This window comes from Actinobacillus lignieresii, from assembly GCF_900444945.1.
GTDB classification, from domain to species: Bacteria; Pseudomonadota; Gammaproteobacteria; order Enterobacterales; family Pasteurellaceae; genus Actinobacillus; species Actinobacillus lignieresii.
Genome location: NZ_UFRM01000001.1, coordinates 2135343 through 2227799 on the forward strand (window position 1 = coordinate 2135343; position 92457 = coordinate 2227799).

Below are 92457 nucleotides of genomic sequence, written 5' to 3' on the forward strand. Positions count from 1 at the left end.
CTTGGTGGTCACCCTGTTCTACGCCAAGTAATACCAATAAGCCATGTGAAATTTCACCGACCGTTTGGTTATCAACTTCTACTTTTGCCCATTTTACACGTTGGATTAAGCCGATCATAAATTGAGTTTTCCTTTTTTCATTTCATTATATACATTTAGGGTAGAGGTAATTAGTCCTCCGAACAGTACTACTTGCCAGCTCAAATGAATCCATAACAGCATAATCGGTAATACTGCTAATGCGCCGTAAATCGCTTGATAAGACGGAAAGGTGCTAATGTACCAAACGAAGGCTTGTTTACCTAAGGTAAAAAAGATTGCGGCAACAATCGCACCGAGCATAGCATGTAGAATATTCACTTTAGTATTCGGCACCAGCCAATAAACGGTGGTGAATAATAACCAAATTAACAAAAACGGTGTGTATTGTAATAGCTGCTGGCTAAAGGACAGTAAACCGTTTTCATTAAAAATCGCCATTGAAAAGATATACGAGCTAATCGCAATACTACCACCTGCCAATAAAGGCGCGATAAATAAAATCACGGCATATAACAAAAAAGAGATAAAAATAGACCGCTTACGGTGGTTACGCCACATTTTATTAAGCGTTTCATCAATGCTTTGAATCAGCATTAGAGCGACCACGACCAAACCGATAGTACTGACAATCCCCATTTTTTTTGAGTTTGCTACAAACAGATCAATATATTCTTCCACCATATCGCCGGCATTTGGGGCAAAGTTATCGTAAATCAGCATTTTCAGTTGCTCGGTCGCTTCCTGAAAGATAGGAAAAGCGGTAAAAATAGAAAATACCACCATAACCAACGGTACAATCGCTAATGTTGTGCTGTAAGTTAAATAACCTGCAGAAACCGGAATATTGTGAATTTTCCAGCGTTTGAGTAATAACTTTAGAAAAAGTGGTAGCGTAAAAGACGTCATTTCCTGCATTTTTTACCTATTGTTATATCAGTATAAAACAATTGTTAATCGTATTGTATACATAAGTTATTGTCATAAGTTGTATTTCTTTTATTGACAATATATTTAATTTTACTTAAATTTACATTTAGTTGTGGTGTTTTATTATAATTATAGGAGAATATTTTATGTCATCAACTTCATTAGATACTGTAGAAGTCACTGGATCCTCAGAAAGAGATCACAGAGCCGAATCAGATGATAAAAATAACTATGATAAGTATATAACAAGAAGAGGTTCTAAAAAGAGAAAATATAAGCCTGTATCAAAGGAAAGAATGATATGGCGGAAAAATTTGCAAAATATTGGCTTACTAAATCTGATTCCAAAGCAAAAATTATTAGCTGTATTGCTGGTAGTATAACTGTTACTGTAAAGAAGCTACCTTTAAAAAATACATCGTTAGGACTAATGATACATTATTGGTGTGGAAGAGGTGAACCAATGACATTATCAGAAATCGGAGTAAAGGAGCGAGTTATATCTCTAGTACAAGAACCAAACCAATTAGGTAAAAAAGGTGGTCATAGTGTTTATAAAGATTTCATTACACAGATTCTTAAACAGAATGTAACAAGTTTTAAAAATTCATATACATTTAGATCTGTATGGGATGGAGTTGTTGATATAGAAGTTATCAATGATCCTCTTTGGGCAATAGGAAGTGCAACGTTATCTGGTAAATTTTTTGGTAGAACTATTAATGAAAATGGAAAGTATTATTTAAAAGGAAGGATCGATTATGAGTTTTATGATGAATTTTCAGATCCATACGATATATTAAATTTTACTCAAGAAAAATGGGATCCTAATGGTAATCCTTTTGATATTATTGATAAATGGTCAATAGAAATTAAAGAATCAATTACAAAGGAAGAGGCATTTCTCTATAGAGCACTTGTAAGACGTAGTAAGCCTAAGCCAACTAAAAGCTCGAACAACCATGAATGATTACTATATTGGGAAAGATATAATATGCCATCTGCCATTGTTGAAATCCTAAAAGAAATAAGTTGGTTTATTTCACATTCTTTTTTAAGTCAAAATCCGATTATTTTTATTCTTTCTTGGGGAATGTCTAGTTATGCAATGAGTTATTGTGCAGATAAGTATTATCACTTATGGTCGGTAAAAATAGTACTAGGTATTTTTATCAGTTTTATCTTGTTTCTGACTTGCTATGTAATGTTTTTTACCATTGGTATTTCTATAACGGATAGATTCAGAATTAGTTTGTTATTCCCCCTCTTTAAGATATTTGGGGGAACTATGATCGGTGGCTTAAGCTATTTCTATTTCAATAGAAAGGTAAATCGATGATTAAAAGTAAGGGCATTGAAATGATTTCAATGCCCTTTTTATATTTATTTTCTGGCCAAATAATCTCCTTCGCAGACCCATTTGTAAGTAGTAAGGGCCTCTAAGCCCATTGGACCGCGTGCGTGCAGTTTTTGGGTACTGACCGCCACTTCCGCTCCTAAACCGAATTCACCGCCGTCAGTAAAACGAGTGCTAGCGTTGATATAGACTGCCGCCGCATCGACTTGTGCGACAAATTGGCGTGCCAGTTGATAATCGGAAGTCAGAATTGCTTCCGAATGTTGCGAGCCGTATTCACGAATATGTGCCACTGCTTGAGCTAAGTTATCAACCACCACCACATTTAAATCTAATGAAAGCCATTCTTGACGCATTCTCGCTTCATCAAGCGGTTCGATTCCCTCGGTTTTTTGCAAATCATCGGTATGCAATGTGACGCCTAATGCTTTCATACGATTTGCAAGTTTCGGTAAAAATTCGACCGCTATGGCTTGCTCAACTAATAAGGTTTCAAGCGTGTTACAAGTACTTGGGCGTTGCGTTTTGGCATTCGCAATCAGCTCTAACGCTTTTTGTTGGTCGGCACTTTTTTCGACAAACATATGGCAAACACCGATACCGCCGACAATTACCGGAATGGTCGAGTTCTCTTTGCAGAATTGATGCAAACCGGCACCGCCACGAGGGATCACCATATCAATGTAACGATCGAGTTTTAATAATTCGAGTAATAAAGCACGATCCGGATCGGTGACCGCCTGAACCGCCAGTTTCGGTAAACCGGCGGTTTCTAATGCCTGTTGTACGACTTCCACTAACACCGCATTGGTAAATTTAGTTTCTTTGCCACCACGCAAAATCACTGCATTGCCGGTTTTCAAGCATAGCGAAGCAACATCAATCGTTACATTCGGACGTGCTTCATAAATAGTGAGAATTACACCGAGCGGCACACGCTGACGTTCAATTTTCAGCCCTGAATTTAATACGCCGCCGTCAATCACCTGCCCGACCGGATCTGCAAGCTTCGCCACGTTACGCACATCATTAGCAATGCCTTGCAAACGGCTTTCGTTTAATAACAAACGGTCGATGATAGCGGTCGAAATTCCCTGATTTTTTGCAAATTCAATATCTTTGGCATTAGCGGCAAGGATTTCAGCCGAGCGTTGTTCCAATTGTTCGGCAATGGTAAGAAGTGCGTGATTTTTTTGAACGTTTCCGAATTGAGCCAGTTCGATGCTGGCGATTTTAGCTTGTTGAGCGAGGGTAAGCATTTGCATAGCGATATATCTCTTAATTATTAAATTAAGCACAGTCTATCATAGCTGTTTATATGGGTTAAAGCGGAAATTTTTTACAAATAAAAAAGAAAATAATTCTCATTTATATAGAATAATAAATCGATTTATGTTTATAATTGTAATGAATGACTAATAATGAAAATAAAAGTCAGCTTATTAAATGATAAACGTTTAAAGGAATCCGATGAAACACTATCAAAGAATCTCAATGACGGCATTGTTTGCGGTATTTGGTGTCGTTATACAAGCGAATGCGGAAGATATAACAACCGAGTTAGGAGAAGTTACGGTTACCGCTGAACAGGAACAATCGAAAAAAATCGGTGAAATTAAGAAAAATCGCCGAGCTATTCAAGAAGAACTAATCGCCGATACCAAAGATTTAGTGCGCTATACCACTGACGTAGGGATTGCCGATAGCGGTCGCCATTTGAAAGGTTTTGCGATGCGCGGGGTGGAGGGTAATCGCGTAGGAATCAGTATTGACGGGGTAAACTTGCCGGATTCGGAAGAAAATTCGCTTTACGCACGTTACGGTAACTTTAATACCTCACGTTTGACCATTGATCCTGAATTAGTGACAGGGATTGATATTGTGCGCGGCTCGGATTCATTTACCACCGGTAGCGGCTCGCTTGGCGGCGGAGTGAATTATCGTACTTTAGATGCTGCAGATATTGTGTTGCCCGGCAACAAAATCGGTGTGTTATTAAAAAATAGCTATGCTAGCAAAAATAGTGAATGGGTACACACTGCCGGCGCTGCCTATAAAGATGAGAAGTTGGATGCGGTCTATTTATATTCCACCCGTTACGGTCATGAACAAAAAAGTCTGGGTAACGGCAGAGTGGCTTGGAACAATACCAGTGGCGCACCGGATCCGTCATTTCATCGTAATCACAGTAACTTGGTGAAATTAGGTTACTTATTTAACGAAAAACATCGGATAAGTGCCTCTTATAGCAATCAACTTACAAAAGCATTTACCGATGAACGTTCTTATAACTTTTACGATTCCTCTTGGCGTGATACCGATGATGAAGGTGAACGTCATAATGTAAATGTTGCTTATGAGTATTTTCCGACCAGCGGTTATCTGTCTTATTTAAAAACCGAATATGATTATCAAAAAACCGATGTGCGTGCGATTAACTATAAAGGGAGTAGCGATTTCGAAAAATTGCATATTAAGCAGTTGTTAGATGAAATTTACGACCGTAATATGAATAATGAATTTCATCGTATCGGTTTACGTTTAGATTCTATTCCGTTTGAATCGGAGTACGGTACGCATCAAGTGACTTTACGTACTGCGATATCGCAACGTGATTTTAAAAATGAAAACACGGATACTTATTTATTTTCGACTTCAACGGCAAGCTCTACATATGCGATTCAACACCCGATTCGCACTCGTGCATTTTATATTGCCGCACAAGATCAAATTCAGTGGAACGAAATGTTCTCCGGTACGGCAGGACTTCGTTATGACCAAGAACAACTTGCCCCGCAAGAGTTGAATGCAAAATGTTATAACTGCGATACCCGTGGTAAAGCAACGACATTTAAAAATTTAACCGGCTCGTTGGGCTTGAATGCGCAAGTGACACCGGTATGGAATCTAGGTTATTACGTTTCGACCGGCTATCGCGTACCGTCCGCTTCGGAGATGTTCTTCTCGTATAAACACCCTTCGGGTAACTGGTTGGCAAACCCGTATTTAAAAGCGGAACGCAGTGTAAATAACTCGATCAGCATTCGAGGCGAAAACCGACTCGGGCGTTTAAATTTAAGTCTATACCATATTCGCTATAAGGATTTCTTGTTTGAACAAGAAACTAACGGTTTAACTCAAATGGAATGTGATGCGCATTGCCAATATTATGGGTATAACTCAATTAATCCGACTATTTTCAACCAAGCGATTAATGTGGATAAAGCACGAATTTCCGGCTTGGAAGTGACGAGCAAGGTAAATTTAGACCAAGTTACCGCATATATTCCGAACGGTTTTAAATTCTTAGGCAGCGTGGGTTATTCGAAAAGTAAATTATACGGCACGGAAGCAAGCTTACTGTCGGTACAGCCGGTAAAAGTGATTTTAGGCTTAAGTTATGAAGATCCGAATGATATTTGGGGTATCCATTCTCGCTGGACTTATTTAGGCGCAAAACACGCTAAAGATGCAACGATTGTGACTTATGACGATTCTCGTACCAAACGAATAACCAAACCTTTCCCGTATTTAAACGGTTCGGCAACCTTATTTGATGTGTACGGTTTCTGGAAAGTGCATAAAAACGTAACTTTACGTGCAGGCTTATACAATATTTTCAATCGTAAATATCATACATGGGACGCATTACGTGGCATCAACCGCTTAGGCACAACTAATACAGTTGATAAAGAATTACGCGGGTTAGAACGCTTTGTTGCTCCGGGACGTAACTATTCGGCTTCGGTAGAAATTCGTTTCTAAGTTGATATAAACGTTTTAATAAACCACAGAAAACACGGATTACACAGGCTTGCTGTAATCCGTGTTTTTTATGGGCAAAGGAAATGGTGTAAGAAGAGATGTTATTGATCCCTAGGCAATTAAATGAACCTTAGAACATATAAAGCTTTTCAGTGTGTTCTGTGTCTTCTGCTATTATAAAGATTAAAAAAAGCGGTTAAATTTACAAAAACTTTTGCAAACCTAACCGCTTTGAGAGGACAAACCTAATTAAAACTCGATTACCTTAGTACCGTCAGGTAATTTATTTGAAGCCCCGAAAGCTCCGTTTTTCCCTTCTTTCGTATGATTAAATACGCCGCCTACATCACGAGCAAGCGAGCCGTAGAACGCACCTTTGGTTTCTATACCGTCTTTACTTATACCGCTAAAGGTATTGCCGTGAATATTTCCGCCAAAACTTAATTGAGTTGAATCACCCGTTAAATTCACTTTAACTTTTTTATTAGTAAAGTCGGCAATCACTTCGGAGTTCAACTGCTTATAATCGCTACCGCTACCATAAACGGCAAAACCGGTATATTTGAAACTACCTTGATGTGGAATAGGGAAATATTGTTCTCCCTGTACTGTCACATTACCCGTTTCCGGCGTTAAGAATCCTTGCACAAAAGGATGGCTTACTCCGTCAATAATGGCAACGCCGTAGCGTATTGCACTAAAGTCGGTTTTTGCCTGCGGTTTACCTTTTTCACCATAAACATCCGGCATACTGCCTACAAATCCGGTTAATTTTTTAGCCTGTCCATCACGGATATCCGCCGAAGTTAATACTTTTAATTTTCCTACGGCAGCGTTACTCAAAGTATCTTTAAGACTGAATAATGCAATTTTTACACCATCAATTTCTAAGCCTTCCAAATCATCATTTTTCTGAGGATTAGCCGCTTTAAATGCTCCGTCTTGATTTGCCGTTAAAATAACACCGGATAAAGAAGTACTGTCTTTATTACTGAATGCCGAATTTACCGCAGTGAAGAATTTACTTGATGTCGTACCATTATTATTTTTACCTTGCGGAGAACCGTTATTTTGTTTTTGAGTATTAGGCGAACCTTGATCTACTTTAGGTATAACAACGGATCCGCCTCCACCGCCGCTTGAATAGCAGGCGGTTAATGCGAATGAGCTTATTATGGCTAATGTGGTTAGGGAGAGTTTTTTCATAAATGAATTCCTATATTTTATTTTATTTCAGTAATAGGAGCTGCATTTGTGCAAGCGCCACTATACCCACATTGTTTAGCTGAACCGCCAAAAACGCCATCATTTCCGTTGTTGGTATTATAGAATATTCCACCTATATCATTAGCTCTTGAACCATAGAATCCACCTTTTGTGACAATTCCGTTGTGAGAGCCAGAGAATGTATTTCCTTTAATATCTCCGCCAAAAGTGAGTGTTTGCATAGAATCTTTTGATAATTCAACTTTCACTTTACGATTGGAAAAATCAGCGTAGGCTTTTGTTGTTAGCTCATCATAAGCTCCCCCTTTACCATAAAAGGCTTTACCATTATATTCATAGACTCCCGATACTGGCATTTCTCGTAAGGCTTGACGCTCATTACTGTTACTATTACGACTCAACCAATAATAATTGAATGGTGAATTTACTTTCTCAGATTCTTTTAATGTAATTGGGGTTAGATATCCTTGTACAAATAAACGGGTAACTCCATTCTTATCTGTATAATATCCATAACGCATTTGTTCAAAATCACTTTTCGAACCGGCTTTAGGTAAACTTCCAACTTTTCCATGTCCGTTTTCTGTATTGATTTCAAAAATTTTATTAAATACTTTTTTATCATCATCTAGAATATCATCTGATTCCGAACGATGTTTTTTCATATCATCAATACTAATAAGAGTAATTTCTTTCCCGTCAATTATTAATGTATTTATTCCTTTAGGATGATTCTCAATATTATGTCCTGAAAAACTATTTTTGGCACTTGTCGAGAATCCTCCACTTAATAAAGCAGTGTCATCTGCTATACCATTATCCTTAAATGTTTTTCCAAGTTCTTCTTTAGCTTCTGTAATTGTTAAATTTTTAGTTCCTTCATTTTTAGATTCAGGCTTGGAAGGGTTTTCCTGTTTATGATCCATTTTAGGCGTTTTCTCTTCCTTAGGATCTACCTTAGGCATATCTTCTTTCTTAGGCTCTGTTTTAGGCGCTTCTTGGTTTTTCTCTTTTAATTGTTGTTCCAGCTCTTTTTGTTTTTTCTCTAAATCAGCAAGTTTTTTAGCCGTTTCCGATTCTTTATCTTTTTTCGCTTTTTCTTCCGCCTTTTTATTGGCTTCATCGACCTTATTTTTTACCAAATCTTCATAACGGGTGGCGCCTTTATTGTCCGACGAGCAAGCGGTAATTGCTAATGAGCAAGCGATAGCAATAAAACTTAAACGTAAATGTTTATTCATAGTGTATATCCTTTTAGTAATGTAATTGAGCGACTGTAGCGTTTTCCTTATCGACTATGTCTAATCGTCTTGCCGAAATAGTAGTGAACGGAAATAAGCCTAAAATAACAAAGTATTTGTGAATTTACATAAAAATGAGAGTGATTTATATTTGTAATTCTATCAGTGCTAAAATAAGATTTCAATACAAATAAAAATGATTCTTAAAAAGATTTATTTACGTATTAAGCGACGTGAAAACGCCTTTTTCTATAAAAACGCGGATATTTTCGCTAGAATGGGTGTTATATTTTTATTGTTATTCGAGAAATAGTATGAATAAGCCGTTAATCCATATTCTCCCGTCGCAACTTGCCAACCAAATCGCCGCAGGCGAGGTGGTGGAACGCCCCGCATCCGTTGTGAAGGAGTTGGTTGAAAACAGTTTGGATGCCAGTGCAAATCAGATTCAAATTGATATTGAGAAAGGCGGTGCGCAGCTTATTCGTATCCGAGATAACGGTTGTGGTATCGGTAAGCAGGATTTAGCGTTGGCGTTAGCTCGTCACGCGACTAGCAAAATTTCCAGCCTCGAAGATTTGGAGATGATTTTAAGTTTGGGCTTTCGTGGCGAAGCATTGGCAAGTATCAGCTCGGTTTCTCGCTTAACGCTGACTTCTCGACCGGAAGGACAGGCTGAAGCGTGGCAAGCCTATGCGCAAGGGCGTGAAATGGAGGTTGAAATTCAACCGGCTTCACATCCGGTCGGTACGACAATTGAAGTGGCGAATCTATTTTTTAATACACCGGCACGCCGTAAGTTTTTGCGTACCGATAAAACCGAATTTACGCATATTGATGAAGTCGTGCGCCGTATTGCATTGGCGAAACCGAATATCGGTTTTACTCTGACCCATAACGGCAAAACGGTACGTCAATATCGTAAAGTGCAAGATAATTCGGTCGAGCAACAGCAACGCCGAGTAGCGGTAATTTGCGGTGATGATTTTATTCAAAATGCAATTCATATCGACTGGCAGCACGGCGATTTACACCTGCACGGTTGGATTGGCCTACCGAATATTTCCAGACCGCAAAATGATTTATGTTACAGCTACGTAAACGGGCGAATGATGCGAGATAAAACGATTAATCACGCCATTCGTCAAGCTTATGAAGCCACTGATATGCCAGAGGGTAATTATCCGGCGTTTGTGGTTTTTCTCGATATCGACCCGAGTCAAGTGGATGTCAATGTACATCCGGCAAAACACGAAGTGCGTTTTCATCAAGGGCGATTAGTGCATGATTTTATTTTGCAGGGCGTGCAAACCGCATTACAAGGACAAGCGGAAATTGATTTAACCCATCAAGTGAATGAACCGCTGCCGAGTTATCAACGAGATACCAACCGTATGGCGGCAGGCGGTAATAGCTTTTTAGCATCGCAACAAGCGGTTGAATTTACAGAAAATTTTGCAAAACCGACCGCTTCGCATATGCCGAGTTATTCGCCTCGTACAAGCGGTGTCTCGAAATCGGCACAAAAATGGTATGGCGAATTAGTCAGCCAGCCGCAAAATCAATCGGATAACATACAAGATTTAATTGAACCGAAAGCTAATTTCGCACCGGTGATTTTTGCTCAAGAGATAGATGAGGCGGAACCTAAACCGACCCAAGTAGTGTCGGCGGCAATAGGGCATTGGCAATCGTTAGCTATCGTGCAAAATCAGGCGTTATTATTAAAAGCGGAACAACAATTTTACTTGCTTTCATTAGAAAAATTAGCACGTTTGCGTTTTATAGCACAACTAGAAAAAGGCGAAAGCCAAGCGTTATTGATTCCGCTGAATTTAAGTTTAGACGAGCAACAAACGCAACGCTGGCAAACGTTAAAAACGCCATTAGCGGAACTAGGCTTTGCAATCAGTGAGAAGACATGGCAAGGGCAAATTCGGCTTTCGGTTACCCAAGTGCCGAGATTGTTAAGAGAGCAAAATTTACAACAAATCTTGTTAAGTTTATTCGCTTCGCAAGCGGTCGATTTAACCGAATTTTTTGCAAAATTTGCGCCGATTCCGACCGCTTACAGTTTAGCGGAAGCGGTAAATTGGTTGGCGGAAACGGAACAAACGGCTAAATCGGAGCTGGAAAAGTTAAAAGTAGCGGTCGATTTTTCCGCATTTTTAGCGAGATGTTAAAGTGTTTTTATGTAATAAAACCATAATTTAATTATGGTTAAGTAATTGATTTTGTTAAATTTTTGTGAACTATGTCATAAAATTGATAAATTGTTGTTGCACAAAAAAAGTACGTGGGCATACTAAAGGCAGTTCTAATGTTTAAATTTTAAACATTGTCCAAAAGCGTTTACCGTTGTTTTACTTCATAGGAGAAATCATGATGAAAATGCGTGCTGCTGTGGTTGCCCCACAATGTGATGGAACAGTTGAAATTGTTGAACGTGACATTCCGGAAATCAAAAATGGCGAAGCCCTTGTTGAAGTTGAATATTGCGGCGTATGTCATACCGATTTACACGTCGCTGCCGGCGATTACGGTAAAAAACCGGGTCGTATCTTAGGCCACGAAGGGATCGGTATAGTTAAATCGATCGCACCGGATGTGACTAATTTAAAAGTCGGTGATCGTGTCAGTATTGCATGGATGTTCGAGAGCTGCGGCTCGTGCGAATATTGCACTACCGGACGCGAAACGCTTTGCCGTAGCGTGAAAAATGCCGGCTATACGGTGGACGGCGGTATGGCGACGCACTGTGTCGTAACGGCAGATTATGCGGTAAAAGTACCGGAAGGCTTAGATCCGGCACAAGCAAGTAGTATCACTTGCGCCGGCGTAACCACTTATAAAGGGATTAAAGTCTCGGGCGTACGTGCTGGACAATGGATTGCGATTTACGGTGCCGGCGGTTTAGGTAACTTGGCGGTGCAATATGCGAAGAAAGTATTCGGCGCACGTGTGATTGCGATCGATATTAATGACGATAAACTGGCGTTTGCCAAAGAAGTCGGTGCGGATTTAACCATTAATCCGTTAAAAGAAGACAGCGTACAAGTGATTCAAGAAAAAGTAGGCGGTGCGCATGCGGCGGTTGTGACGGCGGTATCCAAAGTGGCGTTTAACGCTGCGGTGAACTGCGTTCGAGCAGGCGGTCGCGTGGTGGCTATCGGTCTGCCGCCGGAAACCATGGATCTTTCTATCCCTCGTATCGTATTGGACGGTATTGAAATTGTAGGCTCGTTGGTCGGTACTCGTCAAGATCTTGCCGAGGCGTTCCAATTCGGTGCGGAAGGTTTAGTGGTACCGTTAGTGCAATTACGTCGCTTGGACGAAGCGAATGACATTTTCCAAGAAATGCGTGACGGTAAAATTCAAGGTCGAATGGTTATCGATATGAAAAAAGGCTGCGGTTGCGGCTGTAGCCACTAAGCCTTAATCGGCAAGCGGTCGTAAGTCGGAAGATTTACGACCGTTTTTGTTTTTATGTTTAATTATACCGATTTGGGCTTTTGGCAAATTTCCGTTAAAATTCGACCGCTTATAACTCAACAGAAAATAAAATGAATAAAAAACCTTTAGCGATTTTTTTAATGGGCCCAACGGCTTCGGGTAAAACCGATTTGGCGATTGCTTTGCGCCAAACGCTTCCGGTGGAAGTAATTAGCGTGGATTCCGCACTGATTTATAAAGGGATGGATATCGGTACGGCAAAACCGAGTAAAGCGGAATTGGAGCTTGCCCCTCACCGTTTGATTGATATTTTGGATCCGAGCGAAAGTTATTCGGCGATGAATTTCCGAGAAGACGCTTTGCGTGAAATGGCGGAAATTACGGCAAGCGGACGAATCCCGTTATTGGTCGGCGGGACAATGCTTTATTATAAAGCTTTACTGGAAGGGCTTTCTCCTTTACCTTCGGCGGATCCGGCGATTCGTGCCGAAATAGAAGCGAAAGCCGAGCAAATCGGTTGGAGCGGTTTGCATCGCGAATTATTGGCGATTGACCCTATTGCCGGAAATCGCATTAATCCGAATGACAGCCAACGAATTAATCGTGCTTTGGAAGTGTTCTATATTACCGGTAAAACAATGACGGAGCTGACCGCTCAACAGGGCGATAGCTTGCCTTATAACGTCCTTCAATTTGCGATTGCGCCGCAAGACAGAGCGGTATTACATCAACGTATCGAACAACGTTTTTATAAAATGATGGAACTCGGCTTTCAACAAGAAGTCGAAAAATTACGTGCCAGAGGCGATTTACACAAAGATCTTCCGTCGATTCGTTGCGTCGGTTATCGTCAAATGTGGGAATATCTTGACGGTGATGTTTCACTGGATGAAGCGATTTACAAAGGAATCTGTGCGACTCGCCAGCTTGCCAAGCGTCAAATTACTTGGCTGCGAGGTTGGAACGGTGAAATAACGTGGCTGGACAGCTTAGATCCGACCAGTTCTAAGCTAAAAATGATCGAAAAGATCGCACAAAATTCAATTAAATTATGATAATATCATCTTTGCCTTTGGCACTAAGACGATATTTACCACAACAATAAAAAAGGAAAAGAAAATGGCAAAAGGTCAATCTTTACAAGATCCATATTTGAATGCACTTCGTCGTGAGCGTATTCCTGTTTCAATTTATTTAGTTAACGGCATTAAATTACAAGGTCAAATCGAGTCTTTCGACCAATTCGTAATTTTATTAAAAAATACGGTAAGCCAAATGGTTTACAAGCACGCTATTTCAACCGTAGTTCCGGCACGTTCCGTATCTCATAACAACGGCGGTGCGGCACATACGCAACAATCTCCTGCGGTTGAAGCGGTTGCAGATAAAGCGGAATAATTAAGCTATTACTACACAAGCTTTTTTAACTGATCAGATACCAAATACAGATGAAAACGCTGTATTTGGTTTTGCTTTATCTGAGAAACAGACAAAAGACTTTTCTCATACGCAAGATAAAGCAGTCTTAGTCCATCTCTTTCTTTCTCAAACTAAAGATATTGAGAATCTTATGGAATTTCAAACGCTTGCTGAATCAGCAGGTGTTGAAATTCTTGCCACACTCACCACCTCTCGCTCCGCACCGCATATCAAATATTTTGTCGGACAAGGCAAAGCCGATGAAATTGCTCAAGTCGTGAAAGATTTAGGTGCAACGGTAGTGTTGGTTAATCATGAATTAAGCCCTTCTCAAACTCGTAATCTGCAAGCATTATGCGAATGTCGGGTGGTGGACAGAACCGGTCTGATTTTAGATATTTTTGCCCAACGTGCCAGATCGCACGAAGGGAAATTACAGGTCGAGTTAGCTCAGCTTAAACATTTGGCAACACGTTTGGTACGCCGTTTGGGCAATCAGGATCAGCAAAAGGGTGGCGCAGTCGGTTTACGCGGGCCGGGTGAAACTCAGCTGGAAACCGACCGCCGTTTGATTAAAGTACGAATTCAACAACTGCAAAATCGCTTGGAGAAAGTGAATAAGCAGCGCAGTCAAAATCGGAAAACTCGCCAAAAAGCGGATATTCCGACCGTGTCGTTGGTGGGTTATACCAATGCGGGCAAATCGACTTTATTCAATGCGATTACTAATGCCGGTGTTTATGCGGCGGATCAGTTATTCGCAACGCTTGATCCGACTTTACGCCGAATGCAGATTCAAGATGTTGGCACGACGATTTTGGCGGATACGGTCGGTTTTATTCGTTTCTTACCGCATGATTTGGTTTCCGCCTTTAAATCGACTTTACAGGAAACCACCGAAGCGAGTTTACTGTTACACGTGATTGATGCGGCGGATGATCGTAAAAATGAAAATATTGACGCGGTCAATCAAGTCTTAGATGAAATCGGTGCGTTAGACATTCCAACGTTATTGGTCTATAACAAAGTTGATAAACTCGAAGGTGTGATGCCGCATATCGAGCGTAATGACAACGGTAAACCGGTAGCGGTTTATCTCTCCGCACAAGCTAATCAAGGTATTGATTTGCTATATGAGGCGATTAGAGAATGTTTACGCAACGAGTTGGTGTGTGAGAAAGTATTATTACCGGCAACCGCGGGGCAAATTTATACGCAATTTCACCTACAACGTTGTATTAAAAATGAAAGCTTTAATCAGTTTGGTGATCGATTGGTTGAAGTGGAAGTCGATTTAGTACAATGGAATAAATGGTTAAAACAATTTCCCGAATTAACCGAATATGTTGAATTTGCAATTTGGGAAGAGGACTAGAATACAAGCGGTAGCATTGCTACCGCTTTTTGTATTTAGTAACGACGAATTTCTGGTGGTCTATAATTTTGAATAAATTGATCGATTTCAGCAAGCTCATCGGAGAATAACACACAATCCAAATCGGTTTGAGTCAGAAAACCGTTATCGACCATTTGTTGATAAAAGGCTTTAAGCGGTTGATAGTAACCTTCGATATCAAAGAAAATACAAGGATTGTTATTTTGTCCGATTCTCGCCCACGATACCACTTCGCTAATTTCTTCCAACGTCCCGGGACCTCCAGGCAGAGCTATATAAGCATCGCCCAATTCAATCATTTTTAATTTTCGTTCCGGCATATTTTTAACGACAATCAGCTCGGTAAGCGAAGGATGAGCTAATTCCCTTTCTTGCAAAAAGGTCGGGATCACGCCGGTTACTTTGCCGTGCCTCGCTAATACGCTGTCGGCAACAATTCCCATCAAACCTGCTCTTCCGCCGCCGTAAATCAATTGATATTGATGTTTGACAATCCATTCGCCGAGTGCTTGTGCGGCTTGTTGATATTGCGGTTTGTTTCCTACGCTTGCGCCGCAATAAACGGTAATATTCATTGGCTTTCCTATTTTTTCCGATTAAACTGAAATTATTATGACAAGCCGAACAAGGAAATACAATGCAGATTCAAGATTATCAAAACTGGGTTAGAACGTTTTATCAGATGCAGGGTTGGTATTGCTATAACCCGTTTATTCGAGTGAACTTTTTAAGCGAAGAAGTCGGGGAAGTGGCGCGGGCAGTGCGAGCGATTGAAATCGGTCGAGATCGTCCGGATGAAACCGAAGCCTCTTACCAAGAAAAAAGAGCGTGTTTGATCGAAGAACTGGGCGATGTGCTGGATAATTTGTTTATTTTGGCGGATAAATACGATATCTCGATTGAAGAAGTGATTGAGAAGCATCAAGCGAAATTTATCAAACGTTATGTAAAAGACGAATAAAAAAAGACCGCTTGTTATCATTAACAAGCGGTCTTTTTTTATGAAAATTTAGCGAGTGCCATAAACGACAATGGTTTTACCGTGTGCTGAAATTAAGCCTTCATCTTCTAGCATTTTTAAGATTCTACCGACCGTTTCTCGAGAACAACCGACCATTTGACCGATTTCTTGGCGGGTAATCTTAATTTGCATTCCTTCAGGGTGGGTCATTGCATCCGGCATTTTCGCCAAATTCATTAAGGTTTGTGCGATACGACCGGTTACGTCTAAGAAAGCGAGGTTACTTACTTGGCGTGAGGTTTGGCGTAGGCGGCGAGCCATTTGCGCGGAAAGATACATAAGAATATCCGGATTTAAATGCACAAGCTGTTTGAATTTTTTATACGAGATTTCCGCAATTTCGCAAGCGCCTTTGGTTTTGACCCAAGCGGTACGCGGCTGAATAGTGTCTTCAAATAAACTGATTTCACCGACAAATTCACCTTGACCGAGGTGAGAAAGGATCATTTCTTTCCCTTCTTCATCTTTAATAAACACTGCAACGGAGCCGCTGACGATATAGAATAATGATTCGGCATCCTCACCCGCATGAATAAGCGTATATTTTGACGGATAACGATGAATATGACAGTGAGTCAGAAACCATTCCACCGCCGGATCATGAATAGACGGGGCGGACAGCTCACTGTCTAGCTGAGGTGTTGAAATTGAAATATCTTGCATCTGCATAAAAAACCTCTATAAATCATTTATAGCTTTTAAGTGGTTAAAACGTAAGAATTATATCATGCTCGACATGATTAACCTAAGAAAGATTTTTTGTCTTTAATATCTAAACTTTGGTGTAGTTCCGACCAAACGATCACGACTTTATCCGCTTTTAATTGTGCGAGCAAACGTTCGCGTTTTTCCTCTAAAGAAAGTTCTCTTTCGCCGTAATCGGTGCTTTCTCGTAAAATAAATGAATCCAATACATTATTTAATGTTGCAGGTTCAAGTTCTTGCCACGGAATAATCATAAAACTTACTCAAATAACGGCTTAATTAATGCCCATTGTTTTTCAAAATGTTGATGTTGGTTGTAACTGAAGTTGGAACGTACTAAACGTAAAAATTGACCTTCGCAAAAATTCACTAAATAGCCTGCCAATGCACGTTCGTCCTCGAACGTTTTACCTTCACGCAATTTACTCATCTGTAAAATATTGGCGAACTGAAATTCTAAGCCGTCAAAAAATTTGGCGACTCGTGCTTTTAATTGATCGTCTTCAAACATCAGCGCATGACCGGTTAGAATGCGAGTTACTCCCGGATTTTTGCGGGCGAATTCGATCACGGTGTAGAGAATCGCTTTAACGGTGGATGCCGTGGTATTTTCTTTGCGTTTACTGGCGTTAATATAACCGGTTAAGGTCTGTTCGATACGCTCAATTAATGCCTCAAACATCTTCGTTTTGCTTGGAAAATAACGGTAAAGCGCACCTTCCGAAACGCCGACCGCTTTGGCTAAACGCTCGGTGGTTACACGTTGCATACCGTCTTCGGAATTTAATAAGCCAATCAGCACTTCAAGGACTTGCTGTTGGCGTTCTTTTACCGATTTTTTAGGCATCTTAACTGTGGGTTGTATCATAAATTTCTCTTTGTTTTGCCAATCTGCTTATTATCAAAAGAAGTCGCAAGCGGTCATTTTTACAAAATTTTTTACAAATTCGACCGCTTGCTTGAGTAGCGAATATTACTGTTTACCCGAATGACCGAAACCGCCTTCGCCACGTTCGGTTTGTGCAAAATCGTTTACGATATTGAAGCTGGCTTGCACTACCGGCACGAAAACTAACTGTGCAATGCGGTCGCCGACTTCCACTGTGAAAGGTTTATCGCTACGGTTCCACAATGAAACCATCAACGGGCCTTGATAATCGCTATCGATTAAACCGACTAAATTGCCTAACACGATACCGTTTTTATGCCCTAAACCTGAACGAGGTAAAATCACTGCGGCTAAATTCGGATCGGCGATATAAATGGAAATACCGGTTGGGATCAGGATGGTTTGACCCGGTTCTACGGTTAAAGCGCTTTCAGTTAAGGCACGTAAATCCAAGCCTGCCGAACCTTCGGTTGCATAAGCCGGTAAGGGAAATTCGTTGCCGATACGGCGGTCTAAAATTTTTAAGTCGATTTGTTTCATTTATGTTCCTATTTGTCGTGTTTAAATTGCTCAATAATCTCGTGAACTAAGGCTTCCGCCAGTTTTCTTTTATCGGCAAGCGGTAGCATTTTCTCACCGTCTTGCCAAAAGAGTTGCAGAGCATTTTGATCTTGCCCGAATACCTGTCCGCCGGACACATCATTAGCACAGATTAAATCTAAGTTTTTGCGTTTAAGTTTATCTTTGGCATAGCTTGCGACATCTTGCGTCTCTGCCGCAAAGCCGACGGTAAACGGGCGATTTTCGGTTAAATTTGCTACATTGGCGATAATGTCCGGATTTTTAACCAATTTAAGCATCAGCTCGTCAGTATCAGCGGTTTTCTTGATTTTTTGCGGAGCGATTTCCGCCATACGATAGTCGGCAACTGCAGCACAACCGATAAAAATTGCAGACTTTTGCGCAAATTTGACCGCTTGCTGCTCCATTTCTACCGCAGATTCTACATCGATTCGAGTGACATTTGCCGGTGTGGCAAGATTGACCGGACCGGCAATCAGATTTACAGTTGCGCCACGTTTGGCGAAGGCTTCGGCAATTGCAAAGCCCATTTTGCCGGAACTGTGATTGCTGATATAACGTACCGGATCGATCGCTTCACGGGTCGGACCGGCGGTAATTGTCACACTAATATCTTTCAGATCTTGTATATGGTTAAAGTGATCACATACCGTTTGGAAGATCTCGCTTGGCTCGGACATTCTGCCGGCACCGACATCACCGCAGGCTTGGAAACCGCTATTCGGACCGATCATTTGCACGCCGCGATTTGCCAACACCGCTAAATTTTCTTGCGTGATTGCTTGTTTGAACATTTGTTGGTTCATTGCCGGTGCGAGTAAAATCGGGCTGGCGGTTGCCAAGCAGAGGGTAGAGAGCAAATCATTTGCCATACCGGCACGTAAACGCGCGATAAAATCGGCGGATGCCGGCGCAATAACGACTAAATCCGCCCATTTTGCCAGTTCGATATGACTCATTGCTAATTCCGCTTGCGGATCTAACAGAGAAGTTGATACCGCATTCGCCGAAATCGCTTGCAGGGTAAGCGGAGTAACGAAGGCTTCTGCTGCAGGCGTTAAAACCACCCGCACATCGGCATTAGCTTTTTTTAAATGACGAATTAATTCAATCGTTTTATAAGCGGCGATTCCACCGGTAATTCCCACTAAAATGCGCTTGTTATCGAGCATAGTAATTCCTATTTTGAAATGTATTTGATCGCTAACATCTTTGTTCGAGCAAAGTCATTAACAATAATGTAATTCTACCTTAATAAGCACTCACTCACAATCAATCCGTTTTTGCGATCCGTATCGAAAAAATCAAATTTTCCTTTTGTGTCAATTAATTAGCTTCTTTATGCTGTTTTCTTATTCGGTTTAATTGAGCAAAAAATAATGGATAACGTTGTATTAATGCCAAGAGAAAAATTATTGGCTTCCGGAGCGGAATCACTCACCGATCAAGAATTGTTGGCGATTTTTTTACGTACGGGTATTAAAGGCATGCCGGTAATGCAATTATCACAAGAAGTATTGAACTGTTTCGGTTCGTTACGAGAATTGTTAAGTGCGGATTTAGCTACTTTCTGCCGTATGAAAGGCTTAGGAAAAACACAATTTATCCAGTTGCAAGCATCAAAAGAGATGATAAAACGTTATTTAGCGCAACAAATGCGGGTACGGGAAAATATTAACGAGCCTTATTTAGCCGTGATGTGTTTTCAGGCGGAACTGGAATCGGAAGAGCGAGAAGTATTTATGGTGATGTTTCTTGATAATCAGAATCGGTTGATTAAAAAAGAAAAAATGTTTTACGGCACCATTAATCAAGCAACGGTTTACCCTAGAGAAATCATTAAAGAAGCATTAAAATGTAATGCGGCGGCAATTATTGTTGCACACAATCATCCGTCGGGAAATTGTACTCCTTCCGAATCGGATAGAGCATTGACGAAAAAACTGGAAATGGCGTGCGATTTGGTCGGTATTCGCTTTGTCGATCATATCGTTGTCGGCAAAGGCGATTATTTTTCCTTCGAAGAAGAGAAGTTTCGCCGAAATAATTGATAAATTGAGGCTTGAATAACGCTATTAAAGCGAGTATAATCCGTGGTCTTTAAATATGACTTTGGTCGGGCTGAGCCTGACGAGGCAATTAGCCGAACTGATTATAAGTGCTAATCGCCCGAACCATTTAAACATTACTTAAGTAATTGGAGAATTAAAATGTCAAGAGTTTGCCAAGTAACCGGCAAGCGTCCAGCAGTTGGTAACAACCGCTCACACGCATTAAACGCGACTCGTCGTCGTTTTTTACCTAACTTACATACTCACCGTTTCTGGGTTGAGAGTGAAAACCGTTTCGTAACTTTACGCTTAACAGCGAAAGGTATGCGTATTATCGATAAAAAAGGCATCGATGCAGTATTAGCTGAAATCCGTGCTCGTGGCGAAAAAATCTAAGGAGCTAACCAATGGCAGCTAAAGGTAATCGTGAGAAAATCCGTTTAGTTTCTTCAGCAGAAACCGGTCACTTCTACACTACAACTAAAAATAAACGTAATATGCCAGAAAAAATGGAAATCAAAAAATTTGATCCGGTTGTGCGTAAACACGTTATTTATAAAGAAGCGAAAATCAAATAATTTGTTTCAATCTTCTTTTAAAAACCCGACTTTTCAGTCGGGTTTTTTTATGGCTAAATGTAAAAAAATCGTTCCGATTTTGAACCGTTGTACTCGAATATTGTCGCAAGCGGTAAAAATCGCTTCCCTTTTTGTAAAAAAAATGTACTATTAGCCGTCTTTAAATGTAACCCTACATTTAAGCTTGTTTCCAACCTATCCCATCTTCTTTTGGGACATATAGGGTAAAAACAAAAAAGCTGAAACGCTTTTTTTAATAAGTAGCGAGTCAAATGCCCCATGGCATCTGTTTTTTAGAAACAGAAAGCTTAGGCTTCCCGCAAGGCACCCGACTTATTTTTTTCACCTCTTTTTAGAAGGTTTTATTTCAAATGACAATTACCACTCCTGTAAAAGCAGTTCTCGCATCAAACAAACATTTCTTAGATCGCCAAGATCAAATGGAATCGAATGTTCGTAGTTATCCTCGTAAATTACCTTTTGCGTATGCAAAAGCACAAGGTTGTTGGGTAACGGACGTTGAGGGTAACGAATACCTTGACTTCTTAGCGGGCGCAGGAACACTTGCACTAGGTCATAATCACCCGGTATTAATGCAATCAATCAAAGACGTATTGGACAGCGGTTTACCATTACATACGCTCGACTTAACCACTCCGTTAAAAGACGCATTCACGGAAGAATTGCTTTCATTCTTCCCGAAAGATCAATATATCCTTCAATTTACCGGCCCATCAGGTGCGGATGCTAACGAAGCGGCAATCAAATTGGCAAAAACTTATACCGGTCGCAGTAATGTGATCGCATTCTCCGGCGGCTTCCACGGTATGACGCACGGTGCGTTATCATTAACCGGTAACCTAAGCGCGAAAAATGCGGTACAAAACTTAATGGCAGGCGTGCAATTTATGCCGTATCCGCACGAATATCGTTGCCCGTTCGGTATCGGCGGCGAAGCGGGTGCAAAAGCGGTTGAACGCTATTTCGAAAACTTTATCGAAGATGTGGAAAGCGGTGTGGTAAAACCGGCAGCGGTTATTTTAGAAGCGATTCAAGGCGAAGGTGGTGTTGTACCTGCACCAATCAGCTTCTTACAAAAAGTACGTGAAGTGACTAAAAAACACGGTATCTTAATGATCGTGGATGAAGTTCAAGCAGGTTTCTGTCGCAGTGGTAAAATGTTTGCATTCGAACACGCAGGCATTGAACCTGATGTTGTGGTAATGTCAAAAGCGGTTGGTGGTTCGTTACCGTTAGCAGTATTGGCGATTCGTAAAGAATTCGACGCATGGCAACCGGCGGGTCACACCGGTACTTTCCGTGGTAACCAATTAGCAATGGCGACCGGTTATGCTTCATTAAAAATTATGCGTGAAGAAAATTTAGCGCAAAATGCACAAGAACGTGGCGAATACTTAACTAACGCATTACGTGAATTAAGTAAAGAATTCCCATGTATCGGTAATGTACGTGGTCGCGGCTTAATGATGGGTATCGATATCGTTGATGAGCGTAAACCGCAAGATGCAACCGGTGCTTATCCACAAGACGGCGAATTAGCGGTCGCAATTCAAAAAGCGTGTTTCAACAATAAATTATTGTTAGAACGTGGCGGCCGTGGTGGTAACGTGGTGCGTGTACTTTGTGCGGTAAACATCAACCAAGCGGAATGTGAAGAGTTTATCAAACGCTTCAAACAATCTGTAGCGGATACAATCAAAGCAGTACGTGGTTAATTCTAACCCTACACGAGCCGTGTAGGGTTGCTTTATCTGAGCCACTTTGTGGCTCTTTTTATATGATAGCTCTAACGGGGCAGGATTTAATTAACTTAGCACGGCTTGTGCTAGGTGCGAGAGAAAAAATGGCAAATATTTCAAAACACAGACAATCGCTTTTCTGTAATGATCCGCAATCTATCGCTGATTACGAAAATGCGATGAATAATGCGGTGCAAGCGGTCAGTAATTGGCTAAAAAATGACAAAATGTACACCGGCGGTTCAATCAAGCAGATGCGTGCTTTGATTGACGGCTTTAATCCGTCAAAAGAAGGCGTAGGCGTACAAAAATCACTTGATCACTTAGTGGAAATTTTCTTAAAACCAAGTCTTAAAGTACATCACCCACATTCGCTTGCGCATTTACATTGCCCGACCATGGTAACCAGCCAAATTGCGGAAGTGTTAATTAATGCGACCAACCAATCAATGGACTCATGGGATCAAAGCCCTGCGGGTTCGATTATGGAAGAACATTTAATTGATTGGTTACGTCAAAAAGTCGGCTACGGTGCCGGTACTTCAGGCGTGTTTACTTCAGGCGGTACGCAATCAAATCTCATGGGCGTATTGCTTGCTCGTGACTGGGCGATTGCAAAAAACTGGAAAAACGAAGACGGTTCGGAATGGTCGGTACAACGTGACGGTATTCCGGCAGACGCAATGAAAAATGTGAAAGTGGTTTGTTCGGAAAATGCTCACTTCTCAGTGCAAAAAAATATGGCAATGATGGGTATGGGCTTCCAATCCGTGGTAACAGTGCCTTGCAACGAAAACGCTCAAATGGACGTTGTGGCATTAGAGAAAACATTGGAGGATTTAACCGCACAGGGCAAAATAGTTGCTTGTGTGGTGGCAACTGCTGGTACGACTGACGCTGGAGCAATCGATCCGTTAAAAGAAATCCGTGCAATCACCAATAAATTTGGTGCATGGTTACACGTAGATGCGGCTTGGGGCGGTGCGTTATTACTTTCTAAAGATTTCCGTCATTTCTTAGACGGCATTGAAGAAACCGACTCAATCACGTTAGATTTCCACAAACACTTCTTCCAAAGTATTTCGTGTGGTGCGTTCTTATTAAAAGATCAAGCGAACTATCGTTTTATCGATTATAAAGCGGATTACCTCAATTCAGAATATGACGAAGCACACGGTGTACCGAACTTAGTAGCGAAATCATTACAAACCACTCGTCGTTTTGACGCATTAAAATTATGGTTCACGGTAGAAGCGTTAGGCGAAGATTTATATGCTTCAATGATTGACCACGGTGTGAAATTAACCAAAGAAGTGGAAGGCTATATTAACGCGACTGACGGCTTAGAAATGTTAGTGCCAAGCCAATTCGCTTCGGTGTTATTCCGTGTGGTACCGCAAGGCTATCCGGTAGAATTTATCGATACCTTGAACCAAAACGTAGCGGACGAGCTTTTCGCACGTGGCGAAGCGAATATCGGTGTAACCAAAGTGGGCGACAAACAATCTCTTAAGATGACTACGTTAAGCCCGATCGCAACCTTGGAAAACGTGAAAGCGTTATTAGCACAAGTATTAGCGGAAGCGGATCGCATTAAAGATTCGATTGTAAGCGGTACCTACGTGCCGCCGATTGATTAATCAGTAAAACTTTAGCTAAAAAAGACCGCTTGTAAGCGGTCTTTTTTGTGCGTTATAGCTATTTTTTAATCAAATAGCGTAAAGTTGCACCGTCTTGTTCTACGCTTAATAATGTATAACCGTGGTTTTTAACATCAACCGGAATATTATTGATAGATTGCGCACAATCGCTTAGTACTTCTAAGATCTCACCTTCTTGTAAAGTCGGTAACGTTTCTAAAGTGGCGATAGCCGGATACGGGCAAGGTTCTCCGAGCATATCTAAAGTGTAGTCAGGTGTGATTTCACTGGGATGTTTGTCTTTTCTGGTTAGTTAATGGTATAAGTATTGGTCGCCGCCACTCTTGCTTTCGCTTTGCGAATAAAGCGTTTTTCCCACCATACGATAAAGATAAGGCAGGCAATCATTAAGGCATAGTTAATCAATAAGCCACTAACCGGACCGAATGATTTTAATAGATTAATTTTTTCATAATCTAAAGCAAGTACCGGAGCGAGATCATCCCAAAGGTAAGCAAGTAAGGTAGAACCGATAACATTACCGACGCCCACCCACATAAAATGTACTTGTCCTTCCATTGCACGGTACATCCACCCGGTTTCACAACCGCCGGCTAATACGATACCGAAGCCGAATAATAAACCGCCGATAATCGCATTCGGCCCCGCCCACATAATTTTAGGTTCCATGCCTAATTGAATGTAACTGAATACGCAAATAGTACCGATCAACATCCCGTAAATAATCGCTTTGCCCATATGCGAACGACCTGAAACCCAGAGATCACGGAAGGCGGAAGTAAAGCAAATTTGCGCTCGTTCGATCAATAAACCGAAGCCGAGTCCGAATAACATCGCAAAACCCAATTTAATCGAATATTGCAAGACATAGATTGAGGCGATTGTCCAAGCAGTAAAGACGGCAACACCAATCCAAAAGCGAAATTGTGCCTGCTTCGGATTACTTGCTTCCACTTTTCCCGCACCTTTTTTCAATTTAAGCGGCGGGCGGAACATCGGGAGCAGAGTAAATTTTACCCCCGCGTAAGTCCCGATTGCGGTAGCAACCGTGAAATACCAAGCATGCATGGAGAATTGCGGAATACCGGTAAACAGAGAGGCGAGGTTACAGCCCATTGCCAAACGTGCGCCGAAACCGGCTAACGCCCCGCCGATTACCGCTTGAAGAATACGGATTTTATTTTGCGGCATCCGAATTTTCATATTATTTGCCCAAAGTGCGGCGGCGATACAGCCGGCGAACATACCGAGAATCATTAAACCGTCGATACGGGTTAAAATCGTTCCGTCTAAGCTGATGAAATTGAAATATCCCCAACCGGAAACATCAACGCCTAATAATTGTAAAATTTCGCCGCCCCAACGGGTAAATTCACCGGTTACCGCCCAATAAGTACCGGTTAGGCCGAAATAATAAGCGGAAAGAATACCGGCTGCGATAACGGCAGGAACGGGATTCCAAAATTTAATAAGATAGGTCTGTTTGAATTGTTGCCAAATTTCTAACATAAGTCCTTAAATCCTTAAGAGAAGTTAAAAATGACAAGCAAAGGTATAATGATGAAGAAATAGAATTGAAAACAATTAGATTCGTTCATTTCCTATACACAAAACTTGCGATATATAAAATGAATCTTTAGAAGATTTAACTAAATTTTAACAATTAAAATAGTTTCGTCAATAGTTTGAAATAACAAACCGAAAATACTTATTTTTTCTTGACTTATTTTGAATAATTGCTTTAATGGTAGGTCGATTTTTTCTTTCTAAATTCAGCAATAAATAATTAATAAGAGGCATATTATGGCAGAGAGTTTTAGCGTTACGCGTCGTTTTTTTGATGATAAAAATTATCCGCGCGGTTTTGCACGCCACGGCGATTACACTATTCGTGAAGCACAAACTTTAGAGCAATTCGGTCAGGCGTGTTTAGCGTTAGAATCAGGTGAGCGTAGCCCGGTAACGGCTGAAGAACAACGTTTCGTTGCTGTAATGAAAGGTGATGAAATTGCTGAAAGCATTATTGAAAAATCATGGTTAAAATACCGTTCATTAACCAGCAAAACCAAACGTATTTATACGCTTTCGGGTAATGCGGGTAACGATGCCGGTGATGATTTCAGCGCGGCTGAATAATCGGTATTTCTGAGCATTTGCAGTTTTAATGATGCCACGAAATACGCTGAAGACACATAAGTGTCGGTAGGGGTATTTTGTGGTTTCTTTTTTTCTACTATTTTTCTACTATTTTAAATTTGCCGTCTTTTAGTCGGCAGGCAAAATGAACCCTGATAAATTATGAATCTTCCTATTGAGCAATATGCCGATCTTCTTGCAGAAAAAGCGAAAAATTTAACCGCTTTACTTGCGCCTTTTAATCCGCCTGAGCTTGAAGTATTTGAGTCTGAAACCAGCCATTTCCGTATGCGTGCCGAATTCCGAGTATGGCATGATACTAACGAAGTCGGAGAAAACGAGCTGTATCACATTATGTTCGATCAGGAAACCAAGCAACGTTATCGTGTTGATCAATTCCCGATTGCCAATCATTTAATTAATAAAATGATGAGCAGCTTATTAGCTGAAATTAAGGGTAATGAATTACTCACTCGTAAATTATTCCAAGTGGATTACCTCAGCACGTTAAGCGGTGAAATTGCGGTTTCAATGCTTTATCACAAAAAGCTAAACGAAGAATGGCAAACGGAAGCTGCAGCATTAAAAGTGCGTTTGGAACATCAAGGGTTTAAGGTACAACTTATCGGACGTGCGACTAAGCAGAAAATTGCGTTAGATCGTGATTATGTGGAAGAAGTATTGCCGGTGGACGGGCGTAATTTAATTTATCGCCAAGTGGAAAACAGCTTTACCCAGCCGAATGCGAAAATGAATATCAAGATGTTGGAATGGGCGAGAAGCTGTACTCGACACAGTAGCGGCGATTTATTAGAACTTTACTGCGGTAACGGGAATTTTTCGATTGCATTAGCGGAGAATTTCCGCCAAGTGTTAGCCACAGAGATTTCAAAATCTTCGGTACAATCGGCACAATATAATATTGAGCAAAACGGGATCGATAACTTGCAAATTATTCGAATGTCGGCGGAAGAATTTACTCAAGCGATGAACGGTGTGCGTGAGTTTAATCGTTTGAAAGGGATTGATTTAAAAGCCTATGATTGCAATACGATTTTTGTGGATCCGCCGCGTGCGGGGTTAGACCAAGATACCTTAAATATGGTACAGGCTTACGAACGAATTTTATATATTTCGTGTAATCCGCATACGTTGGCGGAAAATTTGGCGCAATTAACCCGAACACACCGTATTGAGCGTGCGGCGCTGTTTGATCAGTTCCCTTATACTCATCATGTGGAAAACGGTGTATGGCTGATTAGGAAATAAGCATAAATAGTCGGTTATGCTGAAAAATAAATCATTTAGCGATTTTTGTAGATTTTTCGCTTGACCGATTTAGCTAAAACTTATATTATTCCGCTCGTTTTCAACGGAGGAATGGTCGAGTGGTTGAAGGCACCGGTCTTGAAAACCGGCGAGGGTTTACGCCCTCCGTGAGTTCGAATCTCACTTCCTCCGCCATAAAATTTACAACTTGTTGATTTAATAAATCAGCAAGTTTTTTTCTCTCAACGAGAATACAATTTAGAATATGTTTTCAATCCGGAGGAATGGTCGAGTGGTTGAAGGCACCGGTCTTGAAAACCGGCGAGGGTTTACGCCCTCCGTGAGTTCGAATCTCACTTCCTCCGCCATCTATTTAGGGCCGCTTGTAATGCAAATTACAAGCGGTTTTTTCTTGGCAAAATTTTCAAATTTTCTGATAAATTTGGCCGCTTACAGCTAATAAAAAAGCACAGAACTTATATTCTGTGCTTTTGGCTTTTTATAACCAGCCTTTGCGTTTAAAGTAGATATACGGGGTGGCGGCGGCGCAAATCATTAAGCCGATTGCCATCGGGTAGCCGTATTTAAAATGCAATTCCGGCATAAATTCAAAGTTCATCCCGTAAGTGGAGGCAACGAGCGTTGCCGGGAGGAACATTACCGATACGACCGAGAAGAATTTCATAATTTTATTCTGCTCGATATTGATATAACCCATTGCCGCTTGCATCAAGAAGTTCACTTTTTGGAACAGCGATTCGTTATGCGGCTGGAGCGATTCGATATCTCGCATAATATCACGCGCTTGTTCAAGCTGATTATTCGGCAAACGGGTTTTACGCAATAAGAAACTTAACGCACGTTGCGTATCCATCAGACATAAACGCACTTTTGAGCTGGCATCTTCCAATTCGGTTAAATCGGAAAGCGCATCGTCAAAGTTATCGCTTTCTTGCTTACCGTTTAAGATCACACGGCTTAAGGTTTCTAAATCCGCATAAATCGTTTCGATCACGTCCGCAAGCTGCTCGATTTTGGTTTCGAATAAGTCAAGCAACAATTCGTACGCATTACTATCAATTAATTTTTCACGGCGAGAACGCATTCGATATAAACGGAACGCCGGTAAATCGCGTTCGCGCAGAGTAAATAAACGCCCGTCACGAATGGTAAATGCCACAGTGGCGATATCAGCGTAATCGTCATCATCTAAGCAATAGAAAAAAGAGTGAAGGTGTAAGCCGTCTTCGTCTTCGAAAAAGCGAGCGGAAGCCTCTAAGTCTTCCAATTCGTGTTCTTCGGCAAGCGTTTGGTCTAAACCGCGTTGTAATACGCTACGTTCGTCATCGCTCGGATCGATTAGATCAATCCAAATCGCATCGTTTAACTGATCGGTTGCGGTTTCATCAACACTGATAAGACGTGCGTTATCTAAAGCAAATGCACGGATCATTTTATTCTCCAATGGTTAGGAGGTAATGAACAAAAAGGAACAAAAAAGATACTAGGCGAGAGTTACCGACTTGCCGGCAACCTGAGGGTTTGGACAAGCGGGTTAGAAATCCGATAAGTATCGACTGTGACTGTCCAAAATTGTAATCCTCAAATAAAAATAGTGTGCGAATGGTACAGATTAACCGCTTTCTAGTCAAGCAAGCGGTCATTTACTTGCTTGATTTTGCAAAATTTTAAGGAAAAATGACCGCTTTTTTGCTATCGTTAGCATTCCGAAATAATCAATGAGAATTTGACAATGACTGATTTACAACACACGACAGAAACAACTGAACACGAAACAACGCATTTTGGTTTTAAAACTGTTGCTAAAGAAGAAAAACAGCAACTGGTTGCTAATGTATTCCACAGCGTTGCCGGCAAATACGACTTAATGAATGATTTGCTTTCGTTTGGTATCCATCGTGTTTGGAAGCGTTTTACCATTGACTGCAGCGGCGTGCGTAAAGGGCAAAAAGTGTTGGATCTTGCCGGCGGAACCGGCGATTTTACCGCAAAATTTTCGCGCATTGTCGGCGAAAACGGCGAAGTGGTATTAGCCGATATTAATAGCTCGATGTTGGAAGTCGGTCGTGAGAAGCTGCGCAATTTGGGCGTAGTGGGAAATGTGAATTATGTGCAAGCGAATGCGGAATGCCTGCCGTTTGCGGATAATACCTTCGATTGCGTGGTGATCAGTTTCGGTTTGCGTAATGTGACGGACAAAGGCAAAGCGTTACGTTCGATGTTTCGTGTGTTGAAGCCGGGCGGTCGTTTATTGGTATTAGAATTTTCCAAACCGATTATTGACCCGATTAGTCAGCTATATAATTTCTACTCTTTTAATATTTTGCCGAAAGTCGGCGAAGTGGTAGTCAACGATGCGGAGAGCTATCGTTATCTTGCCGAATCGATTCGTATGCACCCGAAACAAGACGAATTAAAAGCGATGATGGAAAATGCCGGCTTTGAAAGCGTAAATTATTATAACTTAAGTGCCGGTATTGTAGCGTTACATCGAGGATATAAGTTTTAATTTATTGTCATCCGAGGAATACGCGATGTTATCTCAACTTAAACAGCAGCTTATGTTGCCGCAATTTGCTTTCGGTACGATAGAAACCGCTTTTAATGCATTGCTTCAACGTTCGCCGCACGTATTGCCGGCATTACGTAAGTTGGCGGGCAAATGCTTACATATTGAATTAACCTCACCGGCGGTCAATTTCTACCTGATTTTTAGCGAAACTCGCGCGGAATGGTTGTCGGTTTACGAAGGCGAAGCGGATTGCCATGTACAACTTTCGTTTGAAACCTTACCGAAACTTGCCGATAAAGCGAAATTAACCGAGCTGATTAATAACAAATCATTGGTACTGAACGGCGATATTCAGGTGCTACAACATTTCACCGCATTGTTAGATGAATTGGAAAAAGATCCTGCCGAACTGTTGTCGCCTTTTGTCGGAGATGTGATTGCTCAGACTTCAACCGATTTTGCCAAAAAATTATTTAATAAGTTAAAAGGGCAGATTGAACAGAATCATCAACATCTTGCAGAGAATTTGATGAATGAGCGTCCGGTATTGGTACATCGCTTACAAGCGGTTAATTTTTACGATCAAGTTGCAGAGCTTGAACAGCAAGCGGTCGAATTTGAACGAAAATTTGCAAAATTTGAGAAGAAATCATGACTTGTAAAAATACCCGTCGCCTTTATCAAATTATCACTACGTTTCTGCGTTACGGCATTGATGAAATCATTCCCGATATTCCGCTCACTCGCCATGCTCGTTTAGGGCGTAAGGCTCTGTTTTGGGTGCGAAATCAGCACAAAGATCAGCCGTTCGGCGTGCGTTTACGTTTAGCTTTGCAAGAGCTAGGGCCGGTGTGGATTAAACTCGGGCAAATGCTTTCTACTCGCCGTGATTTATTTGAGCCGGAATTAGCGGATCAGCTTGCTTTATTACAGGACTCGGTTGAACCTTTTGACGGTAAATCAGCCCGTCAAATTATTGAACAGTCTTTAGGCGGAAGCCTTGAGACTTGGTTTGACGAATTCGATGAACAAGCGCTTGCCTCCGCTTCGATTGCACAGGTTCACACGGCAAAATTTAATCAAAATCAACCGCTTGTCGGCAAAGATGTGGTGATTAAAGTGATTCGTCCGGATATTGAACCGATTATCAAGGCGGATATTGCGCTGATGTATCGCTTGGCAAGTTGGATTCCTCGTCTGTCGAATGATGCGAGGCGTTTGCGTGCGACCGAAGTGGTGCGTGAATACGAAAAAACGCTACTCGATGAGCTGGATTTGACCCGAGAAATGGCAAATGCGATTCGCTTGCGCAATAACTTTGAAAACAGCGAAATGTTGTATGTGCCGGAAATGTATCCGGATTTTTGTCATAAAAACGTGATTGTGATGGAGCGTATTTACGGTATTCCGGTGTCGGATGTCGAAACGCTTAAAGCAAACGGCACGGATATGAAATTATTGGCGGAACGCGGCGTACAAGTTTTTTTCACCCAAGTATTTCGGGACAGTTTTTTCCACGCCGATATGCACGCCGGTAATATTTTCGTGAATCCGAATCATCCGGAAAATCCGCAATATATCGGGATTGACTGCGGTATTGTCGGCACGTTGAACCAAAATGATAAACGTTATTTGGCGGAAAGTTTTGTCGCCTTTTTTAATCGGGATTACCGCCGTGTGGCGTTAATGCACGTGGAATCGGGCTGGACGCCGTCGGATACCGATATTGATGCGTTTGAACAGGCGTTCCGTGAAGTATGCGAGCCGATTTTCGCTAAACCGTTATCGGAAATTTCTTTTGGTCACGTGTTGCTCAATCTGTTTAACGTGGCTCGTGAATTTAATATGGAAGTACAGCCTCAATTGGTGTTACTGCAAAAAACCTTACTCTATATTGAAGGTTTAGGCAGACAAGTTTATCCGCAGCTGGATTTATGGCAAACCGCAAAACCGTTTTTACAAAATTGGCTGAACGAACAAGTGGGGGTGAAGGCGATCTTACGTGATTTAAAACAACGTGCGCCGCAATTTAGAGAACATTTTGCCGAGTTTCCGGAAGCGGTATTTAATGCCTTACAGCAACAGAAGCAGATTAATTTCCGCTTAGACGAACTGAATAAAATCTTGCAAGCGCAAGGGCGGCAAAAATCCCATAATGTACGGAGTATCGTGAGCGGAGTAATTATTCTCGGTGTGTTATGGCGATTTGACGATTTACCGTTATGGCTGAGTTGCGGTACGTTGGTTACGGCGTTGTTAGTGTTATTGCTACAAAGAAAGTCGTAATAAATGACGTGTTTATATTGGTCATATTATTAAAATAGCATATAATGCGAAAAATCATTTTTAAACTTAAAAACAAAAAAGAGGAGTCTGTATGGGTGGCATTAGCATTTGGCAATTACTGATTATCGTCGCAATTATCGTATTATTATTCGGTACGAAAAAATTACGTACGTTAGGTACGGATTTAGGTGAATCCGTAAAAGGCTTTAAAAAAGCGATGGCGGATGACAAATCGCAACCTCAAGACGCGAGTTTTGAAAAAGTAGAAGCGAAAGAAGCGGCTTCTACCGAACAAAAAGCGAAAGAAAAAGAGCAGGCGTAATCCGTGTTTGATATCGGTTTTTCTGAATTAGTACTTATTTTTATTGTGGGATTGGTCGTACTGGGGCCGCAACGTTTGCCTATTGCAATCAAAACGGTGATGGGATGGATTCGTACGATTCGAGGATTAGCTGCAAACGTACAAAACGAACTTGCTCAAGAGCTGAAATTACAAGAGCTTCAAGAAAGCATTAAGAAAGCGGAAAAATTGAATTTAACTACGCTTTCGCCGGAATTAAGTAAAACCGTTGAAGAATTGAAACAGTCGGCTCAAAAAATGCAAAGCGATTTGGATGCCGCAAAGGGCGAGATTACCAAATTAACGGACGAGCAAGTGGCGAATATTCAGAATAATATTGCGCAAGAAGAACAACATCTGGCGACAGTACAGCCGGAAACGTTGCAAAAATCTGAAGAAAATCAACCGCTTGTCGATACTGCTAATGCTGAGGAGAATCCGTCGCTTTCGCCTGCGGAAATTGCCGAGCAAGCCGAATTGGACGAATCTCAATTTGCAGCGTATTACCCGCCTGACGATGGTTTAGCTTCTCCAACCTCTTCACAACAACAGGATAAACAGAATGTCAGTTGAAGCGTCTCAACCTCTGATTAGCCATTTAGTTGAATTAAGAAACCGCTTGCTACGTAGTTTTATTTGTGTGCTGGTGGTTTTTTGTGCTTTGGTCTATTGGGCAAATGATATTTATACTTTGCTCGCCACGCCGCTAACAGAGAATTTGCCCGCAGGGGCGACGATGATTGCAACCAATGTTGCGACACCTTTTTTTACACCGATCAAATTAACCGGTGTTGTAGCGGTATTTTTATCCGTTCCTTTTATTTTGTATCAAATTTGGGCGTTTGTCGCACCGGCATTATATAAGCATGAAAAACGTTTGATTTATCCTTTATTGGTATCAAGTACGTTGCTGTTTTACGCGGGGGTAGCCTTCGCTTACTATATCGTATTTCCGCTTGTCTTCGGTTTCTTAACCAGTACGGCGCCGGAAGGCGTACAAATGGCGACCGATATCAGTAGTTATTTAGATTTTATCTTAACGATTTTCTTAGCGTTCGGTATTTGTTTTGAAGTACCTGTTGCGATTATTTTATTATGTTGGTCGGGCGTTACTTCGGCGGAAGATTTACGTGCGAAACGACCTTATATTATTGTCGCGGCGTTTGTTATCGGTATGTTATTAACGCCGCCGGACATATTCTCGCAAACGCTTTTAGCAATCCCGATGTGTTTGTTGTTTGAAGTCGGATTATTCTTCTCGAAGTTCTATAAACCGAGAGACGAGCAACCGGAAACGATCGCCAATTAATCCAACCCGCTTGCAAGCGGGTTATTTTTTATGAAAATTTACCAAATTAGGAAGCAATTATGACTCAATATCTTAACACTTCATTTCCCACTCGCCGTATGCGTCGTTTACGTAAACATGATTTCAGCCGTCGTTTAGTGGCGGAAAGTCAATTGACTGCCGGCGATTTAATTTATCCGGTATTTGTGATTGAAGGCGAAAATCAGCGAGTAAAAGTACCGTCTATGCCGGGTGTAGAACGTTTAACTATCGATCAATTATTAATTGAAGCCGGCGAATTGGTCAAATACGGTGTACCGGCAATTGCACTTTTCCCGGTTGTCGGCGATGAGAAGAAATCGTTAATGGCGGAAGAAGCCTATAACCCGGAAGGTTTGGCACAACGTGCGGTGCGTGCATTAAAAGCAGCTTATCCCGAATTAGGCGTGATGACCGATGTGGCGTTAGATCCGTTTACCACACACGGTCAGGACGGCATTATTGATGAGGAAGGTTATGTGTTAAACGACATTACCACCGAAGTATTGGTGAAACAAGCGGTTTCACATGCGGAGGCGGGAGCGGATATCGTTGCGCCAAGCGATATGATGGACGGCCGTATCGGTAAAATTCGTGAAGCGCTTGAAGCGAAAGGCTTAATTAATACGCAAATTATGGCGTATTCGGCGAAATATGCGTCAAATTATTACGGACCATTCCGTGATGCGGTCGGTTCTGCAGGTAACTTAAAAGGCGGTAATAAATTTACTTATCAAGTTGATCCGGCGAATGCGAACGAAGGTTTACACGAAGTGGCGATGGATATTCAAGAAGGGGCGGATATGGTGATGGTAAAACCGGGTATGCCTTATTTGGATATGGTATGGCGTGTAAAAGAAACCTTCGGCGTACCGACTTTTGCTTACCAAGTATCGGGTGAATACGCAATGCATATGGCGGCGATTCAAAACGGTTGGTTAAAAGAACGTGAGTGCGTGATGGAAGGTTTACTCTGTTTTAAACGTGCGGGTGCAGACGGTATTTTAACCTATTTCGCTAAAACGGTAGCGAAATGGCTGTACGAAGATAATCGTAAATAACGATAAGAGTTAAATGTAAGCGGTTAGATTGAATGAATTTTTTGTAAAACATTCGGTCTAACCGTTACTTTTTTAGGAGGTATAAAATGAACGGCTCTTTTTCTCTTCAACCGTCCGACGAATCGCAACGTAAGATAATGTATATCACTTACGGCTTATTCGGCTTAGGTATTATTTTCGGCGGCTTACCGGCGATTGCCGGTGTCATTCTGGCCTATATCAAACGTGAAGATATGCAAGGAACGGCATATTATGATCATATGTGTTTTTTGATTCGTACGTTTTGGGGAACGTTAGCCGGTTTCGTTTTAGGCTTTGTGCTTTCGATTATCGGTATCGGTTTCGTCGTTATTTGGGCGATAAGCATTTGGTATGTGTTTCGAGTGATTTACGGCGCAGTGAAATTATTCGATAACAAATTGGTGACCCCGACCAGTTGGTTTATGTAGTAAGTTGTTGCAAAAAAGCGGTCAAATTTGACCGCTTTTTTACGTTTAGGCTATCTAGGTAGCATTTGGCAATGCGGACAGAAATAGCTGTTACGTTGCCCGATAACTTTCGCTTCAATGATGGTGCCGCAATCATTACAGGCTTCGCCTTTACGTCCGTAAACTTGTAATACTTGGGCGAAATAGCCCGGTTTACCGTCCGGTTGAATAAAATCTTTCAGTGTTGTACCGCCTTGAATAATCGCTTTAGCCAGCACTTCTTTAATCACTTTCACTAAGCGTTCGCACTGTTTCTCGGTTAGATTCTGTGCGGCAAGTTCCGGATGGATCCCCGCCATAAACAGCGATTCGCAAGCATAGATATTCCCTACGCCCACTACAATATCGTTATTCATAATAAAGTTCTTTACCGCTACGGTTTTGTTACGGCTTCGTGCAAATAAATACGCAGCGGTAAAAGATTCGGATAACGGTTCCGGCCCTAAACGGGTAATTAATTCGTGTTGTTCGGCATTTTTCGTCCATAGCCAACAACCGAATTTACGCGGATCGTTATAACGTAAAACCGTACCGTCTTGCGTAATGAGATCAACGTGGTCGTGTTTACCCGCAGGCTGTTGGTTTTCCTGTAAAATCCCTAACGAGCCGGACATACCCAAGTGAATCAAAATATCGCCTTGAGTGGTATGCAATATCAAATATTTGGCTCGGCGGGATAATGCAACGATTTTCGACCCTTGCATATGTTGCAATTCGTCCGAAATCGCCCAACGCAGTTTTTGGGTACGTACGACAATTTGTTTAATAATTTTGCCGTGCAGATAAGGTTCTACACCTCGTAAGCTGGTTTCAACTTCCGGTAATTCGGGCATGTATATTCTCCAAAGAATTTAGATAAACAAAGGGCAAGGATAACCTTGCCCGATTGATTTTATTATTGCGCTCTGACTAAACGGCTGAAGACGACGCCAATCAGTAATCCGCCTACGGCAAACGGTAGCCATTCCATAGAGTAGGCTTTAAGCGGTAAGTTTTCGGTAATACTTACGCCGGCTACGGAAAGAATGGATACGATTGTTACTAAAATCAGTGAAATGCGTAATGCGAATAACGGGATTTTTACAAACAGATTCAATAACAATAAGAAAATTATCGACATTGCAATCGGATAAAGTACCAGTAATACCGGAATAGATTTACTGATTACCGCACTTAACCCTTGGTTTGCCAAGCCGAAACCGATTAAAGTACAAACGATTGCATAGGTTCTATAAGAAATTTTCGGGAAAATTTCGTGGAAATATTCGCTTACCGATACGACAAGACCGATAGCGGTAGTTAAACAAGCAAGCGATACGATAACGCCTAATAGCGTTCTACCTAATTCGCCGAAGGCTTGCGTTGCGGCAACGTTAAGAATATAAGTCCCTAAATCTTGTTTTTTAGCGGTTAAGTCCGCCAATACTTCCGCAGAAATCGGTAATTTGTTACCGATCCAACCGATAGAGAGATAAATTAACGCTAATAAAATTGCAGCGATTACCCCCGCCATTGCGGTTTGTTTACTTAATGCTTTGGTTTCGGATAAGCCTTTGCTTTTAATCGCATTGATTACGATAACCGAAAAGGCAACGGAAGCTAAAGCGTCCATCGTATTGTAACCGGCAAGGATGCCGTTCACCATCGGCGCTTCCATCACATTGCTGCTTGACGGATTATCGGAGAATAATGCGATACCGCTAATGACAAGTGCAAGAATGGCGATGAGTAATGCCGGTGTCAGGATAGAACCGATTCGCTCCACCATTTTGGACGGATTTAAACTTAGCCAAATGGTTAAAGCAAAATATACTGCGGTAAAAATCAGTAACGATACGGTGGTTTGCTCGCCTAAAAACGGTAATACCGCCATTTCATAAGCGGTTGCCGCCGTACGCGGAATGGCAAAGAAAGGTCCGATAGTTAAATAAATCGCAACTAAAAATAGTACGGAGAACCACGGATGAATACGATGTAACGCCTCTTTATAGCCGCCTTTATAAGAGGCGCTGACGATAATACCGAGTAACGGTAAGCCTACTCCGGTAATAATAAAACCGATGGTTGCGGTCCAAAAATCCGCACCGCTTTCAAAACCTAATTTCGGCGGAAAAATTAAGTTACCCGCCCCAAAGAAGATGGCAAACAGCATAAAGCCGACCACAAATGTATTTTTAGTCATATACATACCACACTTTTAATTTGCTTCTCAGCAAATAACAAATATAAAAAGAAAAAGGAGACCCGAAAAAATAGTAAAACCGAACTTTACCGAAAAGTAAAGCTCGGTTAAAAACAGACCGCTTGTGGCGGTTAGTTCATATATAAACCACCGTTTACGTGGATAGTTTCGCCGGTGATGTATTTTGCATCATCACTGGCTAAGAATGCGACCGCTTTCGCAATATCTTGTGCAGAACCTAACCGACCGGCCGGAATTTGGCTTAAGATCGCTTGTTTTTGATCTTCGTTTAATTCGTCCGTCATATCGGTTGCGATAAAGCCCGGAGCAACCACGTTTACCGTAATGCCGCGAGAGGCGACTTCTTTGGCTAATGATTTGGAAAAACCGACTAAACCGGCTTTTGCCGCACAGTAGTTGGTTTGACCCGGATTACCCATTGAGCCGACAACCGAACCGATCGTAACGATTCGGCCGCCTTTTTTCATCATCGGGCGCAATACCGCTTTAGATAAACGATATACGGAAGTTAAGTTAGTTTGAATGATATCGAACCAATCGTCTTCTTTCATACGCATCAATAAACCGTCACGGGTGATACCCGCATTGTTTACTAAAATATCAACATCACCGAAATCCGCTTTGATTTGTGCCAATACAGTTTCAATAGAGTCTGCATCCGTTACGTTTAACACTAAACCTTTGCCGTGTTCGCCTAAGTATGCAGAAATACTTTCCGCACCTTTTTCCGATGTTGCAGTACCAATCACGGTTGCACCTTTTGCCGCTAATTCTTCTGCGATAGCTTTACCAATACCACGAGTTGCCCCCGTTACTAATGCGATTTTACCTTGCATTTTTTTCTCCTATAAAAAGTTCCCCTCTTTAGTAAAGAGGGGGAGGGGAGATTTGTGTGATGTTGAAGATCCTAAAAATCTCCCCCAGTCCCTCTTTTCAAAGAGGAGAGTTAATCATTATGCTGAAACAGCCTCTAATGAAACCAGGTCATTTACCGCTTGTGCTTTGAGTTCTTTCACAATGCGAGAAGTTAAGCCTGTAAGCACTTTACCCGGACCGATTTCATAAAGCGTTGTAACACCTTCATTTGCCATTTTTTCTACCGTTTCAGTCCAACGAACTGGGCTATAAAGTTGGTGAACTAATGCGTTACGAATTGCTTCAGCATCGGTCTCTACACTAACATCAACATTGTTAATAACTGGTACAACCGGTACGTTTAACGTGATATTTTGTAATGCTTCGGCTAATTTATCCGCAGCCGGTTTCATTAATGCACAGTGAGACGGTACGCTTACCGCAAGTGGTAACGCACGTTTTGCGCCTGCCGCTTTACATAATTCACCCGCTTTTTCCGCAGCCGCTTTTGTACCGGCAATCACGACTTGCCCTGGGCTATTGAAGTTTACTGCTGAAACGATTTCACCGACTTCCGCTTGAGCTTGTTCACAAGCGTTAATAATCGCTTCGTTATCTAAGCCGATAATTGCATACATTGCACCTGTACCCGCCGGTACTGCTTGTTGCATTGCATTACCACGTAATTCCACTAGTTTGATCGCATCTTGGAAATCTAATACGCCAGCACAAACTAATGCCGAGTATTCGCCTAAGCTATGACCTGCCATGACAGACGGTTTTAATTCGGGGTATTTTTGTTGCCACACACGATAAATCGCAACCGATGAAGCTAAAAGCGCCGGTTGGGTACGTTGTGTTTGACCTAAATCTTCCGCCGAACCGTTTTGTACGAGATCCCAAAGATCGTAACCTAAAACATCAGATGCTTGTTTGAAGGTTTCTTCAACAATTGGGTATGCAGTTGCAAGATCCGCTAACATTCCGACCGCTTGTGAGCCCTGTCCCGGGAACACCATTGCAAAATTTGACATATTTTTTCCTCTTATTTGTAAATTTGGTGCTGAGGACGCACTGAGTGCGTCCGTTATGAATAATGCTTAATCCGGTGAATAATAAAGTTTACCGATTTCAATACGCTGACGACCGGTTTCTAAACGCCATTTATTTGAATCACGTAAAGAATAGACGCAACCGCAATATTCTTGCTGATAGAAACGTTCACGTTTACTGATTTCGATCATACGTTGCGAACCGCCGCCTTTACGCCAGTTGTAGTCCCAATAAACCACATCATCAAATTTAGCGGCGGCACGGTGTCCGCAGTCGTTGATTTGGTTCATATCTTTCCAACGCGAAATACCTAAGCAGCTGGTATAAACCGGAAAGCCGTTGTTATGCGCATATTCCGCCGCTTTCTCAAAACGCATATCAAAGCACATCGTACAGCGGATACCACGCTCCGGCTCCCATTCCATACCTTCCGCTTTTTTGAACCACTCACGACGGTCATTTTCGTAATCATCATCGAAATCAATAAACGGAATACCCCATTTCTCGGCAAAGCGAATATTTTCTTCTTTACGAATTAGGTACTCTTTCATCGGGTGAATGTTCGGATTGTAGAAATAGATGGTAAATTCGATACCTGACGCGTGGATCGCTTCCATTACTTCACCGGAACAAGGCGCGCAGCAAGAGTGTAACAATAATTTGTTATGTCCGCCCGGAAGTGTTAATTTTTCACGCACAAAAGGTGCGCTCGGATCTTTGCCTTTACGCGTTAACTTTTTCTTTTGTTGCAACGCTTGTTTATGCTCTAAAGGTTGTTGGTTTTGTTCTGTCATAAAAGTTGTAAAAAAGACTAAAAATTTGACCGCTTATTAATACGAACGATCGACCGATAAATAAGCAAGAGAAATCAACGCTTGTTTGTATTCGCTTTCCGGTAATACGGCAAGGGCATCAACCGCTTTCTGTGCTTCTTGTTTAGCGCGTGTCATTGCATATTCAAGTGATTGGTGTTCCGCCATAATTTCTAATACGGCTGGAATTTGTTCACGTTTCCCGCCATTTTCAATTGCTGAACGAATCATATCCACTTGAGCTTGATTACCTTTCTCTTGTGCAGTGTGCATAGCGTGCAGCAACGGTAAAGTCGGTTTGCCTTCAACGAAATCATCACCGACATTTTTACCGAAGCTTTCCGCTTTTGCCGAATAGTCTAAAATATCATCAATTAATTGGAAGGCAGTACCGAGGTAGCACCCGTAATCTTTCAACGCCGTTTCAACCGATTTTTCCACACCAGCTACAATCGCTACGCATTGTGTCGCCGCTTCAAATAAACGCGCGGTTTTATTGTAGATAACACGCATATAATTCGCTTCGGTAGTATTCGGATCATTCACATTCATCAGTTGCTGAACTTCACCTTCGGCAAGCGCATTGGTAGCGGCAGACATCACTTTTAACACTTCAAGCGAATCGACATCGGTCATCATTTGGAATGAGCGCGTATAAATGAAATCGCCGACCAATACGCTGGCGGCATTACCGAAAGTGGCGTTAGCCGTCGCTCTACCTCGACGCATATCCGATTCGTCCACCACATCATCGTGTAATAAAGTGGCGGTATGCACAAATTCGATAAAAGCGGCGCAAGTAACATGTTTATTACCACGATAACCTAATGCGTTAGCGGCAAGCACCGCAATTAACGGGCGAATACGTTTGCCGCCGCCGGCAATAATATAATTGCCTAGTTGGTTGATTAAAACGACTTCGGAGTTAAGCTGAGCGAGAATCTCAGCATCTACCGCTTGCATATCTTGTTTGGCAAGCGTTTGAATTTGCTCGAGTGTTAATAGCGTTGTCATTGCGTTCTCATATTAAATGTGAAAATTTGGCGATAATTCTACCTCAAATATTGCGAGCTTCAAAAAATTATCGTGATAAGTAACCAATTATATGTAATTTTTGTAAAAAAATAGCAAAATTTAACCGCTTGTCGCTTGAATTCGGTATCAAAATTAACAGGTATGAGCAGTAGCGACTTTGCATAAGATCATTATTCTCTCTTACAAACCTAGTGATATGATAAAAATAATGGCATTTAATCGAGCGGAAGAGAAATGAAAATAGGATTGGTTTTAGAAGGCGGTGCGATGCGCGGTATGTTTACCGCCGGCGTCTTGGACGTATTTTTAGACGAGAACGTTCATATTGACGGAGCGGTTACCGTCTCGGCGGGGGCGTTATTCGGCATTAATTATCCCGCTAAACAAAGAGGACGGGTATTACGTTACAACCTTAAGTATCTCAATGATAAACGTTATATGGGATTACACAGTTTATTAACGACCGGTAATATCGTGAATCGTGATTTTGCCTTTTATGAATTACCGTTTACGCTTGATCCGTTTGATCAAGAAACTTTTGCACAGTCGCAATTTGATTTTTGGGTAACGCTAACTAATGTTGAAAGCGGAGAAGCGGAATATGTAAAAATTACTGATGCTTTCGTTCAAATGGAAGAGTTGCGAGCGACATCGGCAATGCCGATGGTGTCAAAAATGGTGGAAATCGACGGCAAAAAATATCTTGATGGCGGAATAGCGGACAGTATCCCGTTACAAAAATGTATCGAATTAGGTTATGACAAAATTATTGTGATCTTGACTCGCCCGTTAGATTATCGCAAAAAGCCGAGTTCAACCGCTTTATTTAAATGGTTTTATCGTAAATATCCGAAACTCACCGAACGCTGGCAAAATCGTTATGCCGAATACAATCAGGCGGTTGAGCAGGTAATTAAATTGCAAGAACAGCAACAAATTTTTGTTATTCGTCCGTCACAAACTTTAGCGATTAGTCGTTTGGAAAAAGATCCGAATAAAATTAAAGCAATGTATGAATTAGGCGTACATGATGCAAAACAATTAATATCAGCGTTAAAAGATTTTTTATCCGAGAAATAATCACGTTATTCTGAATTACACAATTGTTAATTTTGATTTTATTAATAATTAACGCTGGTAATTTTTTTATAATTTTATTTATTTTGATTAATAACATAAGGAAAGCAAAAATGACCTTTCAAGTAAAAAGTTTTGCGGCATTAGACCCGAAAACACCTTTAGTAAAACACATTATTGAGCGTCGTGATATTCGCCAAGACGATGTAGAAATTGATATTCTATATTGCGGGGTTTGTCATTCCGATTTACATATGGCGAAAAATGACTGGGGATTCTCGACTTATCCGATTGTTCCGGGACATGAAATTGTCGGTCGAGTGAGTAAAGTCGGCAAAGACGTAACCAAGTTTAAAGTCGGAGATTTGGTCGGTGTCGGCTGTATGGTGGACTCTTGCCAACATTGCGAACCTTGTCGTCACGGTTTAGAACAATATTGTGAAAACGGTCGTATTGACACTTATGGCGCAGTTGATCCGAAAGACGGAATGACTACGTTCGGCGGTTATAGCGAGAAAATCGTGGTTACCGAGAAATTCGTATTAAGCGTACCGGAAACATTGGATACTAAAGCGGTTGCACCGTTACTGTGTGCGGGTATCACAACCTGGTCACCATTACGTCATTGGAATGTGGGTAAAGGAACTAAAGTTGCCGTTGTCGGTTTAGGCGGTTTAGGTCATATGGCATTGAAATTAGCTAATGCGTTAGGGGCGGATGTGACTTTATTCAGTCGTAGTGCCGGTAAAGAAGCGGATGCGTTTCGTCTAGGTGCGCATAAAGTGGTTATCTCTACCGATGAAGCGCAAATGGCTCAGGTTGCCAATACTTTTGATGTGATTATCGACACAGTTCCTTATCAACACGATTTAAAACCGTATATTAATACGCTGACATTAAACGGTACTATCGTACTTGTCGGTTTAGTCGGTGATTTAGAGCCTAGCATTAGTACCGTTCCGCTGATTATGGGACGTCGTTCCGTTGCGGGTTCGTTAATCGGCGGTATTAAAGAAACACAAGAAATGTTAGATTTCTGTGGCGAACACGGCATTACTTCCGATGTGGAAATGATTGATATTCAAAATATTAATCAGGCTTATGAGCGTATGTTGAAATCGGATGTGAAGTATCGCTTTGTGATTGATATGCAATCACTAAAACAAGGTTAATATTGAAATTAATCATATAATTATTTCTTAAAAGTAAACAGTTAATTTATTATTTACTGTCTAGTCATTGGAATGAATAAGAGTAGAATAACCTTCGAAACTTTTATTCATTCTTTTTTATATGTAAGGATATGACTTCTATGACAAAACAAATTGCAGTATTAGTGGGCAGTGGTAGCAAAACATCAATCAGCCAATTAGTCGCTAATCATTTAAAAAATATCGCACCGGCAAGTATTCAGTTAAATTTCGTTAATATTGCCGATCTTCCGTTATATGATCGTGATTTGGATGAAAATAGCCCGGCGGAATATACTCGTTTCCGAGCAGAGATTGCACAAGCGGACGGCTTTTTATTTGTTACGCCGGAACACAACGGTGGAATGTCGGCTATGATGAAAAATGCGATTGATGTCGGTTCACGTCCAATGGGACAAAGTTTATGGCTTGGTAAACCGGCAGGTATCGTATCGGTCGCGGCGGGTATGTCCGGCGGTGTACGTGCGGCGGATCAATTACGAGTAGTCGCTTCCGGCGGTTTTATTAATATGCCGGTTGCACCGTTTGCAGCAAACGTAGGCGGAGTGTTTAACGGCGTATTAAACGAACAAGGCGAAATCGTTTCCGAGTCCGTAGTAGGTATGTTACAAGGCTTTATTAACAGTTACGCTGATTTTATCGCTAAATTCTAAGCGATATTAGCTTATTCAATAATAAGCGGTTGTTTTTGTAAGATTTTTTGCAAAAACAACCGCTTTTTTATCGAGTAAAATTTATTATTTACTTTTATGAAATAGTTTATTTATAAATGAGTTATTTATTTCCAAAAATCATTTTTATAGAATGAACTCCTCAAAACATTGATTAACTCAAACTTTATTAAGGAAAGCAAAATGAACGCAAATTTAGCAAAATTCACTCCATACGCATTAGCATTGTTACGTATCGTAGCGGCTTATATGTTCTTATTACACGGTACGGCAAAATTCTTTGAATTTCCGGTATCGATGACGGGCGGTAACGGTTCGGTACCGTTAATGTCAATGTACGGTATCGGCGGTATCTTAGAAATCGGCGGCGGTATTTTACTCTTGTTAGGCTTATTTACCCGTCCGGTCGCTTTCTTACTGTCAGGTATGATGGCTTACGCTTATTTCTTTATGCACGCAACGGCGGAAAACATCGCCCTTCCGTTGGTAAACCAAGGTGAATTGGCAATGCTGTACTCAGTGGTATTCTTCTTATTAGTTTTTGTCGGCGCAGGTGCTTTCGCCCTAGATAATAAACGTGAAAATGCCAACAAATAAGGCTTTCAGCCGATAAAAACGCTAAGCGGTCATTTTTTGCAAAAATTTTGCAAAATTCGACCGCTTTTTTGTTATAATGAACGCATCTAAAAAATCGAGAGGGTGGCGGCTCGTTAAAACGCAAAACGTCTCTAAATGATTGTCGATTTTCATGGCAAATTGAAATAGATTTCTATTTATTTTGTACTTTTATCCCGGAAATCGAATGAAAGAGAAAAGAACATAGAAAATTTTAAATTTTTCTGAAAAACGTTCTTGCTCTTTGTATTGTTTTTGCGTAGAATTGACCACCTATTTTATATGAATTTAAGAGTGCCTAAGCAGAAGCGATTGGCACAAATTAGCGGAGTAAATATGTACGCAGTTTTCCAAAGTGGCGGCAAACAACACCGAGTGAGCGAAGGTCAAGTAGTTCGTTTAGAGAAACTTGAAATCGCAACTGGTGAGAAAGTTGAATTTGACTCAGTGTTAATGGTCGTTAACGGTGAAGATGTTAAAATTGGTGCACCAGTAGTTGCTGGCGCAAAAGTAGTGGCTGAAGTTGTAGCGCAAGGTCGTGGCGATAAAGTTAAAATCGTTAAGTTCCGTCGTCGTAAACACAGCCGTAAACAACAAGGTCATCGTCAGTGGTTCACAGAAGTGAAAATCACTGGGATTCAAGCATAATTTCAGAGGAGATCAAGTAGATGGCAACTAAAAAAGCTGGTGGTTCAACTCGTAACGGTCGTGATTCTGAAGCTAAACGCCTTGGTGTTAAACGTTTCGGTGGCGAATCTGTATTAGCAGGTAGCATCATCGTTCGTCAGCGCGGTACTAAATTCCACGCTGGTAACAACGTTGGTATGGGTAAAGACCACACTTTATTCGCAACTGCTGACGGTAAAGTTAAATTTGAAGTGAAAGGCGAGAAAAATCGCAAATACGTAAGCATCGTTGCTGAGTAATTCATTTCGATAGATTTGAAATAAAACCCCACAAATGTGGGGTTTTTTCTTACCTTTTTTCCAACCTTATCAAAAATCCATGAAACAACAACCCTTACTCGGCTTCTTATTTTCTTTGATAGCCATTTTTATGTGGGGAATGCTACCGCTTGCGATTAAACAAGTACTAAAATCACTCGATTCTCAAACAATTGTCTGGTTCAGATTCTTAGTCGCAACGCTCGGCGTTTTCGCCATACTAGCTTTTGCAAAAAAATTACCTAATTTAACCGCTTTCTTCCGACAATATCACAGACTATGGTTAATCGGAGTTATTGGATTGTCTTGTAACTTCTTTTTATTTAATCTTGCTTTAAATTATATTCCGGCGGCAACCAGCCAAATTCTTAGCCCGCTTTCTTCGTTCGTGATGATCATACTCGGTGTCGTCTTGTTTAAAGAAACAATTGGTATTCATCAAAAAATCGGCTTTGTACTCGTCATAGTCGGGTTAGTTATGTTCTTTAATAACCGCTTTGCCGACTTAATCGCAATGAACAGCTATGCATTCGGCGTATTACTCGGTATTTCTGCAAGTCTGATTTGGATCGGTTATAGTTTGTCGCAAAAAATAATGTTGGCACATTTTAGCTCACAACAAATTCTGTTACTGATTTATTTCGGTTGTACCTTAGTTTTTACGCCTTTTGCACATATGGGGGAACTCGCTAAATTGAATCTCACGACTTGGGGCTGGCTAGGTTTTTGTGGCATTAACACGGTAATTGCTTACGGTTGTTATGCCGAAGCATTAAACCGCTGGGAGGTTTCTAAGGTAAGTTTAATGATGACGCAAATTCCGATTCTTACTATTATGCTTACCGCATTAAGCCATACGATTGCACCGGATTTGTTTGAAGCCCCCGATCTTAACGGATTAAGCTATATCGGAGCGATTACGGTGGTTTCTGGTGCAATGCTTTCCGCAGTCGGACATAAATTATTCTATCGTAATCAGTTAAGAAAGAAATTAGATAAAAAGTGATAGGAATAATTATACAACAAAGACTTTTACTAGGATTTTCTTGTGTATTATTTGTATTAGGCATAACTTTTTCACTCAACATAATTGGGAATCCTAGTATGAATTTGATCAGTTATATCGGTGCGATGTTAGCTGCGGTCGGAGATAAATTATTGGTAAAAAAGTAGAAAAATAAACCGCTTGCATCCCCTACAAGCGGTCTGTTTTTAAGCGAAATTTGCAATAAGGTTAGAAGCGTTTGCTAAATTCAATAAAGACTCGGTGTTTATCGTAGCTGTAAAAGACGTGGCTACTTTTTACTTTATTGAAGCTATAAGTTAAGCGGGGCGTGATTCCCCAATAGTGAACGGCTCTATGCCAAATACTGGTGTTGATGCCGTATTCTTTGTTGCGTTGTGTCACGCCGAAAATAGGGATTGGGGCTTTATAGTTCTTTTGCGCATAACTAAGCGATATGCGGGTTGAAAGTCCTAAGCCCCATTCTTGTCCCCAACCTAAGCTAATGCCTCGACGTACATAGCTATCGTCTTTATCTCGTGTCGCGGTACGATTGTAATTTAGATTACCGAACCAATACTGTTTGGCATTGGCAAGATAAGTTAAGCCGCTTGAAACGAAATGATAATTACCGTTCAGATGTTTACGATCCATATAGCGGACTTCGGCATACTCGTAGTTGGTATTCCATTGCCATTGAGGAGAAAGCCAATAGCTGGTTTCAAGCCTTGCGCCGCTTGCTTTAGAAAAACGTTTAACCGATTCGTTATTTTTAGAACCGCCTGCATATAAGGTTTGTTCCATAAACGGTAGAAGAGTAACGTCATAGCGAGCGTTTTGATAGCCTAATCCTAAACTGCCTCTTCCGCTTACTTCGTTATATTTTTTATTATTCCAATAATATTTACCGCTCGTATCCAAGCGCAATTCATTATAAAAACCGTTACCCCAAGACCATTTTTTACCGATATTAAAATTAAAACCGATTCCTTGTGCCGATTCCGATTTCGGCGCAATCCAGTTACCGTAGGTGGTTCCTGCTTTCGGCGCATTATTGATATTCGGATCATTGAGATAAGTCATGCCGCCGGAAAACGTCCATCTATCTCTCTGTGCGATAGCGGCGATATATTTATCGACAAGCGCCTTAATTTCATCGGGAACGTTATCGGAGCGGACTTTTTCAAATTGATCTTCCGCCGCTTCCAATTCGTTATTTTCAAAAAGCGAAACGGCGAGCTGTAAACGAGCGGCGGTCGCTTCCGAATACATCGCAAGGATTTCGCGGTAATGACGAATGGCTTCGCTATAATTACCGTGATGGCGAGCAATAACCGCTTTAGACCATTTTATAAAACCGGGGTCTTGGTATTGTATCGGAATTTGTCGGTAAAGCGGGAATAGGAAAGCGACGGTTTCGGCATTGCCCTGTAAGAGGGCAAGATTAAGTGCGTTGGACAGTAAATCCGGTCGTTGAATCAATTCCTCTTTCGTCATTGATATTTGTTTAGAGGCTTTAGTTGGTTGTGAAACGTGAGCATGACGAATCGGATTCTCAATATTACGCGGTCTAGTGACTTCCGTCTGCACGCGTTGATCATCCAAGCGATCGGAAATTTTTTGTGGAAGATCTTCCGCAATGACGGGTAATGCAGCTAAGCCGGCGAACGTAGTGATAAATAATTTAAATCTCATTTTCATTTTTGTAGTTTAATAGTAAATTATGTAAATAAAAATGAGTGCATTATATATGAGAATGATTCTTATAAAAACAAAAATATGATAAAAAGGCTATCTTTTAGATAGCCTAATAAAATTAAATGATTTCAAGTTGTTCGAGGGCGTAGAGAATACCGTCTTGTTCGATATTTTGGGTCACATAATTCGCTCGCGTTTTTAACGCTTGTTCCGCATTGCCCATTGCTACGCTGAACCCGACGGTATCAAACATCTCCAAATCGTTAAAACCGTCGCCGAACGCCATGGTATTTTCAATACTCAAGCCGAAATATTTAATCGCATCTTCTATACCGCGTGCTTTTGAATTTTCTTTTCTGAGAATATCAACACCCGTCGGATGCCAGCGACAAACTTTTAATTCGTCCGTAAAAATACCGCTTGCAGTCACTTCTTGATCTCGCGATTCGGGATAGAAAGCTAACAATTGCACGGCGGTATGCGTTAAATAATAGTCGGGATCAACAATATAATCCGCTTTAATCGGACTAAGCGCCTCATGTACGATTGTATTATCTTCGGATACGGCGATTTCATCTTGGCTGACAAAAGCATAAACAATACCGAGAGCGGTCAATTTTTCAATACATCTTTCAACTTGCGAAGCGGTTAAAGCATATTGACTGATTAGCTGATCTTTATAGAAATTATATTGCCCGTTGATCGTAACGAATAATTCGAAATAACGTTCGTCAATTAAAGGTTTTAATGCTTTTGGCAAACTGCCGAAATTCCGTCCGGTGGCGATTGCGGTAATAACGCCTTTTTGTTTTAAACGGGGTAATACTTCCTTTGTAATCGATTCGGGAATATGCGCTTTAGATTTGATATAAAGGGTTTCGTCGATATCGAAAAATACAATCTTGATGGGCTGTTTAGGTTTATTCATAGTTTATTTCCTTATATTTAATCGGAATTGTACTTTTTTCCGATCCGTATCGCAAAAATTCTTCGATTTTTCTTTATTAAATTTGATAAAACATAAAGCGTTTTATCAAGGAGAAGAAGATGAATAAATGGGATTTTCGTTGTATCGAATGTCATAAAAGATTACAGATTGCGGAACACGGTATTTGTAGTCGTTGTTTAAAAAAATTAGATATAACGCCTTATTGCGGTTGCTGCGGTTCGTTGTTAGTCGATAATCATCGTTATTGCGGAGAATGTTTGAGGAACGAGCCTAAATGGCATCGTATGGTACGGGTTTGTCGTTATAGCGCACTGATGACGGATTGGATCCATCGGTTTAAATTTCAAGGACAATATTGGTTGGATCGCACACTTGCCCGTTTACTTTTATTAGCCATTAAAAATGCGCAACGCGAACACGGTTTGATTTTACCGGAAGTGATTTTTCCCGTTCCGCTTTATTGGTTGAGATATTGGAAACGGGGTTTTAACCAAGCGGAATTGTTAGCAATTTATTTAGCGAAATGGTTAAATATTCCCATAGATACTCAAAGTTTAAAGCGGATACATAATACCAAGTCGCAACGAGAATTAACCGCCGTACAACGCCGTTATAATTTAAAAGGTGCTTTTTATTATCAACCTATATTTCCTTATCGGCGAGTTGCAATTATTGATGACGTAGTCACGACGGGTTCGACATTAAATGCAATTTGCAGCGAACTATTAAAACAGGGAGTAACGGAAATTCAAGTTTGGACATTAGCAAGGGCTTAAGTTTTAACTACAATATAATAAGGAGTATTTCTTCAAATATATTGTAATATATTGAGTGAATCTTTACGCTATAATCGATATTATTACTTTTCTATCTTGTCTAACCAGTGTTGCAAAGATAATTTAAATTATTATAATGTTTTTGAATTCTTTACTTTTTGCTTCTTGTAATATTAACGTTATCTATAAATTATTGATATGCAACCGTCAGTTTTTTGAGAAATGTTATTATTATATTTTAAGTAAGCGTAGAATTCCCTCCCGTATATATTAAGCGATTGTTATCCGGTCGTTTAATATTAATATGGAGATAAGCGTAATGAATTAGCCGCACTTAGACGGTTTTTAATGATTGAAACGTTAGAAACAGGAGTGTCAGGTTGTTTTAAAAGACGGTTGAAAAGGAGCTTCTGACCGTCTTTTTGTAAGAGAGGTTATGCTTTTGCCGAATACACTTTAAATTTGTTCGATTTGGCGATAACCTGATGCGAGCCGAAAGCTTTGTCCAATAAATCCGGATAAGGTAAGAAAACGTTCGCCACAATACGCAATTCTCCACCACGATTTAAACGCTGTTTCGCTTGCGCAATTAAATTTTCCACCGCGCGATAAGCGGTATCAATGCCATCATGGAAAGGCGGATTAGATACAATCAAATCAAAACGTTCTTCAATATGTGAAAAGACATCGCTTGCTATAACTGTTCCTTCCAAGGTATTTTCCGCAAGCGTACGGCGAGAGGATGCTAATGCCATTGCGTGAATATCGGACATAGTTAATTTAATTTTTTCAAATTGTTGTTTAAGGCTCGCCCCAATCACACCGGCTCCGCAGCCGAGATCCAATACTTTGCCTTTTAAACGATCCGCTTTATTAAATGTGGAAAGTAATAATTGTGTGCCGCCGTCTAACTCCGCCGAGCTGAATACCGCCGGTAAAGCGAAGATATTGAGATCTTGCAAGCGGTAAGATTTCCAGAATTTTTTGCAATCAAAGTCCGGTACGCTTTGCAACTCAAAATGATATAAACCGCAGCGACGAGCGGAATCAATTTTGGCGATATTGCCGTAAGGCTCAAGTAATTTTTCTACCGAACGCACACCGGCACGGTTTTCACCGATAATCAACATTTCTTGCCCGACATCGGCTTGTGAGAGCCATTGCAGTAATTGATGTTGGCATTCCTGTTTGTTTTTAGTCCAGTAAAAAACCGCTAATTCGGCTTTAATTTCGCAATCTAAGCCAAAGCTCACATCGGCAAATTGGCGTGCATAATCGAAATAACTGCTAAAAACGGCAACGCTTTTCGCATTCGCTTTTATTTGATCGGCAAAGCGATCTCGAACATCACCAAAAAGTAAAATGGATTTATTGGCAAATAACGGTAAATGACGAGTTAATACTTCACTTTCAAGAGAGAGCATAAATATCCTTTTATTTTTGAATATTACGGAGCGTAATCATAAAACATTTCCGCATTTTACCGACTTTTGGTACTATTCCCTACTTGTTTTTGCGAGGTATGAGATGAATCGGCGAGATTTGCTATTAAATGAGATGAATATTCCTCAATGGGTGCTGACAAAACCGCAAGTATTAAAGGGCGATGCGCAAATTCGCTTGGATAACGCGGTGAAACTGGTTGTGGTATGTGAAGAGAATCATCAAGCTAGCGGTCTGTTTTTGGATATTTTACGCACCTTGCAGTTACAGCCGAACCAATATCAATGGTTGGATGCGGAACAAGCCCAGCGTTTAGCTTTTGAACATCATCCTATTTTTTGGCTAATCCAATCAGAATTACAAGCGGTTGAAATTGCAAAAAAATTTGCAAATCAGACCGCTTGGCAGCATAGCTCGTGGCAAGATTTAACTAATGTCACAACTAAACGCCAACTTTGGCGACAAATGGAGGCGTTTTGTCAGCATTTTGAGGGTAATCATGATTGAAGTAGTGAATGAATCGGATTTTGACCGCTTGTTTGAAATTGAACAAGCCGCTCATCTTGTACCTTGGAGCAAAGGCACGTTACTCAACAATCAAGGCGACAAATATTTAAATCTTAAGCTGACCGAACAAAATCAAATTGTGGCTTTTGCTATTTGCCAAACCGTATTGGATGAAGCGACCTTATTTAACATTGCGGTTGATCCGAGTTTCCAAGCAAAAGGTTACGGCAAACGCTTATTATCCGCCTTAATTGAAAGACTGCGTGAACAGGGTATTTTAACGCTTTGGCTGGAAGTGCGAGAATCCAATCTCGCCGCACAAAAATTATATGACGCACTCGGTTTTAATGAAGTCACTATTCGTAAAAATTATTATCCGACACCGAGCGGCGAAAGAGAAAATGCCATTGTTATGGCACTGTATTTATAAATAATTAGGAACATTAAATATAATGACCACTGAAACCCCATTAATGACCTTTGAGGAATTGGATTTAGCCCCTCAACTGTTAAAAGCACTAAATAAAAAAGGCTACAAACGCCCGACCGCCGTACAAGCGGAAACCATTCCGCACGCGCTTGACGGTCGTGATTTACTTGGCTCGGCACCGACCGGTACTGGCAAAACCGCCGCATTTTTATTGCCTGCGATTCAACATTTACTGGATTACCCACGCCGTAAACCGGGCGCACCTCGTATTTTAATTTTAACGCCGACTCGTGAACTTGCGATGCAAGTGGCGGAAGAAGCTCAGGCTTTTGCCGAATTTACCAAACTTAGTATTGCGACGATTACCGGCGGTGTGGCGTATCAAAACCACGGCGAAGTGTTTAACAGCAACCAAGATATCGTGGTTGCGACACCGGGACGTTTAATGCAATACATCAAAGAAGAAAACTTTGACTGCCGTGCGGTAGAGATTTTGATCTTTGATGAAGCGGATCGTATGTTACAAATGGGGTTTGGGCAAGATGCGGAAAAAATTGCGGCGGAAACCCGTTGGCGTAAACATACGTGGTTATTCTCGGCAACGCTGGAAGGCGAGTTATTGGTGGATTTTACCGACCGTATTTTGGATAACCCGTTAAAAATTGATGCGGAACCAAGCCGCCGTGAGCGTAAAAAAATCCAACAATGGTATTACCATGCGGATAACTTAGAACACAAAACCAAATTGCTTGCTCGTTTAATTTCTACGATGGAAATGGAAAAAGCGATTGTATTCGTTCGCCGTCGTGAAGATGTGCGTGAGTTAAGCGATACGTTACGTAAACGTGGCTTACGTTCGACTTATTTAGAAGGCGATATGGCACAAACTCAGCGTAACCAAGCGATCACTCGTTTAAAAGAGGGCGTAGTGAATGTATTGGTAGCGACGGATGTTGCCGCTCGTGGTATTGATATTGATGATGTCGATTATGTGATTAACTTCGACTTGCCGTACAGTGCGGATACTTATTTGCACCGTATCGGTCGTACTGCACGCGCTGGTAAAAAAGGCTCGGCAATCTCATTGGTGGAAGCACACGATTACAAGCTGTTAGGTAAAATCAAACGTTATACCGAAGAGTTGTTAAAACCGAGAGTGATTGAAGGTTTGGAACCTCGTACCAAAGCGCCGAAAGACGGCGAGTTGAACACTACGACCAAAAAAGAAAAAGCACGGATTAAAAAACGCAAAGAAGCGAAAAAAGAAGCGGCAAAAGCTAAAGTAAAAGTGCGTCATAAAGACACTAAGAATATTGGTAAACGTCGTAAACCGGCTTCGGAAGCGGCAAAATCTGCGTAATACAAGCGGTTGAATTTTTGCAAAATTTTGCGGAAATTCGACCGCTTTTGTTTTCCAGTTTGTAGAGGAAAAGAAATGGATCTACACAATATCCGAGAAGATTATAGTAAACAAGAACTGTCCCAAGCCCATTGTCATGCAGATCCGATTCAGCAATTCGAACAATGGTTGCAAGAGGCTATTTTTACTCAAGTTAATGAACCGACCGCAATGAATGTGGCGACCGTTCTTGACGGCAAACCGACCAGCCGCATTGTGTTATTAAAAGAGGTGAATCCAAACGGCTTTGTGTTTTTTACCAATTATCAAAGCCGTAAAGGGCAAGCGATTGAGCAAAATCCTTATGCGGCATTAACCTTTTTCTGGGCGGAATTGGAACGATCGGTACGCATTGAAGGACGGATTGAAAAAATTTCCGCTGAGGAATCGGATCGCTATTTTGCCAGCCGTCCCTACGCCAGCCGAATCGGTGCTTGGGCGAGTGAGCAGAGTCAAGTGTTATCCGGTAAAAGCGAATTGGTGGCAAAGGCGGCATTGATTGCGGCCAAACACCCGTTACACGTGCCTCGCCCGCCGCATTGGGGCGGTTATATCGTATTACCGGAACGTATTGAATTTTGGCAAGGCAGACCAAGTCGTTTGCACGATCGTATTTGTTATCGCCTTGTGGAAGGTGTGTGGCATAAAGAAAGGTTGTCACCGTAAGACGGCAGAGATAAAAAATGGTGGGATTTCCCACCATTTTTGTTGATTTGACAGAATTAGACTAAAGACTTTTAGTCGGCTAATTTTGTACCGTACAGATAAGTGTAACCGAACGGACTTTGTTTGTAGTCTTGTACACGTTTGCTGGTCGGTGCAAAGTTAATGGAGTGTGCAACGTTAATCCACGGTGCCTGTTCTCTTAACAATACTTGTGCCTGTTCGTAGAGTTTAGTACGTTCCGCTTTATCCGATAAACCGAGCGCTTTGTCTAATAACGCATCTAACTCAGGGCTGTTAAAACGAGCATAGTTACTGTTGCCAACATTTGCCGAACCGAATAACGGTGATAAGAAGTTATCCGGATCACCGTTATCGCCCGACCAACCGTAAGTACCGGCAGTGAATTCGCCCGCTTTTGAGCGTTTAATATAATCGCCCCATTCATAGGTCACTAATTTCGCTTTTACACCGATTTTTGCCCAGTCCGCCTGAATAATTTCAGACATACGGCGCGGATTCGGATTTGAAGCACGCACCACCGGCTGTACCCAAAGTTCGGTTTCAAAGCCGTTCGGATAGCCTGCTTCTGCGAGTAATTGTTTCGCTTTTTCGATATTGAATTCCGATTCAGGTAAGCTATCGTTGTAGCCCCAAATGGTTGGCGGTAACGGATTTTTCGCCGCAATACCGGCACCTTGATAAACCACATCAATAATTGCTTTTTTATCGACCGCAAGATTTAACGCTTGGCGTACTTTGACATTATCAAACGGTGCTTTTTCAGTGTTAAATGCTACATAAGCGATATTTAAACCCGGTTGTGAAAGCAATTGCACTTTCGGATCGGTTTTCATTTTTTCAATATCGGTCGCATTCGGGAAGTCGATTAAATCACATTGACCTGCTTGTAATTTTGCATAACGAGCGGTTGCATCCGGTACGATTTCAAAAATTAAGCGGTCGAAATCGGCTTTACCTTTCCAATAATCTTTATGCGCCACATAACGGCTTGCCTGATCTAATACGTAACCGGTAAAGGCGAACGGACCGGTACCAATCGGTGTAGTGTCGATGGTTTCCGGTTTACCCGCTTTTAACATCGCATCCGCATATTCCGCAGAATAGATTGAAGTGAAATCCATCCCTAAACTTGAAACGAAGGTCGCATCACGTTTGGTTAAGGTAAATTTCACCGTATGATCATCCACTTTCTCTACCGATTTTAATAAAGTCGGGAATTTCATCGCTTTAAAGTACGGATAAGTCGCTTTTGATACCGTATGATAAGGATGATTCGGATCTAACTGACGGTTAAATGAAAAGACTACGTCATCGGCATTAAAATCACGGCTTGGGGTAAATTCTTTGTTTGAGTGGAATTTTACCCCTTTGCGTAAGTGGAAAGTGTAAGTTAAGCCGTCTTCGGAAATATCCCACGATTCGGCTAACGCCGGCTCAATTTCGGTCGAACCGCGTTTAAATTCGACTAAACGGTTATAAACTTGTTGGGAACTTGCATTGTACGAAATACCGTCCATTGCTAATGCAGGGCTTAAATGTTGCGGTGAACGGCTAACACAGTTCACGAAAGTTTTTTCGGCAGCCGGTTTCGCTGTAGTTTTACCGCCCGCATTTTTATCATCGCAAGCGGCTAAAGCCAGTACCGCTAATACGGCTGCGCTTACTTTAGTTAAATTGGCTAATTTCATAGGTTTCTCCAAGTAGGATTAGAATTATAAAAAGCATAATTTACCAAAGATTACCTTGTCTGATGGTGAGAGTAAAGAACAAAAGGCGTTTCGTTATAAGAAAACGATATAAAAAGCGGTCTAATTTCCGCTAAATTTTGCAAAAAAGTAGGAAAATTAGACCGCTGGCTCAAGGAGATTGAGTTAAAAATTAGTACATACCTTCACGTTCTTCACGAATACTGATGTAGATATTTTTCACTTGGGTGTAAGCATCCAACATCATTTGGTGGGTTTCACGTCCGATACCGGAAGATTTATAACCGCCGAACGGTGCGCCCGCCGGTAAAATATTATAGCAGTTTACCCAAACACGACCGGTTTCGATTGCTTGTGAAACACGTAACGCGCGGTTGATGTCTTTGGTCCAAACACCGCCGCCTAAGCCGTATTCCGAATCGTTTGCCATACGGATAACGTCTTCTTCGGTTTTGAATTTAATCACGGTTGCCACCGGTCCGAAGATTTCTTCTTGAGCGATACGGCTGTTATTATCTTTCGATTCGATTAAGGTCGGCTCGACGAATTCGCCGCAAGCAAGGTTGTCGGATAACACTTTTCTACCGCCGGTAATAATACGACAGCCTTCTTCTTCACCGATTTTCACATATTTTAAAATGGTGTTGAGCTGCCCCGCATTGACCTGCGCACCCATTTGCGTATCGTCTTCCCACGGTAAACCGACTTTGACTTTCTTAAATTCTTCGGCTAGTGCCGCCACAAATTTGTCGTAAATCCCTTCTTGTACGAAGATACGAGAACCGGCGCAACATACTTGCCCTTGGTTGAATAGAATACCTTTTTGCGCACCTTCCAACGCTTTGTCGAACGGCATATCGTCAAAGAAAATATTGGCCGATTTACCGCCTAATTCTAAGGTTGCCGGAATGAGTAATTCCGCGGCGGAAATCGCAATATGACGACCGATTTCAGTTGAACCGGTGAAGGCTAATTTATTGAAGCCTTTGTGATGTAACATATATTCGCCGGATTTAGAACCTTTACCGGTAATCACATTTAATACGCCTTTCGGGAGTAAATGGTTAATTTTTTGCGCAAAAGATAACAGACTTAACGAAGTGGTGCTGGAAGGGTGGATGACCACGGTACAACCTGCCGCCAATGCCGGTGCGATTTTCCACGCCGCCATTAAGAACGGGAAGTTCCACGGAATAATTTGTCCGACTACACCGATCGGCTCACGTAATACGAGCGAGAGTTCTTCTTGATTGATTTGATTTAAGCTGCCTTCGCCGGCACGAATCGCACTGGCGAAATAACGGAAGTGATCGGAAGCCAACGGAATATCCGCCGCTCTGGTTTCACGAATCGGTTTACCGTTGTCCAAGGTTTCCTGCAATGCAAATAATTCACTGTTTTCATCAATCACGTCGGCGATTTTATTTAAAATCGCCGCACGTTCCGCTACTGTCGTTTTACGCCAAGATTTAAATGCTTCTTGTGCCGCTTTCACCGCCGCATCCACATCCGCATCGGTCGCATCGACAAAATGCGCTAACACTTCACCGTTCGCCGGATTGTAAGAAGGAAGTAAATCGTTACCGCTGCCTTGAGTCCATTCGCCATTGATTAATAATCCGTAATTTTTATCGAAAACGTTAAGATCTTTCATTGCATAGCTCCTTATTGATTGTAGGACATAAACTCGTCTATATATTCGATAATATGCCTAACTTCTGAATTTGCAACGTTTTTTATACAAAAATGTTAATAAATTGTGAAAAGTGTGAGCTGGATCTCAAAACAAGCGGTTTGATTTTCGAGAAAATCGGCAAAAAATAAGGACGCCGTAGCGTCCTTATCGAGATAGACTATTTTATTGTTTCGGCGCACCGATTGGTAATACCGTACGGCCGAAGCTCTCATTAATGATTTCCGCCGCCGCTAAGTAGAACGCTAATAATGCGGTTAATAAACCGAAGTTACCGCCGATATGCGTGATTGAGTGATCGCCGGTGAAATCGCCCGCCGCTAATAAGTAGAAAGTGACGGTCAAGCTCAAGAAGATTGCCTGTAATGCGCGTGCTTTGGCTAAGGTGCCGATAAACATCATTAACGTGAACGTGCCCCAAGCCACTAAGTACCAACCGATAAACGGTGCGGTTACGCCTTCAGCGAAGAAGACTTTGAATAAGGCGAATGACCACCAGAAAGCACCGTAACTGGTGAATGCAGTGAAACCGAAAGTGTTACCTTTTGAAAATTCAAACATACCAGCAATCATTTGTGCCGTACCGCCGAAAGCAAAGCCCATCGCAAGCACTAAGCCAACGTTTTCGCCACCGAATGTACCGTTGTTGATTAAGCTAAGTAACCAAGTGGTTAATGCAAAGCCGCATAAACCTAGCGGGCCCGGATTAGCGGTTAAAGCGTTATGATTTGACATTGAAAACCTCGAGTCGTGATTAAAGAAAAATGTGTATATTACAAAAGCGCAGGATTATATAGATAACTTAAATGAGTTGCTATAACTTGATGTTAAAATTGTAAAATTTTTTATAAATTTGCCCGCTTGTGAGCTGAAAATGGCGAGATCTTGAAAAAAGTCAAAAAGAACCGGAGAAACTTATTTAAATGCTAATAATTTTTAATTAGAATAGCTTCCTTTTATTTATTCGGAGCTATTGTGTTTTTAATTGAAAATGCGACTTTTGCTATTCCTAGCCGTACTTTACTCCATTCAATTTCTTTGCAATTCGAACAAGGTAAAGTGTACGGGTTAATCGGACACAATGGCTCGGGTAAATCTACATTCATTAAATTATTGGCAAAACAAGAACAAGTATCAGCAGGTAAAATTCTATTTAATCAGAAAGAACTTAACCAATGGTCATCACGAGAATTTGCCAAACAAGTCGCTTATCTTCCGCAACATCTTCCGCAAGCTACCAATCTGACCGCCAGAGAGCTTATCGCCATGGGGCGTTATGCGTGGAACGGTTTATTCGGTTCCAATAAACAAAAAGATCATGAAGCTATCGAACGAGCTTTAGCCTTAACCCATACCGAGCAGTTTGCCGAGCAGTTGGTGGATACGCTTTCCGGCGGTGAGCGTTCTCGCATTTGGCTGGCGATGTTATTGGCGCAACAAAGCAAATTTTTGCTGTTGGATGAGCCGCTTGCCGCCTTAGACATCGCTCATCAAGTAGAAGTGATGGAATTAGTCAAAAAATTAGCGCGCGAGCTGAATTTAGGTGTGATTATTGTGATTCACGATATTAATTTGGCAGCACGTTATTGTGATCAGCTTGTGGCGTTGCATAGCGGCAAATTATTAGCACAGGGTGATGCGTTTGAGATTGTAAACAGCCCGAAATTAAAACAAATTTACGGCATTGATTTAAATGTGATCGAACACCCGGAAACCAAACGACCGGTGAGTTTTTATTGATGAAACGACTTATTTTTTTACCACGGAACACACAGAAAAACACAGAAAATATTTATCGTATTTTCCGTGGGGTTTCGTGTTTCTCCGTGGTTAAAACATTAGCGGTCATTTTTGGGCTTTTTTTTGCAATGTCTTGCGGGGTAAAAGCAAAATCTTTTGCAACTTTGGATTGGACGGTTGCGGAAACATTAATTGCTTTAGGCGAGAAACCGGTAGCGGTCGGTGATGTAAAAAGTTATCAGCAGTGGGTCAGTGAACCGGCGTTACCAAATGACACTTTAGATCTCGGCGTGCGAATGCAGCCGAACCCGGAGCAGATTCTTGCCTTAAAACAGGGCGATCACGATTTGCATTTTATTAATAGCAGTTTTTATGCTCAAGCCACCGCAACGCTCGAGCCGTTTTCCACGGTGACGTTGATAGATTTTTATAAGGAAGGTGATGCTTGGCAAAATATTGTGAATGCCAGCCGTAAAGTAGCGTTTATTGCAGATAAACAAGCGGCGTTTGAAGCGTTAATGACAAGCTATTTGCAAAAAATTAGTGAAATTCGACCGCTTGTTCAGCCTTATTTGGAACGCCCAATAGCCTTAGTGCAGTTTATTGATACACGCCATTTACGCATTTATGCCGTAAACAGCCCGTTTGGTGCGGTGTTATCACAACTCGGCTTTCGCAATGCGTGGAACGGTTCACAAAATGTGTGGGGCTTTGAAACGATTGATGTCACTCAATTAGCTAAACTGGCAGAAAATAGCCGTTTAGTGGTAGTAAAACCGTATCCGGCGAATATCGGTTCCGCCTTGCGTTACAACACCTTGTGGCAACATTTAGCCATGGCGAAAGATCCGTTAATTTTACCGGCGGTGTGGACATTCGGCGGTATTCCTTCCGCCCAACGCTTTGCCGAAATGTTTGCTAACGGATTATTGCACGGGAGCGAACAATGGTAAAAGCGAGCAAATTATTGTTCAGCGGATTAGCCGTGCTATTTGTCGGGCTACTGCTAACAACATTAACGTTACAACTACCAAACGGAAGTGGGTTAGCTTCGCTATTTTTGCCAAGTGAAAATCTGGAACTACTGCTGATTCAAAGTTATAGCTTACCGCGTGTTGTGATGGCATTACTTTCCGGCGGTTTGCTAGGTTTAGCGAGCTTATTATTACAGCAAGTGATGGCGAATCCGTTGGCATCGGATAATACGCTTGGCATTAGTAGCGGTGCGCAATTCGCCTTATTTTTAACGGCGATTTTTTTACCGGATTGGCTGGAATACGGCTCAAGTGCGGTCGCATTAATCGGTGCGGCATTCAGCCTGATTTTAGTGTTGAGTTTGGCGATGCGAAAAACAATGTCGCCCTTATTGTTGATCCTTGCCGGCTTAGTGGTAAATCTCTATTTCGGTTCGTTTTCCGCATTAATGATGCTGTTTTATCCGGAAGAATCTCGAGGTTTGGCACAATGGGGTGCCGGTTCTTTAGTGCAAGAAAGTTGGCGGGATTCCTTATTATTGATTGCTCAAACCATACCGGCTTTGTTACTTATCGGTTTATTTATTCGTCCGCTCACTATTTTGGCGTTAAATGATGCGAATGCACAGAGTTTAGGCGTACCGGTCGCAAAATTGCGGGTCATTGGCGTATTGATTGCGGCATTTTTAATTGCGGTCGTGGTGGCGAAAGTCGGTATGTTGGGTTTTATCGGCTTGGCTTCAGCAACTATCGTTCGCCAACTGCATATTCGCCGTTTTAGTCATCAACTATGTACTGCTTTTGTGCTGGGGGCGTTATTGTTGGCGAATACGGATTTGCTGTTACAGTTATTTGCCTTTTTTAGCGGGATTCATTTACCGACCGGTGCGGTGGTCGCATTATTAGGTACGCCGTTGTTGCTTTGGCTGATGTTTAGTGCATTGCCGCATACCGGACGTTTACAGCAAACGGATTCGCAAAAAATTCGTCAATTTCGACCGCTTGTTCTTATTTTGATACTCGGCGGTTTAGCCTTGACAATTTGCTTAGCGTTATTTGTCGGCAAAGGCATCAACGGCTGGCAATGGACGCAACAAAGCGAGTTAATTGCATTGCGCTTGCCTCGCTTAATGGTAGCGATAGCGGTCGGGATTTTACTGTCGGTCGCCGGTGTGATTTTACAGCGTTTGACTTTAAACCCGATGGCAAGCCCCGAATTATTGGGAGTGTCTTCCGGCACTTCGATGGGCGTTTTAGCTGCGTTATTCTTATTTGGTGTACAACAAACCGAATGGTTTTGGTTGGCAGGAATTCTCGGTGCTTGTGTCGCATTATTGGTATTAACTGTAATTAATCAGCGTAGCGGTATGTTGCCGGAAAAAGTGTTGCTGACCGGTATCAGCTTATCGGCATTATTTGATACTCTGCAACGTTTAGCGATTGCCAGTGGAGACCCTCGAGCCAATCAGCTGATTGCCTGGACATCGGGTTCGACCCAAAATGTAAGTCATGAAATGGCTATCGGTTTGCTAGCGGTCAGTTTTACGTTGCTTTTTGCAAGTTTGATTTTCAGTCGTTGGCTTGCTTTACTGGCGTTACAAGCGTCGATGGCACAATCGCTCGGCTTAAATCTCAAACAAGCTCGCTGGTGTTTAATTTTATTTAGTGCGTTATTAACTGCACTAGCGACCTTAGTTATCGGTCCGTTAAGTTTTATCGGTTTACTTGTACCGCAAATGGTACGTTTTTTAGGGGTAAAAAAAGTCCCACAACAGATTTTGATCTCGGCTTGTTTGGGCGGATTGATTATGTCGCTTGCCGATTGGCTCGGCAGACAGCTATTGTTTCCGTATGAAATTCCAGCAGGCTTAGTCGCCACATTAGTCGGCGGCACTTATTTCTTATTAATGCTAAGAAGAGTTTAAAAGATTATTAACAACATTTTAGGATGAATAAAATGAAAAAAACGTTTTTCTATTCGACAGTCGCTTCGGCAGTTGCCTTAGCCATCTCACCGGCAATCGCACAAGAAACCGCAGTATTGGATGAGGTGTCGGTGGTCGGCTCTGTTTCTAAAGCAGGTAAGGTGGAATATATGACACCTAAATCGGTATCTGTATTAACAGAAGAACAGATCAAAGAGAAAGGTTATAGACAAGCTGATGAAATTGGTCGTTATGAAGCAGGTATCTTAAGTCAGCCGTATGGAGGAGATATTGATACCCATGATTGGATTCGTATTCGTGGTTTTAGTCCAACTCTTCGTATTGACGGTACGGCAATGTATAGCTTTGGTTTTTATCATTGGCAACCGAATATGTATGGCTTAGAAAGTATTGAGGTTGTGAAAGGCGCAGATTCTCTTACTTATGGTTCAGCTCAAAGTGGCGGATTAATTAATTTAGTTAGCAAGCGTCCGACAAAAGAGCCGAAAGGTGAGTTGAAGTTTACGTTGGGAAATAGAAACGAGAGAGGTTTTTCAGCGGATTATAGTAATGTTATTAGTGAAAATGTTCGTTTCCGTCTAGTTGGTGATTACAACCGAAGAGACGGTGAGCCGAAAGGCAGTTATATGGATGCTTATTACTTTGCTCCAAGTCTTTCGTGGGATATTAGTAAAAATACCAGTTTGACTTTATTAGCAAGTGTTCAGCATGATAATGGTCGTCCAAGTTCAGGTTTTTTCCCTGCCGGTTATGAAAGATTATCTTCTTTAGGATTATCTAATCGTACTAATTTTGCAGAAAATGTACCGGAATATTTACGCCGTAATCAATATTCTGTCGGTTATGAATTTACTCATAAATTTAGTGATGATTTAGTTTATCAGTCAAATTATCGCTATGCTTATAGCAATAAAGACCAATTTAGTGCTTCTATCGGTTGGGATGGTTCATCTTTAAGTACAATGACGGCAAGAGGAAAAACCTTTACGCACTCATTAGATAATCGTTTAAGCAAAACATGGGCAATAGATCGCATTGAAAATATCTTAACGGTTGGTTTTGATTATACGACGGGTAAAAACTATGCAGCAAACGGTTATGGCAGTGAAATATTGAGTAACCTATACGGTAATTATCCAACAGCAGCACAACCGTTTGGTGCGGTATCTCCTTATGTAAATAAAGAAAGACAATTAGGCGTATATTTGCAAAATCAATTCCGTTTTGATAATAGATTGCTAGTAAATTTAGGCGCTCGCCGTGATTTTGCAAAGGGTGACTACTATAGTGCATACGGTGATGAGGGATATGATATTAATCATAATAGCTACTCAGCCGGTGTAATGTATATTACGGATTCGGGCTTATCTCCGTTTTATAACTATTCTGAATCTTTCCGCCCAATTTCAGGTTCTAATGTTAATGGGCACATAGTACGCTATAAGCCTTATGAAGGTTCGCAACATGAAGTAGGTTTTAAATATTTACCGAGTTTTGTTGATGGAACACTCTCTATTGCTTATTTTGATTTAAAAGAGAAAAATGGTTTGGTTCAGGGACAAGTGAACGGACAAGTTATTCAATTGCAAACAGAGAAAGCCAAAAGTAAAGGTGTTGAATTACAAACAGATATGAAGCTGAATGATAATATTTCGGCATTATTAGCTTATACTTATATTGATGCTAAAGTAAATAATATACGTAAGGCGATTATTCCTCGTCATACATATTCCGCTTTCATGAATTACGCATTCACAAATAATACATTAGCTGGTCTTAAAGTAGGAGCGGGAGTTCGATACGTAGGTACAAGTACTAATGGTGTAATAGAAGAAAAAGTTCCGGCTTATACATTAGTGGACTTAATGGCTAAATATGATTTCAACAAGCATTGGGTTGCACAAGTTAATGTTTCGAATTTGAGTAACAAAAAATACATAAGTGCATGTGATACCTATTGGTGTTATATGGGAGAAGGACGTAAAGTTACAGCGAACTTAACCTACAAATTCTAATTTGCAAAACCTATTAAAAGAGCTGATAATTTCAGCTCTTTTTTATCATAATCATAAGGAAACAATATGCAATTTAAAGACTATTTAGCCACCTTTTCAGCGGTTGATCATCTTGCCGGTTTAAATGTGCGTAACGCACAAGGGGAAGTGATTCATCATATTCCGGCTGTGGAAGGTAAATTGGGTTCACTTAAACTGTATAATGCATTAGCGGAAAAATTTGACGGGAAATTAACCGCTTCAGCGGCACAACAAGGTATTGAATGGTTTGCCGAGCACGCGGAAGACGCAAAACAAAATGCCGGTAAACACCCGAATATCGACTTACTGTTTAAAGTTATCAATCAAGATTTAGCATTAACGCTCGAGCCTGTCGCTAAGTAATTATCGTGAAGTAACTCGCAAACAACAAGCGGTCGGAATTTGCAAAAAATTTGCAGAATCCGACCGCTTGCTTTTAGGGAAAACTGAGAATTATTTGGTTAATAAATCTAACGCTTCTTGATATTTCGCCACGGTTTTTTCAATTACGTCCGCCGGTACTTTCGGTGCCGGAGCCTGTTTATTCCAACCGCTGTTTTCCAACCAGTCACGCACAAATTGCTTGTCGAATGACGGCGGGTTTGTGCCTTCTTGGTAAGTATCTACCGACCAGAAACGGCTTGAGTCAGGGGTTAGCACTTCATCCATTAAAGTTAGCGTACCGTTCTCATCCAAACCGAATTCAAATTTGGTGTCGCAAATAATAATGCCTTTTGTGAGCGCATATTCCGCCGCTTCGGTATAAAGTGCAATCGCCGCATCACGAACTTTCGCGGCTAATTCCGCGCCGATTTGGCGTTCGCATTCTTCGTATGAAATATTGATATCGTGATCGCCCACTTCCGCTTTGCTTGACGGGGTGAAAATCGGTTGTGGCAATTTGCTTGCTTCTACTAAACCTTCCGGTAATTTTAAGCCGCAAATCGTACCGGTTTGCTTGTAATCTTTTAAGCCCGAACCGGTTAAATAGCCGCGCACGATAGATTCGATTTTTACCGGTGTTAAGCGTTTACAAACGACAGCACGGTGCTGAATCGCTTCCGCTTCTTCTTTCGGTAATACATCAAAAACGGAATCGCCGGTAAAATGATTCGGCATAATGTGGGCTAATTTTTGGAACCAGAAATTAGAAATTTGGGTAAGGATTTCGCCTTTACGAGGAATCGGATCATCTAAGATCACATCAAATGCGGATAAACGGTCGGTGGCGACCATCAACATACGTTTATCATCAATTTCATAAAGATCACGTACTTTTCCCGAATAGATTTTTTTTAAGCTAATTTGCATGGTTAAAAATTCCTTTAGAATAAAAAATTAAACGAATTATACTCTTTTACGCAAACGATTGCGAATTTATTCTAACGAGTAAAAATTTTTTTAAAAAACAGCTTGCAATCTATAAATTTTAGGCGTATGTTAAAAAGCAATTCAACAAATTTATATTGAGAAAGCTATTATGAACTTTACCCGTACTCATCATCACCATCATTCAACCTGATATCTTTCGGGCATTTGAGTGTGGTCGGAAGGTAGAAAATCTTCCGAGTACATATAAAGCAAAATCGCATATCGCAGCAAAATACAAAACCTCTCGGAAGGCAACTTTCGAGAGGTTTTTTATATCCGAAATTTAAACACAACATGGGAAAGACAAAATGACAACCACAAACCGTTTACGTATCGCTCTGCAGAAAAAAGGGCGTTTAAGCAAAGATTGCAACGAATTACTCAAGCAATGTGGGGTGAAAATCAACTGGAACGAACAACGTTTAATCGCTTATTCGGAAAATATGCCGATTGAAATTTTACGGGTGCGTGATGACGATATTCCAGGCTTGGTTTTTGAAGGCGTGGTGGATCTCGGCGTGATTGGAGAAAATGTACTGGAAGAAGAGGAACTTGGTCGCCTTGCTCGAGGTGAACAAGTTGAATATAAAAAATTACGCACCTTGGATTTTGGCGGCTGCCGTTTGTCGTTAGCGATTGATCGTGACCGCAGTTATAACGGTGTGCAAGACTTCGTTAATTCACGTATTGCCACCAGCTATCCGAACTTACTCAAACGCTATATGAACGAAAAGGGCGTAGCATTTAAAAGCACCTTACTTAACGGCTCTGTCGAAGTCGCCCCTTCCGCCGGTTTAGCCGATGCGATTTGCGATTTGGTTTCATCCGGCGCAACCTTGGAAGCGAACGGCTTAAAAGAAGTGGAAGTGATTTATCAATCCAAAGCCTGCCTGATTCAACGTGCCGAACCGCTTTCAGCCGAAAAACAAGCGTTAGTCGATCGGCTACTTACCCGTATTCAAGGCGTACAACAAGCGGCGGAAAGTAAATACATTATGCTGCACGCTCCAAAAGATAAACTCAAAGAAATCACCGCACTTTTACCGGGTGTGGAAAACCCAACCATTCTCCCGCTCGCTAATGATTCCGCCCGTGTTGCGATGCACGTAGTTAGCCAAGAAAACTTGTTCTGGGAAACCATGGAACAACTGAAAGAAATGGGCGCAAGTTCAGTGCTTGTGCTACCGATTGAGAAGATGTTGGCTTAGAAATCTCCCCCTAGCCCCCTCTTTATCAAAGAGGGGGAATAAACGGAGAAAGAAAAGCCCCCCTCTTTTGTAAAGAGGGGCTGGGGGAGATTTAAAAACGAAAATGGAGAACAATATGCAAACCCTAATTTGGAAAAACTTAACCGAACAACAACGCAAAGAATCACTTACTCGCCCTGCGATTAGCTCTGCGTTCAATATTCAACAAGCGGTCGATTCTATTCGTGAAAACGTATTGGCAAATGGCGATAAGGCATTATTCGAGCTATGCGAAAAATTCGACAAAGTGAAATTAGATAATCTTGTTGTTTCAAAAGCGCAGATTCAAGCGGCAAGCGATCGTTTATCAGATGAACTAAAACAAGCGATCCAAAATGCCAAAGCGAATATTGAAAAATTTCACACCGCACAAATTCCGCAGCCGGTGGACATCGAAACTCAAGCAGGCGTGCGTTGCCAAGTGGTTACACGCCCGATTAATCGTGTCGGTTTGTATATTCCGGGCGGTTCTGCACCGCTATTTTCCACCGTGCTAATGCTCGCCATTCCCGCCAAAATCGCAGGCTGTAAAAAAATCGTGCTTTGCTCGCCACCACCGATTGCGGACGCTATTCTTTACGCTGCCGATCTTTGTGGCGTGGAAACCATTTACCCTGTGGGCGGTGCGCAAGCGATTGTCGCAATGGCTTACGGTACGGAAACTGTAGCGAAAGTGGATAAAATTTTCGGGCCGGGCAATAGTTTCGTCACCGAAGCCAAACGCCAAGTGTCACAAAGCGTAAACGGTGCTGCGATTGATATGCAGGCAGGGCCTTCAGAAGTATTAGTGCTGGCGGACGAAAATGCCGACCCTGATTTTGTGGCAAGCGACCTACTTTCCCAAGCGGAACACGGTGCAGACAGCCAAGTGATTTTAGTCACGCCAAGCGAAACCTTGGCAAAACAGACCGCACTTGCCATTAACCGCCAACTTGCAGAATTACCGAGAAAAGAGACCGCTTGCAAAGCTCTAGAACATAGCAGAATTTTCATTGCCGAAAGTCTCGAACAAGCGGTCGAAATCAGCAACGAATATGCCCCTGAACACTTGGTGGTGCAAGTGGAAAACGCCCGCTCATTGCTCGACCAACTCGACAACGCAGGCTCGATTTTCCTAGGGGCATATTCCCCAGAAAGTATGGGCGACTACGCCAGTGGCACCAACCACGTTCTGCCGACCTACGGTTACACCCGCACCACATCAAGCCTAGGCTTGGCGGATTTCAGCAAACGAATGACCGTGCAAGAACTCACGCCACAAGGTTTCAAAGATTTAGCCAAAACAGTGGAAGTGATGGCAAGTGCGGAACAGCTAGAAGCCCACAAACAGGCGGTGTCGATTCGATTGGCGAAGATTGCCTAGGACGAGCCGTCCTAGAATCGATAATCCCAGCCCCGCTGGGGTTGAAAATTAGAAAGACAAAGAGCCACAGGGTGGCTCGGATTAAGTAACCCCATACGGCTCGTATGGGGGTGGAAGGAACAAAATATGCAAATCTCTCAACTCTCTCGAAAAAATGTTCAAGCCTTAACCCCTTACCAATCGGCTCGCCGCTTGGGGGGCAATGGCGATGTGTGGCTGAATGCGAACGAATACCCGACTTCGCCAAACTTTGATTTAATCAACCGCACTTTTAACCGCTATCCGGAAGCCCAACCTGCTGATGTGGTAAATGGTTATGCCAAATATGCAGGCGTAAAACCTGAAAATGTGATCGTTACCCGTGGCGGCGATGAAAGCATTGAGCTGATTATCCGTGCCTTTTGCGAGCCTGCCGACAGCGTGCTTTACTGCCCACCGACTTACGGAATGTATAGCGTGTCGGCAGAAACCTGTGGCGTGGGGCTGAAAACCGTGCCTTTAACCACAGATTTTCAACTTAATTTGCCTGAAATCGAACGCAACCTTGACGGAGTGAAAGTGGTGTTCGTCTGTAGCCCAAACAACCCGACTGGCACGCTCGTCAAGCGGGCGGATTTGCTCAAACTTTTGCAAATCACCGCAGGACGAGCGATTGTGGTGGCGGACGAAGCCTATATTGAATTTTGCCCCGAAGCGACAATGGCGAGCGAGCTTGCTAACTTCCCACATTTGGCGATTATCCGCACGCTTTCCAAAGCCTTTGCTCTAGCAGGGCTACGTTGCGGTTTTACCCTTGCTAATGAAGAATTAATCGGCGTTCTGCAAAAAGTGATTGCACCTTATCCGTTGCCTGTACCTGTTTCTGATATTGCTGCTCAAGCCTTAACTGAACAAGGACTAAATGAGATGAAACAACGTGTGGCAAATGTGCTAGAAAACCGAGCATGGTTAATCGGACAGCTTAAAACCATTCCAAGCGTGATGGAAATTTTTGACACCGAAGCTAACTATGTTCTCGTCAAATTCCAAGACGGACAAAAAGTGTTTAAAGCATTGTGGGAAAAAGGCATTATTTTGCGAGACCAACACAAAGCCTTGGGATTGCAGAATTGTATTCGTATCTCGATTGGGACGAGGGAGGAGTTGGAGAGAGTAATCGATGAAATCCGAGTAGCCTGATGCGGAGCATCAGTACTATGCGTAACCTAGTACGTAGTGCTAGGATATGAGCAAAAACCACGCACTAACGTACGTGGTTATGCATAGTGATGTCGCTCTGCGACATTGTCAAAAGGAGAAAATATGAGCTACACCAGAAATCTATATCACATCATTTTTCGTACAAAATATGGTGTGCCGAGTATCGTAGAAGAAAATGAAGAATATCTTTATCGCTACATTTGGGGCTTTGTACGAGAACATCATTCGGTGCTTTATAGAGTGAATGGTATGCCAGATCATATTCATCTTTTGGTGGAACTGCACCCAATGCTTTCCGTAGCGGAATTTGTGCAGAAATTGAAAACCACAACCCATAAATGGATTGATGAAAATAAACACTTATTTCCTGAATTTTATGCGTGGTCGAGAGGATATTGTTCTTTGACCTATTGCGAACGAGATAAAGAAAAAATCATCAATTACATTAAAAATCAGAAAGAACACCATAAAACGCAAAATTTTGTTGATGAGACCAAATTCTTACTGACTGAAGCAGGCATTGAAATCAACGAAAAATTTTTTGAAAAAGATCTATAGCGATACAGAGTATCGCTACTATGCTTAGCCTAGCACGAGAGTGCTAGGAAACAGGAGAACCAATATGCAACCGACCCTATTCATCGACCGTGACGGCACTCTAATTGACGAGCCGAAAACGGATTTTCAAATTGATAGTTTGGAAAAACTGAAACTGGAACGTAATGTGATTCCTGCGTTACTGAAATTGAAAGATCACTACCGTTTTGTGATGGTCAGCAATCAAGACGGTTTAGGCACAGAGTCGTTTCCGCAGGAGAATTTCGACAAACCGCACAATGCGATGTTGGAGATTTTTCGTTCGCAAGGCATTGAATTTGATGCGATTTTGATTTGTCCACACAAGCCAGAAGACAATTGCGATTGTCGTAAACCGAAGATCAAATTGCTGAAAAAATATATCGACAAAAAATTGTTCGATCCCGACCGCAGTTTTGTGATTGGCGACCGTGCCACAGATGTTGAACTGGCGGAAAATCTCGGCATTCAGGCGTTGCAATATCACCCGGAAAAATTGGATTGGGATCTGATTGTGGAAAAATTATTGCCAAAAACGACCGCTTGTGAACGCCCACCACGCTATGCGGAAGTGGTTCGCACCACCAAAGAAACCGATATCAAAGTGCAGGTGTGGCTAGACGAAACGGGCGTGAACCAAATTAGCACAGGCGTGGGCTTTTTCGACCATATGCTCGATCAAATCGCCACGCACGGCGGTTTCCGAATGAACGTGCAATGTAAAGGCGACTTATGGATTGATGAACACCACACTGTTGAAGACACCGCTCTTGCTCTCGGCACGGCATTAAAACAAGCATTAGGCGACAAACGTGGTATTCAACGTTTCGGCTTTGTGCTACCAATGGACGAATGTAAAGCGGAATGCACCATGGACTTGTCGGGTCGCCCATACTTCAAATTTAAGGCAAAATTCAAGCGTGAAAAAGTCGGCGATTTTAGCACTGAAATGACCGAGCATTTCTTCCAATCGATCGCCTACACCCTAATGGCAACGCTCCACCTGAAAACCAAAGGCGACAACGACCACCACAAAATCGAAAGCCTATTCAAAGTATTCGGCAGAACCCTAAGACAGTGCATCAAAGTGGAAGGGAATGAATTGCCGAGTTCGAAGGGTGTGTTGTGATTTTCAGCAAAATGTAAATAATGTGAACAGTAGGGACACACTGCGTGTGTCCGTCGTGAAAACGGAGCGTGATTTAAAATGGACGCACGCAGTGCGTCCCTACAATCACGTTGGAAAAGTGCGGTTGGATTTTGCAAAGTTTTTGGGGATTTGACTGTTTATCATTAAGGAAGCCAATATGACAAATCAATTATCAATAGTAGAAAATAGCTTAACATTAGAAGTTACATCATTAATACAAAAATCAGTTCTAAGTGTTAGAGAAGATATGCAAGACAATCCTTATATTTTAGAAGCTATCAGGGTTTTATCTGTTCAAGGATATCGAAGTGCAATAGGATGTTTTTGGAATGCAGTTGTTGATGATTTGAGAAATAAAATTTTATATAGAAGTATCGATTTATTTAATAAGGAAATAAAACCAAACAAAGAGATAAAAAATTATGAAGATTTTCAAAATTATATAAATGATGATCAATTAATTGATGGAGCATATAAAATTGGAGTGATAGGTTGGGAAGCACAAAAAATTCTCAAACATGCCAAGGAAACTAGACATATTTTTGATGGGCATCCTAAAAGTAGTGACCCCAGTATTATTAAAGTATTAGATATGTTTAATGATTGTATTAAATATGTGCTAAATCAAGAGTATCCAAGTAAAATAATTGACATAAATGAATATATAAAGGTTCTTGAAGTTAATACATTTGATAGAAATGTTATTGCAGTTTCTAACGCTTTTGGGGATTTGCCAGAAATATATAAACAAGAGTTAATAAATCGGTTTTTTAATATATATATTCACCCGCAAACAACTAGTATATTAAGTTCTAATATTGAATTTGTATCTCCTATTTTATGGGGGTTATTAACAAAAGATATAAAGTTACAAATAGTAAGAAGAATTGACCAATTAATAATTCAGGGTAATTCTGATGTTACAAATAAAGGATTTTCTTTTGTTAGATTAGTTAATGCAAATGGATATTTATCGCAATCCTCTAGAGAATATAAATTACAACCGCTTATTAATAATTTAAAACAAAATACGCATAATTGGAGTGTTGAAAACCAATGTGTTAGAGAATTATATAATTATGCAGATATTGTACCTAATAAGTATATTAGAGATTATGTTTGGGCTTTGACTCATACATATATAGGTAATGTTGGGTATAGCTATAATTATAGCAGAACTGATTTTTATGCTAATGAAGCATCTGTATATATACCGCAGATGTTTGAAAAATTTAATAATGAAATGATAGAAGCTTTTATTGAAACGATAAAAACAAGTGATTCTCTGAAGAGAATTATAGAAACTCCATCAAAATTACGAAGATTAAGAAATCTAGCAGTAAAGGTTGAGGATAAACTAACTACTAATAATCAATCAAAAGATTTTTTACGCATATTGCTTGATGAAACTAAAGAAAAAGAATTTTTTGATGAGTTAAGATAAATAATGAGTAATAAATGACTAACCTAATAATCATCAACACAGGCTGTGCAAACCTGTCATCTGTAAAATTTGCATTCGATCGCTTGGGGATTCAGGCGGAGATTAGTTGTGATTTAGACAAAATTAAATCGGCAGACAAGCTCTTGCTCCCTGGTGTGGGGACGGCTATGGCTGCGATGAAGATTTTGCAAGATCGTGATTTGATTGACACCATTCGCAACGCCACTCAGCCAGTGCTTGGTATTTGTTTGGGTATGCAGTTAATGACAGAATTTTCTGCCGAAGGTGAGGTGGACACGCTCAAGCTAATGAGCGGCAAAACCGAGCTAATCCCAAATACGGGCTTGCCATTGCCACATATGGGCTGGAACAAGATTCAATATCAAGCCGACCACCCGTTATTTCACGGCATTGAGCAAAACAGCCATTTCTATTTTGTGCATAGCTATGCGGTGTTGCCGAATGAAAACACCATTGCTACCGCTGACTACGGCGTGCCTTTCTCGGCAGCGATTGCGAGCAAAAACTTCTACGGTGTGCAGTTCCACCCCGAGCGTTCAGGCAAAAATGGCGCAATGTTGTTGAAGAATTTTGTGGAGCTTATTTAGTGCCTCATACTGCCGTATGAGGTTACGCATAGTGCGGTTGCTCCGCAACCAATTTTGTTTGTCGCAGAGCGACAATACAATTATTAACCTAGCACGGTTAGTGCTAGGCATACAGGAAACAAACACAATGAAAAAATCAATAATTATCCCCGCCCTTGACCTGATTGACGGCAATGTAGTGCGGTTACATCAGGGCGATTATGCTAAGCAAACCACCTATTCCGACAATCCGATTGAGCAGTTCGCTAGCTACCTTGCACAAGGGGCGGAGCAGTTGCATTTGGTCGATTTGACTGGGGCGAAAGATCCGATGAAAAGACAGACCGCACTTATCGGCAAGATTATTGCGGAAACAAATTGCCAAATCCAAGTGGGCGGTGGTATTCGCACCGAGCAGGACGTGGCGGATTTATTGGCAGTGGGGGCAAATCGTGTAGTAATTGGCTCAACGGCGGTGAAAGATCGAGCTATGGTCAAAGGCTGGTTTGAAAAATACGGTGCGGAAAAATTCGTACTGGCGTTGGACATAAACATTAACGCAAGCGGTCAAAAAATTATTGCGATTAGCGGTTGGCAAGAGGCGAGCGGCGTGTCGCTCGAAGAGCTGATCGAAGATTATCAAGCGGTCGGATTGCAGCACGTTTTGTGTACCGATATTTCCCGAGACGGCACGTTGGCTGGCTCGAACGTGGATCTTTACCGTGAAATCAGTGCCAAATACCCTGAGATCCAATTCCAATCATCAGGCGGAATCGGTTCGCTTGACGACATCAAGGCGTTAAAAAGCACAGGCGTAGCGGGCGTAATCGTTGGGCGTGCGTTGTTAGAAGGTAAGTTTAATGTAGCGGAGGCAATCGAATGTTGGCAAAACGGATAATCCCTTGTTTGGACGTGCGTAACGGTCAGGTAGTGAAAGGCGTGCAGTTTCGCAACCACGAAATTATTGGCGATATCGTACCGCTTGCGAAACGCTATGCACAAGAAGGGGCGGATGAGTTGGTGTTTTACGACATTACCGCCTCATCAGACGGTCGCACGGTGGATAAAAGCTGGGTGGAGCGTGTGGCACAAGTGATCGATATTCCGTTTTGTGTGGCAGGCGGGATCAAAACCCTTGAAGATGCGGAAAAATTGTTCGCATTCGGGGCTGATAAAATCTCGATAAATTCGCCCGCACTTGCCGATCCGAATTTGATTACCGCATTGGCAGATCGCTTTGGCGTGCAAGCTGTGGTAGTGGGCATTGATAGCTGGTTCGAGCAAGAAACAGGCAAATACTGGGTCAATCAATATACTGGCGATGAAAAACGCACTCGCCAAACCAACTGGCAACTGCTTGACTGGGTGCAAGAAGTGCAAAAACGCGGCGCAGGCGAAATCGTGCTAAATATGATGAACCAAGACGGTGTTCGCAACGGCTACGATTTAACCCAACTCAAATTAGTGCGTGAAGTGTGCAAAGTACCGTTAATCGCTTCAGGAGGTGCCGGCGAAATGGTGCATTTCCGAGATGCGTTTATTGAAGCAAATGTCGATGGCGCATTGGCAGCGAGTGTGTTCCATAAGCGGATTATTGAGATTGGGGAGTTGAAGGCGTATCTTGCGGAAGCGGGTGTGGAAGTTCGGAAGTAATACACTGCGTACGTATACCTAGCACTAACGTGCTAGGTTAAGCATAGTTTTGTCGCTCTGCGACAGTTTAGGTTGCGGAGCAACCATACTATAAGTAACCTCATACGTTAGTATGGGGTATAAGCGGTCAAATTTTAGGAAAAATATGCAAATTCAAAATATAAACTGGCAAAAAGTAGATCAATTACTCCCGGTCATTATCCAACACTTCCAAACCAGTGAAGTATTAATGTTGGGTTATATGAACCCAGAAGCGTTAAATAAAACCTTAGCGGAAAAAGTCGTAACTTTCTATTCTCGCACCAAGCAACGCCTGTGGACGAAGGGCGAAACCTCAGGGCATTTTCTCAATGTGGTAGATATGAGTTTGGATTGCGATAACGATACGTTATTGATTTTAGTGAATCCAATCGGGGCGACTTGTCATACGGGTGAGGGGAGTTGTTTCCACCAATTTGAAAGCCAGTCCGAAGGCGATTGGACGTGGTTTGCGAAATTGGAACAGGTGCTTGCCGAGCGCAAATATGCCGATCCGGAAAGTTCTTATACCGCCAAACTCTATACTAAAGGCGTGAAGAAAATCGCTCAAAAAGTGGGAGAAGAGGGCGTTGAAACCGCATTGGCGGCGGTGTCGCAAGATAAAGAAGAAGTAGTAAGCGAAGCGGCGGATTTAGCCTATCATTTAACCGTATTATTACATTCGATGAATCTCGAATGGGGCGATGTGATTGCTAAATTAAAAGAGCGTTATCAGGGCATTGGGCTTCACCCAGAAGGCTCTAATAAATAATACAAGCGGTTGGATTTTGTAAAAAATTTGCAAAATTTGACCGCTTGCGTATAATTCGCCCCTCAAAATTGGTTGCCGAGTTCCCTTACCTCGGCTTTTTTATTTTTAAAAAGGAACAATATGAACTTTCAAATTGATTTTTCAGACGCACAAAAGCGTCGTTCTCTGGTTTTACTTTCCCTTTTTCATATCTTTATTATCGCTATCAGTAACTATTTGGTACAGATTACTTTTGAGGTCAAGATTCCGTTTACCGATATTGTGATTCCGACCACTTGGGGGACTTTCACTTTCCCGTTTGTGTTTTTGGCGACGGATTTAACCGTACGAGTATTTGGTGCAAGTCTTGCCCGTAAAATTATTTTTGTCGGTATGTTGCCGGCGTTACTGATTAGTTATGTGATTTCAGTGCTGTTTTTTGAGACGCAATTCCAAGGCTTTAATGCGTTAAACGAATTTAATCTGTTCGTGTTTCGTATTGCTTTAGCCAGTTTCTGTGCTTATGTGGTGGGGCAGTTATTGGATATTGTGGTGTTTAACCGCTTACGTCAGGGTAAAACTTGGTGGCTTGCGCCGATGTGTTCGACCATTTTCGGCACCTTGATTGATACCTTCGCTTTCTTTGCGGTGGCGTTTTATAAAAGCGATGATGCTTATATGGCGGAACATTGGTTCACCATCGGTACGGTGGACTATGCGTTTAAACTATTTGTTAGCTTATTACTGTTTTTACCGCTCTATGGCGTGTTACTCAATTATTTAGTCAAAAAATTTAAACTGAAATAGTCGTTTGGGGATTATGCCGAAAAAAGGTATAATCCCCTTACTTTTTTCTGCGTATTTGCAAGAAAATTGAGAAATTTAACCGCTTAAATTAAGAAGAGAGAGCAGCATGAGCAAGATTCCATTAAGAACTGAAGAAGAGATTGAGAAATTACGTGTCGCTTGTAAATTAGCCTCTGACGTATTGGTAATGATTGAGCCGTATGTGAAAGAAGGCGTAAGCACGGCAGAATTAGATCGTATTTGCCACGAATATATCGTAAACGAACAGCAGGCGATTCCGGCGTGTTTAAACTATCACGGCTTCCCGAATGCGACTTGTATTTCATTGAACGAAGTGGTGTGCCACGGTATTCCGAGTGCGGATCGCAAGTTGAAAAAAGGCGATATTTTAAATATTGACGTGACGGTGATTAAAGACGGTTACTACGGCGACAACTCAAAAATGTATGTGGTCGGCGAGCCGAGCATTCGTGATAAACGTTTAATTGAAGTGACGTTAGAATCGCTTTATATCGGTTTACGCACGGTAAAACCGGGCATTCGTTTAAAAGAAATCGGTAAAACCATTCAGCAATATGTGGAAAAACAAGGTTTCTCTGTGGTGCGTGAATACTGCGGTCACGGTATCGGTACCGAATTCCATTGTGATCCGCAAGTGCTTCACTACAATTCTGATGACGGTGGTGTAGTATTGCAAGAAGGTATGGTGTTTACCATTGAGCCGATGGTGAATGCGGGTAAAAAAGAAATCCGCAATATGCCGGACGGTTGGACGGTGAAAACTAAAGACCGTAGCCATTCGGCACAGTTTGAACATCAAATTGTGGTAACCAAAGAAGGCTGTGAAGTGATGACGATTCGTGACGAAGAAATTGCCGAAGGTCGCATTTCTCGCATTATGAAAAACGTTTAATCGTGATACACAAAAAATCCACCGTACAAGCGGTGGATTTTTTTATGTTTTTTGTAATGAAATGTAACTAGGCTTTCGTTAGAATTTCTAATAGCTCGGCTTCAACTTGTTTACCGAATTTACCCATACGGAAATCGGCTTTCAACTCGTCAAAATTTTCCGGTTCCGCTGCCATTTTTTGCTTTAAGAATTGCGGAAATTCGCATAAAACCAGTTCGGTTTTTCCGTTACGAATATCAAAGATACTTGGAATTTTTTGTGCTGAAATGACCGCTTGTTGCTGTTCGTCGCTATCAAAATGTTTACGTTCTTTGTTGTCTTTACGGGCGACGTATTTCACATTGATATTCGGATTGAGTTTGGTCATACGTTGGAAGTAAGCGACAATTTCTACGCAGTCCGGGCAATAAGGCTCCGCCATCACCAGCCAATCGCCTTGTACGCCGACGGCTTTAAGCTTTTCTTCGGTTTCCGCTTCTAATTTTACATCGACGTAAACCTCAAGCTGATTTTCACGGTCTTCGTCACTATTAAATTCTAAATATTCATAAAAATGTGCCATAGGATGTCCTTTTAAACAGAGTATTTTTGATATTAATGTCGCCAAATAATTTCGCAATCCACTTTTGTACTGTTAATCGTTTTGCGTTGCAGTTTTTCCCGCATCAGGCGGAAAGCGCTTAAAGCGATTTGATCGTGATCTTGTGCGATTGAATGAATATGAAACGGTAGCGCATCAAGCAAATGATGATCGTCAAAGGTGGCTAAATGCAGCTCCTGATTCATCAATTTCGCCATTTGTTTATGTTCGGTTAAATAGCGCAATACGCCTTCCAAAATGGTATAAGAAGCGGTAAACACCGCTTCCGGTAAACGTCCTAAACGCTCAACCACTTCGGCAAACATTGCATAGCCCGATTCCGGTTGGTAATCTTTATGTAAAATCCAATCGCTTTGTACTGCTAAATGCGATTGTTCCAAACCTTCGTAAAAACCTTTTAAGCGCGAGGTACTCGGCGAAAGCGAAAGTTGTCCGCCTAAATAGAAAAATTCTTTCGGCTGGTAAGCCCGTACGATGTTTTCCACCAATTTCGCCACGCTTGGCGTATCGTCGCTGACGATATAATTCAATTCCAAATTCGGAATATGGCGGTCGATATGTAACACCGGCGTGTGCTTGATGATTTTTTGATAATAATTCGGGTCTTGATGCGTCGGGGCGGTAATCAGCAAATCCACTTGGCGATCAAGCAAACGATCAATCACCAGTTTTTCTTGCTGAGGATTATCGTCGGAACAAGCGATCACAAGCTGTAAACCGTTTTCTCGGCACAGTTTTTCAAGATTGCGAGCGGTTAAAGCGAAACCGTAGTTGGTGAGATCGGGAATCACTAAGCCGATAACGTTAGAACGCTGCGCTTGTAACGCTTTGGCATAGATATTGGCACGATAGCCGTATTGTTCGGCGATCGCTTGTACTTTTTGGCGCGTTTCGGGTTTGATGCGAAAATCATCGCTTCTACCGTTGAGAATCATACTTGCCGTCGTTTTCGACACGCCGCTAAGTGCCGCTATATCGCTAAGCGTCAGGCGTTTTTTAGCTTTGGATTCCACAATGTTCTCCTCAAAGGTGGCTTCTAATTTTGAAGCGAAAGGGCGCAAGTTTTGCTTGCGCCTATTGTTATTATTTATCTTGAATTTGAATCGGCTGCACTTGAGCAATCTGAACAGTCAGCGGACGAGAAGTTTCTAACAGATTGATTCGATTTGCAATAAAGAATCGCGATGTCATCACTTTTTCTCCGCCGTTGATGAAAATTTCCACGATAGAGCGGTCGAAAAAAATCTCTAATTTATCGAGTTTCTCAACTTCACAATGACGAAGGCTTCCGAATTTTTCCATTAGCTCGGTTTGCTCGGTTGCACTGCGATCCAGCGTTAATAAACCGTGCTCATAACGTAAGCCTAATGTTTGCCCTTTATCATTGCTAAAGAAGTTTAATGCAAGCGGTTGATTTTCGACGGAAATTTGCAAATAAGCGGTATCCAGATTGTCGATTGCAATTTTTTGCTCAATTTCGACCGCTTGTTTTGCGGCGAGTTGAACGATCGGCGTTTGCTGAATTTTACCGTTTTGCACTTTCGTTTGACGCGGCAGGCTTAAGGTTGAATGCCATTTGTATTTATCAGTCGGATAAGTTAAATCCGGCAAGCCGACCCAACCGAATACGATACGATCCGTATTTTGTACCGATTGCGGCGCATAGAAATCAAAACCGTAGTCCAGCTCTTCGATATGTTCGGCAGTTAAGCTGTTACCCTCTAATTTACCCAACGCATAGGTAGCGTGATAGTTGTTTTGGAACTGATGCGCTTCGCGCAATTTACCCTGCGGCGACCAAACAAACACATCTTTACCGTCAAGTCGGAACAGATCCGGACATTCCCACATAAACACATTATCGTTATCAAAGTCTTTTACCGTCAATTCGGCAATTAAACGAGGCGTACTGTCGAGATCGTCCATTTCATATACTAAGCAAGTTCCGGTTAGGTTCTCACGTTGTGCGCCAAGCACAAAGCGAATTTTACCTTCTGCAGTCACAAAGGGTTTAGGATCTCGAACGTGCTCGCTATAGCCGGCAGGCGCTTGATCGATAATGCAACGTTTTTTCAATAATTTGCCCGACTTATCAAAAATCGCAATATTTTGGTGCGGAACACGTTGGTTATCGCTCGCACGGCGAGTATTGCCGGTGTAAAACGCCACGATTTTGTCTTGCCACAGAATCGCACCGCCCGAATAGCAACCGTGTGATTCGAACATTTCATCCGGGATCAAGCGGTCGGATTTTTCAAAAGTTTGTAAATCTCGGCTAATAAAATGCTCCCAATGTTTCATACCGTGCATGGCGTCATAAGGGAACCATTGCGCAAAGATATGGTATTTCTCACCGTCAAAAATTAAGCCGTTCGGATCGTTAAATAAACCGGTTTGCGGTGCCAAGTGGTAGGTCGGATAGAAATCTTTATCGGAAAGCACGCTTTGGCGGATCGTATCTAATTCGCCCTGTTGCGCCGCGTGCAGGCTTTTGTATTTGCCGTTATTGAAAATCTGCATAGTAAAATCCTAAGTGACAAAAAAGCGGTGAAATTTCACCGCTTGTTGTGATTATTGCGCTAAAAACGCTTCTAGCTCGGCTTTATTCGGTAATGCCGACATTGCACCTTTTGCGGTTGTCGCTAATGCGCCGGAAGCATTCGCTTTACGAATAACATCCACTAATACGCTTTCGTCTTTCCAATCCGCAACTTGTGATAAACCGGCAAGTAAGCCGCTGACGAACGCATCGCCGGCACCGGTGGTATCAACCGGTTTTAACGCTTTACCGGCAACCGTTTGGCTGTGACCGTTTAAGTGATAAATCGCCCCGTCTTTACCTAAAGTGATAATGATTAATTTTTCCAGATATTGAGCGGTAATCGCTTTCGTCGCTTGTTCAAGCGTTTCAGTATCGGTTAAAAGGGTTAATTCTTCTTCAGAGAATTTAAGCACGTCCGCCATTGCCACTACGCTATTGACCACTTGTTTCATTTCTTCAAGACTTGCCCAAAGCGATTCGCGTAAATTCGGGTCAAATGAGAAGAAACCGCCCGCTTCTTTTACACGGCGAATCGCTTCAATTGTGGTTGAACGTGAAGGATCGTTAATCAATGCGATAGAGCAGCAGTGTAGGAAATCGCCTTTTTGGAAAGTCGGTAAATCGCCTACTTCAAGGAATTGATCCGCACTCGGGTTTACCATAAAGGTAAAGCTGCGCTCACCGTCGTCTAAACCGACGATCACGGTTGAGGTGCGTTGTTTCGGATCGAGGATCATATGTTCGGTCGAAACCTTTTCCGCATTAAGCGTTTGCTGCATAAATTTGCCGAGCGGATCCAAACCGACGCGACCGATAAAGCCGGCTTCAACGCCCAGACGCGAGACGCCGACCGCAACGTTTGCCGGCGCACCGCCCGCACATTTCAAATAGTGATTTTCGCCGTCCGGAATTAAATCTACTACGGCATCGCCGGTTACCCAAATTTTGCCCATAATCGTGTTCTCTTATCTAGTCAAAAATAGTTAATTTATCTTAGCTAAAACGGTTTAGTTTTGCAAAAGCTATTTCAAGCCATTTAGCCATTATAATTCAAATAAAGGTTTCATACACGAGGAATTACCGATGAAAAAGTCTCTAATCGCACTTTGTTTTACTTCGTTTTTTGCCGCCGCTCCTTTGATGGCGGAGCAGATGAAAGTCGAAAATCTTGATTTAATTCCGGCGGCGAATTTACCGACGGTGGAAGCGGAATTAACCGTTGCGCCGAATGTGCCTAAGCCGTTAGAGCGCGATACGCCGGCAAAAGTGGTGGTCAAGCTGGAAACCTTGGAAAAGGTAATGGAAATCGATAAAGGCGTGAAGTTTAAATATTGGACGTTCAACGGCTCGACACCGGCGCCTTTTATTCGAGTGCGAGAAGGGGATATGGTGGAGTTGCAACTTTCTAATCCGGCAAACGGCAAAATGGCGCATGCGGTGGATTTCCACTCCGCCGCCGCACCGGACGGCGGGGCGAAAGCCAGTTTAACCGAAATCGGTAAGCAAACGACCTTTGCCTTTCGAGCGATGTCGCCGGGGTTATATTTATATCATTGCGGTGCTGATCCGGTCTCGGTACATTTAGGAAAAGGTATGTTCGGTTTAATGTTGGTCGAACCTAAAGAAGGGTTACCGAAAGTCGATAAAGAATTCTATTTAATGCAAAACGAATTTTATGTGAAAGACGGTACCAATCCGGAAATTAAAATTTTCGATATGGGCAAAGCTAGTTATGAATTACCCGATTATGTGGTGTTTAACGGTAAAGTCGGTTCGACTACGGGTAAAAACGCTTTAAAAGCGAAAGTCGGCGAGAAAATCCGTCTATTTGTCGGCAATGCCGGTCCGAATAAAATTTCCTCTTTCCATTTGATCGGTAAACCCTTTGATACGGTCTATGTTGAAGGCGGTTCGCTTAAAAATCACCACGTACAAACCACGCTGATTCCGGCGGGTGGTGTTACCGTGGTTGAAATGGAAATGAAAGTACCGGGCGAATATACCTTTATTGATCACAGTATTTTTAGAACCGATAAAGGGGCGAAAGGTAAGCTGATTGTCGAAGGACCGGAAAATCCGGAACTTTATACCGGTAAAACCAAAGAACAGCAATACGATAAAGTCAATCCGGATGCGGATATTGATGCGGGTTACGTGCATTAATAACAGTTAAATAAAAAACTCAGCTTTTTAGCTGAGTTTTTTATCTGCGTTTGAAAATAGCCGGAGATTAATGACCGCTTAACACTTTCGCCGGTTCTAATTTTGCCGCCCGAGTTGCAGGATAAAGGCTGGCAAACAGGCTTAATACAATGGTGGCGATTAACACATAAGCGACATCTTGCCAGTGCAGTTCGCTCGGTAGGAAATCTACGAAGTAAACGCCGTCGGATAACAATTTGATGCCGAAAAATCCTTCAATCGCTTTAATGATTGCGGTTAAATTCAGCGAAAGTATCACACCGAGTATAATCCCAGCCAACGCCCCTTTCATACCGGACAATAAACCGTACCATAGAAAAATACGTTTGATAAAACCATTATTCGCACCGAGTGTACGCATAATCGCAATATCACCTTGTTTGTCTTTTACCGCCATAATCAGCGTAGAAATAATATTAAAACACGCCACACCGATCACTAATACCATTGCGATATACATCACGGTACGCACCAGCTGAATATCGTTATACATATAACCGAATTTTTCAATCCAAGTATTGAGATACAATGGCTGATTAAAGTTGGCAAGTTCCGGCATTCGCAGTTCTTGTACTTTAAACGGCGCTTTTAGTGCCAACTCTATGCCCGAATATTCGTTCGGTTGATATTCCAATAACTCTTGGGCTTTTTCAATCGGTAATAACGCATAGCTATGGTCGAGTTGCCCTTCCAGTTTTAGTACGCCGGTTACCAGTAAGCTGAAACGTAACGGTTGAGCCAATTTGCCGTCTTCAGTCGGCTGCGGTAATAACAGCGTGACTTCATCGCCAGTGACGACTTCCAAATCTTTAGCAATGCCGGCACCAAGAATCAAGCCGCCTTGTTGATGGAACGCTTGCCATTGCTCACTCGGAATATAATGGCTAAGCGAACTGACTTTATCTTGCTTAACCGGATCAACACCTCGAACTTGGGCGATTTTTAGTTGCGTACCGTTTTCAATCAAGCCGGTAAAGCTAACGAAGGGCGAAGAAGCGGTCACATTCGGATTACTATTTGCAAGATTTTCCAGTTTTTTACCCGCTTGTATCGGGGCGTTTTCATTACCGTTGTAGGAATACAGTTCAGCGTGCGGAACAACGGAAAGCACTCGCTGATTTAACTCTCGCTCGAAGCCATTCATCGCACTTAAGCCGATAATTAATACAGCGACACCAAGCGCAATCCCAATACTGGAAAACAGCGAGATTAAGGAGACCAACCGATTTTTTTGTTTGCCTCGTTGATAACGCCAGCTAATAAAAAAAGGGGTATTCATTAATCTGCCTCACTTAATACACCGTCTCGCATTACAAAGCGGCGAGCTAATTTATTTGCCAGATTTAAGTCGTGAGTGACCAATAAAAACGCAATATTTTGTTCGGTATTCAGTTGTTTGATCAGATCAAAAATACTTTCTGTAGTTTTTTGGTCGAGGTTACCGGTCGGTTCATCAGCTAATACGAGCGCCGGATTATTAACTAACGCACGGGCAATCGCGACACGTTGGCGTTCGCCACCGGAAAGCGCTGACGGACGATGAGTAATTCGGTGCGATAATCCGACCGCTTGTAGCATTTTTTCGGCACGATCGCGTGCTTCGCTTTTATTTTGATTACCGATTAGCATTGGCATCATCACGTTTTCAAGCGCAGTAAAATCCGCCATTAAGTGATGGAATTGGTAAACGAAACCGAGATTTTGGTTACGTAGTTGCGCCAGTTTATTCGCACTTAATTTTTGTAGCGATTGTTGTTTGATCCAAACTTCGCCGGAACTCGGTTGATCCAAACCGCCAAGCGTATGTAATAGGGTACTTTTGCCTGAACCGGATGAGCCGACAATTGCCACCAATTCACCGCTATTCATCGAAAATGAAACGTCTTTGAGGACTTGCACCTTTTGGTTGCCCTCATCATAAAATTTGCTGATATTTTCACAGCGTAATAATTCGGTCATATTGTTTTTATCTTCATTTAAGTGGAAATATTTAGAACCACGGAACACACTGAATACACAGAAATTTTTTCCGTACTATCCGAGTATTCCGTGGTTAAGAATATTTATATCCCAATCCGAGGTTTCTCTTGTAAACCTCAGAATACACGGAATACATAGAAATTATTGCATTTTATTTTCCGTGTTATCCGAGTATTCCGTGGTTAAAACTATTCGTATCTCAATGCCTGAGCCGGCTCAATTTTTGCCGCTCGGTATGCCGGATAAAGGGTACAAACCAATGACAACACAATCGAAGTCACGATAATGGTTGCCACCTGCATTGGCGAAATCAGTGTCGGCAGATGAATATTCGGATTGAGTAACGCCACAATCTCATCCAAATTGAGCGTGATAATCGTACCGATAATGCCACCCAAAATCGAACCGATTACGCCGACAATCGCACCTTGGAAAATAAAAATTTGCGTTACTTGTCGTTTAGTTAAACCTTGGGTTTGTAAGATGGCGATTTCACCTTGTTTATCCACCACCATCAGACTGAGTGAGGTCACGATATTGGAAATGGCAACGATAATGATCAGGCTGATCAATAAACCCATCATATTTTTTTCCATACGAACCGCTTGGAAAAATTCACCTTTTTGTTCTCGCCAGTCACTAATTTGGTAGTTATTTGCAGCGAAATGTTGGCTAAGTTCGGTAACTTGGAACGGATCTTGCAAATATAACCGCATACCTTGCACTTGGTCTTCGGTTATCCGCAGTAAACGCCCAACATCGGCAAGGTTGGCGAAAAGGGTATATTCGCTTGCTTCATTGTTGCTGTGATAAACGCCGACTACGTTAAATAAACGCTGAACCGGCACACGCCCCATCGGCGTATATTGACTGTTTTCGGTAATCATCAAGCGGATCTTTTCGCCAGTACCGATATTCAACTTATTTGCAAGGCGCGAACCGATCAATACGTTAAATTCACCTTGTGGTAAGAGTGTTTTGACATCTTCGCCAATCAACATTGGATCGTCACTTTCATTTTCAACACCAAGTAACTGACCGGCGTTGATTCCTTGTTGGCTTTGAATAATCACATTCGCCTTATTAATCGCCACACTTTTACTGGCAAATGACGGTAAGCTAAGTGATTGATTTTTATCGAAATGTCCTTCTTGTGGTAATACAATGGCGTGCGGAAGTGTTGAAAGCAAATTGCGCTTTTGCATATTCTCCAAGCCGTTCATGACCGACAGCACGATCACTAATGCCATTACGCCAAGTACGATCCCGAAACTTGCTAAGTTGGTCACCAAACGCCCGAACCGGTCGGCACTTTTGGAACGCCAATAACGAAAGGCAATAAAAAGAGTTGTTAAATTCATAATTTATCTTGAGTTACATTACTCCAATACAAAAGCAAGCGGTCAAATTTACCGAATTTTTTGCAAATTTTCGCTAACTTTAAACCGCTTGTGTCTTTTGGAAATGAGGCTATTTCGTAGAAAATTATTTTCCGTTGAGTACAAATTCTTCCATATTCTGCGTCACTTTATTCACTAAAGTGGTAACCGCCGAATTGCTTGCCCACGCAACGTGCGGGGTAATTAATAAGTTCGGTAAACGTTTTGCCGCCTGCATTAACGGATTGTCTTTTTCCGGCGGTTCTTTGACTAATACGTCCAGCGCCGCACCGGCAATCTTGCCCTGTTCTAAAGCCGCTAATAATGCTGCTTCATCCACTAACGGGCCTCTGCCGGTATTGATTAAATAAGCGGTCGGTTTCATTAATGCCAAGGTTTCGGCGTTAATCAGGTTTTGAGTTGAATCGGTGAGCGGGCAATGTAATGAAATAACATCCGCTTGCTTAAACACTTCTTCAAAAGCGGTATAACCTTCGCGAATTTCAGTTGCACCTTTGTGTTCTGCAAAAATGACTTTCATTCCGACCGCTTGTGCTAAGCGAGCCACCTCCGAACCGGTGTTGCCTTTGCCGAAAATACCTAAGGTTGAGCCGCGAATATCGGTTACCGGATGATCGACATAGCAGAATTGTCCGCAAGTCGCCCAACGATCCGAGGTGATTTGATCACGATGATAACCGATTAAGCTGTGCTTTAACGCAAAAATCATACCTAAAACGTGTTCCGGCACCGTTGTGGTGGAATAGCCGGTTACGTTTTTTACTGCAATACCCAGCTCTTTCGCTGCGACTAAATCAACATTATTGGTACCGGTGGCGGTAATCGCAATTAATTTAAGTTTCGGTAATTGAGCCAGTAATTTTCTGCCGAGTAATACTTTGCTGGTGACGATAATATCCGCATCTTTAGCACGCTCAAAGGTTTGTGAAGCATCGGTACTGTCGTATTCAGTCCAAGTATGAGGAAATGAAGGGCGAGGGATTTCGTGGGTAGGCACGCCGGTTTTATCTAAAAAAACGATATTAAGCACAGTCATAGGAGGCTCCTTAAATTTTTACCACGAGAAGTAATGACTCCTCGTGGTAATTGCATTAATTTGACGTATCGATTTCTTCGAATGATTTCACTAAATCATCGATCGCTTTCATTTGGCTAACGAATGCTTCTAATTTTGATAACGGTAAGGCTGACGGACCGTCACATTTTGCATTATTCGGATCCGGATGCGCTTCAAGGAATAAACCGGCTAAACCGATCGCCATACCGCTACGAGCCAATTCGGTTACTTGATCACGGCGACCGCCGGATGCTGCACCGAACGGGTCACGGCATTGTAATGAATGAGTCACGTCAAAAATGACCGGACAGCCTTTCGATACTTTTTTCATAATGTTAAAGCCGAGCATATCCACTACTAAATTATCGTAGCCGAAGTTAGTCCCACGGTCGCAAAGGATCACGTTTTCGTTACCGCATTCCGCAATTTTTTCCACAATATTGCCCATTTGACCCGGGCTTAAAAATTGTGGTTTTTTCACGTTGATTACCGCACCGGTACGTGCCATTGCTTCGACTAAATCCGTTTGGCGAGCTAAGAACGCCGGTAACTGGATAATATCTACCACTTCTGCAACCGGTTTGCATTGATAAATTTCGTGTACGTCGGTAATGATATTTACACCGAAAGTATCTTTTAATTCTTGGAAGATTTTTAAACCTTCTTCCATACCCGGTCCACGGTAAGAATGAATTGACGAGCGATTCGCCTTATCGAACGAAGCTTTAAATACATAAGGCACACCAAGTTTATTAGTAACTTCTACGTATTGTTCACAGACACGCATTGCCATATCGCGGCTTTCTAATACGTTCATGCCGCCGAATAAAGTAAACGGCTTATCATTCGCCACTTCGATATTGCCGACTTTTACGATTTTGTTGTTCATGTTCTATTTCCTTAATCCAAAAGGATTTTAAGTAAGTTAAAGGTTAAAAATTAATGTAATCGACTTTCTTTACTTTTTTGCTCTAAACCTTTTATTTCGAGTTTGAGCATGACTGCAGAAGGATCTTCCGGACATTGATCGATAAAATAGCTGAGATCTTCATAAGCAGCTTGGAAGCAATCCATACTTGCCAGCACCATACCGCGATCACGGATTTCATACGGATCTTCCGGGCTGAATACTAAGCGATATTCGATTAAGCGTAAGGTTTCTTCGTATTTACCTTCACGAGTGAGAGCCATTTTAAACACGGTTTCCACTCGTTCTAATAATTCGGACGGTTTTGCTCGGCGGAGTAATTCGGGAGTAAGCTCCGTACCGTAGCCGATTTCACCTTCAAGCCATTTACCGAGCAATTCCAACGGCATAAAACTGCCATCCCACGGATTAATAAAACGTACGGTGGTTTTACCTTTCTCATCTTTCATCTCGGCACGCAGAATTAACTGAGTCGGGAAATTAACCGGATAAATAGGTAAATCGAGCGAAGCCGCTAAATAAAGCACGATTGCTCCAACCGAAACCGGCATACCTGAATGCGTGCGAATCACTTTATTGAGTAACAGATTATCCGTATGGAAATATTGCTGATAATGGCAGTTAAATCCCCATTCCTGATAAACTAAAGTAAGCAATTGTCGGATTCTGTCCGCATCGGATTCGGCATTCACTTGATAGCGAGCTTTTTTCACTAAAGCCGACATTAAACCGAATACCTGAGGTTCGGTTAAGGAATCATCCACCAGTAATGTTAAGCGTACCATTTCACGGTACAAATATTTTTGTAATTCTTTCGGGCTGATTTCAACTTTCGGCAGATCTAATTCTTTTAATAATTCTTCAATCACATCGTCCATTTATTTTGCCTTTCTTACTGCTTTAGTTAAGCGGTCATTACCGCCGTAATCTTGGAATGATTCAATCTCATCCCATTGATAGTGTTTGAAAATTTGTTGCACCGCTTGAGCTTGTTGCCAACCGTGTTCCAATATTAATGCGCCGTTATCGCTTAAGTGAAGCGGTGCGTTTTCGATAATTTTTTGCAAATCGCTTAAGCCGTCCTGCTCGGCAACAAGAGCGGAGAGCGGTTCAAAACGTACATCGCCGTATTGAAGATTCTCATCTTGTTGATCAATGTAGGGCGGATTGCTAACAATAAGATCAAATTGCTGATTTTCAAGAGCGGAAAACCAATCGCTTTGTAAAAATCGAACGTTTTCAAAGCCTAAATTTTGACGATTGGTTTCGGCAAGCGTAACCGCCTCCAGCTTAAAATCCACGCCGATAATTTGCGCTTTATCGCCCAATTCTGAAGCAAGTGCTAAGGCGATAGCTCCGGTACCGGTGCCTAGATCCAAAATTTGCAACGTTTGTTGGCTTTCCAACCGCTTGTAAACCCAATCCAACGCGACTTCAACCAAACGTTCCGTGTCCGGACGAGGAATTAACGTATGCGGCGAAACTTTCAACGGCAACGACCAAAATTCCTTTTCGCCTAAAATATACGCCATCGGCTCGCCCTGCAAACGGCGAGCCAATAATTGCGCAAGTTCCGCTAATTCCGTCTGATGCAGCGCAGTTTCGCCAAACGCAAAAATGGCAGATTTTGTGCGTTTTGTGACCGCTTGCAAAAGTAGATTGGCATCGGTTTTAGGATTCAGATAAGGATCTTGGGCAATATTGGCATTAAGTGCCGCTATTGCCTGATCAAGCCATTGGGTATAGTTCATATTATTTGTTCGGACGAACACAAAGTCCGGTACGAGCCGTACCGCCGATATTTTGTTTAATGCTAAACGCATTCGGCGCAAAATTGCTTACTTCGATATTTAACGGTTTTTGTTCCGCTTTTGCTAATTGGTTGTTAATTGCTTCGTAGTATTTTTGCTCGGTAGTATTGAGCTTTTTATCCGTTTTTAATGCTTGTTGGATTTCCGCACTATGCGCTCGAGTAATAGTGCCGTCGATAAACTTATAGGTCAGTTGTTTGTTATCGTAAGACCAACTACCGGTACGTTTCACATCATATTGGAATAACGGTTTATCGTTCGGTAACATCACTTTGCCTAAATAAGTCGCTTTGCCGTCTTTGCTTAATGTAACATTGTTACTGGTTGCAATGTTGCCGCCGTCCATACGACATTCCCAGTTACCGATAAAACTTTTTGCGCTCATAGGCTCATTAACGGTAGAAGTTGAGTTGTTATAAGAACAAGCCGCAAGTAAGCTGACTGTTGCCGCTAAAATAATTTTTTTCATATGCTTTCCAAAATAAAAGTAATTTAACTAAAAAGAAGAGGGCGGTTGCGCCCTCATCACGCTTAAGCCTGCTCTGAAAGCGCGGCTAATTGATCCGCTTGGTATTCAGTAATAATCGGTTGAATTAATTCGTCAATTTTACCGTTCATCACTTCGTCTAAGCGGTAAACCGTAAGGTTGATACGGTGATCGGTAACGCGACCTTGCGGGTAGTTATAAGTACGGATCTTATCCGAACGGTCGCCCGAACCCAGTAAGTTACGGCGGGTATCCGCTTGTTCCGCCGCTTGGCGTTCTTGTTCAACTTGCACGATACGAGAAGCTAACACCGCAAGTGCTTTCGCTTTGTTTTTGTGTTGTGAACGTTCGTCTTGGCACTCTACTACGATACCGGTCGGAATATGGGTGATTCGTACCGCAGAGTCGGTGGTATTAACGTGCTGACCGCCGGCACCCGACGAGCGATAAGTATCGATACGTAAATCCGTTGGGTTAATTTCCGGCATTTCCGATTCCGGTAATTCCGGCATGACTGCAACGGTACACGCAGAGGTGTGGATACGGCCTTGTGATTCGGTTTTCGGTACACGTTGTACACGGTGACCGCCCGATTCGAATTTAAGCTGACCGTACACGCCTTCGCCGCTGATTTTAACGATAATTTCTTTATATCCGCCTTGTTCGCTTTCATTGGCGGACATTTCTTCGATTCTCCAGCGTTTGCTTTCGCAATAACGGCTGTACATACGGTATAAATCGCCGGCGAAAATACCCGCTTCGTCACCACCCGTACCGGCACGAATCTCTAAGAATGCGTTGTATTCGTCATTCGGATCTTTCGGCAGTAACAGAATTTGTAAGTGTTGCTCCAGATTTTCGATTTCGGCTTTATTTTCCGCAATTTCTTCCGCCGCCATCTCTTTCATATCCGGATCATCAAGCAGAATTTGCGCTTCTTCGATATCGCTGTTTAATTTTTTCCAACGGTTGAAAGTCGTCACTACTTCTTCAAGTTGCGAATATTCTTTTGAATAAGCACGGAATTTGTCTTGATCGTTAATCACGGACGGATCACCTAATAAGGCTTGTAATTCCTCATGACGTTCGCTCAGGCTTTCTAATTTGTTAATAATAGAGTCTTTCATTGTTCGATTTATATCTGTTTAATTGAGTGAAAAATATTGGGATTATAGCTGAAAATGCGGAAAAATGCTCGCAGTAAAAATAATAATAAGCGGTTGAATTTCGTTAAAAATAAGTAATTTTTTAAACATAAAATTGATGACCGATTTCCTAGCTAAAATTTTCGGATCTGTCAATCGCACAAGCGGTAAATTTTTCACAAAAATTTACAAGATTTCCACAGGATTTTCAGGTATTATAACCAATCTTTTTCACTCATTTTATTCC

94 protein-coding genes, 2 tRNA genes and 1 other annotated feature (1 of these 97 cut by a window edge) are annotated in these 92457 nt (G+C 41.9%); of the genes, 56 read left to right on the top strand and 40 right to left on the bottom strand.

The features are described from left to right. Both dtd and DY200_RS10140 read right to left on the bottom strand, forming a co-directional pair. On the bottom strand, nucleotides 1–118 hold the start of the coding sequence (gene dtd / locus DY200_RS10135; RefSeq protein ID WP_115587878.1) for a D-aminoacyl-tRNA deacylase. Its footprint begins 317 nt before the window's first position; 118 of the gene's 435 nt are visible here — the first part of the coding sequence; it begins with the start codon at nucleotides 116–118; the stop codon falls past the left edge of the window. Next, nucleotides 115–948, bottom strand: a complete 834-nt coding sequence (locus DY200_RS10140; RefSeq protein ID WP_115588001.1) for a virulence factor BrkB family protein — start codon at nucleotides 946–948, stop codon at nucleotides 115–117. The genes dtd and DY200_RS10140 overlap by 4 nt, the downstream gene beginning before the upstream one ends. Before the next feature lie 167 nt (nucleotides 949–1115). Between DY200_RS10140 and DY200_RS10670 the strand changes: the two genes are divergently transcribed. After that, a complete protein-coding gene (locus DY200_RS10670) occupies nucleotides 1116–1352 on the top strand; it encodes a hypothetical protein (RefSeq protein WP_126375464.1) in 237 nt (78 codons plus the stop codon). Continuing rightward, nucleotides 1271–1939 carry a hypothetical protein gene (locus DY200_RS10145; protein WP_115587879.1) on the top strand — a complete coding sequence of 223 codons (669 nt, stop codon included), beginning with the start codon at nucleotides 1271–1273 and terminating at the stop codon, nucleotides 1937–1939. The genes DY200_RS10670 and DY200_RS10145 overlap by 82 nt, the downstream gene beginning before the upstream one ends. 413 nt (nucleotides 1940–2352) lie before the next feature. On the opposite strand, the gene proA is transcribed toward DY200_RS10145, so the two are convergent. Beyond that, on the bottom strand, nucleotides 2353–3591 hold the full coding sequence (gene proA / locus DY200_RS10155) for a glutamate-5-semialdehyde dehydrogenase (protein WP_115587881.1): 1239 nt from the start codon (nucleotides 3589–3591) through the stop codon (nucleotides 2353–2355). Between the two features lie 205 nt (nucleotides 3592–3796). Between proA and DY200_RS10160 the strand changes: the two genes are divergently transcribed. Beyond that, a complete protein-coding gene (locus DY200_RS10160) occupies nucleotides 3797–6091 on the top strand; it encodes a TonB-dependent hemoglobin/transferrin/lactoferrin family receptor (RefSeq protein WP_115587882.1) in 2295 nt (764 codons plus the stop codon). Nucleotides 6092–6340: 249 nt separating this feature from the next. On the opposite strand, the gene DY200_RS10165 is transcribed toward DY200_RS10160, so the two are convergent. Both DY200_RS10165 and DY200_RS10170 read right to left on the bottom strand, forming a co-directional pair. After that, nucleotides 6341–7297 (bottom strand): transferrin-binding protein-like solute binding protein, encoded by a 957-nt coding sequence (locus tag DY200_RS10165; protein ID WP_244924195.1) that lies wholly within the window; start codon nucleotides 7295–7297, stop codon nucleotides 6341–6343. A 17-nt stretch (nucleotides 7298–7314) separates the two neighbouring features. Beyond that, the gene (locus tag DY200_RS10170) at nucleotides 7315–8559 is read right to left on the bottom strand and encodes a transferrin-binding protein-like solute binding protein (RefSeq protein WP_115587883.1); all 1245 of its coding nucleotides are present in this window, start codon (nucleotides 8557–8559) and stop codon (nucleotides 7315–7317) included. Between the two features lie 314 nt (nucleotides 8560–8873). On the opposite strand from DY200_RS10170, the gene mutL reads away from it, so the two are divergent. The 5 genes from mutL to hflX all read left to right on the top strand — a co-directional run bounded on the left by mutL (nucleotide 8874) and on the right by hflX (nucleotide 14806). Continuing rightward, nucleotides 8874–10742: a DNA mismatch repair endonuclease MutL gene (mutL, locus tag DY200_RS10175; RefSeq protein ID WP_115587884.1), complete on the top strand. Its 1869-nt coding sequence runs from the start codon at nucleotides 8874–8876 to the stop codon at nucleotides 10740–10742. Nucleotides 10743–10941: 199 nt separating this feature from the next. Next, nucleotides 10942–11991, top strand: a complete 1050-nt coding sequence (gene adhP, locus DY200_RS10180; RefSeq protein ID WP_241971134.1) for an alcohol dehydrogenase AdhP — start codon at nucleotides 10942–10944, stop codon at nucleotides 11989–11991. Nucleotides 11992–12122: 131 nt separating this feature from the next. Next, a complete protein-coding gene (gene miaA / locus DY200_RS10185) occupies nucleotides 12123–13067 on the top strand; it encodes a tRNA (adenosine(37)-N6)-dimethylallyltransferase MiaA (protein WP_115587885.1) in 945 nt (314 codons plus the stop codon). Nucleotides 13068–13131: 64 nt separating this feature from the next. Beyond that, entirely contained in the window at nucleotides 13132–13410 is a 279-nt protein-coding gene (gene hfq, locus DY200_RS10190) for an RNA chaperone Hfq (protein WP_005616337.1), read from the top strand. Between the two features lie 37 nt (nucleotides 13411–13447). Beyond that, a complete protein-coding gene (hflX, locus tag DY200_RS10195) occupies nucleotides 13448–14806 on the top strand; it encodes a ribosome rescue GTPase HflX (protein ID WP_115587886.1) in 1359 nt (452 codons plus the stop codon). A gap of 35 nt (nucleotides 14807–14841) precedes the next feature. On the opposite strand, the gene DY200_RS10200 is transcribed toward hflX, so the two are convergent. After that, on the bottom strand, nucleotides 14842–15402 hold the full coding sequence (locus tag DY200_RS10200) for an LOG family protein (RefSeq protein ID WP_115587887.1): 561 nt from the start codon (nucleotides 15400–15402) through the stop codon (nucleotides 14842–14844). Between the two features lie 62 nt (nucleotides 15403–15464). Here DY200_RS10200 and DY200_RS10205 point away from each other — a divergent pair, with 62 nt between their 5' ends. After that, a complete protein-coding gene (locus tag DY200_RS10205) occupies nucleotides 15465–15788 on the top strand; it encodes a MazG nucleotide pyrophosphohydrolase domain-containing protein (protein ID WP_115587888.1) in 324 nt (107 codons plus the stop codon). A 48-nt stretch (nucleotides 15789–15836) separates the two neighbouring features. Here the strand turns inward: DY200_RS10205 and crp are convergent, their stop codons facing one another. From crp to coaBC, 5 genes are all read right to left on the bottom strand, one after another. Further along, nucleotides 15837–16511, bottom strand: coding sequence for a cAMP-activated global transcriptional regulator CRP (gene crp, locus DY200_RS10210; RefSeq protein ID WP_005599747.1), 675 nt, complete (start codon nucleotides 16509–16511; stop codon nucleotides 15837–15839). 77 nt (nucleotides 16512–16588) lie between these two features. Next, entirely contained in the window at nucleotides 16589–16807 is a 219-nt protein-coding gene (locus tag DY200_RS10215) for a YheU family protein (protein ID WP_115587889.1), read from the bottom strand. Between the two features lie 5 nt (nucleotides 16808–16812). Continuing rightward, nucleotides 16813–17421 carry a nucleoid occlusion factor SlmA gene (gene slmA, locus DY200_RS10220; RefSeq protein ID WP_005620316.1) on the bottom strand — a complete coding sequence of 203 codons (609 nt, stop codon included), beginning with the start codon at nucleotides 17419–17421 and terminating at the stop codon, nucleotides 16813–16815. Nucleotides 17422–17526: 105 nt separating this feature from the next. Continuing rightward, entirely contained in the window at nucleotides 17527–17982 is a 456-nt protein-coding gene (dut, locus tag DY200_RS10225; RefSeq protein ID WP_115587890.1) for a dUTP diphosphatase, read from the bottom strand. 8 nt (nucleotides 17983–17990) lie between these two features. Beyond that, nucleotides 17991–19196 carry a bifunctional phosphopantothenoylcysteine decarboxylase/phosphopantothenate--cysteine ligase CoaBC gene (gene coaBC, locus DY200_RS10230; protein ID WP_115587891.1) on the bottom strand — a complete coding sequence of 402 codons (1206 nt, stop codon included), beginning with the start codon at nucleotides 19194–19196 and terminating at the stop codon, nucleotides 17991–17993. A gap of 207 nt (nucleotides 19197–19403) precedes the next feature. Between coaBC and radC the strand changes: the two genes are divergently transcribed. The 5 genes from radC (at nucleotide 19404) to ddc (ending at nucleotide 24053) form a co-directional block, all read left to right on the top strand. After that, complete coding sequence (radC, locus tag DY200_RS10235) at nucleotides 19404–20075, top strand: RadC family protein (protein WP_115587892.1); 672 nt, start codon at nucleotides 19404–19406, stop codon at nucleotides 20073–20075. Between the two features lie 159 nt (nucleotides 20076–20234). Then, nucleotides 20235–20471 carry a 50S ribosomal protein L28 gene (gene rpmB / locus DY200_RS10240; RefSeq protein WP_005599762.1) on the top strand — a complete coding sequence of 79 codons (237 nt, stop codon included), beginning with the start codon at nucleotides 20235–20237 and terminating at the stop codon, nucleotides 20469–20471. An 11-nt stretch (nucleotides 20472–20482) separates the two neighbouring features. After that, nucleotides 20483–20653: a 50S ribosomal protein L33 gene (rpmG, locus tag DY200_RS10245; RefSeq protein WP_005599764.1), complete on the top strand. Its 171-nt coding sequence runs from the start codon at nucleotides 20483–20485 to the stop codon at nucleotides 20651–20653. Between the two features lie 371 nt (nucleotides 20654–21024). After that, a complete protein-coding gene (locus DY200_RS10250) occupies nucleotides 21025–22389 on the top strand; it encodes a diaminobutyrate--2-oxoglutarate transaminase (protein WP_115587893.1) in 1365 nt (454 codons plus the stop codon). Nucleotides 22390–22517: 128 nt separating this feature from the next. Further along, the gene (gene ddc, locus DY200_RS10255) at nucleotides 22518–24053 is read left to right on the top strand and encodes an L-2,4-diaminobutyrate decarboxylase (protein WP_115587894.1); all 1536 of its coding nucleotides are present in this window, start codon (nucleotides 22518–22520) and stop codon (nucleotides 24051–24053) included. A 58-nt stretch (nucleotides 24054–24111) separates the two neighbouring features. Here ddc and yedF read toward each other — a convergent pair whose 3' ends face one another. Both yedF and yedE read right to left on the bottom strand, forming a co-directional pair. Then, nucleotides 24112–24336, bottom strand: a complete 225-nt coding sequence (gene yedF / locus DY200_RS10260; protein ID WP_115587895.1) for a sulfurtransferase-like selenium metabolism protein YedF — start codon at nucleotides 24334–24336, stop codon at nucleotides 24112–24114. 26 nt (nucleotides 24337–24362) lie between these two features. After that, entirely contained in the window at nucleotides 24363–25583 is a 1221-nt protein-coding gene (gene yedE / locus DY200_RS10265; protein WP_115587896.1) for a selenium metabolism membrane protein YedE/FdhT, read from the bottom strand. Between the two features lie 294 nt (nucleotides 25584–25877). Between yedE and DY200_RS10270 the strand changes: the two genes are divergently transcribed. The 4 genes from DY200_RS10270 (at nucleotide 25878) to DY200_RS10285 (ending at nucleotide 27847) form a co-directional block, all read left to right on the top strand. Beyond that, entirely contained in the window at nucleotides 25878–26210 is a 333-nt protein-coding gene (locus tag DY200_RS10270; protein WP_005599777.1) for a MaoP family protein, read from the top strand. 162 nt (nucleotides 26211–26372) lie between these two features. Then, nucleotides 26373–27479: a tRNA (uridine(54)-C5)-methyltransferase TrmA gene (gene trmA / locus DY200_RS10275; RefSeq protein WP_115587897.1), complete on the top strand. Its 1107-nt coding sequence runs from the start codon at nucleotides 26373–26375 to the stop codon at nucleotides 27477–27479. A 105-nt stretch (nucleotides 27480–27584) separates the two neighbouring features. Continuing rightward, nucleotides 27585–27674: transfer RNA gene (locus tag DY200_RS10280), tRNA-Ser, on the top strand. 83 nt (nucleotides 27675–27757) lie between these two features. Then, a tRNA-Ser gene (locus DY200_RS10285) sits at nucleotides 27758–27847 on the top strand. A 131-nt stretch (nucleotides 27848–27978) separates the two neighbouring features. Here DY200_RS10285 and corA read toward each other — a convergent pair. Next, a complete protein-coding gene (corA, locus tag DY200_RS10290) occupies nucleotides 27979–28932 on the bottom strand; it encodes a magnesium/cobalt transporter CorA (protein ID WP_005599781.1) in 954 nt (317 codons plus the stop codon). A gap of 300 nt (nucleotides 28933–29232) precedes the next feature. Here corA and ubiE point away from each other — a divergent pair, with 300 nt between their 5' ends. From ubiE to DY200_RS10330, 8 genes are all read left to right on the top strand, one after another. Beyond that, the gene (gene ubiE / locus DY200_RS10295) at nucleotides 29233–30009 is read left to right on the top strand and encodes a bifunctional demethylmenaquinone methyltransferase/2-methoxy-6-polyprenyl-1,4-benzoquinol methylase UbiE (protein ID WP_115587898.1); all 777 of its coding nucleotides are present in this window, start codon (nucleotides 29233–29235) and stop codon (nucleotides 30007–30009) included. Nucleotides 30010–30034: 25 nt separating this feature from the next. Further along, a complete protein-coding gene (locus DY200_RS10300) occupies nucleotides 30035–30667 on the top strand; it encodes a ubiquinone biosynthesis accessory factor UbiJ (RefSeq protein ID WP_115587899.1) in 633 nt (210 codons plus the stop codon). Beyond that, nucleotides 30664–32298 carry a ubiquinone biosynthesis regulatory protein kinase UbiB gene (gene ubiB, locus DY200_RS10305; protein WP_115587900.1) on the top strand — a complete coding sequence of 545 codons (1635 nt, stop codon included), beginning with the start codon at nucleotides 30664–30666 and terminating at the stop codon, nucleotides 32296–32298. Before DY200_RS10300 ends, ubiB begins: the two co-directional genes overlap by 4 nt. Nucleotides 32299–32389: 91 nt before the next feature. After that, nucleotides 32390–32620, top strand: coding sequence for a Sec-independent protein translocase subunit TatA (tatA, locus tag DY200_RS10310; RefSeq protein WP_005599788.1), 231 nt, complete (start codon nucleotides 32390–32392; stop codon nucleotides 32618–32620). A gap of 3 nt (nucleotides 32621–32623) precedes the next feature. After that, nucleotides 32624–33211, top strand: coding sequence for a Sec-independent protein translocase protein TatB (tatB, locus tag DY200_RS10315; protein WP_115587901.1), 588 nt, complete (start codon nucleotides 32624–32626; stop codon nucleotides 33209–33211). Then, nucleotides 33201–33947: a twin-arginine translocase subunit TatC gene (gene tatC, locus DY200_RS10320; protein WP_115587902.1), complete on the top strand. Its 747-nt coding sequence runs from the start codon at nucleotides 33201–33203 to the stop codon at nucleotides 33945–33947. Before tatB ends, tatC begins: the two co-directional genes overlap by 11 nt. A 59-nt stretch (nucleotides 33948–34006) precedes the next feature. Then, nucleotides 34007–35026: a porphobilinogen synthase gene (hemB, locus tag DY200_RS10325; RefSeq protein ID WP_115587903.1), complete on the top strand. Its 1020-nt coding sequence runs from the start codon at nucleotides 34007–34009 to the stop codon at nucleotides 35024–35026. A gap of 86 nt (nucleotides 35027–35112) precedes the next feature. Further along, nucleotides 35113–35475, top strand: coding sequence for a DUF4870 family protein (locus DY200_RS10330; protein WP_115587904.1), 363 nt, complete (start codon nucleotides 35113–35115; stop codon nucleotides 35473–35475). A gap of 50 nt (nucleotides 35476–35525) precedes the next feature. On the opposite strand, the gene mutM is transcribed toward DY200_RS10330, so the two are convergent. From mutM to ispB, 6 genes are all read right to left on the bottom strand, one after another. Beyond that, complete coding sequence (mutM, locus tag DY200_RS10335) at nucleotides 35526–36347, bottom strand: bifunctional DNA-formamidopyrimidine glycosylase/DNA-(apurinic or apyrimidinic site) lyase (RefSeq protein ID WP_115587905.1); 822 nt, start codon at nucleotides 36345–36347, stop codon at nucleotides 35526–35528. A 62-nt stretch (nucleotides 36348–36409) separates the two neighbouring features. After that, nucleotides 36410–37696, bottom strand: coding sequence for a branched-chain amino acid transport system II carrier protein (gene brnQ / locus DY200_RS10340; protein ID WP_172539920.1), 1287 nt, complete (start codon nucleotides 37694–37696; stop codon nucleotides 36410–36412). Nucleotides 37697–37827: 131 nt separating this feature from the next. Continuing rightward, nucleotides 37828–38553, bottom strand: a complete 726-nt coding sequence (gene fabG, locus DY200_RS10345; RefSeq protein WP_115587907.1) for a 3-oxoacyl-ACP reductase FabG — start codon at nucleotides 38551–38553, stop codon at nucleotides 37828–37830. A 117-nt stretch (nucleotides 38554–38670) separates the two neighbouring features. Further along, entirely contained in the window at nucleotides 38671–39606 is a 936-nt protein-coding gene (fabD, locus tag DY200_RS10350; protein WP_115587908.1) for an ACP S-malonyltransferase, read from the bottom strand. Nucleotides 39607–39672: 66 nt separating this feature from the next. Continuing rightward, nucleotides 39673–40419, bottom strand: coding sequence for an epoxyqueuosine reductase QueH (locus tag DY200_RS10355; RefSeq protein WP_115587909.1), 747 nt, complete (start codon nucleotides 40417–40419; stop codon nucleotides 39673–39675). 36 nt (nucleotides 40420–40455) lie between these two features. Beyond that, nucleotides 40456–41451 carry an octaprenyl diphosphate synthase gene (ispB, locus tag DY200_RS10360; protein ID WP_115587910.1) on the bottom strand — a complete coding sequence of 332 codons (996 nt, stop codon included), beginning with the start codon at nucleotides 41449–41451 and terminating at the stop codon, nucleotides 40456–40458. Nucleotides 41452–41706: 255 nt separating this feature from the next. Between ispB and DY200_RS10365 the strand changes: the two genes are divergently transcribed. The 7 genes from DY200_RS10365 to DY200_RS10395 all read left to right on the top strand — a co-directional run bounded on the left by DY200_RS10365 (nucleotide 41707) and on the right by DY200_RS10395 (nucleotide 46996). Beyond that, entirely contained in the window at nucleotides 41707–42552 is an 846-nt protein-coding gene (locus tag DY200_RS10365; protein WP_115587911.1) for a patatin-like phospholipase family protein, read from the top strand. Between the two features lie 110 nt (nucleotides 42553–42662). After that, nucleotides 42663–43721, top strand: a complete 1059-nt coding sequence (locus tag DY200_RS10370; protein WP_115587912.1) for an NAD(P)-dependent alcohol dehydrogenase — start codon at nucleotides 42663–42665, stop codon at nucleotides 43719–43721. 140 nt (nucleotides 43722–43861) lie between these two features. Further along, nucleotides 43862–44413 carry an NADPH-dependent FMN reductase gene (locus tag DY200_RS10375; RefSeq protein ID WP_115587913.1) on the top strand — a complete coding sequence of 184 codons (552 nt, stop codon included), beginning with the start codon at nucleotides 43862–43864 and terminating at the stop codon, nucleotides 44411–44413. Between the two features lie 201 nt (nucleotides 44414–44614). Further along, a complete protein-coding gene (locus tag DY200_RS10380; protein WP_115587914.1) occupies nucleotides 44615–45028 on the top strand; it encodes a DoxX family protein in 414 nt (137 codons plus the stop codon). A 354-nt stretch (nucleotides 45029–45382) separates the two neighbouring features. Further along, entirely contained in the window at nucleotides 45383–45694 is a 312-nt protein-coding gene (rplU, locus tag DY200_RS10385) for a 50S ribosomal protein L21 (protein WP_005618624.1), read from the top strand. Between the two features lie 20 nt (nucleotides 45695–45714). Beyond that, the gene (rpmA, locus tag DY200_RS10390; protein ID WP_005599816.1) at nucleotides 45715–45972 is read left to right on the top strand and encodes a 50S ribosomal protein L27; all 258 of its coding nucleotides are present in this window, start codon (nucleotides 45715–45717) and stop codon (nucleotides 45970–45972) included. 34 nt (nucleotides 45973–46006) lie between these two features. Next, the gene (locus DY200_RS10395; RefSeq protein ID WP_005613526.1) at nucleotides 46007–46996 is read left to right on the top strand and encodes a DMT family transporter; all 990 of its coding nucleotides are present in this window, start codon (nucleotides 46007–46009) and stop codon (nucleotides 46994–46996) included. 228 nt (nucleotides 46997–47224) lie between these two features. On the opposite strand, the gene DY200_RS10400 is transcribed toward DY200_RS10395, so the two are convergent. Together DY200_RS10400 and DY200_RS10405 are read right to left on the bottom strand one after the other, a co-directional pair. Beyond that, complete coding sequence (locus tag DY200_RS10400; RefSeq protein WP_115587915.1) at nucleotides 47225–48694, bottom strand: surface lipoprotein assembly modifier; 1470 nt, start codon at nucleotides 48692–48694, stop codon at nucleotides 47225–47227. Between the two features lie 115 nt (nucleotides 48695–48809). Next, nucleotides 48810–49619, bottom strand: a complete 810-nt coding sequence (locus tag DY200_RS10405; protein ID WP_115587916.1) for a Cof-type HAD-IIB family hydrolase — start codon at nucleotides 49617–49619, stop codon at nucleotides 48810–48812. Nucleotides 49620–49738: 119 nt separating this feature from the next. On the opposite strand from DY200_RS10405, the gene DY200_RS10410 reads away from it, so the two are divergent. Next, nucleotides 49739–50416: a phosphoribosyltransferase family protein gene (locus tag DY200_RS10410; protein ID WP_115587917.1), complete on the top strand. Its 678-nt coding sequence runs from the start codon at nucleotides 49739–49741 to the stop codon at nucleotides 50414–50416. 434 nt (nucleotides 50417–50850) lie between these two features. On the opposite strand, the gene rsmC is transcribed toward DY200_RS10410, so the two are convergent. Further along, on the bottom strand, nucleotides 50851–51840 hold the full coding sequence (rsmC, locus tag DY200_RS10415) for a 16S rRNA (guanine(1207)-N(2))-methyltransferase RsmC (RefSeq protein WP_115587918.1): 990 nt from the start codon (nucleotides 51838–51840) through the stop codon (nucleotides 50851–50853). Between the two features lie 103 nt (nucleotides 51841–51943). Between rsmC and DY200_RS10420 the strand changes: the two genes are divergently transcribed. From DY200_RS10420 to pdxH, 4 genes are all read left to right on the top strand, one after another. Then, complete coding sequence (locus DY200_RS10420; protein ID WP_115587919.1) at nucleotides 51944–52366, top strand: DNA polymerase III subunit psi; 423 nt, start codon at nucleotides 51944–51946, stop codon at nucleotides 52364–52366. Then, nucleotides 52359–52796: a ribosomal protein S18-alanine N-acetyltransferase gene (gene rimI / locus DY200_RS10425; RefSeq protein ID WP_115587920.1), complete on the top strand. Its 438-nt coding sequence runs from the start codon at nucleotides 52359–52361 to the stop codon at nucleotides 52794–52796. The genes DY200_RS10420 and rimI overlap by 8 nt, the downstream gene beginning before the upstream one ends. Nucleotides 52797–52818: 22 nt before the next feature. After that, nucleotides 52819–54156, top strand: a complete 1338-nt coding sequence (gene srmB, locus DY200_RS10430; protein ID WP_115587921.1) for an ATP-dependent RNA helicase SrmB — start codon at nucleotides 52819–52821, stop codon at nucleotides 54154–54156. A 75-nt stretch (nucleotides 54157–54231) separates the two neighbouring features. Continuing rightward, nucleotides 54232–54861 carry a pyridoxamine 5'-phosphate oxidase gene (gene pdxH / locus DY200_RS10435; RefSeq protein WP_115587922.1) on the top strand — a complete coding sequence of 210 codons (630 nt, stop codon included), beginning with the start codon at nucleotides 54232–54234 and terminating at the stop codon, nucleotides 54859–54861. Between the two features lie 71 nt (nucleotides 54862–54932). Here the strand turns inward: pdxH and DY200_RS10440 are convergent, their stop codons facing one another. The 3 genes from DY200_RS10440 to DY200_RS10450 all read right to left on the bottom strand — a co-directional run bounded on the left by DY200_RS10440 (nucleotide 54933) and on the right by DY200_RS10450 (nucleotide 59016). Then, nucleotides 54933–56570, bottom strand: coding sequence for an ABC transporter substrate-binding protein (locus tag DY200_RS10440; RefSeq protein ID WP_115587923.1), 1638 nt, complete (start codon nucleotides 56568–56570; stop codon nucleotides 54933–54935). A 190-nt stretch (nucleotides 56571–56760) separates the two neighbouring features. Beyond that, the gene (locus DY200_RS10445; RefSeq protein WP_115587924.1) at nucleotides 56761–58242 is read right to left on the bottom strand and encodes an aldehyde dehydrogenase family protein; all 1482 of its coding nucleotides are present in this window, start codon (nucleotides 58240–58242) and stop codon (nucleotides 56761–56763) included. Nucleotides 58243–58446: 204 nt separating this feature from the next. Next, nucleotides 58447–59016 carry an acetate uptake transporter gene (locus DY200_RS10450; RefSeq protein WP_005606132.1) on the bottom strand — a complete coding sequence of 190 codons (570 nt, stop codon included), beginning with the start codon at nucleotides 59014–59016 and terminating at the stop codon, nucleotides 58447–58449. A gap of 240 nt (nucleotides 59017–59256) precedes the next feature. On the opposite strand from DY200_RS10450, the gene DY200_RS10455 reads away from it, so the two are divergent. From DY200_RS10455 to DY200_RS10475, 5 genes are all read left to right on the top strand, one after another. Next, a complete protein-coding gene (locus DY200_RS10455) occupies nucleotides 59257–60021 on the top strand; it encodes an ABC transporter ATP-binding protein (RefSeq protein WP_115587925.1) in 765 nt (254 codons plus the stop codon). After that, nucleotides 60021–60974, top strand: a complete 954-nt coding sequence (locus tag DY200_RS10460; RefSeq protein WP_115587926.1) for an iron-siderophore ABC transporter substrate-binding protein — start codon at nucleotides 60021–60023, stop codon at nucleotides 60972–60974. Before DY200_RS10455 ends, DY200_RS10460 begins: the two co-directional genes overlap by 1 nt. Further along, the gene (gene fhuB / locus DY200_RS10465; protein WP_115587927.1) at nucleotides 60968–62920 is read left to right on the top strand and encodes a Fe(3+)-hydroxamate ABC transporter permease FhuB; all 1953 of its coding nucleotides are present in this window, start codon (nucleotides 60968–60970) and stop codon (nucleotides 62918–62920) included. The genes DY200_RS10460 and fhuB overlap by 7 nt, the downstream gene beginning before the upstream one ends. A gap of 32 nt (nucleotides 62921–62952) precedes the next feature. Next, nucleotides 62953–64956, top strand: a complete 2004-nt coding sequence (locus DY200_RS10470) for a TonB-dependent siderophore receptor (protein WP_115587928.1) — start codon at nucleotides 62953–62955, stop codon at nucleotides 64954–64956. Nucleotides 64957–65022: 66 nt separating this feature from the next. Then, on the top strand, nucleotides 65023–65340 hold the full coding sequence (locus tag DY200_RS10475; protein WP_115587929.1) for a DUF2322 family protein: 318 nt from the start codon (nucleotides 65023–65025) through the stop codon (nucleotides 65338–65340). Between the two features lie 90 nt (nucleotides 65341–65430). Here the strand turns inward: DY200_RS10475 and DY200_RS10480 are convergent, their stop codons facing one another. Continuing rightward, a complete protein-coding gene (locus tag DY200_RS10480; RefSeq protein ID WP_005606150.1) occupies nucleotides 65431–66288 on the bottom strand; it encodes a phosphoribosylaminoimidazolesuccinocarboxamide synthase in 858 nt (285 codons plus the stop codon). Between the two features lie 189 nt (nucleotides 66289–66477). Then, nucleotides 66478–66622, top strand: a sequence feature (His leader region). Between the two features lie 34 nt (nucleotides 66623–66656). Between DY200_RS10480 and hisG the strand changes: the two genes are divergently transcribed. From hisG to map, 12 genes are all read left to right on the top strand, one after another. Further along, the gene (hisG, locus tag DY200_RS10485) at nucleotides 66657–67556 is read left to right on the top strand and encodes an ATP phosphoribosyltransferase (RefSeq protein ID WP_115587930.1); all 900 of its coding nucleotides are present in this window, start codon (nucleotides 66657–66659) and stop codon (nucleotides 67554–67556) included. A 115-nt stretch (nucleotides 67557–67671) separates the two neighbouring features. Continuing rightward, nucleotides 67672–68958 (top strand): histidinol dehydrogenase, encoded by a 1287-nt coding sequence (hisD, locus tag DY200_RS10490; protein ID WP_115587931.1) that lies wholly within the window; start codon nucleotides 67672–67674, stop codon nucleotides 68956–68958. 126 nt (nucleotides 68959–69084) lie between these two features. Beyond that, entirely contained in the window at nucleotides 69085–70137 is a 1053-nt protein-coding gene (gene hisC, locus DY200_RS10495; RefSeq protein ID WP_115587932.1) for a histidinol-phosphate transaminase, read from the top strand. 123 nt (nucleotides 70138–70260) lie between these two features. Further along, nucleotides 70261–70716, top strand: a complete 456-nt coding sequence (gene tnpA / locus DY200_RS10500; protein ID WP_115587933.1) for an IS200/IS605 family transposase — start codon at nucleotides 70261–70263, stop codon at nucleotides 70714–70716. A 64-nt stretch (nucleotides 70717–70780) separates the two neighbouring features. Beyond that, a complete protein-coding gene (hisB, locus tag DY200_RS10505; protein WP_115587934.1) occupies nucleotides 70781–71863 on the top strand; it encodes a bifunctional histidinol-phosphatase/imidazoleglycerol-phosphate dehydratase HisB in 1083 nt (360 codons plus the stop codon). Between the two features lie 178 nt (nucleotides 71864–72041). After that, nucleotides 72042–73328: a hypothetical protein gene (locus tag DY200_RS10510; protein ID WP_115587935.1), complete on the top strand. Its 1287-nt coding sequence runs from the start codon at nucleotides 72042–72044 to the stop codon at nucleotides 73326–73328. 14 nt (nucleotides 73329–73342) lie between these two features. Beyond that, nucleotides 73343–73936: an imidazole glycerol phosphate synthase subunit HisH gene (gene hisH, locus DY200_RS10515; RefSeq protein WP_115587936.1), complete on the top strand. Its 594-nt coding sequence runs from the start codon at nucleotides 73343–73345 to the stop codon at nucleotides 73934–73936. A gap of 127 nt (nucleotides 73937–74063) precedes the next feature. Next, nucleotides 74064–74813 carry a 1-(5-phosphoribosyl)-5-[(5-phosphoribosylamino)methylideneamino]imidazole-4-carboxamide isomerase gene (hisA, locus tag DY200_RS10520; RefSeq protein WP_115587937.1) on the top strand — a complete coding sequence of 250 codons (750 nt, stop codon included), beginning with the start codon at nucleotides 74064–74066 and terminating at the stop codon, nucleotides 74811–74813. Beyond that, the gene (hisF, locus tag DY200_RS10525; RefSeq protein ID WP_115587938.1) at nucleotides 74795–75568 is read left to right on the top strand and encodes an imidazole glycerol phosphate synthase subunit HisF; all 774 of its coding nucleotides are present in this window, start codon (nucleotides 74795–74797) and stop codon (nucleotides 75566–75568) included. The genes hisA and hisF overlap by 19 nt, the downstream gene beginning before the upstream one ends. A gap of 145 nt (nucleotides 75569–75713) precedes the next feature. Beyond that, the gene (gene hisIE / locus DY200_RS10530) at nucleotides 75714–76358 is read left to right on the top strand and encodes a bifunctional phosphoribosyl-AMP cyclohydrolase/phosphoribosyl-ATP diphosphatase HisIE (RefSeq protein WP_115587939.1); all 645 of its coding nucleotides are present in this window, start codon (nucleotides 75714–75716) and stop codon (nucleotides 76356–76358) included. Between the two features lie 120 nt (nucleotides 76359–76478). After that, entirely contained in the window at nucleotides 76479–77144 is a 666-nt protein-coding gene (locus tag DY200_RS10535; protein WP_015674525.1) for a 7-cyano-7-deazaguanine/7-aminomethyl-7-deazaguanine transporter, read from the top strand. A gap of 106 nt (nucleotides 77145–77250) precedes the next feature. After that, a complete protein-coding gene (map, locus tag DY200_RS10540) occupies nucleotides 77251–78057 on the top strand; it encodes a type I methionyl aminopeptidase (protein ID WP_015674526.1) in 807 nt (268 codons plus the stop codon). A gap of 67 nt (nucleotides 78058–78124) precedes the next feature. Here the strand turns inward: map and DY200_RS10545 are convergent, their stop codons facing one another. From DY200_RS10545 to DY200_RS10560, 4 genes are all read right to left on the bottom strand, one after another. Next, nucleotides 78125–78619, bottom strand: coding sequence for a thioredoxin family protein (locus tag DY200_RS10545; protein ID WP_115587940.1), 495 nt, complete (start codon nucleotides 78617–78619; stop codon nucleotides 78125–78127). Nucleotides 78620–78651: 32 nt separating this feature from the next. Further along, complete coding sequence (locus DY200_RS10550) at nucleotides 78652–79671, bottom strand: LacI family DNA-binding transcriptional regulator (protein WP_115587941.1); 1020 nt, start codon at nucleotides 79669–79671, stop codon at nucleotides 78652–78654. Nucleotides 79672–79741: 70 nt separating this feature from the next. Continuing rightward, nucleotides 79742–81178: a glycoside hydrolase family 32 protein gene (locus tag DY200_RS10555; protein WP_115587942.1), complete on the bottom strand. Its 1437-nt coding sequence runs from the start codon at nucleotides 81176–81178 to the stop codon at nucleotides 79742–79744. 51 nt (nucleotides 81179–81229) lie between these two features. Next, complete coding sequence (locus tag DY200_RS10560; RefSeq protein WP_115587943.1) at nucleotides 81230–82153, bottom strand: fructokinase; 924 nt, start codon at nucleotides 82151–82153, stop codon at nucleotides 81230–81232. A 130-nt stretch (nucleotides 82154–82283) separates the two neighbouring features. On the opposite strand from DY200_RS10560, the gene nirK reads away from it, so the two are divergent. Then, nucleotides 82284–83363, top strand: coding sequence for a copper-containing nitrite reductase (gene nirK, locus DY200_RS10565; RefSeq protein ID WP_115587944.1), 1080 nt, complete (start codon nucleotides 82284–82286; stop codon nucleotides 83361–83363). A 67-nt stretch (nucleotides 83364–83430) separates the two neighbouring features. On the opposite strand, the gene lolE is transcribed toward nirK, so the two are convergent. The 9 genes from lolE to prfA form a co-directional block, all read right to left on the bottom strand. Beyond that, a complete protein-coding gene (gene lolE, locus DY200_RS10570; RefSeq protein WP_115587945.1) occupies nucleotides 83431–84681 on the bottom strand; it encodes a lipoprotein-releasing ABC transporter permease subunit LolE in 1251 nt (416 codons plus the stop codon). After that, nucleotides 84681–85361, bottom strand: a complete 681-nt coding sequence (gene lolD / locus DY200_RS10575; RefSeq protein WP_115588004.1) for a lipoprotein-releasing ABC transporter ATP-binding protein LolD — start codon at nucleotides 85359–85361, stop codon at nucleotides 84681–84683. Before lolD ends, lolE begins: the two co-directional genes overlap by 1 nt. A 209-nt stretch (nucleotides 85362–85570) precedes the next feature. Further along, nucleotides 85571–86743 carry a lipoprotein-releasing ABC transporter permease subunit gene (locus DY200_RS10580; protein WP_115587946.1) on the bottom strand — a complete coding sequence of 391 codons (1173 nt, stop codon included), beginning with the start codon at nucleotides 86741–86743 and terminating at the stop codon, nucleotides 85571–85573. 124 nt (nucleotides 86744–86867) lie between these two features. Next, on the bottom strand, nucleotides 86868–87818 hold the full coding sequence (locus DY200_RS10585) for a 2-hydroxyacid dehydrogenase (protein ID WP_115587947.1): 951 nt from the start codon (nucleotides 87816–87818) through the stop codon (nucleotides 86868–86870). 55 nt (nucleotides 87819–87873) lie between these two features. Continuing rightward, nucleotides 87874–88728 (bottom strand): 3-deoxy-8-phosphooctulonate synthase, encoded by an 855-nt coding sequence (gene kdsA / locus DY200_RS10590; protein ID WP_005595560.1) that lies wholly within the window; start codon nucleotides 88726–88728, stop codon nucleotides 87874–87876. 50 nt (nucleotides 88729–88778) lie between these two features. Beyond that, nucleotides 88779–89645, bottom strand: a complete 867-nt coding sequence (locus DY200_RS10595; protein ID WP_115587948.1) for a SirB1 family protein — start codon at nucleotides 89643–89645, stop codon at nucleotides 88779–88781. After that, nucleotides 89646–90518: a peptide chain release factor N(5)-glutamine methyltransferase gene (gene prmC / locus DY200_RS10600; protein ID WP_115587949.1), complete on the bottom strand. Its 873-nt coding sequence runs from the start codon at nucleotides 90516–90518 to the stop codon at nucleotides 89646–89648. A 1-nt stretch (nucleotide 90519) separates the two neighbouring features. Continuing rightward, nucleotides 90520–91047: a glycoside hydrolase family 43 C-terminal domain-containing protein gene (locus DY200_RS10605; RefSeq protein ID WP_115587950.1), complete on the bottom strand. Its 528-nt coding sequence runs from the start codon at nucleotides 91045–91047 to the stop codon at nucleotides 90520–90522. A 62-nt stretch (nucleotides 91048–91109) separates the two neighbouring features. Then, nucleotides 91110–92192: a peptide chain release factor 1 gene (prfA, locus tag DY200_RS10610; RefSeq protein ID WP_005602997.1), complete on the bottom strand. Its 1083-nt coding sequence runs from the start codon at nucleotides 92190–92192 to the stop codon at nucleotides 91110–91112. Nucleotides 92193–92457 lie beyond the last annotated feature (265 nt).

What these genes read in the sequence shown, in the direction of transcription:
- tatC (WP_115587902.1), top strand. Translation starts at nt 33,201, where the DNA reads ATGTCAGTTGAAGCGTCTCAACCTCTGATTAGCCATTTAGTTGAATTA.
- srmB (WP_115587921.1), top strand. Translation starts at nt 52,819, where the DNA reads ATGACCACTGAAACCCCATTAATGACCTTTGAGGAATTGGATTTAGCC.
- hisIE (WP_115587939.1), top strand. Translation starts at nt 75,714, where the DNA reads ATGCAAATTCAAAATATAAACTGGCAAAAAGTAGATCAATTACTCCCG.
- hemB (WP_115587903.1), top strand. Translation starts at nt 34,007, where the DNA reads ATGACTCAATATCTTAACACTTCATTTCCCACTCGCCGTATGCGTCGT.
- slmA (WP_005620316.1), bottom strand. Translation starts at nt 17,421, where the DNA reads ATGATACAACCCACAGTTAAGATGCCTAAAAAATCGGTAAAAGAACGC.
- ispB (WP_115587910.1), bottom strand. Translation starts at nt 41,451, where the DNA reads ATGACAACGCTATTAACACTCGAGCAAATTCAAACGCTTGCCAAACAA.
- nirK (WP_115587944.1), top strand. Translation starts at nt 82,284, where the DNA reads ATGAAAAAGTCTCTAATCGCACTTTGTTTTACTTCGTTTTTTGCCGCC.
- DY200_RS10160 (WP_115587882.1), top strand. Translation starts at nt 3,797, where the DNA reads ATGAAACACTATCAAAGAATCTCAATGACGGCATTGTTTGCGGTATTT.
- DY200_RS10140 (WP_115588001.1), bottom strand. Translation starts at nt 948, where the DNA reads ATGACGTCTTTTACGCTACCACTTTTTCTAAAGTTATTACTCAAACGC.
- DY200_RS10330 (WP_115587904.1), top strand. Translation starts at nt 35,113, where the DNA reads ATGAACGGCTCTTTTTCTCTTCAACCGTCCGACGAATCGCAACGTAAG.
- DY200_RS10300 (WP_115587899.1), top strand. Translation starts at nt 30,035, where the DNA reads ATGTTATCTCAACTTAAACAGCAGCTTATGTTGCCGCAATTTGCTTTC.
- hisF (WP_115587938.1), top strand. Translation starts at nt 74,795, where the DNA reads ATGTTGGCAAAACGGATAATCCCTTGTTTGGACGTGCGTAACGGTCAG.
- DY200_RS10510 (WP_115587935.1), top strand. Translation starts at nt 72,042, where the DNA reads ATGACAAATCAATTATCAATAGTAGAAAATAGCTTAACATTAGAAGTT.
- map (WP_015674526.1), top strand. Translation starts at nt 77,251, where the DNA reads ATGAGCAAGATTCCATTAAGAACTGAAGAAGAGATTGAGAAATTACGT.
- radC (WP_115587892.1), top strand. Translation starts at nt 19,404, where the DNA reads ATGGATAACGTTGTATTAATGCCAAGAGAAAAATTATTGGCTTCCGGA.
- dut (WP_115587890.1), bottom strand. Translation starts at nt 17,982, where the DNA reads ATGAAACAAATCGACTTAAAAATTTTAGACCGCCGTATCGGCAACGAA.
- DY200_RS10580 (WP_115587946.1), bottom strand. Translation starts at nt 86,743, where the DNA reads ATGAATTTAACAACTCTTTTTATTGCCTTTCGTTATTGGCGTTCCAAA.
- DY200_RS10380 (WP_115587914.1), top strand. Translation starts at nt 44,615, where the DNA reads ATGAACGCAAATTTAGCAAAATTCACTCCATACGCATTAGCATTGTTA.
- DY200_RS10545 (WP_115587940.1), bottom strand. Translation starts at nt 78,619, where the DNA reads ATGGCACATTTTTATGAATATTTAGAATTTAATAGTGACGAAGACCGT.
- DY200_RS10595 (WP_115587948.1), bottom strand. Translation starts at nt 89,645, where the DNA reads ATGGACGATGTGATTGAAGAATTATTAAAAGAATTAGATCTGCCGAAA.
- rplU (WP_005618624.1), top strand. Translation starts at nt 45,383, where the DNA reads ATGTACGCAGTTTTCCAAAGTGGCGGCAAACAACACCGAGTGAGCGAA.
- DY200_RS10555 (WP_115587942.1), bottom strand. Translation starts at nt 81,178, where the DNA reads ATGCAGATTTTCAATAACGGCAAATACAAAAGCCTGCACGCGGCGCAA.
- DY200_RS10535 (WP_015674525.1), top strand. Translation starts at nt 76,479, where the DNA reads ATGAACTTTCAAATTGATTTTTCAGACGCACAAAAGCGTCGTTCTCTG.
- DY200_RS10165 (WP_244924195.1), bottom strand. Translation starts at nt 7,297, where the DNA reads ATGAAAAAACTCTCCCTAACCACATTAGCCATAATAAGCTCATTCGCA.
- hisB (WP_115587934.1), top strand. Translation starts at nt 70,781, where the DNA reads ATGCAACCGACCCTATTCATCGACCGTGACGGCACTCTAATTGACGAG.
- DY200_RS10365 (WP_115587911.1), top strand. Translation starts at nt 41,707, where the DNA reads ATGAAAATAGGATTGGTTTTAGAAGGCGGTGCGATGCGCGGTATGTTT.
- DY200_RS10670 (WP_126375464.1), top strand. Translation starts at nt 1,116, where the DNA reads ATGTCATCAACTTCATTAGATACTGTAGAAGTCACTGGATCCTCAGAA.
- DY200_RS10250 (WP_115587893.1), top strand. Translation starts at nt 21,025, where the DNA reads ATGACAATTACCACTCCTGTAAAAGCAGTTCTCGCATCAAACAAACAT.
- DY200_RS10200 (WP_115587887.1), bottom strand. Translation starts at nt 15,402, where the DNA reads ATGAATATTACCGTTTATTGCGGCGCAAGCGTAGGAAACAAACCGCAA.
- DY200_RS10420 (WP_115587919.1), top strand. Translation starts at nt 51,944, where the DNA reads ATGAATCGGCGAGATTTGCTATTAAATGAGATGAATATTCCTCAATGG.
- DY200_RS10560 (WP_115587943.1), bottom strand. Translation starts at nt 82,153, where the DNA reads ATGGGCAAAATTTGGGTAACCGGCGATGCCGTAGTAGATTTAATTCCG.
- rpmG (WP_005599764.1), top strand. Translation starts at nt 20,483, where the DNA reads ATGGCAGCTAAAGGTAATCGTGAGAAAATCCGTTTAGTTTCTTCAGCA.
- hisC (WP_115587932.1), top strand. Translation starts at nt 69,085, where the DNA reads ATGCAAATCTCTCAACTCTCTCGAAAAAATGTTCAAGCCTTAACCCCT.
- trmA (WP_115587897.1), top strand. Translation starts at nt 26,373, where the DNA reads ATGAATCTTCCTATTGAGCAATATGCCGATCTTCTTGCAGAAAAAGCG.
- tatA (WP_005599788.1), top strand. Translation starts at nt 32,390, where the DNA reads ATGGGTGGCATTAGCATTTGGCAATTACTGATTATCGTCGCAATTATC.
- hfq (WP_005616337.1), top strand. Translation starts at nt 13,132, where the DNA reads ATGGCAAAAGGTCAATCTTTACAAGATCCATATTTGAATGCACTTCGT.
- mutM (WP_115587905.1), bottom strand. Translation starts at nt 36,347, where the DNA reads ATGCCCGAATTACCGGAAGTTGAAACCAGCTTACGAGGTGTAGAACCT.
- rpmB (WP_005599762.1), top strand. Translation starts at nt 20,235, where the DNA reads ATGTCAAGAGTTTGCCAAGTAACCGGCAAGCGTCCAGCAGTTGGTAAC.
- DY200_RS10405 (WP_115587916.1), bottom strand. Translation starts at nt 49,619, where the DNA reads ATGAATAAACCTAAACAGCCCATCAAGATTGTATTTTTCGATATCGAC.
- hisD (WP_115587931.1), top strand. Translation starts at nt 67,672, where the DNA reads ATGCAAACCCTAATTTGGAAAAACTTAACCGAACAACAACGCAAAGAA.
- DY200_RS10170 (WP_115587883.1), bottom strand. Translation starts at nt 8,559, where the DNA reads ATGAATAAACATTTACGTTTAAGTTTTATTGCTATCGCTTGCTCATTA.
- DY200_RS10460 (WP_115587926.1), top strand. Translation starts at nt 60,021, where the DNA reads ATGAAACGACTTATTTTTTTACCACGGAACACACAGAAAAACACAGAA.
- DY200_RS10375 (WP_115587913.1), top strand. Translation starts at nt 43,862, where the DNA reads ATGACAAAACAAATTGCAGTATTAGTGGGCAGTGGTAGCAAAACATCA.
- proA (WP_115587881.1), bottom strand. Translation starts at nt 3,591, where the DNA reads ATGCAAATGCTTACCCTCGCTCAACAAGCTAAAATCGCCAGCATCGAA.
- DY200_RS10400 (WP_115587915.1), bottom strand. Translation starts at nt 48,694, where the DNA reads ATGAAAATGAGATTTAAATTATTTATCACTACGTTCGCCGGCTTAGCT.
- tnpA (WP_115587933.1), top strand. Translation starts at nt 70,261, where the DNA reads ATGAGCTACACCAGAAATCTATATCACATCATTTTTCGTACAAAATAT.
- lolD (WP_115588004.1), bottom strand. Translation starts at nt 85,361, where the DNA reads ATGACCGAATTATTACGCTGTGAAAATATCAGCAAATTTTATGATGAG.
- corA (WP_005599781.1), bottom strand. Translation starts at nt 28,932, where the DNA reads ATGATCCGTGCATTTGCTTTAGATAACGCACGTCTTATCAGTGTTGAT.
- DY200_RS10605 (WP_115587950.1), bottom strand. Translation starts at nt 91,047, where the DNA reads ATGAAAAAAATTATTTTAGCGGCAACAGTCAGCTTACTTGCGGCTTGT.
- DY200_RS10205 (WP_115587888.1), top strand. Translation starts at nt 15,465, where the DNA reads ATGCAGATTCAAGATTATCAAAACTGGGTTAGAACGTTTTATCAGATG.
- DY200_RS10270 (WP_005599777.1), top strand. Translation starts at nt 25,878, where the DNA reads ATGGCAGAGAGTTTTAGCGTTACGCGTCGTTTTTTTGATGATAAAAAT.
- rimI (WP_115587920.1), top strand. Translation starts at nt 52,359, where the DNA reads ATGATTGAAGTAGTGAATGAATCGGATTTTGACCGCTTGTTTGAAATT.
- DY200_RS10370 (WP_115587912.1), top strand. Translation starts at nt 42,663, where the DNA reads ATGACCTTTCAAGTAAAAAGTTTTGCGGCATTAGACCCGAAAACACCT.
- rsmC (WP_115587918.1), bottom strand. Translation starts at nt 51,840, where the DNA reads ATGCTCTCTCTTGAAAGTGAAGTATTAACTCGTCATTTACCGTTATTT.
- hisH (WP_115587936.1), top strand. Translation starts at nt 73,343, where the DNA reads ATGACTAACCTAATAATCATCAACACAGGCTGTGCAAACCTGTCATCT.
- fhuB (WP_115587927.1), top strand. Translation starts at nt 60,968, where the DNA reads ATGGTAAAAGCGAGCAAATTATTGTTCAGCGGATTAGCCGTGCTATTT.
- miaA (WP_115587885.1), top strand. Translation starts at nt 12,123, where the DNA reads ATGAATAAAAAACCTTTAGCGATTTTTTTAATGGGCCCAACGGCTTCG.
- DY200_RS10475 (WP_115587929.1), top strand. Translation starts at nt 65,023, where the DNA reads ATGCAATTTAAAGACTATTTAGCCACCTTTTCAGCGGTTGATCATCTT.
- prfA (WP_005602997.1), bottom strand. Translation starts at nt 92,192, where the DNA reads ATGAAAGACTCTATTATTAACAAATTAGAAAGCCTGAGCGAACGTCAT.
- fabG (WP_115587907.1), bottom strand. Translation starts at nt 38,553, where the DNA reads ATGCAAGGTAAAATCGCATTAGTAACGGGGGCAACTCGTGGTATTGGT.
- yedE (WP_115587896.1), bottom strand. Translation starts at nt 25,583, where the DNA reads ATGTTAGAAATTTGGCAACAATTCAAACAGACCTATCTTATTAAATTT.
- ubiB (WP_115587900.1), top strand. Translation starts at nt 30,664, where the DNA reads ATGACTTGTAAAAATACCCGTCGCCTTTATCAAATTATCACTACGTTT.
- hisA (WP_115587937.1), top strand. Translation starts at nt 74,064, where the DNA reads ATGAAAAAATCAATAATTATCCCCGCCCTTGACCTGATTGACGGCAAT.
- adhP (WP_241971134.1), top strand. Translation starts at nt 10,942, where the DNA reads ATGATGAAAATGCGTGCTGCTGTGGTTGCCCCACAATGTGATGGAACA.
- DY200_RS10215 (WP_115587889.1), bottom strand. Translation starts at nt 16,807, where the DNA reads ATGATTATTCCGTGGCAAGAACTTGAACCTGCAACATTAAATAATGTA.
- DY200_RS10450 (WP_005606132.1), bottom strand. Translation starts at nt 59,016, where the DNA reads ATGTCAAATCATAACGCTTTAACCGCTAATCCGGGCCCGCTAGGTTTA.
- DY200_RS10480 (WP_005606150.1), bottom strand. Translation starts at nt 66,288, where the DNA reads ATGCAAATTAGCTTAAAAAAAATCTATTCGGGAAAAGTACGTGATCTT.
- pdxH (WP_115587922.1), top strand. Translation starts at nt 54,232, where the DNA reads ATGGATCTACACAATATCCGAGAAGATTATAGTAAACAAGAACTGTCC.
- mutL (WP_115587884.1), top strand. Translation starts at nt 8,874, where the DNA reads ATGAATAAGCCGTTAATCCATATTCTCCCGTCGCAACTTGCCAACCAA.
- DY200_RS10355 (WP_115587909.1), bottom strand. Translation starts at nt 40,419, where the DNA reads ATGACAGAACAAAACCAACAACCTTTAGAGCATAAACAAGCGTTGCAA.
- DY200_RS10445 (WP_115587924.1), bottom strand. Translation starts at nt 58,242, where the DNA reads ATGAAAGATCTTAACGTTTTCGATAAAAATTACGGATTATTAATCAAT.
- fabD (WP_115587908.1), bottom strand. Translation starts at nt 39,606, where the DNA reads ATGTCAAATTTTGCAATGGTGTTCCCGGGACAGGGCTCACAAGCGGTC.
- crp (WP_005599747.1), bottom strand. Translation starts at nt 16,511, where the DNA reads ATGCAAGATATTTCAATTTCAACACCTCAGCTAGACAGTGAGCTGTCC.
- DY200_RS10410 (WP_115587917.1), top strand. Translation starts at nt 49,739, where the DNA reads ATGAATAAATGGGATTTTCGTTGTATCGAATGTCATAAAAGATTACAG.
- hisG (WP_115587930.1), top strand. Translation starts at nt 66,657, where the DNA reads ATGACAACCACAAACCGTTTACGTATCGCTCTGCAGAAAAAAGGGCGT.
- ubiE (WP_115587898.1), top strand. Translation starts at nt 29,233, where the DNA reads ATGACTGATTTACAACACACGACAGAAACAACTGAACACGAAACAACG.
- prmC (WP_115587949.1), bottom strand. Translation starts at nt 90,518, where the DNA reads ATGAACTATACCCAATGGCTTGATCAGGCAATAGCGGCACTTAATGCC.
- DY200_RS10585 (WP_115587947.1), bottom strand. Translation starts at nt 87,818, where the DNA reads ATGACTGTGCTTAATATCGTTTTTTTAGATAAAACCGGCGTGCCTACC.
- rpmA (WP_005599816.1), top strand. Translation starts at nt 45,715, where the DNA reads ATGGCAACTAAAAAAGCTGGTGGTTCAACTCGTAACGGTCGTGATTCT.
- ddc (WP_115587894.1), top strand. Translation starts at nt 22,518, where the DNA reads ATGGCAAATATTTCAAAACACAGACAATCGCTTTTCTGTAATGATCCG.
- DY200_RS10145 (WP_115587879.1), top strand. Translation starts at nt 1,271, where the DNA reads ATGGCGGAAAAATTTGCAAAATATTGGCTTACTAAATCTGATTCCAAA.
- brnQ (WP_172539920.1), bottom strand. Translation starts at nt 37,696, where the DNA reads ATGACTAAAAATACATTTGTGGTCGGCTTTATGCTGTTTGCCATCTTC.
- lolE (WP_115587945.1), bottom strand. Translation starts at nt 84,681, where the DNA reads ATGAATACCCCTTTTTTTATTAGCTGGCGTTATCAACGAGGCAAACAA.
- kdsA (WP_005595560.1), bottom strand. Translation starts at nt 88,728, where the DNA reads ATGAACAACAAAATCGTAAAAGTCGGCAATATCGAAGTGGCGAATGAT.
- DY200_RS10395 (WP_005613526.1), top strand. Translation starts at nt 46,007, where the DNA reads ATGTGGGGTTTTTTCTTACCTTTTTTCCAACCTTATCAAAAATCCATG.
- DY200_RS10470 (WP_115587928.1), top strand. Translation starts at nt 62,953, where the DNA reads ATGAAAAAAACGTTTTTCTATTCGACAGTCGCTTCGGCAGTTGCCTTA.
- DY200_RS10440 (WP_115587923.1), bottom strand. Translation starts at nt 56,570, where the DNA reads ATGAAATTAGCCAATTTAACTAAAGTAAGCGCAGCCGTATTAGCGGTA.
- coaBC (WP_115587891.1), bottom strand. Translation starts at nt 19,196, where the DNA reads ATGCTCGATAACAAGCGCATTTTAGTGGGAATTACCGGTGGAATCGCC.